This window comes from Ruegeria sp. BG9, assembly GCF_056538305.1.
The window spans coordinates 278,222-391,467 of sequence record NZ_JBQFSY010000001.1 but is presented as its reverse complement, the minus strand read 5'-3'; the positions used below and the strand labels follow the sequence as shown (position 1 = coordinate 391,467).

General features: G+C 59.8%; 105 protein-coding genes and 3 tRNA genes (2 of these 108 running past the window's edge). 52 read left to right on the top strand and 56 right to left on the bottom strand.

The window, feature by feature from the left end; all coding sequences use genetic code 11:
- The 3 genes in view from ACR0I8_RS01955 to lptG are tightly spaced (each overlapping or abutting the next) and all read right to left on the bottom strand, a layout consistent with a single transcriptional unit that may run on beyond the window.
- Positions 1-262, bottom strand: the beginning of a protein-coding gene (locus ACR0I8_RS01955) for a peptidylprolyl isomerase (protein ID WP_170688787.1). Its footprint begins 992 nt before the window's first position; only the first 262 of its 1,254 coding nucleotides appear in the window; it begins with the start codon at positions 260-262; its stop codon lies off the left edge, out of view.
- On the bottom strand, positions 253-2,415 hold the full coding sequence (locus ACR0I8_RS01950) for an LPS assembly protein LptD (RefSeq protein ID WP_170688786.1): 2,163 nt from the start codon (positions 2,413-2,415) through the stop codon (positions 253-255). The genes ACR0I8_RS01955 and ACR0I8_RS01950 overlap by 10 nt, the downstream gene beginning before the upstream one ends.
- Positions 2,415-3,515 carry an LPS export ABC transporter permease LptG gene (lptG, locus tag ACR0I8_RS01945; protein WP_170688785.1) on the bottom strand — a complete coding sequence of 367 codons (1,101 nt, stop codon included), beginning with the start codon at positions 3,513-3,515 and terminating at the stop codon, positions 2,415-2,417. Before lptG ends, ACR0I8_RS01950 begins: the two co-directional genes overlap by 1 nt.
- A 229-nt stretch (positions 3,516-3,744) precedes the next feature.
- Between lptG and ACR0I8_RS01940 the strand changes: the two genes are divergently transcribed.
- The 3 genes from ACR0I8_RS01940 to ACR0I8_RS01930 are packed head-to-tail and all read left to right on the top strand — an operon-like array spanning position 3,745 to position 6,755.
- Positions 3,745-5,211: a leucyl aminopeptidase gene (locus tag ACR0I8_RS01940; protein ID WP_170688784.1), complete on the top strand. Its 1,467-nt coding sequence runs from the start codon at positions 3,745-3,747 to the stop codon at positions 5,209-5,211.
- Positions 5,212-5,215: 4 nt separating this feature from the next.
- A complete protein-coding gene (locus ACR0I8_RS01935; protein WP_170373908.1) occupies positions 5,216-5,674 on the top strand; it encodes a DNA polymerase III subunit chi in 459 nt (152 codons plus the stop codon).
- Between the two features lie 34 nt (positions 5,675-5,708).
- Complete coding sequence (locus ACR0I8_RS01930) at positions 5,709-6,755, top strand: aldo/keto reductase (RefSeq protein WP_170688783.1); 1,047 nt, start codon at positions 5,709-5,711, stop codon at positions 6,753-6,755.
- A gap of 174 nt (positions 6,756-6,929) precedes the next feature.
- On the opposite strand, the gene ACR0I8_RS01925 is transcribed toward ACR0I8_RS01930, so the two are convergent.
- The 3 genes from ACR0I8_RS01925 to ACR0I8_RS01915 all read right to left on the bottom strand — a co-directional run bounded on the left by ACR0I8_RS01925 (position 6,930) and on the right by ACR0I8_RS01915 (position 9,330).
- The gene (locus ACR0I8_RS01925; protein ID WP_170688782.1) at positions 6,930-7,910 is read right to left on the bottom strand and encodes a GlxA family transcriptional regulator; all 981 of its coding nucleotides are present in this window, start codon (positions 7,908-7,910) and stop codon (positions 6,930-6,932) included.
- 290 nt (positions 7,911-8,200) lie between these two features.
- The gene (locus tag ACR0I8_RS01920; RefSeq protein WP_170688781.1) at positions 8,201-8,383 is read right to left on the bottom strand and encodes a hypothetical protein; all 183 of its coding nucleotides are present in this window, start codon (positions 8,381-8,383) and stop codon (positions 8,201-8,203) included.
- Positions 8,384-8,463: 80 nt separating this feature from the next.
- Entirely contained in the window at positions 8,464-9,330 is an 867-nt protein-coding gene (locus ACR0I8_RS01915) for a helix-turn-helix domain-containing protein (RefSeq protein WP_170688780.1), read from the bottom strand.
- 109 nt (positions 9,331-9,439) lie between these two features.
- Between ACR0I8_RS01915 and ACR0I8_RS01910 the strand changes: the two genes are divergently transcribed.
- The 3 genes from ACR0I8_RS01910 to ACR0I8_RS01900 are packed head-to-tail and all read left to right on the top strand — an operon-like array spanning position 9,440 to position 11,453.
- Positions 9,440-9,649: a DUF2061 domain-containing protein gene (locus ACR0I8_RS01910; protein ID WP_170373903.1), complete on the top strand. Its 210-nt coding sequence runs from the start codon at positions 9,440-9,442 to the stop codon at positions 9,647-9,649.
- Positions 9,636-10,529, top strand: a complete 894-nt coding sequence (locus ACR0I8_RS01905; protein ID WP_170688779.1) for a fatty acid desaturase — start codon at positions 9,636-9,638, stop codon at positions 10,527-10,529. Before ACR0I8_RS01910 ends, ACR0I8_RS01905 begins: the two co-directional genes overlap by 14 nt.
- Before the next feature lie 21 nt (positions 10,530-10,550).
- Positions 10,551-11,453, top strand: coding sequence for an EamA family transporter (locus ACR0I8_RS01900; protein ID WP_170688778.1), 903 nt, complete (start codon positions 10,551-10,553; stop codon positions 11,451-11,453).
- A 12-nt stretch (positions 11,454-11,465) separates the two neighbouring features.
- On the opposite strand, the gene ACR0I8_RS01895 is transcribed toward ACR0I8_RS01900, so the two are convergent.
- The 4 genes from ACR0I8_RS01895 to ACR0I8_RS01880 form a co-directional block, all read right to left on the bottom strand.
- The gene (locus ACR0I8_RS01895) at positions 11,466-12,809 is read right to left on the bottom strand and encodes a DEAD/DEAH box helicase (protein ID WP_170688777.1); all 1,344 of its coding nucleotides are present in this window, start codon (positions 12,807-12,809) and stop codon (positions 11,466-11,468) included.
- A gap of 184 nt (positions 12,810-12,993) precedes the next feature.
- Positions 12,994-13,923, bottom strand: coding sequence for a glycosyltransferase family 2 protein (locus ACR0I8_RS01890; protein WP_480702676.1), 930 nt, complete (start codon positions 13,921-13,923; stop codon positions 12,994-12,996).
- Complete coding sequence (locus tag ACR0I8_RS01885; protein ID WP_170688776.1) at positions 13,920-14,675, bottom strand: hypothetical protein; 756 nt, start codon at positions 14,673-14,675, stop codon at positions 13,920-13,922. The genes ACR0I8_RS01890 and ACR0I8_RS01885 overlap by 4 nt, the downstream gene beginning before the upstream one ends.
- A gap of 49 nt (positions 14,676-14,724) precedes the next feature.
- Positions 14,725-16,332 carry a peptide chain release factor 3 gene (locus tag ACR0I8_RS01880; RefSeq protein ID WP_170688775.1) on the bottom strand — a complete coding sequence of 536 codons (1,608 nt, stop codon included), beginning with the start codon at positions 16,330-16,332 and terminating at the stop codon, positions 14,725-14,727.
- A gap of 110 nt (positions 16,333-16,442) precedes the next feature.
- Between ACR0I8_RS01880 and ACR0I8_RS01875 the strand changes: the two genes are divergently transcribed.
- The 7 genes from ACR0I8_RS01875 (at position 16,443) to ACR0I8_RS01845 (ending at position 22,734) form a co-directional block, all read left to right on the top strand.
- Positions 16,443-16,805: a nuclear transport factor 2 family protein gene (locus ACR0I8_RS01875; RefSeq protein ID WP_170688774.1), complete on the top strand. Its 363-nt coding sequence runs from the start codon at positions 16,443-16,445 to the stop codon at positions 16,803-16,805.
- A 74-nt stretch (positions 16,806-16,879) separates the two neighbouring features.
- Entirely contained in the window at positions 16,880-17,659 is a 780-nt protein-coding gene (locus tag ACR0I8_RS01870; RefSeq protein WP_170688773.1) for an SDR family oxidoreductase, read from the top strand.
- Positions 17,660-17,661: 2 nt separating this feature from the next.
- Positions 17,662-18,777, top strand: a complete 1,116-nt coding sequence (locus ACR0I8_RS01865) for a hypothetical protein (protein WP_170688772.1) — start codon at positions 17,662-17,664, stop codon at positions 18,775-18,777.
- A gap of 126 nt (positions 18,778-18,903) precedes the next feature.
- The gene (locus tag ACR0I8_RS01860) at positions 18,904-19,947 is read left to right on the top strand and encodes an ABC transporter ATP-binding protein (RefSeq protein ID WP_480523459.1); all 1,044 of its coding nucleotides are present in this window, start codon (positions 18,904-18,906) and stop codon (positions 19,945-19,947) included.
- 111 nt (positions 19,948-20,058) lie between these two features.
- Positions 20,059-20,841 carry a 5'/3'-nucleotidase SurE gene (surE, locus tag ACR0I8_RS01855; RefSeq protein ID WP_170373892.1) on the top strand — a complete coding sequence of 261 codons (783 nt, stop codon included), beginning with the start codon at positions 20,059-20,061 and terminating at the stop codon, positions 20,839-20,841.
- Complete coding sequence (locus ACR0I8_RS01850) at positions 20,838-21,488, top strand: protein-L-isoaspartate(D-aspartate) O-methyltransferase (RefSeq protein ID WP_170688771.1); 651 nt, start codon at positions 20,838-20,840, stop codon at positions 21,486-21,488. The genes surE and ACR0I8_RS01850 overlap by 4 nt, the downstream gene beginning before the upstream one ends.
- Before the next feature lie 64 nt (positions 21,489-21,552).
- On the top strand, positions 21,553-22,734 hold the full coding sequence (locus tag ACR0I8_RS01845; protein WP_170373890.1) for a peptidoglycan DD-metalloendopeptidase family protein: 1,182 nt from the start codon (positions 21,553-21,555) through the stop codon (positions 22,732-22,734).
- 63 nt (positions 22,735-22,797) lie between these two features.
- On the opposite strand, the gene ACR0I8_RS01840 is transcribed toward ACR0I8_RS01845, so the two are convergent.
- Both ACR0I8_RS01840 and ACR0I8_RS01835 read right to left on the bottom strand, forming a co-directional pair.
- A complete protein-coding gene (locus ACR0I8_RS01840) occupies positions 22,798-23,469 on the bottom strand; it encodes a helix-turn-helix transcriptional regulator (protein WP_480702673.1) in 672 nt (223 codons plus the stop codon).
- A gap of 21 nt (positions 23,470-23,490) precedes the next feature.
- A complete protein-coding gene (locus tag ACR0I8_RS01835) occupies positions 23,491-23,793 on the bottom strand; it encodes a hypothetical protein (RefSeq protein WP_170373888.1) in 303 nt (100 codons plus the stop codon).
- Between the two features lie 218 nt (positions 23,794-24,011).
- Here ACR0I8_RS01835 and ACR0I8_RS01830 point away from each other — a divergent pair, with 218 nt between their 5' ends.
- From ACR0I8_RS01830 to ACR0I8_RS01815, 4 genes are all read left to right on the top strand, one after another.
- Positions 24,012-24,227, top strand: coding sequence for a twin-arginine translocase TatA/TatE family subunit (locus tag ACR0I8_RS01830; RefSeq protein ID WP_170373887.1), 216 nt, complete (start codon positions 24,012-24,014; stop codon positions 24,225-24,227).
- Positions 24,228-24,233: 6 nt separating this feature from the next.
- Entirely contained in the window at positions 24,234-24,692 is a 459-nt protein-coding gene (gene tatB, locus ACR0I8_RS01825; RefSeq protein ID WP_170373886.1) for a Sec-independent protein translocase protein TatB, read from the top strand.
- A complete protein-coding gene (gene tatC, locus ACR0I8_RS01820; RefSeq protein WP_170373885.1) occupies positions 24,689-25,564 on the top strand; it encodes a twin-arginine translocase subunit TatC in 876 nt (291 codons plus the stop codon). The genes tatB and tatC overlap by 4 nt, the downstream gene beginning before the upstream one ends.
- A gap of 118 nt (positions 25,565-25,682) precedes the next feature.
- Positions 25,683-26,525 (top strand): ATP-binding protein, encoded by an 843-nt coding sequence (locus ACR0I8_RS01815; RefSeq protein ID WP_170373884.1) that lies wholly within the window; start codon positions 25,683-25,685, stop codon positions 26,523-26,525.
- Between the two features lie 59 nt (positions 26,526-26,584).
- Here ACR0I8_RS01815 and ACR0I8_RS01810 read toward each other — a convergent pair whose 3' ends face one another.
- From ACR0I8_RS01810 to purF, 3 genes are all read right to left on the bottom strand, one after another.
- Positions 26,585-27,241: an SDR family NAD(P)-dependent oxidoreductase gene (locus ACR0I8_RS01810; RefSeq protein WP_170688770.1), complete on the bottom strand. Its 657-nt coding sequence runs from the start codon at positions 27,239-27,241 to the stop codon at positions 26,585-26,587.
- A gap of 42 nt (positions 27,242-27,283) precedes the next feature.
- Complete coding sequence (locus ACR0I8_RS01805; protein WP_170373882.1) at positions 27,284-27,532, bottom strand: hypothetical protein; 249 nt, start codon at positions 27,530-27,532, stop codon at positions 27,284-27,286.
- Between the two features lie 221 nt (positions 27,533-27,753).
- A complete protein-coding gene (gene purF / locus ACR0I8_RS01800) occupies positions 27,754-29,277 on the bottom strand; it encodes an amidophosphoribosyltransferase (RefSeq protein ID WP_170373881.1) in 1,524 nt (507 codons plus the stop codon).
- A 358-nt stretch (positions 29,278-29,635) separates the two neighbouring features.
- Here purF and ACR0I8_RS01795 point away from each other — a divergent pair, with 358 nt between their 5' ends.
- Positions 29,636-29,782: a hypothetical protein gene (locus ACR0I8_RS01795; protein ID WP_170458575.1), complete on the top strand. Its 147-nt coding sequence runs from the start codon at positions 29,636-29,638 to the stop codon at positions 29,780-29,782.
- A 95-nt stretch (positions 29,783-29,877) separates the two neighbouring features.
- On the opposite strand, the gene ACR0I8_RS01790 is transcribed toward ACR0I8_RS01795, so the two are convergent.
- The 4 genes from ACR0I8_RS01790 to ACR0I8_RS01775 all read right to left on the bottom strand — a co-directional run bounded on the left by ACR0I8_RS01790 (position 29,878) and on the right by ACR0I8_RS01775 (position 33,379).
- A complete protein-coding gene (locus ACR0I8_RS01790) occupies positions 29,878-30,468 on the bottom strand; it encodes a CvpA family protein (protein ID WP_170641868.1) in 591 nt (196 codons plus the stop codon).
- Positions 30,469-30,508: 40 nt separating this feature from the next.
- Positions 30,509-31,873 carry a DNA repair protein RadA gene (gene radA / locus ACR0I8_RS01785; protein ID WP_170483608.1) on the bottom strand — a complete coding sequence of 455 codons (1,365 nt, stop codon included), beginning with the start codon at positions 31,871-31,873 and terminating at the stop codon, positions 30,509-30,511.
- 120 nt (positions 31,874-31,993) lie between these two features.
- Positions 31,994-32,776, bottom strand: coding sequence for a kinetochore Spc7 family protein (locus ACR0I8_RS01780; RefSeq protein ID WP_170688769.1), 783 nt, complete (start codon positions 32,774-32,776; stop codon positions 31,994-31,996).
- A gap of 156 nt (positions 32,777-32,932) precedes the next feature.
- Positions 32,933-33,379, bottom strand: coding sequence for a paraquat-inducible protein A (locus tag ACR0I8_RS01775; RefSeq protein ID WP_170374335.1), 447 nt, complete (start codon positions 33,377-33,379; stop codon positions 32,933-32,935).
- A 104-nt stretch (positions 33,380-33,483) separates the two neighbouring features.
- Here ACR0I8_RS01775 and ACR0I8_RS01770 point away from each other — a divergent pair, with 104 nt between their 5' ends.
- Positions 33,484-33,912, top strand: a complete 429-nt coding sequence (locus tag ACR0I8_RS01770; protein WP_170486860.1) for an acyl-CoA thioesterase — start codon at positions 33,484-33,486, stop codon at positions 33,910-33,912.
- Here ACR0I8_RS01770 and ACR0I8_RS01765 read toward each other — a convergent pair.
- From ACR0I8_RS01765 to ACR0I8_RS01720, 10 genes are all read right to left on the bottom strand, one after another.
- On the bottom strand, positions 33,909-34,655 hold the full coding sequence (locus ACR0I8_RS01765; protein ID WP_170688768.1) for an ATP-binding cassette domain-containing protein: 747 nt from the start codon (positions 34,653-34,655) through the stop codon (positions 33,909-33,911). The two genes, ACR0I8_RS01770 and ACR0I8_RS01765, sit on opposite strands and share 4 nt — an antisense overlap.
- The gene (locus ACR0I8_RS01760) at positions 34,652-35,434 is read right to left on the bottom strand and encodes an MlaE family ABC transporter permease (RefSeq protein WP_170458563.1); all 783 of its coding nucleotides are present in this window, start codon (positions 35,432-35,434) and stop codon (positions 34,652-34,654) included. Before ACR0I8_RS01760 ends, ACR0I8_RS01765 begins: the two co-directional genes overlap by 4 nt.
- Complete coding sequence (alr, locus tag ACR0I8_RS01755) at positions 35,431-36,465, bottom strand: alanine racemase (RefSeq protein ID WP_170688767.1); 1,035 nt, start codon at positions 36,463-36,465, stop codon at positions 35,431-35,433. Before alr ends, ACR0I8_RS01760 begins: the two co-directional genes overlap by 4 nt.
- 226 nt (positions 36,466-36,691) lie before the next feature.
- Positions 36,692-37,735 (bottom strand): Hint domain-containing protein, encoded by a 1,044-nt coding sequence (locus ACR0I8_RS01750; protein WP_480702670.1) that lies wholly within the window; start codon positions 37,733-37,735, stop codon positions 36,692-36,694.
- A gap of 106 nt (positions 37,736-37,841) precedes the next feature.
- The gene (locus ACR0I8_RS01745; protein WP_170688766.1) at positions 37,842-39,332 is read right to left on the bottom strand and encodes a replicative DNA helicase; all 1,491 of its coding nucleotides are present in this window, start codon (positions 39,330-39,332) and stop codon (positions 37,842-37,844) included.
- 259 nt (positions 39,333-39,591) lie between these two features.
- Positions 39,592-40,269, bottom strand: a complete 678-nt coding sequence (locus ACR0I8_RS01740) for an orotate phosphoribosyltransferase (RefSeq protein ID WP_170373870.1) — start codon at positions 40,267-40,269, stop codon at positions 39,592-39,594.
- 141 nt (positions 40,270-40,410) lie between these two features.
- The gene (locus ACR0I8_RS01735; RefSeq protein ID WP_170688765.1) at positions 40,411-41,592 is read right to left on the bottom strand and encodes an ammonium transporter; all 1,182 of its coding nucleotides are present in this window, start codon (positions 41,590-41,592) and stop codon (positions 40,411-40,413) included.
- Between the two features lie 198 nt (positions 41,593-41,790).
- The gene (locus tag ACR0I8_RS01730; protein ID WP_170688764.1) at positions 41,791-42,267 is read right to left on the bottom strand and encodes a CinA family protein; all 477 of its coding nucleotides are present in this window, start codon (positions 42,265-42,267) and stop codon (positions 41,791-41,793) included.
- Entirely contained in the window at positions 42,264-42,761 is a 498-nt protein-coding gene (locus tag ACR0I8_RS01725) for a phosphatidylglycerophosphatase A family protein (protein WP_170688763.1), read from the bottom strand. Before ACR0I8_RS01725 ends, ACR0I8_RS01730 begins: the two co-directional genes overlap by 4 nt.
- A complete protein-coding gene (locus tag ACR0I8_RS01720; RefSeq protein ID WP_170688762.1) occupies positions 42,758-43,888 on the bottom strand; it encodes a bifunctional 2-C-methyl-D-erythritol 4-phosphate cytidylyltransferase/2-C-methyl-D-erythritol 2,4-cyclodiphosphate synthase in 1,131 nt (376 codons plus the stop codon). Before ACR0I8_RS01720 ends, ACR0I8_RS01725 begins: the two co-directional genes overlap by 4 nt.
- Before the next feature lie 182 nt (positions 43,889-44,070).
- Between ACR0I8_RS01720 and dusB the strand changes: the two genes are divergently transcribed.
- The 7 genes from dusB to ACR0I8_RS01685 all read left to right on the top strand — a co-directional run bounded on the left by dusB (position 44,071) and on the right by ACR0I8_RS01685 (position 53,113).
- Positions 44,071-45,054 carry a tRNA dihydrouridine synthase DusB gene (dusB, locus tag ACR0I8_RS01715; RefSeq protein WP_480702668.1) on the top strand — a complete coding sequence of 328 codons (984 nt, stop codon included), beginning with the start codon at positions 44,071-44,073 and terminating at the stop codon, positions 45,052-45,054.
- Positions 45,051-46,139: a two-component system sensor histidine kinase NtrB gene (locus ACR0I8_RS01710; RefSeq protein ID WP_170659687.1), complete on the top strand. Its 1,089-nt coding sequence runs from the start codon at positions 45,051-45,053 to the stop codon at positions 46,137-46,139. The genes dusB and ACR0I8_RS01710 overlap by 4 nt, the downstream gene beginning before the upstream one ends.
- Positions 46,139-47,506, top strand: coding sequence for a response regulator (locus ACR0I8_RS01705; protein WP_170373863.1), 1,368 nt, complete (start codon positions 46,139-46,141; stop codon positions 47,504-47,506). The genes ACR0I8_RS01710 and ACR0I8_RS01705 overlap by 1 nt, the downstream gene beginning before the upstream one ends.
- A gap of 99 nt (positions 47,507-47,605) precedes the next feature.
- Entirely contained in the window at positions 47,606-49,894 is a 2,289-nt protein-coding gene (locus ACR0I8_RS01700) for a sensor histidine kinase (protein ID WP_170688760.1), read from the top strand.
- On the top strand, positions 49,891-51,300 hold the full coding sequence (gene ntrX / locus ACR0I8_RS01695) for a nitrogen assimilation response regulator NtrX (RefSeq protein WP_170373861.1): 1,410 nt from the start codon (positions 49,891-49,893) through the stop codon (positions 51,298-51,300). The genes ACR0I8_RS01700 and ntrX overlap by 4 nt, the downstream gene beginning before the upstream one ends.
- A gap of 18 nt (positions 51,301-51,318) precedes the next feature.
- Complete coding sequence (locus ACR0I8_RS01690) at positions 51,319-51,909, top strand: helix-turn-helix domain-containing protein (RefSeq protein WP_170688759.1); 591 nt, start codon at positions 51,319-51,321, stop codon at positions 51,907-51,909.
- A 43-nt stretch (positions 51,910-51,952) separates the two neighbouring features.
- Positions 51,953-53,113 (top strand): MFS transporter, encoded by a 1,161-nt coding sequence (locus ACR0I8_RS01685; RefSeq protein ID WP_170688758.1) that lies wholly within the window; start codon positions 51,953-51,955, stop codon positions 53,111-53,113.
- On the opposite strand, the gene ACR0I8_RS01680 is transcribed toward ACR0I8_RS01685, so the two are convergent.
- Positions 53,101-53,580 carry a hypothetical protein gene (locus tag ACR0I8_RS01680; RefSeq protein ID WP_170641851.1) on the bottom strand — a complete coding sequence of 160 codons (480 nt, stop codon included), beginning with the start codon at positions 53,578-53,580 and terminating at the stop codon, positions 53,101-53,103. The genes ACR0I8_RS01685 and ACR0I8_RS01680 overlap by 13 nt on opposite strands.
- A gap of 96 nt (positions 53,581-53,676) precedes the next feature.
- On the opposite strand from ACR0I8_RS01680, the gene trkA reads away from it, so the two are divergent.
- The 4 genes from trkA to hflX all read left to right on the top strand — a co-directional run bounded on the left by trkA (position 53,677) and on the right by hflX (position 58,232).
- Positions 53,677-55,053, top strand: a complete 1,377-nt coding sequence (gene trkA, locus ACR0I8_RS01675; protein ID WP_170466662.1) for a Trk system potassium transporter TrkA — start codon at positions 53,677-53,679, stop codon at positions 55,051-55,053.
- A complete protein-coding gene (locus tag ACR0I8_RS01670) occupies positions 55,053-56,591 on the top strand; it encodes a TrkH family potassium uptake protein (protein WP_170688757.1) in 1,539 nt (512 codons plus the stop codon). Before trkA ends, ACR0I8_RS01670 begins: the two co-directional genes overlap by 1 nt.
- Positions 56,592-56,721: 130 nt before the next feature.
- Positions 56,722-56,961, top strand: a complete 240-nt coding sequence (gene hfq / locus ACR0I8_RS01665; RefSeq protein ID WP_005982826.1) for an RNA chaperone Hfq — start codon at positions 56,722-56,724, stop codon at positions 56,959-56,961.
- Positions 56,961-58,232: a GTPase HflX gene (gene hflX, locus ACR0I8_RS01660; protein WP_170688756.1), complete on the top strand. Its 1,272-nt coding sequence runs from the start codon at positions 56,961-56,963 to the stop codon at positions 58,230-58,232. The genes hfq and hflX overlap by 1 nt, the downstream gene beginning before the upstream one ends.
- Positions 58,233-58,235: 3 nt before the next feature.
- Here hflX and ACR0I8_RS01655 read toward each other — a convergent pair whose 3' ends face one another.
- The 4 genes from ACR0I8_RS01655 to hemB all read right to left on the bottom strand — a co-directional run bounded on the left by ACR0I8_RS01655 (position 58,236) and on the right by hemB (position 63,076).
- Entirely contained in the window at positions 58,236-58,631 is a 396-nt protein-coding gene (locus ACR0I8_RS01655) for an SgcJ/EcaC family oxidoreductase (RefSeq protein ID WP_170688755.1), read from the bottom strand.
- 106 nt (positions 58,632-58,737) lie between these two features.
- A complete protein-coding gene (locus ACR0I8_RS01650) occupies positions 58,738-61,200 on the bottom strand; it encodes a penicillin acylase family protein (RefSeq protein ID WP_170688754.1) in 2,463 nt (820 codons plus the stop codon).
- 162 nt (positions 61,201-61,362) lie between these two features.
- Complete coding sequence (locus ACR0I8_RS01645) at positions 61,363-61,935, bottom strand: lipid-binding SYLF domain-containing protein (RefSeq protein ID WP_170373852.1); 573 nt, start codon at positions 61,933-61,935, stop codon at positions 61,363-61,365.
- Between the two features lie 142 nt (positions 61,936-62,077).
- Positions 62,078-63,076, bottom strand: coding sequence for a porphobilinogen synthase (gene hemB / locus ACR0I8_RS01640; protein WP_170688753.1), 999 nt, complete (start codon positions 63,074-63,076; stop codon positions 62,078-62,080).
- Positions 63,077-63,195: 119 nt separating this feature from the next.
- Here hemB and ACR0I8_RS01635 point away from each other — a divergent pair, with 119 nt between their 5' ends.
- Together ACR0I8_RS01635 and mfd are read left to right on the top strand one after the other, a co-directional pair.
- The gene (locus tag ACR0I8_RS01635; RefSeq protein ID WP_170374333.1) at positions 63,196-63,720 is read left to right on the top strand and encodes a component of SufBCD complex; all 525 of its coding nucleotides are present in this window, start codon (positions 63,196-63,198) and stop codon (positions 63,718-63,720) included.
- A gap of 21 nt (positions 63,721-63,741) precedes the next feature.
- Positions 63,742-67,203 carry a transcription-repair coupling factor gene (gene mfd, locus ACR0I8_RS01630; RefSeq protein ID WP_170688752.1) on the top strand — a complete coding sequence of 1,154 codons (3,462 nt, stop codon included), beginning with the start codon at positions 63,742-63,744 and terminating at the stop codon, positions 67,201-67,203.
- Positions 67,204-67,335: 132 nt separating this feature from the next.
- On the opposite strand, the gene ACR0I8_RS01625 is transcribed toward mfd, so the two are convergent.
- From ACR0I8_RS01625 to ACR0I8_RS01610, 4 genes are all read right to left on the bottom strand, one after another.
- The gene (locus ACR0I8_RS01625; RefSeq protein WP_170688751.1) at positions 67,336-68,994 is read right to left on the bottom strand and encodes a tetratricopeptide repeat protein; all 1,659 of its coding nucleotides are present in this window, start codon (positions 68,992-68,994) and stop codon (positions 67,336-67,338) included.
- A gap of 61 nt (positions 68,995-69,055) precedes the next feature.
- Positions 69,056-70,264, bottom strand: a complete 1,209-nt coding sequence (locus tag ACR0I8_RS01620; RefSeq protein ID WP_170688750.1) for a multidrug effflux MFS transporter — start codon at positions 70,262-70,264, stop codon at positions 69,056-69,058.
- 78 nt (positions 70,265-70,342) lie between these two features.
- Positions 70,343-70,999, bottom strand: a complete 657-nt coding sequence (locus ACR0I8_RS01615; RefSeq protein ID WP_170688749.1) for a DsbA family oxidoreductase — start codon at positions 70,997-70,999, stop codon at positions 70,343-70,345.
- Entirely contained in the window at positions 70,999-72,513 is a 1,515-nt protein-coding gene (locus ACR0I8_RS01610) for a class I adenylate-forming enzyme family protein (RefSeq protein WP_170688748.1), read from the bottom strand. The genes ACR0I8_RS01615 and ACR0I8_RS01610 overlap by 1 nt, the downstream gene beginning before the upstream one ends.
- Before the next feature lie 65 nt (positions 72,514-72,578).
- On the opposite strand from ACR0I8_RS01610, the gene ACR0I8_RS01605 reads away from it, so the two are divergent.
- Entirely contained in the window at positions 72,579-73,202 is a 624-nt protein-coding gene (locus ACR0I8_RS01605) for a helix-turn-helix domain-containing protein (RefSeq protein ID WP_170373845.1), read from the top strand.
- Positions 73,203-73,204: 2 nt separating this feature from the next.
- Here ACR0I8_RS01605 and ACR0I8_RS01600 read toward each other — a convergent pair whose 3' ends face one another.
- Both ACR0I8_RS01600 and ACR0I8_RS01595 read right to left on the bottom strand, forming a co-directional pair.
- Positions 73,205-73,426 (bottom strand): hypothetical protein, encoded by a 222-nt coding sequence (locus tag ACR0I8_RS01600; protein ID WP_170688747.1) that lies wholly within the window; start codon positions 73,424-73,426, stop codon positions 73,205-73,207.
- A gap of 296 nt (positions 73,427-73,722) precedes the next feature.
- Positions 73,723-75,537 carry an extracellular solute-binding protein gene (locus ACR0I8_RS01595; protein ID WP_170688746.1) on the bottom strand — a complete coding sequence of 605 codons (1,815 nt, stop codon included), beginning with the start codon at positions 75,535-75,537 and terminating at the stop codon, positions 73,723-73,725.
- Between the two features lie 286 nt (positions 75,538-75,823).
- Between ACR0I8_RS01595 and ACR0I8_RS01590 the strand changes: the two genes are divergently transcribed.
- Positions 75,824-76,597, top strand: a complete 774-nt coding sequence (locus ACR0I8_RS01590; protein WP_170688745.1) for a 3-hydroxybutyrate dehydrogenase — start codon at positions 75,824-75,826, stop codon at positions 76,595-76,597.
- Between the two features lie 65 nt (positions 76,598-76,662).
- Positions 76,663-77,688: a patatin-like phospholipase family protein gene (locus ACR0I8_RS01585; protein ID WP_170688744.1), complete on the top strand. Its 1,026-nt coding sequence runs from the start codon at positions 76,663-76,665 to the stop codon at positions 77,686-77,688.
- Here ACR0I8_RS01585 and ACR0I8_RS01580 read toward each other — a convergent pair whose 3' ends face one another.
- From ACR0I8_RS01580 to ACR0I8_RS01570, 3 genes are all read right to left on the bottom strand, one after another.
- A complete protein-coding gene (locus ACR0I8_RS01580) occupies positions 77,689-78,366 on the bottom strand; it encodes a DUF502 domain-containing protein (RefSeq protein ID WP_170638604.1) in 678 nt (225 codons plus the stop codon).
- 64 nt (positions 78,367-78,430) lie between these two features.
- Positions 78,431-79,342: a pseudouridine-5'-phosphate glycosidase gene (locus tag ACR0I8_RS01575; RefSeq protein WP_170688743.1), complete on the bottom strand. Its 912-nt coding sequence runs from the start codon at positions 79,340-79,342 to the stop codon at positions 78,431-78,433.
- Entirely contained in the window at positions 79,339-80,232 is an 894-nt protein-coding gene (locus ACR0I8_RS01570; protein ID WP_170665042.1) for a PfkB family carbohydrate kinase, read from the bottom strand. Before ACR0I8_RS01570 ends, ACR0I8_RS01575 begins: the two co-directional genes overlap by 4 nt.
- Before the next feature lie 165 nt (positions 80,233-80,397).
- Between ACR0I8_RS01570 and ACR0I8_RS01565 the strand changes: the two genes are divergently transcribed.
- The gene (locus ACR0I8_RS01565; protein WP_170688742.1) at positions 80,398-81,510 is read left to right on the top strand and encodes a HupE/UreJ family protein; all 1,113 of its coding nucleotides are present in this window, start codon (positions 80,398-80,400) and stop codon (positions 81,508-81,510) included.
- Here the strand turns inward: ACR0I8_RS01565 and ACR0I8_RS01560 are convergent.
- Positions 81,503-82,126, bottom strand: a complete 624-nt coding sequence (locus ACR0I8_RS01560) for a thiamine phosphate synthase (protein ID WP_170688741.1) — start codon at positions 82,124-82,126, stop codon at positions 81,503-81,505. The two genes, ACR0I8_RS01565 and ACR0I8_RS01560, sit on opposite strands and share 8 nt — an antisense overlap.
- A 161-nt stretch (positions 82,127-82,287) precedes the next feature.
- Here ACR0I8_RS01560 and ACR0I8_RS01555 point away from each other — a divergent pair, with 161 nt between their 5' ends.
- The 4 genes from ACR0I8_RS01555 to ACR0I8_RS01540 all read left to right on the top strand — a co-directional run bounded on the left by ACR0I8_RS01555 (position 82,288) and on the right by ACR0I8_RS01540 (position 87,088).
- Positions 82,288-83,031, top strand: a complete 744-nt coding sequence (locus ACR0I8_RS01555; protein ID WP_170373836.1) for an RNA methyltransferase — start codon at positions 82,288-82,290, stop codon at positions 83,029-83,031.
- A gap of 81 nt (positions 83,032-83,112) precedes the next feature.
- Positions 83,113-84,258: a heme A synthase gene (gene ctaA / locus ACR0I8_RS01550; RefSeq protein ID WP_170688740.1), complete on the top strand. Its 1,146-nt coding sequence runs from the start codon at positions 83,113-83,115 to the stop codon at positions 84,256-84,258.
- A 4-nt stretch (positions 84,259-84,262) separates the two neighbouring features.
- Positions 84,263-85,732, top strand: coding sequence for a carboxypeptidase M32 (locus ACR0I8_RS01545; RefSeq protein ID WP_170688739.1), 1,470 nt, complete (start codon positions 84,263-84,265; stop codon positions 85,730-85,732).
- Between the two features lie 87 nt (positions 85,733-85,819).
- Positions 85,820-87,088 (top strand): DsbA family protein, encoded by a 1,269-nt coding sequence (locus ACR0I8_RS01540; RefSeq protein ID WP_170688738.1) that lies wholly within the window; start codon positions 85,820-85,822, stop codon positions 87,086-87,088.
- A gap of 29 nt (positions 87,089-87,117) precedes the next feature.
- Here the strand turns inward: ACR0I8_RS01540 and gyrA are convergent, their stop codons facing one another.
- A complete protein-coding gene (gene gyrA, locus ACR0I8_RS01535; RefSeq protein WP_170688737.1) occupies positions 87,118-89,856 on the bottom strand; it encodes a DNA gyrase subunit A in 2,739 nt (912 codons plus the stop codon).
- A 193-nt stretch (positions 89,857-90,049) separates the two neighbouring features.
- On the opposite strand from gyrA, the gene ACR0I8_RS01530 reads away from it, so the two are divergent.
- Positions 90,050-90,319, top strand: a complete 270-nt coding sequence (locus tag ACR0I8_RS01530; protein WP_170641814.1) for an usg protein — start codon at positions 90,050-90,052, stop codon at positions 90,317-90,319.
- Positions 90,320-90,323: 4 nt separating this feature from the next.
- Here the strand turns inward: ACR0I8_RS01530 and ACR0I8_RS01525 are convergent, their stop codons facing one another.
- Positions 90,324-91,892 carry a caspase family protein gene (locus ACR0I8_RS01525; RefSeq protein WP_170688736.1) on the bottom strand — a complete coding sequence of 523 codons (1,569 nt, stop codon included), beginning with the start codon at positions 91,890-91,892 and terminating at the stop codon, positions 90,324-90,326.
- A gap of 188 nt (positions 91,893-92,080) precedes the next feature.
- Between ACR0I8_RS01525 and zwf the strand changes: the two genes are divergently transcribed.
- From zwf to ACR0I8_RS01505, 4 genes are all read left to right on the top strand, one after another.
- Positions 92,081-93,535, top strand: coding sequence for a glucose-6-phosphate dehydrogenase (zwf, locus tag ACR0I8_RS01520; RefSeq protein WP_170688735.1), 1,455 nt, complete (start codon positions 92,081-92,083; stop codon positions 93,533-93,535).
- Entirely contained in the window at positions 93,532-94,203 is a 672-nt protein-coding gene (gene pgl, locus ACR0I8_RS01515; protein ID WP_170688734.1) for a 6-phosphogluconolactonase, read from the top strand. Before zwf ends, pgl begins: the two co-directional genes overlap by 4 nt.
- A gap of 3 nt (positions 94,204-94,206) precedes the next feature.
- Positions 94,207-95,814: a glucose-6-phosphate isomerase gene (gene pgi, locus ACR0I8_RS01510; RefSeq protein ID WP_170688733.1), complete on the top strand. Its 1,608-nt coding sequence runs from the start codon at positions 94,207-94,209 to the stop codon at positions 95,812-95,814.
- 184 nt (positions 95,815-95,998) lie between these two features.
- The gene (locus tag ACR0I8_RS01505; protein WP_170688732.1) at positions 95,999-97,618 is read left to right on the top strand and encodes a long-chain-fatty-acid--CoA ligase; all 1,620 of its coding nucleotides are present in this window, start codon (positions 95,999-96,001) and stop codon (positions 97,616-97,618) included.
- Positions 97,619-97,629: 11 nt separating this feature from the next.
- Here the strand turns inward: ACR0I8_RS01505 and ACR0I8_RS01500 are convergent.
- The 3 genes from ACR0I8_RS01500 to ACR0I8_RS01490 form a co-directional block, all read right to left on the bottom strand.
- Positions 97,630-97,704, bottom strand: a tRNA-Asn gene (locus ACR0I8_RS01500).
- A gap of 133 nt (positions 97,705-97,837) precedes the next feature.
- Positions 97,838-97,912, bottom strand: a tRNA-Asn gene (locus tag ACR0I8_RS01495).
- Between the two features lie 75 nt (positions 97,913-97,987).
- Positions 97,988-98,902 (bottom strand): MBL fold metallo-hydrolase, encoded by a 915-nt coding sequence (locus tag ACR0I8_RS01490; RefSeq protein ID WP_170688731.1) that lies wholly within the window; start codon positions 98,900-98,902, stop codon positions 97,988-97,990.
- Between the two features lie 44 nt (positions 98,903-98,946).
- Here ACR0I8_RS01490 and ACR0I8_RS01485 point away from each other — a divergent pair, with 44 nt between their 5' ends.
- Positions 98,947-100,266, top strand: coding sequence for an ATP-binding protein (locus ACR0I8_RS01485; RefSeq protein ID WP_170688730.1), 1,320 nt, complete (start codon positions 98,947-98,949; stop codon positions 100,264-100,266).
- A 33-nt stretch (positions 100,267-100,299) separates the two neighbouring features.
- On the opposite strand, the gene ACR0I8_RS01480 is transcribed toward ACR0I8_RS01485, so the two are convergent.
- Positions 100,300-100,376 (bottom strand) — tRNA-Ile (locus ACR0I8_RS01480).
- Positions 100,377-100,483: 107 nt separating this feature from the next.
- On the opposite strand from ACR0I8_RS01480, the gene purM reads away from it, so the two are divergent.
- The 3 genes from purM (at position 100,484) to rnd (ending at position 103,390) form a co-directional block, all read left to right on the top strand.
- The gene (purM, locus tag ACR0I8_RS01475) at positions 100,484-101,530 is read left to right on the top strand and encodes a phosphoribosylformylglycinamidine cyclo-ligase (RefSeq protein WP_170688729.1); all 1,047 of its coding nucleotides are present in this window, start codon (positions 100,484-100,486) and stop codon (positions 101,528-101,530) included.
- A complete protein-coding gene (purN, locus tag ACR0I8_RS01470) occupies positions 101,527-102,123 on the top strand; it encodes a phosphoribosylglycinamide formyltransferase (RefSeq protein WP_170688728.1) in 597 nt (198 codons plus the stop codon). Before purM ends, purN begins: the two co-directional genes overlap by 4 nt.
- A 109-nt stretch (positions 102,124-102,232) precedes the next feature.
- Positions 102,233-103,390: a ribonuclease D gene (gene rnd / locus ACR0I8_RS01465; protein ID WP_170373822.1), complete on the top strand. Its 1,158-nt coding sequence runs from the start codon at positions 102,233-102,235 to the stop codon at positions 103,388-103,390.
- Between the two features lie 4 nt (positions 103,391-103,394).
- Here the strand turns inward: rnd and ACR0I8_RS01460 are convergent, their stop codons facing one another.
- Positions 103,395-103,922, bottom strand: coding sequence for a hypothetical protein (locus tag ACR0I8_RS01460; protein WP_170373821.1), 528 nt, complete (start codon positions 103,920-103,922; stop codon positions 103,395-103,397).
- Positions 103,923-104,060: 138 nt separating this feature from the next.
- On the opposite strand from ACR0I8_RS01460, the gene ACR0I8_RS01455 reads away from it, so the two are divergent.
- Positions 104,061-104,471, top strand: a complete 411-nt coding sequence (locus ACR0I8_RS01455) for a SufE family protein (RefSeq protein ID WP_170374327.1) — start codon at positions 104,061-104,063, stop codon at positions 104,469-104,471.
- Positions 104,472-104,473: 2 nt separating this feature from the next.
- Here ACR0I8_RS01455 and ACR0I8_RS01450 read toward each other — a convergent pair whose 3' ends face one another.
- Both ACR0I8_RS01450 and ACR0I8_RS01445 read right to left on the bottom strand, forming a co-directional pair.
- The gene (locus tag ACR0I8_RS01450; protein ID WP_170688727.1) at positions 104,474-105,133 is read right to left on the bottom strand and encodes a DUF1638 domain-containing protein; all 660 of its coding nucleotides are present in this window, start codon (positions 105,131-105,133) and stop codon (positions 104,474-104,476) included.
- A gap of 109 nt (positions 105,134-105,242) precedes the next feature.
- Positions 105,243-105,941 carry a corrinoid protein gene (locus ACR0I8_RS01445; RefSeq protein WP_170373819.1) on the bottom strand — a complete coding sequence of 233 codons (699 nt, stop codon included), beginning with the start codon at positions 105,939-105,941 and terminating at the stop codon, positions 105,243-105,245.
- Between the two features lie 255 nt (positions 105,942-106,196).
- On the opposite strand from ACR0I8_RS01445, the gene ACR0I8_RS01440 reads away from it, so the two are divergent.
- Positions 106,197-107,264 (top strand): PA0069 family radical SAM protein, encoded by a 1,068-nt coding sequence (locus ACR0I8_RS01440; RefSeq protein WP_170688726.1) that lies wholly within the window; start codon positions 106,197-106,199, stop codon positions 107,262-107,264.
- An 8-nt stretch (positions 107,265-107,272) separates the two neighbouring features.
- Here the strand turns inward: ACR0I8_RS01440 and ACR0I8_RS01435 are convergent, their stop codons facing one another.
- The 3 genes from ACR0I8_RS01435 to gltX all read right to left on the bottom strand — a co-directional run bounded on the left by ACR0I8_RS01435 (position 107,273) and on the right by gltX (position 111,219).
- The gene (locus ACR0I8_RS01435; RefSeq protein WP_480702661.1) at positions 107,273-108,166 is read right to left on the bottom strand and encodes an autotransporter outer membrane beta-barrel domain-containing protein; all 894 of its coding nucleotides are present in this window, start codon (positions 108,164-108,166) and stop codon (positions 107,273-107,275) included.
- A 232-nt stretch (positions 108,167-108,398) separates the two neighbouring features.
- Complete coding sequence (gene gltA / locus ACR0I8_RS01430; RefSeq protein ID WP_170373816.1) at positions 108,399-109,694, bottom strand: citrate synthase; 1,296 nt, start codon at positions 109,692-109,694, stop codon at positions 108,399-108,401.
- A gap of 124 nt (positions 109,695-109,818) precedes the next feature.
- On the bottom strand, positions 109,819-111,219 hold the full coding sequence (gene gltX, locus ACR0I8_RS01425; protein ID WP_170688724.1) for a glutamate--tRNA ligase: 1,401 nt from the start codon (positions 111,217-111,219) through the stop codon (positions 109,819-109,821).
- Positions 111,220-111,297: 78 nt separating this feature from the next.
- Between gltX and ACR0I8_RS01420 the strand changes: the two genes are divergently transcribed.
- Positions 111,298-113,246: the 5' portion of a ComEC/Rec2 family competence protein gene (locus ACR0I8_RS01420; protein ID WP_170688723.1), read on the top strand. The gene runs 103 nt beyond the window's last position; only the first 1,949 of its 2,052 coding nucleotides appear in the window; the start codon lies at positions 111,298-111,300; its stop codon lies beyond the right edge, outside the window.

Below are 113,246 nucleotides of genomic sequence, written 5' to 3'. Positions count from 1 at the left end.
TGCGCAAGCGGTCATCAATCAGTGCTTGCCGGACTTCGGCCTCGGACCCGCCAGAGATACCGAGTGCGTTTATGAATTGCTGACGTTGCTCCAACTCATACCAAGTTACCACGTCCTGATTGACCCGGATCGCTGGCGAAAACAGGCTTTGCGCAAACGTATGGGGCGCGGTGAAGGTAAGAGTCGTAGCGGCCAGGGCCGGAAGCACCAGCCGGATCGAAGCGGAACGAAGAAACCGTGAGAAAGTTGATATCAACTGCATGTTCTCTTGTAAGTGTTACCAGCGCCTTCGAGGGCGTATCCTGTCAGGGATACGGTAAAGCCGAATTCGGTCGAAGGCTCAATAGTTGATGTTGAAGTAAAGCGCCGCCTTACGGACATGTTAACCCGAACGCATTCGTTCTGGTAGGTCACGCCGAGGCCCAGGCGAATGGGTTCGGATTCGTTCAGGTCGTAGCGGGCCTCGGCCCGGGTCAGCCAGTTCTGGTCAACCTGATAGCGCCCGCGCAGCCAGACCTCGGAGACCGCCTCTTCGATGTTTTCAGCCGGGTCGGGTTCCAGCCAAATATAGCTGCCGGTGAAGGCTGAACCTTCTTTCGCCCACTCTCCACGCAGCTCGGCCTTGGCAAAGCTAAGGTCACCGTTGAGAATTCCGCGCCCGGCCAAAGACCAGCCATTAGCGGTTTTGAGCTGACCGGCCAGCAGGATATCGGACGATGTGCCCTGCAGTCCCGAAGTTAGAGTGAAATCCGGATCGGCATCCGCACGAAATACTTGGCCCACCGTGGCAAGCGCCTGCCAGCCTCCGCGACCATAGCGCGCCCAGTTGACGCCGACAGCGGCGGTTGCGCCATCCTCGCGGCGATCCTCTGCCGGAAAGCGCGACAGAGACAGCAGGTTGCCCTCGTCGAATTCCTGAAACGTGCTTTCGTCGATAGGCACGTCATTGTCAGAGACATCCGTCCAGCCGAACTGAACGATGGGTTCCAGAAATTGCGTCGCGCCGGATTTTTCGCGGCGTGTCATCGGATAGCGCAAGGTCAGGGCGGCCCGAGGGGTCGTCCGGGTAGCCTGCGTGGGGAAATTGCTGTCGTGGCGGATGTTGAACGCGTCAATGGAGGCACCGAACAACGCATCTGCCCGCAATCCGGTGGCAAAGGTCCAGCTGCGCAGCCATTCTGCGTCAAAGGTAGTGCGCGCCACGTCGCGTCCGACCACGTCCTCATCGCTGGTGCGCTCATGCGCGTGGGCGATGACGTTCACCCGAACTTCTCCGCCGACGGAGGTTGGGAAATAGCGCTTTTGGAAGTTCAGATCGAAAATGCGCGAGGGGATTTCATCCTGATCTTCGCTGTCACGCAGCGTTTTGTAGTGAATAAAGCTGGTCCGGAACGCCGTGTCGCGCTTGATCCGTTCCAGCGCAACTTCGCTGCGGAGGCGGTCCAAATCGGGCAGACCGTAGTCGGCCAGATAGGAATCATCCGAGGTCGTCTGCAGATCGAAGGTAAAGCGATAGTCATTTTTAAAGTCGAACCAGCCTTCGGCGAACAGATAACCGCGATCCTGATCCGGTTGAATGTCGTCCCGGGTCTGCGCGCCGTTGATCTCGATCCGGCCATTCACGAAAGCCTGTCGATAGCGATAGCCAAGCGTCGTGGTTTTGGACGAGAGATAGGGCGTAAGGGTCAGGTCCTTGTGGTCGCCAATTTTGAAGAAATACGGCACCTGCACCCCGGTTCCAAGCTGAGAGGTGGTGCGAATCGACGGCACCAGAAAACCGGTCGCACGCTCCAGCGTCGGGTCGGGCAGGCGCAGATAGGGGAAGTAGAAAACGGGAACGTCCAGTACCCGCAGCTGCGCTCCTTCAAAGTAAAGCTGCCGCTCTAACGAGTCATGCGTGACCTTGCGCGCCCGGATCTGCCACAGAGGCGGACGGCCATCGGTGCAGACATGGCACGAGGTTGCGGCGATCTTGCTGAATTGCGTAAAGCGCCCTCCGGCGCGGCGGGCCTGAACGGATGCGATTTGCACCTGCTGCTCGAACACCATCCGCGCGCCCACCAGCAGGCCATTCTGAAGCCCGTTGTCCAGCTGCGCCGACTCCGCCAGTACAGTCGTCTGCCCACCCTGATCAATGCGGACGGGGCCATCCAGTGTTAGCTCTCCGGTTTCGCGGTCATAGACGATGCGATTGGCGCTGAGTTTGACGTTGCCCTGAAACGCCTCGACATTGCCTTCGGCCACCAGCTTGCGTTCGGGCGTGATAAAGATCCTGTCGGCCACAAGCAGCGCCGGTTCTTCCTCTTGGGCCGGGCTTTGGGTGACGGCTGGATCGGACAGATTCTGCGCGGCTAGTCCAAGGGGCAGGGTCAGGGCCAGCAGGCTGGTCGCTGCAAACGGCAGAAAACGTTGCATCAGCCGTCCTCCGCGTGCAGCAACAGGCCAAGCGCGAGTAGAATCGCTGCAAAGGGCGGCGCCCAGGCGGCGACGTAGATTGGAAGCTGGCCGTTTTCGCCCAGAATCTGCGCGAAGTTGCGCACGAAATAGATCGCAAAGCCCAACAGAACAGCCGTCAGCACCGCCACACCGGTTCCACCAAAGCGTACATGGCGCATGGTGAAGGCCGCTCCGATCAGGACCATGGCAACCAGAAACAGGGGCCGGGCAAGTTGGACATGCAGCCAGACCTCATATTGCTTGGTCGAAAACCCAGCCTCACCCAGATCGCGGATCAGCTTGGGCAGATCATAGACCGAGACCGACTCCTGCTTGCCCAGCGTGTCCAAAATGCGTTCGCGCGTCAGTGTGGTCGGCAGCTCAAGCCTTTCGTGCGAAACAGCGTTTGTTTCAGGGTTGAGGTCGTCTCGCAGCGGCCAGAGTTTGGCGTGGGTCAAAACCCAGGTTCCGTTGGTTAGCTCAGCTCGTTCGGCCACGATCTGCTGGTTTGGCTTTCCGCCGCCCGAGAAGGTGATGATAGTCACATTGTCAAGACCCAGAGTATCCCCGTTCGATGTACCCCTGGCATGGATCACGGATTGGCCATTGTCAGAGCTTTGACGCAACCACAGCCCCTCGCGGCTGATCGACAGGGCAGAATTGCCATCGTCGCGATAGGCATCCGATAGACGCTCGAACTCTTCCGAGGTCGCGGCGGCGATCGGGTTCAGCAAAGCAACGGCCAGAATGCCGATCATCAGGGCCAAGGTCACAGGCGCAACCAGCGCCCGCAGGCCCGAACGTCCGGTGGCGCGGGTCACCACAAGTTCTGAAGTGCGCGCCAGCCCAACAAACAGCGCGATGGTGGACAGGATAATCAGCAGGGGCAGCATCTCGCTGATCGCGGCGGGGGTGTTCAGCAGTGTCAGACCCAGCAATTGGCCGACCGACAGGTCATAGTCGTCAAAGCGGCGCAGCTGTTCGATCAGGTCGATCAGAATCATCAGGGTCAAAAAGATGCCGCCGATGACCACAAAGCTTTGAAGAAAGCGGCGCGCGAAGTAGCGGTCGAGGATCACGGAAAGACCCTCTCAGGGCTTGAAACGCAGGGGTTCACGCCCGGATCGCCAATGCATGTGATTATGCGCGACAGCGAATGCCTGCCGTTTGGTGCCACTTAGATCTCCCCCGAGCCTGCCGTTTATTTTTGCAGAACCTTAATGCAAATGGCGGGCGGGGAAAACTGCTATCTGGTCAAGCCGCGCAGCGCGGGCTAGGTCTTGGGGAACAGATTTTGAGGAGTTTGCTATGAGCAGTCTGGTACCAATCCGTTTTAAGGCTTTTGACGTGGATGCCATGGCACAGGCGGAAGGGCGCGTGGCAATCATCATTCCCGCCGATGGTAAGATGAACCCCGCCGTGCGTCGCGCCAACAAACTGACGCGTGGAGCGGTTGCTCGATTGGTGGAAAGCGATCGGTTCGAAAAGGTGAAAACCGGGGATGTTATCTCGCTGGCGTGGCCGGTTGGAATGGCTGCTCAAGCGTTGGATATTGTGGTCCTGCCGCGCCGCCCCGAAGCGGATGAGGCGCGCAAGGCGGGGGCGTCATTGGCTAAACTGGCTGGTGGCAAAGACCTGTTGGTGATGGCGGGCAATCAGGTGCGCGTGGAACATCTGTCGATGGGCATCGCTTTGCGCAGCTATGATTTCGAAGTCCACAAAACCAAGGAGAGCGATGCGGCAGGTTCGGTCACGATCAGCCACAGCAAGCATGACGAGGCCGAGGCGGCCTTTGCACCGATGTATGCGGTTGCCGATGGGGTGCGGATGACCCGCGACTTGACGAATGAGCCTGCAAACATCCTGACCACCACCGAATTCGCCGACCGTCTGGACGAGATGAAATCGCTGGGCCTCGAGGTCGAGGTGCTGGAAGAAGACAAGCTGGCCGAACTGGGCATGCGCACGCTGTTGAGTGTGGGTCAGGGCTCGGTCAGCCCGTCGAAAGTTGTGGTGATGCAGTGGAACGGGGGCGACAAAGACGATGCGCCGCTGGCGCTTGTCGGGAAGGGCGTTGTGTTCGACACCGGAGGGATCTCGCTGAAACCGGCGGGTGGCATGGAAGACATGACCATGGACATGGGCGGCGCAGGGGTTGTGGCCGGCACCATGCGGGCGCTGGCCAAGCGCAAGGCCAAGGCCAATGTGGTTGGTCTTGTGGGGCTGGTCGAGAACATGCCCTCAGGCAATGCGACCCGTCCGGGCGACGTGGTGAAATCAATGAAGGGCGATACGGTCGAGATCATTAACACAGATGCTGAGGGCCGTTTGGTTCTGTGCGACGTGATGTGGTACGCGCAGGAAAGGTTCTCTCCGGTTGGTATGATCGATCTGGCAACCCTGACCGGGGCGGTCATCATCGGACTTGGCCATGAGAATGCAGGTGTCTTCTCGAACAATGACACCTTCTGCGATGCCTTCCTGAAATCGGCCAAGGCCGAGGACGAAGGCGCATGGCGGCTGCCGTTGGGCGCGGCCTACGACAAGCAGTTGAAGTCACGTATCGCGGATATGAAGAATGTCGGCGGGCGGCCTGCGGGTTCGATTACGGCGGCGCAGTTTCTCCAGCGGTTCGTCAAGGAAGAGACACCATGGATTCACCTCGACATCGCCGGTGTTGCCTCGGTCGCGGCTGAGACATCCTATGCCCCCAAAGGCGCCACAGGCTGGGGCGTGCGTGCGCTGAGCCGCTTTGTGCAGGACAATTTCGAGTAAACCCATGGGGGCCGTCTATTTCTATCACCTGACCCGTCAGCCGCTGGAGCATACTTTGCCGGTCCTGCTGGACAAGGCGCGTCAGGCCGGGTGGAAGATCGCCGTGCGGGGGACTGATCCTGCGCGGCTGGACTGGCTGGATGAAAAACTGTGGTTGGGACCCGAGGACGGGTTCCTGCCGCATGGACGAGCCGGTGGGCTGCACGATGCGATGCAACCGATCCTGCTGACGTCGGACATGCAGGCCGCAAACGATGCCAGCTGCGTGATGGCGGTGGACGGGGCCACGGTTGACCCGGATGAGGTCGCCGCTTTGGACCGGGTTTGCATTCTGTTCGACGGCAATGACATGGAGGCCGTTCAACATGCGCGTGGCCAATGGAAAGCGCTGACCGGCGCGGGATGTTCAGCGCAATACTGGTCCGAGGAATCGGGCCGTTGGGAAAAGAAAGCCGAAGCCTAGCGCGCGGCTGTTGCGGAAATCAGGAGAGCGACAAATGGAAATGAAGCCTTTGGGCCGCACCGGGATCATGGTGTCTGATCTGTGTCTCGGGACGATGACATTCGGATCGCAAACCTCGGAAGCGGACGCGCATACGCAGATGGACGTGGCGCTGGCGGCCGGGATCAATTTTGTCGATGCCGCCGAGATGTACCCGGTCAATCCGGTCGCCAAAGAGACGATTGGCCGGACCGAGGAAATCCTTGGCAACTGGAATGCTGCCAATACCGCGCGTAGGGGGGATTATGTTCTGGCCACCAAGCATTCCGGTGAGGGGCTTCGCTTTGTCCGCGATGGCGCGCCGATCACCGCTCAGACAATCCCCGAGGCCATCGAGGGCTCACTGAAGCGTTTGAAGACCGACTATATCGACCTCTATCAGTTTCACTGGCCCAATCGCGGCAGCTATATGTTCCGGCAGAACTGGACGTTCTCCCCGAAGGGGCACAACACCGATGAAGTGCTGGAGAATATGCAGGAGTGTCTGGAGGCGCTTCAGGTTCAGGTCGACAAGGGCAACATTCGGGCCTTTGGATTATCCAATGAAAGTGCCTGGGGGACAGCGCAATGGCTGCGTTTGTCCGAGCAGATGGGTGCACCGAGGGTGGCGTCGGTTCAAAACGAATACTCGCTGCTGTGCCGGCTGTTTGATACGGACATGGCCGAGTTGAGCGTTCATGAAGATGTAGGCCTGATGGCGTTCTCGCCTTTGGGGACGGGTTTGCTGACCGGCAAATATCAGGGCGGCGCCATTCCCGAAGCCTCGCGCATGTCACTGACGCCTGAACTGGGGGGGCGCAAGTCCGAGCGGGTTTTTGATGCCGTTGACGTCTATTTGCAGATCGCTGCGCGGCATGGGCTGGACCCGACGCACATGGCGCTGGCTTGGTGCCGGACCCGGCCGTTCATGATGTCAGCCATCTTTGGCGCAACGACAGTGGCGCAGTTGGAGCATATCCTGTCTGGCGTTGATCTGCGCTTGTCGGATGAAGTTCTGTCCGAGATCGAGGCGGTGCACAAAGCGCATCCGATGCCGTATTGAGACGTTTCGGGTTTTACCTAGATCGCCAAGTGACAAGAATTTCCCGAGAACGCGGAAAGCGTGGCGGGTATTCGTGTCGCAGGCTTAACCCGAAGCGATCTAGGGGGCGCTGCCCCCGCCGCGCGTGCCGCGCGCCTCCCCCGAGGTATTTCTGGCCAGATGGAGTGGATCCGGTCAGTGATGGGTGGGGTAGGCACTATCCTGTCTGAGGTCACGGGCCGACAAACCGTGGGCTGTGCGGAAGGCGCGGGCAAAGCTGGATTGCGAGGTGAACCCGGTGGCCTGAGCCACGTCCATCAGCGACATGTCGGTATCGGTCACCAGTCGGCGGGCCTCCGCCATGCGCAGTTGCAAGTAGTGGTCCTGCGGCGTGGTGTTGAGGCGCAGGCGAAACTGCTGTTGCAGAGTGCGGGGGCTGGTGCCCAGCCGGTCGGCGATATGGGCCAATGGCAGCGGGTCGTCGAGCGCGGCCTCCATCAGGCTGTTGGCTTTGGAGGTCAGCGCAGAGTGGTGGTTCGCTCTGGGGGCGCCTGTTTTGGTTTGGGCCGCAGCGCCTTCGTACAGGAACTGGTTTGAGACACGTGCGGCAAAACCCGCACCATGGCGCGCGGCGATGATGTGCAGCATCATCTCGACCGCTGGGATCGCGCCGCCCGAGGTCAGACGGTTTTCGGAGATTGCGAAGCGGGTTGCCTGAACGTCGACCTTGGGAAAGCGGCTGGCGAAACTGTCAAGATCGTCCCAATGGGTGGTCGCGCTGTGACCATCGAGCAGACCAGCCTCAGCCAGCAGCCAAGGCCCTCCGTCTATTCCGGCCATAGTGGCACCCGTGGCCGCGATGCGTCGCAATCCCGCGAGAAGGCTTGGGGTTGCCTGGCGGGCCATTTGAAATCCGGCAACCACAATCATCAGGTCACAGCTCTGCAAACGGGCCAGCGGTATGCCGGGAACGGTGAGGGCGCTGGTCAGCATGACCGGCGCGTCCGTTGGGGTCACATAGTCCCAATCAAAGGCCGGGCGATCGGCCAGACGATTGGCGGCGCGCATCGGATCTACGGCCGAGGCGAAGCTGAGCGTGCTGCATTCATCCAGAACCAAGAGCGCCGTTTTCAGGGCACGATGTTCCGGTTGCAGTATGTTTTTTGCGGATTTCATCAAGTTCGATTCGCATTCTGACAAGTGTTTCCACAAGGCTGCGACAGAGGCGGCGGTTGCGCAAATCGGAATCCGGGGAGAAGCCTGGGGAAAACTATGGTCAAAACTGGGTATAACTTGGGGAAAACGTTTTCGCCCGGAAAATGGCAGGTATTCCGATGTCCAGAGCCCGCCCATCGGAGATGGCCGTGCACCGTTTTTCGAACGTCTGGCCAGCGAAATTGGCCCGCTGACTGGATGGGCGGAGCGTGTTGTTTTTGATGGCGCGACAAGCGCGTAAAGCTGGGGCTTCAGCCTTGATTCGGGCCTCGGATCTGGCGGATTGTGCGGCGGACGGCTTGCCAATCTTTGGCCTCTTGCGTGTTTCCGGCGGCCTCACATTCGCGCATCTTCCGAGCGGCTTCCGCCTCGGCCCGGTCGCCGTGCGCGGAATATAGGGCGCGTGCATATTGAGCTGTTTGTAGTGCGTCCATTCTGATCATCCTCCGTAGAGTGTCTGCGCGTTCGCGGTGTCACTATACTACAGGAACCGGAAAACCGCACGTTTGAGGCGTCAGCCCTTTGCAACCTCGGCCCGCAACCCGCGCAGGTATTCCGGGAAACGGCGTGCGGTCATCTCAGCCTCGCGGATCAGGGTGTCGAAATGCCGGCTGAACACCTCGATCCGGTCGCGGTCGCGGAAAGCCATATAGTGGCTGCCCGCATAGAAGACGCAAAGAAGGGGCCCGAAGATCGTGACAGGTGCGGAGTACAGGCGTTTGGCATCGAACAGATAGATGCGCAGGCGGGGATAGTGCTGCTCGCTGAGGTCCAGAAGGTGGTCGATCTGTTCCAGACGGACTGGCAAAGGCAGCCCCTCGTAGTAGCCGGTGCCGAGGGCAAAGCTGCGGATCTCATACAGAGGCATGGCGATCTCATAGTCCGACTGGGCGCTGCGCATCCAGGACAAGCGATCCTCGGACGCTCCTATGGCTTGATCTGCTGTGCGGCCCAAATGCGGCGCGTATTCCCATTCGAGAATCGCGCGGGTCTTGAGCATATCGGGCAGGGTGGCGGGCACATAGCGGATTTTGTAGCCTGCAGCCTCTTGATGCCATTGGAAAATACGCTCATCGACAAGGGCGCGGGGGGCCTCGGTCATGGTCAGAGAGCTCGCCAGCAATTCCGCGGCGCTTTCGGGACGGTCCGACAGGCTTAACAGCCAATCCGCGGAAACGCCCAGAGCAGAAGCGCAACTGCCGACTACATGGGCGTTGGGCAAGCGGGCGCCTTCATCGGTCAGCAGCTGTGATACGGTCGAGCGGTCGACACCGATATGTCGGGCAAGACCGCTTTGGCTGACACCGGTGTCCTCCATCGCACGGGAAAGTCGCTGGCGAAACTGAGCAGCGCGGACTCGTTTGTCGATTTTCTCTATCATAAGGAGATAAATATCATTTCTGATGATTTTTGTTAATCATATTCAGAATTCCCAACACGCCACCCGTTGAGTAACGCTTTTGTGATAACAATAAAAAACGGGGTCCGGAATGGAAACGCGACGAAGATCTGTCGTGAAAGCACTCATTTGGAACGTGATGGGGTTGGTGATGATGACTCTGGTGGGCCTGATCGCCACCGGGTCAGTTGCCTTGGGCGGCGTGGTGGCGCTGGTCAACACCGCTATCGGTCTGACGCTTTACATTGTCTATGAGCGGGTCTGGGCGGGGATCTCATGGGGGCGTCATGGGGAAAGCTAAAACGCCCGAATGGGGCACATTGGCCCTGATCTCCGCATGTTACACCGCCTGGTTGATTGCCACTTTCTACGTGGCAGGTTGGAGCCTGTGGTTCGCGATCCCGATGATGGGTGCGATTGCCGCCCTTCATTCCTCGCTAACGCATGAGGCGTTACACGGACATCCGTTTCGCACGAAATGGTTGAATGAGGCGTTGATGGCCCTGCCATTGACCCTGTTTATTCCATTCAACCGGTTTCGCGACTTGCATCTTGCGCACCATCAGGATTCGAACCTGACAGACCCTTATGACGACCCTGAAAGCAACTACCATGACCCAAAGGTCTGGGCGCAGCTGTCCGCATGGCAAAAGAGGCTGCTTGCCGCCAACAACACTCTGCTCGGGCGCATGGTGTTGGGGCCTGCGATCGGGCAGTTTATGTTTCTGCGGGGTGAATGGAATAGCCTGATCCGTGGAGACCGTTCGGTCGCCCTTGCATGGGCACTGCATATCCCCGGAGTTGCGGTGGTTCTGTGGATCGTCGCGCATTCCTCCATGCCGATTTGGGCCTATGTCATGTCGGCCTATATCGGGTTGGGTCTTGTGAAGATCCGGACCTTCCTTGAACACCGAGCGCATGAGAAATCGCGCGCCCGCACGGTGATCGTTGAAGACCGCGGAATTTTGGCTTTCTTGTTTCTGAACAACAACCTGCACGTGGTTCATCACATGAACCCATCGGCCGCTTGGTACGAACTACCCGCGCTCTATCAATCGGGCAAAGAGCGGTATCAGGATTGCAACGAAGCCTATGTCTACGCTTCCTATGCCGAGATCTTCAGGGCGTATTTCTGGCGGGCGAAGGACCCGGTGCCGCATCCGCTCTGGCCAAAACCCTGATTTAACTACAGAACGGAGTTCATGAGTTTGTGGATTCCAATCACTATCGCCGCCGCCGGTTTTCAGACGGTCCGGTTCATGCTGCAGAAATCGCTCAGCAGCGTGAAACTGTCTGCGGCGGGGGCGACCTTTGCGCGCTTCGCCTATTCCTTGCCGTTGGCCCTGCTGGGGTTGGTCATCGCGATTCAGGTCACCGGCTTGAGCCTGCCAGATTTGTCCGCGCGGTTCTGGGTGTTTGCAGTGATGGGCGGCACCTCCCAGATTTTGGCGACGATTTGTGTCGTCGCGCTGTTCAAGCAGCGCAACTTTGCCGTCGGTATCACGTTCAAGAAAACCGAAGTCATCCAAACAGCGATCGTTGGATTTGTCGTGCTGGGCGATCAGGTCTCGACCGGAGCAATGGGGGCGATTGTCGTGGGACTGTTGGCGGTGCTGCTTTTGTCCAAAACCCCCGGAGGGGACGGGGCGTGGTGGCAGCATCTGACCAATCGCGCCTCGCGATTGGGGCTGGGCTCGGGGGTCTTGTTTGCTTTTTCCTCAGTTAGTTATCGCGGAGCCTCGCTTGAGCTGGGCGATATCGACGCGTGGTTTCGCGCGTTGGTCACGCTGGCCGCAGTGGTCACGTTTCAGTTCGTCAGCATGGGGATCTGGCTGCTGTGGCGCGACCGGGCCGAGTTGCGCGCGGTGTGGAATACGCGCCGAACCGGTGTGTTTGTTGGCCTGACCAGCCTGTGCGGATCGTTCTGCTGGTTCTTCGCCTTCACCTTGCAGAATGCGGCCTATGTCAAAGCACTGGGACAGGTTGAGCTATTGCTCAGCCTGTTGGCCTCGACCCTGTTTTTCCGTGAGACCATCACCCGGCGCGAGATCGCCGGGATGATGTTGTTGGGCGCGTCGATTCTGGCGCTGGTGCTGTCGATCTAAGCGTCTGGGTGGTTAGCCCGCGCGGCGTTCATCAAAGCTGAGCGCGATGAAACTGGGCAGGTGATCGCCCATGCCGACAACGGCCGGGCCATGATCGTCCTTGCGGCCACGCCCGCGACCCTTTGACTCGCGAGGCTCGCGCTCTTTCTTGCCTTCGTTACGCTTGCCTTCCGCCGCTTTGGCGGGTTTCTCGGGCTTGGGTTCTTCCTTGACCGGATTGTCGAGGCGCGGAATTTCCTTCTGGATCAGCTTTTCAATCGCATCCAGAGCCTTTTCGTCACGACCCGAGCAGATCGTCACGGCTTTGCCTTCACGTCCGGCACGGCCTGTACGGCCGATGCGGTGAACATAGTCCTCGGCATGGCCGGGCACGTCGAAGTTGAACACATGGCTAACCGACGGGATATCGAGACCGCGCGCCGCCACGTCCGAGGCAACCAGTAGGCGCAGTGAGCCATCGCGGAACCCGTCCAGCGTTTTCATCCGCTGCGACTGGTCCAGATCGCCATGGATCGCGGCGGCGTTATAGCCGTATTTCTTCAGCGATTTCGCGCAGATATCTACATCCGTCTTGCGGTTGCAGAAGATGATCGCGTTGGTGCATTTGTCGCCTTCGGCGTCGATCAGCGCGCGCAGAACCTTGCGTTTTCCGCTGGCCTCGCGATCCCGGCGACCGCCTTTGAACATCACCACGCCCTGCTCAATCGTCTCCGACGCGGTGGCCTGACGGGCGACCTCGATCCGGGCGGGGGCGGACAGGAAGGTGTCGGTGATCCGCTCAATCTCCGAGGCCATGGTGGCCGAGAAGAACAGCGTCTGGCGGGTGAAGGGCGTCAGCGAGAAGATGCGCTCGATATCGGGGATGAAGCCCATATCCAGCATCCGGTCGGCCTCATCCACAACCATGATCTGCACGCCGGTTAGCAGTAGCTTGCCGCGTTCGAAATGGTCCAGAAGACGGCCCGGCGTGGCGATCAGAACGTCTACGCCCCGGTCGATCAGGGCCTCTTGCTCTTTGAAGCTGACACCGCCGATCAGTAGCGCTTTGGTCAGTTTCAGGTGTTTGGAATAGGTGTCGAAGTTCTCGGCGACCTGAGCAGCGAGTTCCCGCGTCGGGCACAGCACCAGCGAACGCGGCATTCGCGCTCGCGCGCGGCCACGGGCCAGCAGGGTGATCATCGGCAGCGTGAAGCTTGCGGTTTTCCCGGTGCCGGTCTGGGCAATGCCCAATACGTCTCGCCCTTCAAGCGCGGGTGGAATCGCGCCTTCCTGTATCGGTGTAGGGGTTTCGTATCCGGCTTCCTCAATGGCTTTGAGGACCTTCGGGTTCAGGTTCAGTTCGGTAAACTTTGTCATGTATGTCCGATTGTTGCGGACACTTGACCTGGCCCGCGCGTCTGCGTCATGCCGGGTCAATCTGACCATGCGCACCATGCGCGTTTCGGCTTGAGGCGGGACATAACAAAAACGTGGGGCGGGGTCAAATGAACAGAAATCCCGACTGGGTCAACCGGTTGGAAATGGCATTTTTTGCAACAATTCAGAAGCTTCCGGGAAAGTGTTTCGCCACTTTTTCATCCAGATGCAACGGGCGGTGACGGATCTGATCATGTGCCTCAAGACGAGCACGGACGTCTGGGTCAGCGGCGCTGAGTTCATCGTAAAATGCACGCAGCCCATCAACACCACTGGCAGACTCGATCTGGCTGAACAGCTCGTTCTTGTTCACGCCGCCTTGGTCGCGGGGAAGGTTCGGGGACATGCCGGGTTTGTAGGAGCCGCGCTCCATCCGGAAACGGTAGTGCTTGAACCAATGCTCCCAACTCGGCGCGTGATGGTGGCACAACTCCAGCCCCGGTAGTTCGAATTTGCAGGGCAGGAGGGCCTTGTCCTGAAACAGGTTGTGGATGCGAAAACTTAGCTTTTTCAGACCCGTGCGCACGATCAATTTACCCTGCATATGGCTGAGGAACCCTCCCAGCACATGGGCGCCATAGGTGGGATAAAGCGCCTGCACCAAAGCCTCGCGGTCCGGGCTTTTGGGGATATGCGCTTTGTACAGGTCCTCGGCCCCCGCAATGGCCTCGATCGGGCGGACCCGAACGGCGGGGGTATCTGCGGGCACGGTATCCAGCAGCTCCGGGATGGGGGCGTCCGCCCACAGGAACTCATCCACATCTATATGGGCCAGCCATTCCAGATCGGTTTTGCGATAGGTATAGCTGGCATGAGTGGATTGGCGCACCTGATGCTTGCCCGGGCGCGTCCGGCTCCGGCCACGCCAAAAAGCGTCATCGCACAGTGTCACCTGTACTTTCGGGTGCTGCTCCAACTGGTGCTTCGCCTCGGGGTTGGGCTCATCCAGATAGAGGTACAGCCGGTCGGCCCCCAGATCGAGGTGGTGGGCCGCGAACCGCAGGATATCCTGCGCGGGTCCTCGCACCATGGAGACAACACCCCATGTGGTCATTGGCGTTGCATCCGGGCGAGACGGCGTTCGCGCATCTTTTTCAGGCGGCGAAAGACGGTTCCGGGGTCTTTGTTCAGCTCGCTCATCAGGTGATCCGCAAGCGGCGCGATGGTCGGATCGGTCAGTGCCTTGGTCCAGACCGGCGCGATCAGCGACACGGCCAGCCCGCCGCGCTCCAGTGAGAAAGACTGCATCTGCAACGGCAGCGGAGCGGTGCTTTTGCCGCGAAACCAATGGGTTTCCTCCGGCCCGCGTTTGGAGAATAACCGCTCGAACTCATAGAGCTTCATCAGCCCGAACAGCATCCTCAGCGCCTGCCCAACCTCACGTTGCGTCGGGGTGTCGCCGTGATCGGCAAAGGTCTGCACCGAGGAGACGAGCCAGCGCAAATCAAGCGCCTCAAGCAGATGCGGGGATTGCTCGGCCCAGAGCCGCCGAAACAAAGCGGGCGTGTGACGCGGGTATGAGCGTTTGCGCAGATTGGCGATCAGCTGGGCGTTCAGGAAAGCCAATTCCGAATTGCCGACGAACTCGGTGGCGATCTTGGCGCGCTTCTGGTCCCACGCGGTGGCATCTTCGCTTTCGGGGGCGAGGGTCGCGCGTTCCGGCACGATCTGCTGCGTCATTGCGTCCAGATCAACGTCCAGATCGGGCAGGGGGCGGGTGCCGAACACAAAAGGCGCGCGCCTGTTTTCCAGGATCTCCAGCATGTCGGGCAGGCCGCCAGGAAAGGTCAGGTCGTCATCGCTCATGCGGGCAGAATTGCACAGCCGGGATTGGCTGTGCAATCAGGCAGTTGGATCACACCATCATCTCTTTGGTAGCCGTCAGGTTCAGTGCCGGATAGTCGCGCACGACCCGGTCGATATCCCATTGCAGACGGGTCAGATAGACTATGTCGCCATCATGGTCATGAGCGATGTGCTGTTTGTTGGCGTTGACGAATTTCTCGACCTCGGCCTTCTCACCGCTGACCCAACGGGCCGAGGTGAATTGAGACGCCTCGAACCGAACCGGCAGGCCGTATTCCATCTCGATCCGGCTGGCGAGCACTTCGAATTGCAGCGCGCCCACGACGCCAACGATAAAGCCCGACCCGATCGAGGGTTTGAACACTTTGGCCGCGCCTTCCTCGGCGAATTGCATCAGGGCTTTCTCAAGATGCTTGGCTTTCATCGGATCGCCCGGACGGACGGTTTGCAGCAATTCCGGTGCAAAGGAAGGGATGCCGGTCACGCGGATCGCTTCGCCTTCGGTCAGCGTATCGCCAATGCGCAGCTGGCCGTGGTTCGGGATGCCGATGATGTCCCCGGCCCAGGCTTCCTCAGCAAGTTCCCGGTCAGAGGCAAGGAACAGGACGGGGTTCGAGATCGCCATCGGCTTTTTCGACCGCACATGGGTCAGCTTCATGCCACGTTTGAAATGCCCCGAGGCCATACGCACAAAGGCCACACGGTCGCGGTGCTTGGGGTCCATATTGGCCTGCACCTTGAAGACAAACCCGGCGACCTTCTTTTCATCCGGGGAAATCTGACGAGGTTCAGCAGATTGGATCTGCGGCTGCGGACCATACGCGCCGATGCCCTCCATAAGCTCTTTCACGCCGAACGAGTTGATCGCCGAGCCGAACCAGATCGGGGTCATGTGCCCCTCTAACACGGCCTGAGGGTCGAGCGCGGGCAGCAATTCACGCGCCATCTCGACCTCTTCCAGCAGCTTCTCCAGCAGTTGTTCGGGCACGTGTTCGGCCAGTTTGGGATCGTCCAAACCGTCGATCTGGATGCTTTCGGCCACTTTGTTGCGGTCGGCGCGGTCCATCAGCTCAAGCCGGTCGCGCAGCATGTCGTAGCAGCCGATGAAATCGCGACCCACACCGATGGGCCACGCGGCAGGCGTGACGTCGATGGCCAGCATTTCCTGAATTTCGTCGATGATCTCGAACGTATCGCGGCTTTCGCGGTCCATCTTGTTACAGAAGGTCAGGATTGGAAGATCGCGCAGCCGGCAGACCTCGAACAGCTTCTGCGTCTGGCTTTCGACACCCTTGGCACCGTCGATCACCATCACAGCCGCATCCACCGCAGTCAGCGTGCGATAAGTATCTTCCGAGAAATCGCTGTGGCCGGGCGTGTCGACAAGGTTGAACCGGAAATCCCCATAGTCGAACGACATCGCCGAGGCGGATACCGAGATACCCCGATCCTTCTCCATCTGCATGAAGTCCGACCGCGTGCGCCGCGCCTCACCCTTGGCGCGCACCTGACCGGCCATCTGGATCGCGCCCCCGTACAACAGGAACTTTTCCGTCAGCGTCGTCTTGCCCGCATCCGGGTGCGAGATGATGGCGAATGTCCGACGACGAGCGATCTCGGGCGGCAATACGGGTTGGTTCGAGGCGGTATCAAGCATGAGCGCGCGTATAGGCGGGGAAACCCGCCGAAGCAAGACAAACGGACTGGTTCGAATCGGCAAGCTGTGGCAAAGAGAACATATAGTGAACAAATTATGGGAGTGAACCAATGGAATTGAAAGAGATTGCGAACGAGCTTGTAGCTGGTTGCCGTGAAAACAGGACCGCTGAAAATCTGGGTAAACTCTATGCCGCCGATGCTGTCTCGGCCGAGGCGGTGGATGACGTTGGCATGGGGCGTGAGGTCCAGGGTCTGGATGCCATTCGCGGCAAACATGAATGGTGGGACAGCTCGACAGAGGTCAGCCATGTCTCGGTCAGTGATCCGATGTTGCATGGCGACGACCGCTTTGCCGTGATTTTCGAGATCAAGGGCAAGTTCATAGAAAGCGGCGAGAATTTCGATATGAGCGAAGTGGGTGTCTACCACGTGGCCGATGGCAAAATCGTGCGGGAAGAGTTCTTCTACTAAGGCCTGTTGAATTCTGGTCTTCTCTGTCTGGCTGGTGTTAGACATGCGGGCAACAACAGACAGAGGGGATCAGAATGGATCTTGGAATTCGCGGCAAGCGTGCGTTGGTTTGTGCGAGCAGCAAAGGGCTTGGGCTGGGCTGTGCCGAGGCGTTGGCTGAAGCAGGCGTTGATCTGGTGATGAATGCGCGCGGTGCTGAGGCACTTGAAGCTGAAGCGGCGCGGTTGCGTGCAGACCATGGCGTCGCGGTTGAGACGGTGCCCTGCGATGTGACCTCAGCCGAAGGTCAGGCGCAAGTGATCGAGGCCGCGCAAGGTGTTGATATTCTAGTCACAAATGCGGGCGGGCCGCCTCCGGGTTTGTGGTCGGACTGGGATCGTGAGGATTTCATCAAGGCACTGGATTCCAACATGCTGACGCCGATCGCTTTCATGAAAGCGCTGCTGCCAGGGATGATGGAAAAAGGTTGGGGGCGGGTGGTGAATATCACCTCGCAATCCGTGCGCGCGCCGATCCCGGCTCTGGGGTTGTCGAATGCGGCGCGCACCGGGCTGACCGGTTACGTGGCCGGAACGGCGCGTCAGGTCGCCCCGCAAGGTGTGACGATCAACAACTTGCTTCCGGGAATTCATGACACCGACCGCGCCTTGTCGCTGGATACCGGAGTGTCCAATCAACAGGGGATTTCACTGGATGAGGCCCGCGCGGCCCGGTCCGCCACGATCCCGGCGCGTCGCTACGGCACGCGTCAGGAATTCGGCGCGGCCTGCGCTTTCCTGTGTTCTCAACATGCGGGCTTTATCGTTGGGCAGAACATCCTGCTGGACGGTGGTGCAACCAATTTGACGATGTAGGAATGGCACAGAATTTCTTTCTGAAGGACCAACTGTTCAACATGGAAAAGACCCGCTATCTGGCGGGTTTGTTCCAGTCGGCGGACCCAGACTTCGACGCCGAAGCGTTCGAAGCGCAGGTCATGTCGCGCCTGTTGGAATTGGAACTGAAAGAGAGAATGGCCTGGATCGCCGATTGCCTGCAGCAGTCCTTTCCGGGCGATCTGCCAGCGGTTGCGCCGGTGATCCTGCGCGCCTTGCCGCCTCCACTAGACCCCGGCAAAACGGATGATGATTTCGGCGATTTCATCTTTGCGCCTCTTGGAGATTGGGTTGTCGCAGTTGGGGCCGCGCATCCAGAACTGGCGTTGGACGTGCTGGAGGAACTCACACAGCGTTTTTCGATGGAATGGGCGATCCGTCCGTTCCTGAACAGCCATCCCGATTTGGTCTTGGCGCGGATGCAACGCTGGAGCAAGCACGACAGCTATCATGTGCGCCGTCTGGTCAGCGAGGGCACGCGGCCCCGTTTGCCATGGGGGCAGGCGGTGGGTCTTGCTCTGACAGACCCCTTGCCGTTGTTGGATGATCTGCATCGGGACAAAACACGTTATGTGACGCGCTCGGTTGCAAACCATCTGAACGATATCACGAAAAAGGACCCCGATCTGGTTCTGGACTGCCTGCAGCGCTGGCGCGAGGCAGGTGAGCAGGACGAGGCGGAGTTGGAGTGGATGATCTCTCATACCCTACGCGGTCTTGTGAAGGCCGGGCATCCTGGGGCGATGAAGATGCTGGGCTATGACCCGGACGCGGACGTCACTGCAGACATTTCAGTTGACGGCGAGGCCCGGATCAATGGCGCGTTGGCGTTCTCGGTCGAGTTGAATGGGTCTGCTGATCAACTGGTTCTGGTGGATTATATCATTCACTTTCAACGCCCTAACGGAAAAATCTCGGCCAAGGTTCACAAGCTGAAACAGGCCGCGCTGAAGAACGGCGCGTTGCGTCTGGACAAACGCCACAAGCTCAAAGGCAATGCGACCACGTTCAAACTGGTGCCGGGAGCGCATCGGCTTGAGGTTCAGGTGAACGGAAAAATCCGCGCCGGTGTCGATTTCGAGCTGCTTGCGGAATAGCTGATCCCTTGCGCCGGACGGGCGGGGTTGCTATCCCCGCTCAAGCCCGATGGAATTGATCGGGAAAGGCAACAGGACCCATCTGTGACAGGCAACACGACTCCTCCTCGCTTGGAAATTCGCAATATGATCCGCCGGTTCGAAGGCCGGGTTGTGGTGGATGACGTCTCGCTGACGGTCGAGGCTGGGCGGGTGACCTGCCTGCTTGGGCCGTCCGGGTGCGGCAAATCCACGACCTTGCGTATGATCGCCGGGGTCGAGATGCAGGATACAGGTGAGATCTATGTCGACGGCAAACTGATCTGCGATACGGTGTTCCGTGTCCCACCAGAACGCCGCGAGATTGGCTTGATGTTTCAGGACTTTGCCCTCTTCCCGCATCTCAGTGTGGCCGACAACGTGAGTTTTGGCCTGAAGGGTAGCAAGGATCAGAAACGTGCCCGGGTCGAGGAGCTGCTGACCAAAGTCGATCTGATGCGCTTCATCGACGGGTTCCCGCATCAGCTTTCCGGCGGCGAACAGCAACGGGTGGCTTTGGCGCGCGCTCTGGCACCGCGCCCCCGGATCATGTTGATGGACGAGCCGTTCTCGGGCCTCGACAACCGCTTGCGCGACGGTATTCGGGATGAAACGCTGGCGATCCTGAAAGAGGAAGACGCCGCCGTTCTGTTGGTCACCCATGAGCCGGAAGAGGCCATGCGCATGGCCGACGAGATCGCCCTCATGCGGGGCGGCAAGATCGTGCAGCAAGGTGCGCCCTACAACGTCTACACGCGGCCAGCGGACAAGGCAGCCGTCGCATTCTTCAGTGATGTCAACGTGTTGCAGGCGCAAGTGAATGGTGCCTTGGCCGAGACCCCGTTCGGACAATTCCTGGCGCCGGGCTTTCCGGACGGTACCGATGTCGAGATCGTTTTCCGCCCCCAACACCTCCGGCTGGATTTCGACCGAAACGGCAAAGGGCCTTTGCCCACGGCCACAGACGGCGTCGCCGCGCGCGGCGTGGTTGAGCGGGCCCGGTTCCTGGGCAATGAAAGCCTGGTCGAGTTTCGGATGGACTACGACGGCTCGATCCTCAAGGCGACCGTTCCGAACGTGTTTGTCCCCGCGCCCGGGCGGGCGATGTGGCTGACCATCCGACGCGACCGCTGTTTCGTTTTCCCTAGGTAGAGCGCAATTTCCCCGCAAGTGGTGCGCGAAAGCCGCAGATTGCGGGCCTGCATTGCTTGCCGCAACGCGGGGTCGGGTCTATCAAGGGCGAAACGCGGGGGTGGGACGGTCATGCGTATTCTGATTACCAATGATGACGGCATCAATGCGCCGGGGCTGATCACGCTTCAGGCGATTGCAAAGGATCTGTCCGGACCTGACGGTGAGGTCTGGGTCGTGGCCCCAGCATTCGAGCAATCCGGTGTCGGCCACTGCATAAGCTACACCCATCCGATGATGGTCGCCAAACTGGATGAGCGGCGATTTGCGGCCGAGGGCTCTCCGGCGGATTGTGTTTTGGCGGGGCTGCATGACGTGATGAAGGATTGCCCGCCCGATCTGGTGTTGTCTGGCGTGAACCGGGGAAACAACTCGGCGGAAAATACGCTCTATTCCGGGACCATTGGCGGCGCGATGGAGGCCGCTCTGCAGGGCGTGCCGGCCATTGCCTTGTCGCAGTATTTCGGCCCACGAAATCTGGGGCTCGAGGATCCGTTCGAGGCCGCCAGTCGCTTTGGCGCCGATTTGGTGCGCCGCATTCTGGACGCGACCCCTGCAGGGCAAGGCGATTACCGCCTGTTCTACAATGTGAATTTCCCGCCCGTTCCCGCCGACGAGGTTCTAGGCACCCGCGTTGCCCCGCAAGGGTTCCGCCGCGATACGCATTTTTCGGTCGAGCCACACAGCTCGCCGTCGGGGCGGCGGTTTCTGTGGATCAAGGGCGGGTACCAGCACAACCCGACCGCGCCCGGCACGGACGCGGCGGTCAATCTGGAAGGCTATATATCGGTCACGCCAATGCGCGCGGATCTGACCGCGCATGACACGCTAGAGGCATTGAAGTCGATCGAATGAGTGGACTGGACCCAGAAACCGTCATGCAGTTCCTGTTCGCCCTGCGAAAGCGAGGCGTGACCGATGCGCGTGTTCTGGCCGCGATGGAGGCGGTCGACCGGGGGTGCTTCGTCACCGGCCTGTTCGCCGACCGGGCTTATGAGGATATGCCGCTGCCCATCGCCTGCGGTCAGACGATCAGCCAGCCTTCGGTGGTGGGGTTGATGACACAGGCGCTGGATGTGCGTCCGCGAGACACTGTGCTCGAGATCGGGACCGGGTCTGGGTATCAGGCTGCGATCCTCGCGAAACTGGCCCGGCGGGTTTACACGGTTGAGCGGCACAGGCGGCTGGTCAGTGAGACCGGTAAACTGTTTGCCGAACTGGGGCTGACCAATGTCACGTCGATGCTGTCGGATGGTTCGTTCGGTTTGCCGGAGCAGGCGCCCTTTGATCGGATCATCGTGACCGCCGCGGCCGAGGACCCGCCAGGGCCGCTCTTGGCGCAGCTGAAAATCGGGGGTATCATGGTGCTACCCGTCGGGCAGTCGGATGCGGTGCAGCAGTTGATTAAGGTGACGCGCACCGAGACCGGGCTGGACTATGATGAATTGACGTCGGTTCGGTTCGTGCCGCTGCTTGAAGGGCTTGGTAAGGACGAGATGTAACAGGTTTTTTGGAATGGATCGCCGGAACCCCGGACAACAGGGGCAGGTGTTGAGGACAAAAGTCATGAGAGCAGTTACCAAATCAACGATGCGCCGTTGTGCGACCGGAGTTGCGGCTCTGGCCATTCTGGCCGGGTGCGAGGGGCCGTTGGACTACGACCTGCGCGGACAACTCGGAGGGTTTTCCACCACGGATGCTGCGCAATCCGCGACCACCAGCCGCCCTACGCCCGACGCGCGCGGGGTGATCACCTATCCGAACTATCAAGTCGCCGTGGCGCGCCGGGGCGATACAGTGCGCGATGTGGCGGCTCGGGTCGGCCTGCCGGAAGGTGAACTGTCACGGTTTAACGGTTTGCAGACAACCGATGTCTTGCGCGAGGGTGAGGTTCTGGCCCTGCCGCGATCAGTTGGTGCGTCAAGCGGTGTGGATATCGCGTCGATCGCTGGAACCGCGATTGATCAAGCCCCGGATACGGGCGGGGTGCAGACGACGCTGCTGAAGCCGGTTGAACCGGCGCCAACGCCTGCGCCGGTCGCCTCTGGACCGGAGCCGGTGCGCCACAAGGTGAAACGGGGCGAGACGGCCTTTACCATTTCGCGTCTCTATCAGGTGCCGGTTGAGGCTTTGGGAGAGTGGAACGGGTTGGGCCCGGATTTCGCCATTCGTGAGGGGCAGTATTTGCTGATTCCGGTGAAGAACCAGGCCGCTCCGCGTCAGGCGGCGGCAGCGGCTCCGGTCGCTGCGACCGAGGTGACGCAGCCGGGGCAGGGTTCTCCGACACCGACACCGCCGAGTGCGACCCAGCCGCTACCGGATGAACAGGTCGCGCCGCTGGCCGAGGCGCCCGAGGCGCCGGATGTCACAGCCGAAGCGCCCACCAGAAGTTCCGGCAATTCCGCGCTATCCTTGCCGGTCGCGGGCAACATTATCAGAACCTATGATAAGGGTAAGAACGAAGGCATCGACATCGCAGCCGCACCGGGTACGTCGGTCACTGCAGCCGAGGCAGGTACCGTAGCTGCGATTACCGCAGATGCCGATCAGGTGCCGATCATTGTTGTTAAGCATAACAATGACTTGCTGACGGTATATGCCAATGTTGAGGATATCACCGTCAAGAAAGGTGATCGCGTGCGGCGGGGGCAGAAACTGGCGGAACTGCGCGGCGGCGACAATGCTTACGTGCATTTCGAAGTTCGCAAAGGCTTTGAGTCGGTTGATCCTGAACCTTATCTGCGGTGACCAGAATGACTCGTTCCGGGCCATGCCTCCGGCGGGGATATTTGTGGCCAGATGAAGGGTGGATCACCCGTGTGGATCGAAGTCGCTCAGGCGTTTTCCCGACTCGTCTGTGAAAAGCTCGGGCAGGGGGGTGACGGTTTCGATCAGGTCGATGCGAAAGACGCGAAAGCCGTTGCGCAGTTCGCACCATGCAGTGAGGGTCCAGACACGGCCCCAATACTCCATATGGAGGGGGCGGATGGTGCGTTCAGTCAGGGCGCCGTCGATGCGGCGGTAGGACAGGTGCAGTTTCTGGCGGGTTTTGATGGCGGCGCGGAGCGGGGCCATATGTGCCAATCCGCGCGCGGCATCGGCGAAGGGGTAGACCGCAAATTTCCAAGTATCGGCCTCGGCCACGACCTGCGTGGGCAGGACAGCGTCAATCTTTTCAGCAAGTGACTCGGCTGCGGCTTTCAGGTCCGGGTCAGCTGCTTCGGCGACGATGGCCATCCCGAGGTTCAGCGCCTCAAGCTCGGCCGTGGTTAGGTTGAGTGGGGGAAGAGTGATCTGCTCGCGCACCATGTAACCCACGCCGCGTTCGCCTTCGACGGGAACGCCCGAGGCGACCAGCGTGTCCATGTCGCGATAGATCGTGCGGACCGACACCTCGAGCCGGTCCGCGATGTCCTGCGCGCGGTGTAGTTTACCGTCGCGCAGGATTTGAATGATGTCGAACAGTCGATCAGTGCGGCGCATGATACGCCGTTCTGACCTGCGTCAGGTCATGTTCCATAGGACTGCCTCATGCCGCATCTGCAGGCTTTCGGGGTTGATGGCTGCCATCAGGGCCGGTGCAAACTCCTGTTGCGGGAATTCTGCAGCCGCCGTCTGAGCAGCGTTCATATCTTGCCAAACGACATAGTCCGTCCAGCGACCGTCTTCCCCTTGGCTGAGGTGGCGGTGGGCAAAGCCGGGTGCTGCGCGCACGAAGCTCTCGGTCGATTGGCTGAGTTTGACGAAGGCCTCGGGTGAGGTGCCCTCGGCCAGGGTGAAGGTGACGATTTCGGCGACATGGGTCATGTGTTTCTCCGTTGACCAGGTTGCAATACCGCTGTCCTAGCCTGTTACAACTGACATAAACCTGTCAGTTGAGCAAAGCGAGAGCCATGAATCCGCAAGATCACATCAAATTTGCCGCCCGAATTGGCTCGGCCACCTTTTGAGAACGCGGCTTGCCGCGTAAACACGGGGTCAGACAAGGGTTCAGGCGCAGTGCGCCTTTGAGAAGGAGAATAAACATGCTCAACAATATCGGACTTCCCGGCCTGCTGCTGATCGCTGTTGTGGTGCTGGTGCTGTTTGGCCGCGGCAAGATTAGCTCGCTTATGGGTGAAGTGGGCAAGGGCATCACCTCGTTCAAGAAAGGCGTCAAGGAAGGCGCGGACGAGCTGGAGCAGGACGCAGCGGAAGTGGCCAAGGACGTCACGCCCGAAACCGAGAAAGACAAGGTCTAAACCCGGATGTTTGATCTGGGCTGGACCGAGCTTCTGGTCATCGGCATCGTTGCCCTGATTGTGGTGGGGCCAAAAGACCTGCCCGTGCTGTTTCGCAATGTCGGGCGGTTTGTCGGCAAGGCTCGCGGGATGGCGCGTGAATTTACCAGCGCTATGAACGAGGCCGCGGATCAGGCCGGTGTGAACGAGATCAAGAAGGGTCTGAACGCGGCCACGAATCCCGTAAACAGCGCGATGGACGGTGTGAAAAAGGCCGCTCAGGATCTGAGCAGCAGCATCGACCCCACCAAGTTCGATCCTGAAAGCGAAACGGGCAAGCTGGCGGCTGAGCGGGCTGAACAGGCCAAGAAGATTCAAGCCACCTCCGCCCGCGCCACAGCCGAGCGCAAGGCCAAAGAAGCCGCTGATGCGCTGGCCAAAGCCGAAGAGGCCGAAGCCGCGCTGAACACTGAGAACAAGACATGAGCAAGACCGACGAAATCGAAGACAGCTCGGCCCCGCTGATCGAGCATCTGGCCGAATTGCGGACACGGCTCATTCACTGCGTCGTGGCGTTTCTGATCGGTATGATCATCTGTTTCACGGTTGCGACGCCTCTTTTCAACTTCCTGACGCATCCTTTGTGTGAGGTGTTGAATGAGCGTGGGCAGGATTGCGGGCTGATCTTCATCTCGCCGCAGGAAGGCTTCTTTGTTGCGATCAAGGTGTCGCTGCTAGGGGGCTTCATTCTAGCGTTCCCCTACATCGGGATGCAGATGTGGCGCTTCGTTGCTCCGGGGCTATATAGGTCCGAGAAGAACGCTTTCTTGCCGTTCATGTTGGCCTCGCCCTTCATGTTTCTTTTAGGGGCAAGCTTCGCCTTCTACGTTGTCACACCTTTGGCCTATGACTTTTTCCTCGGGTTCCAGCAGTTCGGCGCTGAAGGTGAGGCCGTCGTGGATGGCGCCACCGCCGCACCGCTTAGTGTGGTGTTCCAAGGCTCCGCTCAGGAATACCTGAACCTGACAATCAAGTTCATCGTGGCCTTCGGGTTGTGTTTCCAACTGCCCGTGTTGCTTACGCTGATGGGCAAGGCGGGGCTGGTCACGGCTGAGGGGCTGGGTAGTGTCCGTAAATACGCGGTAGTCGCCATTCTGGTGCTTGCTGCGCTCGTGACGCCTCCCGACGTGATCACACAGATCATTCTGTTCGTAGTGGTCTACGGCCTTTATGAGGTGTCGATCTTCCTTGTGGCGCGTGTCGAAAAGAAACGCGAAGAACAACTCCGCGCGGATGGCTACTATGATGACGAGGCCGAAGCGGATGAGGACCTGATGCAGGAAGAAGACGGGAAGTAATCTCTTGCTGTTCCCAAGACAGGCGCGCCATGACTGGCGCGCCTTTTTCGTTGGAACCCCTTGTTGCCAAAAGCCGAACGTGGTTTGACACCGTTGGAATATGACCCCGGAGGCCACCATGGATACCCAAGCCCTGAACCGTATCGCAGACGCGTTAGAGCGGATGGCTCCGGCCCCTTTGGCGGCTCCGGACTTCAATGCCGCGCCGGCTTTCGTCTGGCAGGTTGAGCCAGACCGGCTTGAGCCTGTCCCTCAGGTCAACCGCGTTGATCTGGAACTGCTGGTCGGCATAAACCGTTCACGCGATACGCTGTTGGACAACACAAGGCGCTTTGCGGCGGGGTACAAGGCCAACAACGCGCTGCTGTGGGGCGCGCGAGGGATGGGGAAGTCCAGCCTCGTCAAGGCCGTCCATGGCACGCTGCAAACCGAGCACGCAAACCTGAAACTGGTCGAGCTTCAGCGCGAAGACATGAGTTCGGTCGCGCGGCTGTTGAACCACCTGCGCGCAGCGCCGCACCGGTTCATCCTGTTCTGCGATGACCTGTCGTTCAGCCACGATGACCAGCACTATAAGTCGCTCAAGGCTGTATTGGATGGCGGCATCGAAGGCCGGCCTGAAAACGTAGTCTTCTACGCCACCTCGAACCGTCGCCACCTGATGCCACGGGACATGATCGAGAACGAACGCTCCAGCGCTATCAACCCGTCGGAAGCAGTCGAAGAAAAGGTCTCACTGTCCGACCGGTTCGGGCTTTGGCTCGGCTTCCATCCCTGTGACCAGGACGAATACCTGGCCATGATCGACCGTTACTGCGCCGCCTACAATGTGTCGGTCGACCCGGAAACCCTGCGCGCAGAAGCCATTGAATGGCAAGCGACACGCGGGTCACGCTCGGGCCGTGTTGCGTGGCAATTCTTCGTCGATCTCGCAGGGCGCAACGGCGTCCATATCGCGTGATCCCAGCTTCATCTGGCTAAAAATACCTCCGCCGGAGGCATGGCCCAACCGGCCACTCCCTACAACAACGCCAGAATCCGAGCCGCCTCATCCGCTGTGCTGGTCAGCACATCGCGATCCTCACCGGGGTGAAACCGCGCGCGCACGGCTGTCGGCATCGGGGCAGGTTCCACAATCGTCACCTTAGGTCCAGTCCGTTCAGTCTCAACCTGCCAACTGCGTGCCAGTGCCATCTGGGCCGCCTTGGTGGCGCCGTAGATGCCATAGAACTTCTCGCCTGCCTTGGGGTCATCAAAGAAAACGGCATGCCCGGCCTCGCCCAGCAAAGGTGTCACATAAGGGATCAGAACTGAGGTGGCATTGGCGTTGGTGTTCATTGCCTTTGTCCACTCTTTGGGATCAACGAAATGCGCCGGTGTGAGGGCCGAAGTATGGACGGCCGTATGCAGCCACAAATCCACTTTGCCCCAGCGGTCATGAATACCCCGGCATAGGGTGGCCATCGCGTTGGGATCGGTGATGTCCATCGGCGCAAGGGTGGCCGAACCGCCCTTGGCTTTGATCCGGTCGTCCAACTCTTCCAGCCCGCCGGTGGTGCGGGCGACGGCGACGATGTGATATTCGGGGGCCAGCGCTTCGGCCAGGGCTGCGCCCAACCCGCGAGAGGCGCCGGTGACAAGGGCAATTTTGGTGGCAATTTTGGTCTGATCGGTCATGGCAGCGGTTTGAACGCCCACGCTCGGGTCGTCAAGAGGGCGCTAGCCCCCCGGAATTCCAATCCGGCGAGTCTGGCCGCTTTGTCGCAGCATGATCCCGTGTTCATCAATGGCGACAACGGTGCCCGACGCCACGCGGCTTCCTGGCTTGACCTCTTTTACACGCCCCGATGACAAGCGCATCAACGCGCGCAGGTCGGCTTTCGGGCCAAAGACACCCAGAACCGAGACCGAATTTCTTTTCAACGCGCCCCGCTGCGTGGCCGCGCTTTTTACATTGGCATTTGGCATTTTCTGCGGCTCGAACCCGGTTCGAACCCCTTGTGTGAGTGGTGGTGAAGCGCTGCCTACCAAACCGCAAAGTAAATCAAAAGATCACCCCGCTCGCATCAGATCACGGCGAGGTGAGGGGGCCGGAAGCCTTTGCAATCAGGCCATTCTCATCGGCAAAATCCAGCCAAAGCCGTGGCGATGCCCACGGCCTGCGTTGTTTTCTGATTCGCGTTGTCTCTTTAGCCCGACGCCAGTTTCGCCGCGTTCCACGACCCGCCAACAACCTGCATGTCTTCGCGCTTTTTGCTGACGCGGGTGCTGTTTTCGAGGCTGTCGAGATAGTCACCGCTTACACTGCCGGTGATGTAGTTGCCGTCAAAGCAGGAACAGTCGAACGCCTCGATCTCGGGGTTGCCTTCTTTTGCGGCCCAGATCAGATCGTCGAGGTTCTGATAGAACAGAGCATCCGCACCCAGTTCTTCGCGAATTTCTTCGATCTCTTTGCCATTGGCGATCAACTCGTGCTTGGTGGGCATGTCGATGCCATAGACATTGGGATATTTCACCGGGGGCGAGGCGCTGGCGATATAAACTTTCTTGGCGCCGGCCTCACGACACATCTGAACAATCTTCTTGATCGTATTTCCGCGCACGATCGAGTCGTCGATCAGCAGGACATTGTGATCCTTGAACTCCAGCGGAATGGCGTTCAGCTTGCGGCGAACGGATTTCTGGCGCTCTTCCTGACCGGGCATGATGAATGTCCGACCGACATAGCGGTTCTTCACCAGACCTTCGCGATAGGGAATGCCGGTGATCTTGGCGGCCTCAAGCGCCACGGGGCGGGCGCTATCAGGAACCGGGATGATCCGGTCGATCTGAAGACCAGAGTCCTGGATCTGTTTGGCCAGCGTTTGCCCCATACGCATCTGGGTTTTGTAGACCGAGACGCCGTCCAGAAGGGAATCCGGACGGGCCAGGTAGACATATTCAAAGATACAGGGCGTCAACTTGCCTTCGACGGCCTGAAACTCGTGCATATTGCCGTCCAGATCAATCAGGATAGCCTCGCCCGGGTTCAGGTCACGGATCTTGGTAAAGCCGTTGATACCAAAGGCCACATCCTCAGAGGCGAAGGCGTAGTCATTACCATCGCCCTCGGTCTCGCGGATTGCGACCGAAAGCGGACGAATGCCGTGCGGGTCGCGGAAGGCCAGCATGCCCACACCTGCAACAAGGCAGATGACCGAGTAGGCACCCTGTACACGCTCCATTGTCATCTTCACGCCGGCAAAGATGTTGCGAATGGGTTCGGCATTGCCATTCACCTTGATCGCGTCGGCCACCTTGTCGGCCAGAACGTTCAGCAGGATCTCGGAATCTGACGTGGTGCGCAGGTGACGGCTGTACTTTCCGGTGACTTTTTCGCGCTGCTCAGCCGTGTTAGTGATGTTGCCGTTATGGACCAGATAAATCCCGTAAGGCGCGTTCACGAAAAAGGGCTGTGCCTCGGACGCGCTGAGCGACCCTGCGGTGGGATAGCGCACATGGCCCATGCCGACCTTGCCCAGAAGAGTTTCGGCGTCCGTCGCATTGAACACGTCTTTGACCAGACCGTTGGCTTTTTTCTCGCGAAAGAACTCACCGTTGTATGTGACGATCCCAGAGGCATCCTGACCCCGGTGCTGCAGCATCAACAGCCCGTCATAGATTTCCGCAAACACATCATGTGTCCGGCTTGCGATCCCCAAAATCCCACACATTTACGGGCTCCAATTACTATGACGTTTTGACGAGAGGGTTGAGTGACGGCCGGATAGGGAGGGGTCGTACCGTTCGTATCTTGCAGGCCAGACGGTGCATTATCACCGCATTGCAGGCAGATGAACATTGAAAGGACAAACCCGACAGCTCCGATTCCGTGGCAGTTTGGCCTCCACATACTGCCTTAGAACGCGGCTGTCATCAAACGATCACATTTCTATAGGCCGCAGTTCCGATTTCTTCAGTTGCGGCGTGGTGACATATGAATTCATTTGTGCTGACATATGCATAATTTCATCGCGGATCTTATCGGGGAGGGGGCCAGAATGTGGCAGGAACGCTCACCAAACAAGAAAGATGAGCCGCCCAAAAGGCGCTGCCATCGGTGCCGCGGCATGGGGCGTGCGCCGTGCCCGATCTGCAATGGGGCAGGTGAAGTGGTCAAAAGCCGTGATATTCTGGGTAAACCGATTTCCAGCCGCTGTGATGGCTGTTTCGGTTTGAAAACCACTCGCTGTACGGTCTGCGGGGGTGAGGGGTTCGTTCAATGAAAAAAGCCCGGTGCGAGGCCGGGCTTTTCGATTAACATTCTGTATGAATTAGCTGTCGGTGGTTTCCGCAGCAGGGGCCGAGTCGCCTGCGGTGCAGCTGGCCACCAGTTCTTCGTATTGTGCAGTGACCCAACCCAGCGCTGCCTCGGGGTTTTGTTCTTCGATCTGGGTGCTGAACTGTTCGAACACCTTGGCAGAGCGGCTTTCATCTACCAGAGTGTAGGACTGGCCGGTCATCACGGTGTCGTAGACAAAAAACGCGATAGCGACCAGCAGGATGCCACGTGCGATGCCGAAGAAGAAGCCAAGCGCCTGATCCAGACCACCCAGTGCCGACCGTTGCACCAGCGATGAAAATAGCGGCGTGAAAATGCTGACGATGATCAGGGCGATTGCAAACACGGCTGCAAAGCCGGTGATTACCGATAATTCGCAGCTGTCACGCAGGAAGTCTCCGACCACCGGGATTTCTTTGACCAGCGGCACGGCCTGCGGTGCGAAGATGAATGCGAGGACAGCTGCTGCCACCCAACCCGCGATGGCAAGAACCTCGCGCATGAAACCGCGCGAATAGGCCAGAATGCCTGACAGCACGATGATCAGGGCCACTACCCCGTCAATAATTGTAAAACCTTCCATGGCCCTCGCCTGTTCTTTTTCTGCCCCTCAGGGCGGGACTTTAACCTGCTCCGAAGGTTTCGCCAACAAACCCAACCAAATCGGAGGGTCGGGTGAGTGTCAGACCTGCCACAGTACCGGTTTTGCCGCCCGCCGGAGCGATTGCCGATGTGAAACCAAGTTTTTGTGCTTCTTTCAACCTGTTTTCGGTCTGAGGGGCCGGTCTAAGTGCCCCGGAAAGCGAGATTTCTCCGAAAACGACCGTATCGGCGGGCAGGGCGCTGTCTTCTCGTGCACTTAGTAACGCTGCGGCAACAGCCAGATCGGCGGCGGGTTCACTGACCTTCAGCCCTCCGGCCACGTTCAGATAGACGTCGAGACCCGCGAAGGGGATGCCGCAGCGGGCCTCAAGCACGGCGAGGATCATCGCCAGCCGTCCGCTGTCCCAACCGACGACGGTACGACGGGGTTGCGAATGCGGTGACGGGGCGACGAGTGCCTGCAATTCCACCAAAACAGGGCGAGTGCCCTCGATCCCGGCAAAAACGGCCGAGCCGGGGCTGGGCGTGCCGCGTTCTGACAGGAACAGAGCCGAGGGGTTGGTGACCTGCGCCAACCCCTTGCCCGTCATCTCGAACACGCCGATCTCATCTGCAGGACCGAAACGGTTTTTGACTGCACGCAGGATGCGGAACTGGTGGCCGCGTTCGCCTTCGAAATAGAGAACGGTGTCGACCATATGTTCGACGACGCGGGGGCCTGCGATCTGACCTTCTTTTGTGACATGGCCAACCATCACGATCGACACACCGTGTCGTTTCGCAAACGTGGTCAATTCATGTGCTGCGGCCCGGACTTGTGACACCGAGCCGGGCGCGCTGTCCACATTGTCGGCCCACATGGTCTGAATCGAGTCGATGATGGCGAGGCCGGGTTTTTCAGCCTCAAGCGTCGTCAGGATATTGCGCAGATTGGTTTCTGCCGCCAGTTGGACCGGCGCGTCCTCGAGCCCCAAACGGCGAGCACGCATACGGACCTGCGCGCTGGCTTCTTCCCCCGAGACATAAATTGTTTTGACGCCCGCGCGCGCAAACCGAGCAGCGGCTTGCAGCAGAAGGGTGGATTTGCCGATGCCGGGGTCTCCGCCCACCAACAGGGCCGAGGCAGGGACGAGGCCTCCGCCCAGAACGCGGTCAAGTTCATCCACCCCGCTGAGCGTACGGGGTGGCGGGGTCTCCTCGGTCGACAAGTCCGTGAGTGCAATAGACTGGCCCCGCTTGCCGCCGAGGGATTTCTTGGCCGGACCCGCCGACAGGGGCACGTCCTGGGTGATCGTGTTCCATTCGCCGCAGGCGTCGCACCGCCCGGACCATCTTGTATGTGTCGCACCGCAGGCCGAACAGGAGAAAGAAGTCGTCTTTGCCATGAGGCCTTTGGTGCCCGAGGATGGGCGGTTCTTCAAGCCCTTGTGGGCTTTCATCTCCGCCGGTGGCGCGCCGCGTCCTCAGGCCCTGTGGGCCATCGGGTGCGCCGGGCGCTGACGCGCCTATTCCGCAGCGCGAGGGGGCGACATGGCGACCACGCTGGACGCGCTTGGGTCGCTGCCGTCGGGTGGTGTCTGCAATTGCGCTGAAAGTTCGGGGAGGAGGTCGAACAGTTCATCTCGTAGGCGCGTCAGTTGGGATTTGGCGATGGATTCCTCGATCTCGATATCGCGGGTCCATTGGCTGAGTTCATGCAGGATGGTCTGGGCGTCCTCGATCCGTTGCTGGAAAAGTTCGACCTCTTCCTGCCGCTGTTTCAGGAATGTGCGGGCGCGTTCGACCCGGTCGTTGCCATAGGTTTCGGCCAGTTCGTGGCTGATCTGGCTCATCTGAGCAGCGGTTTCCAGGATCTCAGGTTCCAACGCCTGAAGGTTGGGATGGTCGCGCAGAAACGCCATACGCTCCTTGACCGCATCGAACTCCGAGGCCAGAGCAAAAACGCCGCTGCGGTCGGCAGCATGGGCGACTTGGTACGCTTCGACGATGTCTTGCATGTTCAGCGAGAACTTCCTGTGCGCGTTCTCGAGCGCCATCATTCGGGCGCTGGAGGGCAGGTAGAAGCCCAGCATGAGAATCAGGCAGGTCAGGCCGATCTGAACAAAAATGCCCGCGTCGATCACGCCGGTCTGGCCGAATCCGGCCTGAAGAGACAGCCAGGGCAAAACCCCCAGCGCCGAGAGTGAGGTTGCAACCACCGCGCCAAGGGCTGCGATGCAGATCATGAAAAAAGTCAGTCTTAAAAAGGCATTCTGAAATTGCAATGTAATGTTGTTGAGGGCGGGCATGGTCGTCCATCTCCTTCTCAAACCGATACAAATCGGGCCGAAGCGGAGGACATATCAAACACGCAAGGTGATCCTCTGCGGACCCGTACACGACTAGAACTTTGCTGCTCGAAATATAAAGATGATACTTAGAAATGTGTTTTCAATCAACACGGTCTAAGCTTTTCGTGAAGTGGATGTCATCTCGGTAATATATCCCAGCGCGATCGAGGCCAGAATGCAGCCCGTAAACAGGTAGAGGCCCCAGGCCGTCTCGATGGTCGCGTAAGAGATCCCCTTGGCCAGCGTGATATAGAGCGCGATGAGGAAGATATCGGCCATGGCGAGCTTGCCGAGGATGTTCAGTGCGGGTTGGACGCGGGGGTCCAGCAGGTCCCATTGGATCAGTGCGGTGCCGATGGTTTTGATATAGGGCGCGAAGAGGGCGAAAACGGTGACGACCAGCGCGAGGAAGATGTCGGATTTCCAGAGGGATTGGAGGCCAGTGATGACGCTGATTTCGGATAGGCCAAAGATTGGCAGCAGGCCCGCGCGCATCAGCGGGGCGAACCACGCGATGGGGTAGAGGATCAGGAGCGAGAGGGTGGCGAGGCGGAGGGTCATTGGCTGTGCGTCTCGGCGAGATTTCAGATTTTTGCGGCGATGTTTTGTTATGGTTAACTTAAACCGGTACTCGCCACTGAGTTATTTTTAGACGGGGAGGAACGATGTCGGGTTTTGTGGCCTACAAGTCAATTGTCGATCCATCGGACTGTGATTTTCTGGGGCATATGAATGTGTCCAAGTATTTTGCGGCATGCTCGGATTCCGTTTTTGCGTTGCAGGCAGAGCTGGGGCTTACGGCCGAAGACATGCGTTCGGGGCGAAAGCTATCCTTTGCGGTGGTCCATGCAGACAGCAATTTCCTTTCGGAATTGAGTGCCGGCGAAGCGATCCAGATGGAAAGCGAAATCCTGGAGGTAGGAACGAAATCCATGACCTTCAGCCACAAACTAATTCGAGTTGCGGACAGTAAAACGACATTTTCCACTGTTTTCAAATGCGTCTTGCTCAACCTGCAGACAAGGCGCGCAGAAGCTATTCCGCAGGACGTTATCGAACGTTCGACTAGGTGGATGGCAAAGAGCGAAGATTAACGCACTGCCTCAATCGGCCCTTCTGCACTCCCGCTGATGAACTGCTCCAGATACGGATCGCCCGAGGCATCCATCTGACCCACTGGTCCGGTCCACTGGATCACCCCGTCATGCAGCATCGCCACGTTGTCGGCAATTGCGCGGACGGAGGTCATGTCGTGGGTGATGGTCATGGCGGTTGCGCCCATCTCGGTCACGATCTCGCGGATCAGATCGTTGATGACGCCGGACATGATCGGGTCCAGCCCGGTTGTGGGTTCGTCGAAAAAGATGATCTCGGGCTCGGCGGCGATGGCGCGGGCAAGGCCCACGCGTTTCTGCATCCCGCCCGACAGCTCGGACGGAAAGCGGTCAGCGACGTTGGATTTCAGGCCCACGCGGCGGAGTTTCTCGATTGCGATCTCGCGCGCCTCTTCCGTGGGGCGTTTCAGTGACCCGCGTAGCAGGCGGAAGGCGACGTTCTGCCAGACCGGCAACGAGTCGAACAGGGCCGCGCCCTGAAACAACATGCCAAAGCGCGCCAGGAATGCGTCGCGGTCGCCCTTGCTGGCGTCCTTGCCGTCGACATAGATCATACCGCTGTCGGGTTTGATTAGGCCGAGGATACATTTCAGCGCGACCGATTTGCCCGTGCCTGACCCTCCGATGATCACCATCGAGGTGCCTTTGGGGATCTCAAGGTTCATGCCTTGCAGCACGTGGTTGTCATCAAAGGACTTTTTGACGTTCCCCATCCGGATCATAGCGAGAAGAACACTCCTGTCAGAACGAAGTTGGCGGCGAGGATCAGCACGGCTGCGGCCTCGACCGAGCCTTTGGTGGCGCGGCCCACACCCTGTGCGCCCCGGCCCGAGTTCATGCCGTAGTAGCAGCCCATGATTGCCGCGATCAGGCCGAAGGCAGCACCCTTGACAAGGGATGAGACGATGTCGCGGGCTTCAAGAAAGTTCACCGTGTTTTGCAGATAGGCAGCCGGGTTGAACCCGAGGTTTTGTGTCGCCACCGTATAGCCGCCCATGATGCCGATGATGTCCCCGATGCCGACAAGGATTGGCACCGTGATCAGCGCCGCCAGAACACGCGGAGCGGTAAGGTATTTCATCGGGTGGGTCGACAGGGTGACCAGCGCGTCAATCTGCTCGGTCACTTTCATCGTAGCAATTTCGGCCGCGATCGAGGAGGTCACGCGAGCCGCGATCATCAGACCGACCAGCACCGGGCCAAGCTCTCGCACCATGCCGATGGCAACGATCTGAGGGACCACGGCCTCGGCATTGAACCGCGCGCCGCCTGCATAGATCTGCAGGGCCAGCGCGCCGCCGGTGAAGATGGCGGTCAGGCCGACCACGGGCAGCGACAGCCAGCCGATATTCAGCAGCGCCATTGCGATTTCGCGCGGGTAGTAAGGGGGGCGCAGGATGTGCGAAAGCGAGTCCAGAGCGAACAGGGTCACGCGCCCAAATGCGGCCAGCAGGGTCAGAACTGTGCGGCCCAACCCACCCAGCAGAGACAGTGGGTTCATTCCACATACCCTCGTGAATAGCGGCGGCCCATTGAGGTCAAGATTTCATAGCCGATGGTGCCGGCGGCCTCGGCCAGATCATCGACGGTCTGATGCCCGTTGAGGATGCGCAGTTTCTCGGGCTCAAAGCCCAGATCGGTGACATCGATGGTGATCAGATCCATCGAGATTCGACCGACAACCGGGCAGGGTTGGTTTCCTGCGAAGGCGTCAATGCCGCCGCCGATAGCGCGGTGTAGGCCGTCGGCGTATCCAGCTGTGACGGTTGCGATCTTCGACGGGCGGCGTGCCGTCCAGCTGTTGCCATAGCCCACGGTTTCTCCGACCGCGACGTCGCGCACTTGCACGACTGGCAAATCGACGGTGACGACGGGCTTGGCTTCGGCAAAAGGCATCCCGCCATATAGGCCGATGCCCGGGCGGCAGAAGTCAAAGTGGAATTCAGGCCCCAGCAAGGTGCCTCCGGTGGCTGCCAGAGACCGGGGGGCTGTCATACCGTCGGTCATCCCGCGAAACGCGGACAGCTGCTGCTGGTTCATTGGGTGGTGCGGCTCATCCGCGCAGGCCAGATGAGACATCACAACCGCCGGGTTCAACGCCTCGGCCTGGGAGCGCAACTCGGCCCAGTCGGCGGGCTCCAGCCCAAGACGATTCATGCCGGTGTCGAGTTGAATGCCGAACCCATGTTCAGGCAGAGCCTGTTGGTGGCGTTGGAATTGCTCGCCCGAATTGATCAGGGGTATCAGGTCGTGATCGCGCAGCAGCTCGGTATCCCCGTCCATATGGCCTGAGAATACAGCGATCATCGGGCCGGGCCCGACCGCCTCGCGAATTTCTGCGCCTTCTTCGGCGACGGCGACAAAAAACTTGCGGACACCTTCCTCGGCCAATGACCAGGCGACAGGTTCGGCCCCAAGACCATAGGCGTCGGCCTTAACTACGGCGCCGGTTTCGACATCCGTTTTTGCATCGAGCGCCCGCCAGTTACTGGCGAGCGCCTGAAGATTGATCGTCAAACGTGCGGTACTCATGGAGTTGTTCATGACACTGGAACGCGGCAGGTCAAGAGGGGATCGCACACAACCTGTCAGGAAAATCCGCAAGATAGGCGGCATACGGCCATCTGACGCAGGAATTTGGGCAGGATTGAGGGGCTTTTGACTGGCAGTGATGCGCGTGTTGGGATTGTGCAGCGATACAAGTCAAAGGTCTTTTGAACGGCGGATCGTTCAGAGTGACCCACGCGGGCGGTCCGTCTTATCGCCGCTCGTCAAGCAGGGGCTTGTTGTTGTTAAGATGCCGGGTCACCAATTTTCGCTGGCGCTTTTTGCTGGGAATGTAGCGCGCGGGCTGTGGGGCGGCAAAGAGAGCCAGTTGCGGGAACAGCAGCATCAACTCTGCGCGTGAGGCTTCGTCCATGGATTGCAGCGCCTGCGGGCCGGTAAACAGACTTTCGCTGGGCGCGTCTTCGGCAAACAGCACCACGTGGCGGTCGAACACAAGGTGGTGATAGATCACCTGCGAGACACTGGTGTCGACGAAAACGCCGGGCATTCGGGTCAACTGAATGGCCGAGACTAAAACGGATTCGGTCCCGAACATGCGCTGCGCAATCGGAGATCGGATCAACATCCGATGCTGGCGCGAGACCATAAGATCACGTTTCGGCAGCGACTGCCCAAGCGCTCCAGCGACGATGCGAACCGGAAACAGCCGCGGGGTCTTTATCAACTCGGCCCGGCTGAGGCTGCGCGACAGGGTCAAACGCAGTGTCTCGGGCGGGCCATCTTCGGTCAGAACCTGATCTCCGGTGCAGAGTGCCTCAACGGGAATCTTGCCACGAGGGGTGCCGATCAGAGTGCCCGTTGTGAAACAGGGCGCGCCGGGGCTTGGGTTGGGGTTCTCGACGAAGTTCACCCCATCGGTCGAGGTTAGAGACGAGGTGTCATCTGTCCCGTTGCTGCCAATCTGGGTAGAGGTCTGCCCGCTGGCCGCGCCCTGCGTTGCGGTGACCTGATTGTCGAAGGACACAAAGCTGAGCACCGTGCCATTGTCGTCCAGCGAAACCGCGCCCAGACGGTTGATCCGGGCCGAGACCACGTAATAGTCGAAACCGCTGACCGTGTTCACCGGCACAGTGTCGACATCGGTCGAGCTTCGGACCGAGCCGTTGGCGTTGTAAACCTGCACCCTCAGGCCCGAGACATCCGTACCGGTCGGAACGCGGATTTCGATGAAATCCCCGTCTGGCGCAAAGTTAGGCCCGTTTCTGTATCGTATTTCCGAGATGATTGCGGGCAATGACGTAGGCCTTGCTAAAATCCGGCAGTACGTGCCGTCATTCAGTACACACTAACACACGACGATTACCATTCAAAATCGGCTGTTTGAATATTTACGGTGACTTTTAGTAACTTTCGATCTCGCCGCCCTGTTGCCAGGGCTTGACCAGATTGCCAAAGCGGGTGAACTGCGCCTCGAACGACAGCTCGACCGTACCGATGGGGCCGTGGCGCTGCTTGCCGACGATGACCTCGGCTTTGCCATGCAGGCGCTCCATGGCCTGTTTCCATTCTTCCATCTTTTCCAGCTCGTGATCGCCGGGCTTTTCGCGTTCCTTGTAGTATTCCTCGCGGAATACGAACATCACTACGTCGGCATCCTGTTCGATCGAGCCCGATTCCCGCAGGTCAGACAGTTGCGGGCGTTTGTCGTCGCGGCTTTCCACCTGACGGCTCAGCTGGGACAGGGCGATGACCGGGATGTTCAGCTCCTTGGCAATCGCTTTCATGCCCATCGAGATCTCGGCGATCTCGTTGACACGGTTGTCCGACATGCCCCGGCACAGCTGTAGATAGTCGATGACCAGCAGGTCCAGCCCGTGCGTCCGCTTCAACCGCCTTGCCCGCGCCGCGAGCTGCGAGATCGGCAGGGCGGGCGTGTCGTCAATGAACAGCGGGCAGGCTTCCAGTTCCTTGGCGGCATCGACGAAACGGCGGAACTCGGCCTCGGTCATGTCACCTTGACGGATCTTGTGGCTGGAGATTTCCGAGGCTTCGGCCAGAACACGACCCGCCAGCTGTTCGGCGCTCATCTCAAGCGAGAAGAACCCAACCACACCACCATCAATCGCGCCTTCGCTGCCATCGGGTTTCAGTCCGCGCTTGTAAGCCTTGGCCACGTTGAACGCCACGTTGGTCGCGAGCGAGGTTTTACCCATCGACGGACGACCCGCAAGGATGATCAGGTCAGACGGGTGTAGACCTCCAAGCTGTTTGTCCAAGTCGGCCAGACCGGTGGAAATCCCTGCCATGCCACCACCGCGCTGATACGCTTCGTTGGTGACGTTGACGGCTTCTGTGACCGCCTTGAGGAAGGATTGAAATCCCTGTTCGGTCTGGCCCTGCTCGGATAATTGATAAAGCTGTTGCTCGGCCTCGACGATCTGTTCTTTGGGCTCGCTGCTGACATCCACCCGCGCCGCCTTGTCCGAGATATCGCGGCCCAGCCGGATCAACTCTCGCCGGATGGCGAGGTCATAGATCATCTGCGCATAGTCATGCACCGCAAAGGCACTGATCGACGCGCCTGCCAGTTTGACCAGATAAGCGGGGCCGCCCAGTTCCTTCAGGCCCTCATCCTCGGCCATGAAGGATTTCAGCGTCACGGGCGAGGCCAGCGCATTCTTGGCGATGCGATTGGCCGCGACCTCATAGATGCGGGCATGAACCGGGTCGTAGAAATGTTCCGCCCCGATGATCGAAGCCACCCGGTCATAAAGATCGTTGTTGGTCAGGATCGCACCCAGAAGCTGCTGCTCAGCCTCAATGGAATGCGGCATGGTCTCGGCGTTTTGAATCTGTGCCGCTGCCTGCTCGATACTGCTGATCTCGTTCATCTTGTCCCCGCTGCCCGTTCCGAGGTTCTACACGCCAAGCCCCGGTTCAAGCTATCTGCAAATGAATGGGGGTAAGTTGGGATAACCGCCCCCGGCTTCGGGATAACTGCCCATCTGAATGGGGATAACTTCCGCCCAGTTTTGCACGTGACGAAAGCTATCGCAACATTTGGTGCAATGGGCGCGAATTTCGACTAGATAGGCGCGCTTTGGATCGATTCGAAAATCAAATATCCCCAGCTTACCCACAGGCCGAATTTTACGATTTATTCGCGTCCTGCCACCCGCGCGGGTCGTTCAGGAAGGCTTCGACACCGCTAAGGGTCTCTTCGTCAAAGGCCTTTTGTGCCTTGGCCTCGGCCAGAACGTCCCACCACGTACACAGCGAATGCAGCTTCACGCCGTGTTCGCCGAGGGTCTTCTCGGTCTCGGGGAAGATGCCGTAGTAGAAGATCACCGCGGTATGGCCGCAGGTCGCGCCCGTTTCACGGATCGCATCGACGAAGGACAGCTTGGAGCCGCCATCGGTGGTCAGATCCTCGACCAGCAGCACGCGTTCCCCTTCGGTCATCGCGCCTTCGATGCGGGCGTTACGGCCGTAGCCTTTGGGCTTTTTGCGCACATAGGTCATGGGCAGGGCCATCCGCTCGGCGACCATGGCGGCAAAGGGGATGCCCGCCGTTTCACCGCCCGCGATATTGTCAAACGCCTCGAACCCCGCCTCGCGCATCACGGTGATGGTCAGGAAATCCATCAGGGTTGAGCGGATGCGTGGGTATGAGATCAGCTTGCGGCAATCGATATAGGTGGGGCTGGGCAGACCGCTGGCCAGTGTGAACGGCTCGCGCGAGTTAAAGTGAACGGCCTTGATCTCCAGCAGCATCCGCGCGGTCAGGCGGGCGATTTCAGAGCTGTCGGGAAATGAACTGGGGATCATGGCGCAAACCTCGGGGCTGAAAGAGTGTTGCGGGCTGATAGCCTGTCCATCGGCCCGGAGTCGAGAGGGCCGAACAAAGAAAAAGCGGACCCGCGACAGGTCCGCTTTTGCCCTTGCGGGCAATGGGCAACTAAGGTGGGCTTAGCTGCTCATGTCATAGGCGCGCTCGCCGTGTACAGACAGGTCGAGGCCGTTTGTCTCGGTCTCGGCGTCTACGCGAAGCGGGGTGATGGCTGCAACCACCTTGATCAACACAAAGGTGACAACTGCCGTAAAGGCACCCACAATCACGAGGCCTCCCAGTTGTGCTGTCCATGTGCCTAGGCCAAACAGCGCAATCATCAGGGTGCCAAAGATGCCCCCGACACCGTGCACGGCAAAGACGTCCAGCGTATCGTCGATGTTCAGCTTGTTGCGGATGATAAAGACGGCTTCCTGACACAGAACACCGGCCACTGCCCCGATGATCAGCGCCTGCACAGGCTCCACAAAGCCCGAAGCCGGAGTGATTGAGGCCAAACCCGCAATGGTGCCGGTGACCAGACCCACCATCGAGGCTTTGCCAAAGCGGATCTTCTCCCACAGTGCCCAGGTCAGGGATGCAGTTGCAGCGGACAGATGTGTAACGGTCATGGCCATTGCGGCGCCTCCGTCAGCGGCCAGTTGCGAGCCGCCGTTGAAGCCGAACCATCCGACCCACAGCATCGCGGCACCGATCATGACAAAGCCCGGATTGTGCGGAGGCGTCGTGCGGTTGCGGCGCGGGCCGAGGATCAAGGCGATGATCAGCGCGGCCAGACCGGCGGTCTCGTGAACAACAATGCCCCCAGCAAAGTCGCGCACACCGATCTCACCCAGAATGCCGCCATCGGACAGCATCCCTCCGCCCCAGATCCAATGGACCACCGGCGCGTAGCACAGCAGCATCCATAGGCCCGAGAAGGTGAGGACGAAGCCAAAGCCGACCCGCTCGACATAAGCGCCGACGATCAGGGCGGGGGTGATGATCGCGAAGGTCATCTGAAAGGCAAAGAACAGGATTTCGGGCAGGGTGCCAGCCAGACTGTCGGTATCTACACCGTTCAGGAACGCTTTGCCCAATCCACCCCAGAACCCGCTTTCACCGGGTCCGAAGGCGATGGAATAGCCCGCTACCAGCCAAAGGATGCTCATTAAACAGGCAATCGAGAAGCAGTGCATAAACACACTGAGGACATTTCGGGCACGCACAAGCCCGCCATAGAACAGGGCAAGGCCCGGCAATGTCATTAACAGGACCAGTGCGGTTGCCACAATGATCCAGGCTGTATCGGCTCCGTTCATGGGCCGGTCTCCTTTTTTGCCGTTTGGGCGTCGGCCGGGCAAACCGCCACGGCCGACACCTCGTGAGTGGTGTGCGGCGGGTTGAAGCTGAGCTGGATCGAGGAAAAAAGAGGCAGAGGAGCAAAAAGACGCCTATTTTGACGGCTTTTTGTCAACTGACGCATAATTTTGCGTCATGGTGACGTCTTTGCTGTAAATTTAAGCGGTTTGCGAAAGACCGGAATAAAGCATTTCCAGTGCATGATCCCGCGCGGCCTGACGAACCCTTTCGCGCCCCAGAGCGCCGAACTCGACAGTTTCGGTGCGCGTAGGTTGCCCTGCGGCAGCAAGGCCAAAGCACACCCGACCTTCGGGTTTGAATTCTGACCCTCCGGGGCCTGCGATGCCAGTGATCGACACGGCCAGTTGCGCGCGCGACTGCCTCAGTGCGCCATCGGCCATTTCTTGTGCGACCTGCTCTGAGACCGCGCCATAGGCGTTCAGTGTCTCTCCGCGCACACCAAGCATCTGCTGTTTGGCGTCGTTGGTGTAGGTGACGAACCCGCGGTCCACCACGGCCGAGCTGCCGGGGATGTCGGTCAAGGCAGCAGCCACCATGCCGCCCGTGCAGCTTTCTGCGGTCGCAATCATGATGCCTAGCTCTATGGCACGGTCCAACAGCTCAGATACGGTCATAGGCCCAACACTCCATGTGCGATCCCGGCCAGAACCATCACACCGATGGCGGCAAAAACACCGGCGATCACATCATCCAGCATCACGCCCATCGCGTCTCCTTTGCGATCGGCCCAGCCGACCGGGCCGGGCTTGGTGATGTCGAACAGCCGGAACAGTAAGAAGCCCGCGACCCAACCGGGCCAGAGCGCGGTAATCTCGATCCCGTGTGCCCAGCTTGGGTAGGAAATGGCCCAGAGCGCGATGAACTGGCCCGCGACCTCATCAACCACGATCTCGGACGGGTCGTGGTCCTCTTGCCCAGCGGTCATCACCTTGATGGCCCAAAGCCCTGCGATGAACACCACGAGCGTCGCGAGGAAGAGCAGGGGGAAGCCGCCCAAAACATGCAGGACCCAGACCAGGGGCAGGGCCGCAAGCGATCCCCATGTGCCGGGGGCAGGGCGCAGATATCCGACGCCGCAAACGGTTCCGATCAGACGCGCGATGTTCATGTTTTCACCAGACATGCCGTGGCGAGCGACGCGATCCCTTCGCTGCGGCCAGTAAAGCCCAGACGCTCGGACGTAGTTGCCTTGACCGAGACCTGATCGGTGCGCAATCCCATGATGTTCGACATTTCTTCTTTCATTTTCGGGGCATGAGGGCCGATCTTGGGGTATTCGCAGACCAGCGTACAATCGACGTTCGAGATGCGGTAGCCCATCGCCTCGGCCAACTCGACCGCATGGCGCAGGAAGATCTCGCTGGCTGCGCCTTTCCATTGCTGGTCCGAAGGGGGGAAGTGCTGGCCGATATCCCCTTGTGCTAGCGCGCCGTAAATCGCGTCGGTGACCGCGTGCATCCCGACATCCGCGTCGGAATGCCCTTGCAGCCCGCGTTCATGCGGAACCTTCACGCCGCAGAGGATCACGTGATCGCCATCGCCAAAACGATGCACGTCATAGCCGTTGCCCAGCCTCACATCCATATTCATTCCCATTATCCGTTCCGCCCGTTCAAAATCCTCAGGGCGGGTGATTTTCAGATTGTCCGCATCGCCCGGCACAATGCGAACTTCAAGACCTGCGGTCCGTGCGACCTCAACATCATCCGCGGCTCCGCCGGGATGCGCGGCATGCGCCTTGACGATGGCATCGTAGTCAAACCCCTGAGGGGTCTGCGCCGCGAACAGGTTGCAACGGTCCTGCGTACCAGAAACCGAGCCATCATGCCCGTTCCAAAGCGCATCCGTAACAGGTAAACCGGGGGCTGCGGCCTGATGGGTGTCCAAAGCGTTCAGAACGTTCTGAATGAGATGAGCTGAGACACAGGGCCGCGCCACGTCATGGATCAGCACGCGGGTCACTTGGTGATTTTCCAATGTCTGCAATCCGTTACGAACCGAACTTGCCCGATCTGTACCGCCTTTGGCCAGTATTAAGTCGGTGTCACGAAACTCCTCCCAAGCCCGGGCGTCTTCGTCCGACAAGACCAAAACGATGTGGTCGACAAGGCCACGAAACCGGTCGAGCGTCCAATCCGCCACGCGGCGACCGGCCAGCGCGCGCCATTGCTTGGGCGTGCCGCCTCCGGCGCGCAATCCACGCCCTGCGGCAACGATTATGGCAGCTGTGGTCATGGTCGGGTTTCTCCGGAATGCTGCGCTTTGTTTAGGGGGCGGTGAATGCAGAGGCAATCACCCATGGTAATGTGATTAAAAAATAGGCAAGTGATGATTTTGCAGGCTTGATGACTGTCGTTTTGTTGTTCATATGCTTCGAATTCGATATCAAACCCGCAATTGCCCAAGGATTAAGCACGTTGACGCTGCACCTCGCCGACAAAACCGTATCTCCGCCTGTCTTGCTGGCCCCGATGGCTGGAATCACGGATCGCCCGTTCCGCGATCTGGTGATGCGTTTTGGCGCGGGCATGGTGGTCAGTGAAATGGTTGCTAGTCAGGAAATGGTGCAGGCCAAACCCGGTGTGCGCGAACGAGCTGAGCTGTCGGCGGATGTAGAGAACACAGCCGTTCAACTGGCCGGGCGTGAGGCATATTGGATGGCCGAGGCTGCCCGTCAGGTGGCAGATCGTGGCGCGCGGGTGATCGACATCAACATGGGCTGCCCTGCCAAAAAGGTGACCAACGGGTATTCCGGCTCAGCCTTGCTGAAGACACCGGATCACGCCCTGAGCTTGATCGAGGCCGTGGTTGAGGCCGTCGGTGTCCCCGTGACGCTGAAAACGCGGCTTGGATGGGATGACGCGTTGCTGAACGCGCCTGACGTGGCGCGCCGGGCCGAAGAGGCAGGGGTCCAGATGGTCACGATTCACGGACGCACACGGTGCCAATTCTACAAAGGCCGTGCCGATTGGCAGGCGATCCGAGCAGTGAAAGAGGCTGTCTCGATCCCCGTCATCGCCAATGGGGACATCGTGGATACGCACGCGGCCCGCGCAGCGCTGAAGCAATCGGGCGCGGATGGTGTCATGGTTGGCCGAGGGGCGCAGGGCAAGCCGTGGCTGCTGGCGCAGATCTGCCATGAGGTCTATGGCACCGACGCGCCGGAGATCCCCGAAAGCGCGGATCTGATCGACATGGTGCGCGCGCATTATCAGGCGATGCTGAGCTTTTATGGCACGGACCTTGGCCTCCGCGTCGCTCGCAAACATCTGGGCTGGTACATGGATGAGGCCGGAACGCCCGCGCCTCTGCGTCGGGCGGTTCTGACCTCTCGCGATACGGATGAGGTGCTGCGCCTGTTGAGTGACGCGCTGGAGTGTCAGCAGGGAGTGGCCGCATGACCTCGGATCAGAGCATCTGGAACTCGCTACCCGTTCCAGCCTTCATCATCGATCAGGACGACCGAATTGCGGATGTGAACTCCTCGGGCGAGGGGTTCCTGAACGCCTCGCGCAAGTCGGTGATCGGCCACCCCGTCTGGGATCAGATCGCCGTTGATGCTCCCCTAGAGGAAGCCTTTGACCGCGCGCGTGCTCAGGGAACGCCTTTGTTCGTCAACGATGTGGATGCCGGGTCCGGCAACCGCGCACCGCTACAATGCGCCTTGCAGATTGCGCCACTGGTTGGGCATCCTGGGTCGATGATCATGATCATATCTCCGCGCGAATTGGCGGGGCGCATGACTCGGGGCAATACGGTCAAATCCGCCGCGCAGTCCGCCATCGGAATGGCGGAAATGCTGGCGCATGAGATCAAGAACCCACTGGCGGGGATCACCGGCGCCGCGCAATTGCTAAGCATGAATATCGCGCCGCAAGATCTTGAACTTACAGATCTTATCGTTGCCGAAAGCCGCCGGATCGTGAAACTGTTGGAGCAGGTCGAGCAGTTCGGAAACCTGCAGCAACCGGATTTCAAGCCGGTCAACATCCACGATGTTCTCGACCGCGCCCGCCGTTCGGCTTTGTTGGGTTTTGGCGCGGATATGGCCATTGTCGAGGACTATGACCCATCGCTGCCACTGGCCTTTGGGGACCCGGATCAACTTCTGCAAGTTGTTCTGAACCTGTTGAAAAACGCCTCCGAGGCGGCGGGTCCGCAGGGCGGTACAATTCGTCTTCGCACCTATTTCGAGCATTCCTTCCGCCTGCGCCGCAGCGATGGATCGGGACATTCGCTGCCGCTGCAAATCGAGATCATCGACGATGGACCGGGCCTGCCGGAGAAAATCCGCAGTGACATCTTTGACCCCTTTGTCTCGGGCAAGGAAAACGGGACAGGGTTGGGGCTGGCCTTGGTCAGCAAGATCATCTCGGACCACGACGGCTGGATTTCCGTTGATTCCGTTCCAGGGCGGACCGTTTTCAAATTGTCGCTGCGCCGTGCGCCGGCTGAAAACAAAAAACCGAAAGAGGAGAGTATCTGATGGATGGCACCGTTCTGGTCGCGGATGACGACCGCACGATCCGCACCGTTCTGACACAGGCTCTGACGCGCGCCGGATGTAAGGTGCATGCCACGTCCTCGCTGACCACGCTGATGCGCTGGGTTGGCGAAGGCAAAGGGGACGTGGTGATCTCGGACGTAGTCATGCCGGACGGTAACGGCTTGGAAATGCTTCCAAAGATCGCCGAGGACCGTCCTGGCTTGCCGGTGATCGTGATCTCGGCTCAGAACACGATTATGACCGCGATCCAAGCGGCCGAGGCGGATGCTTACGATTACCTGCCCAAGCCGTTTGACCTGCCAGACCTGATGAAGCGGACCGCGCGCGCCTTGGAACAGAAACAGCGTCTACAGTCCGACCCCGAACCCCAGGAGAATGAACGCCCGGATGAGTTGCCTCTGGTCGGGCGCACGCCGGTGATGCAGTCGCTTTATCGTCTGGTGGCGCGGGTGATGAACACCGATCTTTCGGTCATGATTTCTGGTGAAAGTGGGACCGGTAAGTCTCTGATTGCGCGTGCTATTCACGACTTCTCGGATCGTCGGACCTTGCCGTTTGTGACGGCGACTGCGGCTGATCTGCGTGACCTCGAAGGCCCCGCACGCGTTATGGCGCGGGTGCGTGGCGGGACGCTGTTGATTGATGAGATCGCCGATATCGACGACGAGATTCAGGCGCGGATCGTGCGGATGATGGACACGCCGGGCGACCACGTGCCGCGCTTCATGGCCACCAGCCAATCGGATCTGACCGCCGGGATGGAGGGCGGGCGTATCCGTCAGGACCTCTACTACCGCCTCTGCGGCGCAACCATCCATGTCCCGGCCCTGCGCGAGCGGGTGGATGATATCACCTTGTTGGCCGAGCATTTTCTGGCCCGTGAGGAAAAGGACCTTGGGTCCAAACGCTGGCTCAGCGCTGATGCGGTTGAGCTGGTCCGGCGCTATTCCTGGCCGGGCAATGTACGGCAGTTGGAGAACGCGATCCGCAGGCTCAGCCTGACCAGCCGGTCCGATGAGATATCGAAAGCCGAGGTTGAGATGGTTCTGGGCAGTCAGCCCGAAGCCGAGCCCGTTCTGGGCGGAGGCGAGCGTGAAAAACTGGCAACCTCGGTTGAGCGCCACCTACGCCGCTATTTCGATCTACACGGCAATATGCTGCCGCCGCCGGGCCTGTATCAGCGCATTCTGCGCGAAGTTGAGGCCCCGTTGATCGAAATCGCGCTGGAGGCCACCGGCGGAAACCAGGCAAAATGCGCGGATTTACTTGGGATTAACCGAAATACGCTGCGGAAAAAGATCACGGACCTCGATATTCAGGTGACACGCCGTCGCAAACTGATGTAATATCGCCACACAAAGCGTGGCATTCGGGTATCGCCCGGGAATAGACCACGAGATATGGCGGTTCGCTGCGAAAGCAGCACATCAGGATGAGGGCAGACGGTGGCAACCCGGGCACAGAGCGGGATTCTCCCATCGGTTAACCGGTGGCGCAGATCCCGGAAACTGCGCAATTACAGCACCTTCGGGCTGGTTCTTCTGGGGCCGGTCTTGGCGCTTGCGACATATCTTGTCATTGGTCCTTTCGATCTGGGCGCAACTGCCCCGACGTTGCGCCTGATTCTGCTGGCCGACCTCGTTTACGTGCTGGTCGTTGCGGCCCTCGTGCTGGGGCAATTGGGCAGTCTGATCGCGGCGCGGCGGGCCAAATCGGCGGGGTCGCGCCTGCATTTGCGTTTGATTGGCGCGTTTACACTGCTGGCGCTGGTGCCGACGGTGACGGTCGCGATCTTCGCCGGGCTGACGGTGAATATCGGCCTTGAAGGCTGGTTCTCGGACCGGGTTCGGCAGGTTGTGGGGTCGTCGCTGACGGCAGCCGAGGCTTATGAGCTTGAGCATCGGCAGGGCCTGACACAAGACGCCGCCGTTCTGGCGCTTTTCCTCGACAATGCGCGCGCCCGCGATTTCTACATTTCGGATGCGGAATTGCGCGAGGTTCTAGCGCAGGGGCAGGCTCAGATCCAGCGTGGCCTGCGTGAAGCCTATGTGATTGACGGCGACGGTGAGATCCGGTCGCGTGGCGATCGCTCTTACCTGTTTAACTACGAAGCGCCGACCCCCGAGCAGATGGCCACAGCCACCGAAAGTGGCCTTCTGATCATCGCGGATTGGCAGAACAACGAATTCCGCGCGCTGGTGCCCTTGCAGGCGTATCTGGACCGCTACCTCTATGTCAGTCGTGAGGTCGACGGCCAGTTGCTGACGCTGCTGGATGACACTAAGGAAACCGCGCAATTCTATCAGCAGCTTGAAAGTGAACGCGGGCGGGTGCTGTTCGAGTTCGGTCTTCTTTATCTCGGCTTTGCTCTAATCCTGATCCTTGCCGCGATGTCGCTGGGGATGTGGTTCGCGGAACGCCTCTCGCGGCCCGTTGGGCGCCTGACCACAGCTGCTCAAAGGGTCGGTGCGGGCGATCTCAGCGTGCAGGTGATCGAAGAGGCCAGCGATGACGAAATTGCCATGTTGGGTCGGTACTTCAACCAGATGACACGGCAGCTGAAAGGCCAGCGGGACACGCTGCTCGAAAACACTCGCCAAATCGAAAGCCGCCGACGCCTGTTCGACTCGGTGCTGAGTTCGGTGACCTCGGGCGTTGTGGGCGTGGACCCGGAAGGGTGCGTGACCTTCGTCAACCGCTCTGCCGAGCGGCTGCTGGATTGGTCCCGGGGCGAGGAGCATCTGGCCATTGGCATCGCCGTGCCCGAATTCCTGCCTCTGTTCGAAAGCCTGAAAAGCAGCGGGCAAGAGGCGGTGCAAGGTGAGATCAAGGTCACCCGCAAAGGCCAGTTGGAAAACCTGCTGGTGCGGATGGCCACGCGGCGGGGCGAAGATGGCGGGCTTGAGGGCTATGTTGTGGCCTTTGATGACGTCACAGATCTGGTCAGCGCGCAGCGTATGGCCGCGTGGGGCGATGTGGCTCGGCGGATTGCACATGAGATCAAGAACCCTCTGACCCCGATTCAGCTGAGTGCGGAGCGGATCAAGCGGAAATTCTCGCGCAAGCTGGATGAAGAGGATTGCGATATCCTTGTCTCCATGACCGACGTGATTGTGCGTCAGACCAATGACTTGCGCCGGATCGTGGATGAGTTCTCGAAGTTCGCGCGCATGCCCGAGCCTGAACGGAGCGAAGAAGATGTTGTTGCGCTGGTGCGCGAGGCGGTGCTGCTGCAACAGGCTGGTCAGCCCGAGGTGCAGATTGATGCGGATCTTCCAGACCAACCGATCCCTGTGGATGTGGACGCGACCATGCTGAATCAGGCGTTTACCAACCTAATCAAGAATGCCGGGGAAGCCATTGAAACCTTGAAGGAAAAGGGCGCTCCTGAAAACCTGAAGCCGCAGATCAAGGTGGCGGTTTCCAGCGACGATGCTGGGACGATCATCACCATTGCGGACAACGGGATCGGGCTGCCGGAAGACCGTGCGCGGTTGTTTGAGCCCTATGTAACCACACGCGACGAAGGGACCGGGCTGGGCCTGCCCATCGTCAAGAAGATCATCGAAGAACACGGCGGAGCGCTGACGCTAGAAGACGCGCCCACCTTTGACGGACAGGACCATTTCGGCGCGATGGCTGTGATCCGTTTACCGGGGGCGAACCTCCCACCCAATTCAGCGCCACAGAAGCAGGCGATTAAAACCAACATAATGAAAGCAGGCCAAAGATGAGCGACATTCTGATCGTAGATGACGAACGCGATATTCGCGAACTGGTGTCCGACATTCTGGAGGACGAAGGCTATTCAACCCGGCTGGCGGCGAACTCGGACGAGTGCATGTCGTCGATTAATTCTGAGCCGCCAGGGCTGTTGATCCTGGATATCTGGCTGAAAGACAGCCGTATGGACGGGATTGATATTCTGAAGGCGGTAAAGCGCGACAATCCGGATGTGCCGGTGGTGATCATTTCGGGTCACGGCAATATCGAGATCGCCGTCGCCGCCATCAAACAGGGCGCGTACGACTTTATCGAAAAGCCTTTCAACATCGACCAGTTGATGGTCGTGATCCGCCGCGCGATGGAGACCTCGCGCTTGCGTCGCGAGAATGCATCGCTGAAACGCAAAGAGGTCAGCTGTTCGGACATGATCGGCAAATCAGCATCGTTCCGGGCGATGCAGGGCCAGTTGGACAAGGTCACCAAGTCGAACGGTCGCGTAATGCTGAGCGGTCCGGCCGGGTCGGGCAAGGAAATCGCAGCGCGCTATATCCACGCGCATTCCAACCGGGCCAATGCGCCCTTCGTGACGGTCAATTGCGCCGGGATCGAGCCAGAGCGGGTCGAAGAGGTTTTGTTCGGGCGCGAAAGCAGCGAACGCGGTGTGGAGCCGGGCCTGCTGGAAGAAGCGCACGGCGGCGTGATCTATTTCGACGAAGTGGCCGATATGCCCTTGGGCACCCAGTCCAAGATCTTGCGGGTTTTGGTCGATCAGCAATTCCAACGCGTTGGCGGCTCGGACAAGGTGCGGGTTGATCTGCGCGTGATTTCCTCGACCAATAAAAACCTCGATGATGAGATCGTGGCCGAGCGTTTCCGCGAAGAGTTGTATCACCGCCTGAACGTTGTCCCGATTGACGTCCCCTCGCTAGAGGACCGTCGTGAGGATATTCCGGTTCTGGCACAGCATTTCATCGAAATGTGCAATGAAACGCAGGGCTTGCCGGTTCGGGAACTGTCCGAGGAAGCGGTTGCTCTGCTGCAGACCATGACCTGGCCGGGCAACGTCCGTCAGTTGAAGAACCTGATCGAGCGTGTCCTGATCCTCGGCGATGGCACAGGCCCGATTGAGGCGCGCGAGCTGCCGAGCGATGAGGACAAGGCCGAGGATTCGGGTCGTGTCGTCCTGTCCGGTGCGCTGGCCACTCTGCCCCTGCGCGAGGCGCGCGAGGCGTTTGAGCGGGAGTATCTGCTGACCCAGATCAACCGGTTTGGCGGCAATATCAGCCGCACCGCCAGCTTCGTCGGGATGGAGCGCAGCGCGCTGCACCGCAAGCTGAAATCGCTGGGTGTTGTGACCTCGAACAAATCGGGCGCGCGCGTTGCCCAAATTGATGAGCCGGAACCGGCAGAGTAATCTGCTGGGAAGGTCACGATGGGCATCGGCGCGCCAACCACGGGCAAGCGGCTTGAGATTCGGGGCTATCCGGGCTTCGGCAAACGCCTGAAACGGTTGCGCCGGTCCGTCGGGTACAAACAGGCCTATCTGGCCGAGCTGCTGGAGGTGGATCAGGCCACCATCTCACGTTGGGAGAGAGGCGGGCAAACGCCGCCTCCGGACACGCAACAAGCGGTCTTTGCCGTGCTTGGTCCAAAGCGTTCCGATGACAGTGCGTTGCGGCGCTTGGTGATGAATTCCTCCGATTGCCTTCATCTGGTCGAAGAGGCGAGCCATAAATGCCTTGCCTATTCCGCCAGTCGGGCAAGGGACTGGAAAACCAGCCAGAACGCGCTTTTGGGCGTGTCGCTCTGGCAGTTTGCGACCGAAGAAATCCAGAAGGCCGAGGCCGAGTTGGAAGCCGAAGGGTGGTGGGATATGCACACGCCCGCGCCCAAGGCTTTCCAGACTTCCGAGGCCATTCACGACCGTATTCGGATCAGTGCCGGACAAATCTTCTGGGAACGTCTCTACCTGTCTGACGGCACGCCGGTTCGTCTGGTCAGCGGGACGAAAGCAGGCGCATAATTTATGCGTTCCGTGGGCTGAGTAGGCGCTGTAAAAGCGCCCCATGATGCAAGCATTTCAGGTTCTTCTCCTCTGGCTGGCCGGTCTGGGTGCGGCCACGCAATTTGCCAAGATTGCCGTGCCGTTTCCCGAGCTTGTGCTGCTTTACCCCGATCATGCCGAGAGTATGGGGTGGCTGTTGTCGATCATCAGTCTTCTGGGCGCGGTTCTGGGTGCGGTGTCCGGTGCCGTCGTGGGGCGCGTCGGGGCGTTGAAACTGCTCATTGGCGGGTTGTGTCTGGGCGGCGCGCTGTCGATCTTTCAGGCGAGCCTTCCCGGGTTTAACACAATGCTGGCCACCCGGTTTGTCGAGGGGGTCTCGCACCTCGCCATCGTCGTCGCTGCGCCCACGCTGATCGCTCAGATCACCAGTGGCAAGGCGCGCAATATCTCGATGGTGTTGTGGAGCACATTCTTCGGCGTGGCCTTTGCACTGAACGCCTGGATCGGCCTGCCGGTCGTTGAGCATTTCGGGTTGCCCTTTTTCTTCGCTCTGCACGGGGGCTTGATGATCGCCATCGCGGGTCTGATCCTGCTTTGTGGACTGCACGTTCAACCATCTCAGGATGTTGCGCCTTGGCGTTGGAGCGAACTCCTTGACGTGCATCTGCGCACTTACCGGTCGCCCTTTATATCGGCTCCGGCCATAGGCTGGTTCTTCTACACCTTAACCTTCGTCTCTTTGCTGGCCATCCTGCCCGGTCGGCTGCCCGATGGGCTGGCCGCTACGGTCGCAGGCTTTATGCCCTTGGCAGGCATTGTTCTGAGCTGGCTTGCGGTTCCGATCCTGTTGTCTCGCACGTCCTGCGTTGCGGTCGTAAACCTGGGGTTTGCGCTTGGCATGATGGCTATCGCAGGGGTGTTTCTTGGCGTGCCGCTCGAACTTGTTTGTATATTTCTGTTTGCGGTGCTGGGCCTCGTGCAAGGGGGTAGCTTTGCTGCCGTGCCGATCCTGAACCAAACGCCCGAGACGCAGGCCCTCAGCTATGGGGCCATGGCACAGATGGGCAATGCGGGGAACCTTTTAGGCACGCCTGTTCTGTTGGCTGTCCTTGGGCGGACGGGTGAGGCCGGCATGTTGATCACAGTGATCGGAATCTACGCGGCTGCGATCCTTGCGCATGTCGCCTTGGCGCGAAAACGAGCGCTCCGTCAGCCGGCCTGACCGGGCGTGATGATCTGAAACGACCCGTCATCGAATTTGACGAAGCAGGATTCCGTATTCAGCGGAGGCAGGGTCGTTGTACGGGTCGCCGGAACGCGGGATTTCACCCCGGATTTGCAGGGCGGCAGACTGACGGGTCGAAACCCTTTCTGCGCCATGCACTGTGCCTCAACCGTGTTGCGCAGCGGTTGGTTGACGTCGACCGTGTATATGCGCCCAGGCTCCCACCAACCGCCACTGCGATAGCACCGTCCGCTCCCGTCGCAATAGGTGCGGCCTGGCCAATAGGTCGGCGGCCCCTGACGGACCTGGTTGGCAACCGGTGCCTGTTCAAGCGCCTGAACCTTACACTGAGTGGTTTGTTCCTGCATCTTCGAGACGCTTTCCCCTTCGCGATAGTATATGGAAAGCGGGCCGCAGGCGGTCAGCAGCATCACTGGAACAAGCAGGGGAACGAGTGTTTTCATATGCTTATTCTGCCCGAAAAGGTCGGGTATGACAATTCAATTGACCCTCTCAGGGCCATCTGTCATTCAAAGATTTCAGGCAGAAGGGCCAGAAACATGAAGGTCATCATTTGCGGTGCGGGTCAGGTTGGCTGGCAGATCGCACGGCATCTATCGGGCGAGCTGAACGACGTCACGGTGGTGGACAACAACCCTGATCTTGTGCGCCGTGCGACGGAAACGCTGGACGTGCAGGGGATCGCGGGCTTTGCCAGCTATCCGGATGTGCTGGAACGGGCAGGGGCGCGCGATGCCGACATGATCATCGCCGCAACCCATTCGGACGAGGTGAATATGGTCACCTGCCAGATGGCCCATTCGGTTTTCGCCATCCAGCGCAAGATCGCGCGTTTGCGATCTCAATCCTACCTTCAGGCGATCCACTCAGACCTCTATCGCCGCGACCACCTGCCGATTGATGTGGTGATCAGCCCCGAGCGTGAGGTCGCGGCCGCCGCCATGCGTCGCCTGTCAGCCCCGTCCGCCTTTGACACCGAGATGTTCATGAATGGCAAGGCCCAGCTGTTGGGCATTCGGATCGACGAGGATTGCCCGATCGTGAACACGCCTCTGCGGCAATTGACCGATTTGTTCTCGACCCTCAGCTCCATCGTGGTCGGGGTCCGGCGCGAGGGCAGCCTTTTCGCACCTGAATCCGAAGATCAGCTGTTTGTGGGCGATGAATGTTATGTCTTCACCAGCGTGAAGGATGTCGACCGAACAATGGAGGTGTTCGGCAAAGCGCAAAAAAGGCAGGACCGTGTTGTGATCGTCGGCGGTGGCAATGTCGGGCTCGAAGTCGCGCGAACACTTGAAGAACGCGAAAGCCGCGTGCGGGCCAAGATAATTGAACGAGACCGGGAATGCGCCGAAAAAGCCGCTGAAGCGCTGGAGAGGACCATTGTCCTGCATGGCGACGGACTGGACTCGGCGTTGCTGAACGAGGCGGGCATTGACCGCGCTGATGCGATGCTGGCCGTCACAGATGATGACCGCACCAACATGCTGGCCGCCGTGCGCGCAAAGGCCGAAGGCTGTGCGCTAGCGATTGCCCTGATCAATGACCCCAGTATGGTCGCGTTGATGGGGCCTCTGGGCATTGACGCCTATATCAACCCAAGAGCGACCACCGTCAGCTCGATCCTGCGCCATATCCGGCATGGGCGGGTGCGGCAGGTTTACTCCATCGGCGACGCCGAAGCCGAAGTGATTGAGGCAGAGGTGCTTTCGACTTCGCCCATGGCCGGGCAGAAACTGCGCGATATCGACTTCCCTGAGGGTGTTCTTGTCGGCGCTGTTCTCAAAGGCGACGAACTGTTGCGCCCAACGGGCAGTCTGCGGATTGACGAAAAGGACGTGCTGTCGATCTTTGCTATGGCCAAGGACGTCCCCGAGGTCGAACGGCTGCTGCAGGTTTCGATTGATTTCTTCTGATGGCGCGTGTGGTCACAGCTCGGATCGGGGTCTTGCGGCGCTTGCCGCTGTTTCTGCTGATCTGGGGGATTTCGGCGCTGTCTATGTGGGTGCCGGCGGGTTATGCGCTGGCGCTGGATGATCACGATACTTCGCGGTCTTTCCTCTATTCCGGGTTGCTTGGGTTGTTTCTGGTATCCGCAATTGCGCTGGCGGCCTCGAACCGGGTGCCGCGGCGGGGAACGCTGGGGCAGTTGGCGGTGCTGCTTGGCTGTTTCACCATTCTGCCGATCTTTCTAGCCATCCCGTTCCACGACGCGCTTGGCAATACCACCTTTCTGAACGCCTATTTCGACATGGTCAGCGCCCTGACCACGACAGGCGCCGACTTGTTTCCCGACCCTGGTCGCCTCACCGCGCCGTTGCATCTGTGGCGCGCGCTGGTGGGTTGGATGGGCGGTTTGCTGATGTGGATTGCCGCCGCCGCGATCTTGGCACCGCTGTCCTTGGGCGGGTTCGAGGTCACGGCGCGGGGCCAGCCTGGTCGGCCAGTCTCGGGCGTGGCACAGAGCGAGCAGGTCGATCCGCGTGGCCGCCTGCTGCGCGTTACCCGCACCCTGACTCCGATCTATGCGGGCCTGACCGCCGTGGTTTGCATCCTGCTGCTGATCGCCGGAGAGCAGGGCCTGACAGCAATTTGCCATGCGATGTCAGTTATGGCGACCTCGGGCATCTCTCCTGTTGGTGGGCTGGAGGGCGCGCAGGCAGGCATCACTGGTGAAATGATCCTGTTTCTCTTCCTACTTTTTGCCCTGTCGCGCCTGACTTTTTCAACCGACACGGCCGCCAGCGGCTTTGCCCGGCTGGACAAGGACCCCGAGTTCCGGATCGGGCTGTTCATCGTGCTGGCCGTCGCGGTGCTGCTGTTCTTCCGCGTTTGGGCAGGGGTCAACGAAATTGGCGGCCAACTGCAGCCCTTGCAAGCCCTGCATGTCATTTGGGGTATGCTGTTCACGGGCCTTGCGTTCCTGACCACAGCTGGGTTCGAGAGTGCGAACTGGAACGATGCCCAGCAGCTTTCAGGTCTGGGGACTCCAGGGTTGGTTCTGATGGGGCTGGCGCTGGTGGGTGGCGGTGTCGCGACGACGGCAGGTGGGGTCAAATTGCTGCGGGTCTTTGCGCTCTACCTCAATGGCGCGCGTGAGATTGACCGGCTGATCCACCCGTCCTCGGTCAGCGGCACCGGCGGCGGTAACCGCCGCATTCAAAGCGACGGAGCATTCATCGCGTGGATATTCCTTATGATGTTCGCGCTGACCCTCGCCCTGTTTAACCTGCTACTGGCCCTGATGGGGTCGGGATTCGAACAGGCAATGGTGCTGAGCGTTGCCGCCCTCAGCACAACCGGGCCGTTGATCGAGCTGGCGACGGATGTTCCGATCCGCCTGGTTGACCTGTCGGGCGGGGCGAAATTGACGCTCTGCGCGGCGATGGTTATCGGTCGGCTTGAGACACTGGCGATCATCGCGCTGATCACGCCGACCCTGTGGCGGGATTGAACCACTGCGCGTGCCCGGCGTTACTGCCTGATTTTTCGTCTGGAATATCTGAGCGCGTCACTCCATACTCCGCCAGAGGGAGCGCGTTGGTCCGCAGCGCGTAGCAAGAACAATGGCGAGTTAATAAAATATGGCTTCGGACAGACAGAATCTGCAGGACGCGTTCCTGAACAATGTACGGAAAGCAAAAGTCCCGGTCACGATTTTCCTGATCAATGGCGTGAAATTGCAGGGTGTGATCACTTGGTTCGACAATTTCTGCGTATTGTTGCGCCGCGACGGACAGTCGCAGTTGGTCTACAAACACGCGATTTCAACCATCATGCCATCGCAGCCGATCAACCTGTATGAGGGCGAAGACGCCTCTTGATGGAACATGAAAGGAAGCGCACCCGGGCTTGGGTGCTGCATCCTGAAATCAAATCAGATGAACAGCGCCGCGTCCCCAGACCCGCGCTGGAAGAAGCGGTTGCACTGGCAGCCGCGTTGCCCGATCTGGATGTGATTGGGTCCGAGATCGTGCGCCTGCCGCGCGCCCAGCCGGGTATTCTTTTCGGCAGCGGCAAGATCGACGAACTGGCCGAACGGTTGCACGATAGCGAGGTCGAACTGGTTCTGATTGACGGCCCCGTGACGCCGGTTCAGCAACGCAATCTAGAGAAAGCGTGGAAGGTCAAGATTCTCGACCGGACGGGTTTGATCCTTGAAATTTTCAGCGACCGCGCGCGTACCCGCGAAGGTGTGTTGCAGGTCGAGATGGCCGCGCTCAGCTATCAGCGCACGCGGCTTGTCCGGGCCTGGACCCACTTGGAACGCCAGCGGGGCGGTTTGGGCTTTGTTGGCGGCCCTGGTGAAACTCAAATCGAGGCTGACCGCCGCGCCATCGACGAGCAACTGGTGCGTTTGCGTAGGCAGCTGCAAAAGGTGGTCAAGACCCGCACGCTGCATCGGGCTGCACGGGCCAAGGTGCCGTATCCGATTGTTGCCCTGGTGGGCTATACCAACGCGGGCAAATCAACCCTGTTCAACCGTTTGACCGGGGCTGAGGTGATGGCCAAGGACATGCTGTTCGCCACGCTAGACCCGACCATGCGCCGCGTAGTTCTCCCAGACGGTCCCGAGGTGATCCTTTCAGACACGGTGGGTTTCATCTCGAACCTGCCGACCGAACTTATCGCGGCATTCCGGGCAACGCTTGAGGAAGTTCTGGGCGCGGACTTGATCGTGCATGTGCGCGACATCAGCCATGACGAGTCACAAGCACAGGCCGATGACGTTCAGGCCATTCTCACCTCACTGGGTGTGGATGATGAGCGACCCATGCTCGAGGTTTGGAACAAGACCGATCTGCTGGACGCCGATGAGCGCGAGGCGGTTTTGGCACGCGCTGACCGCGATCCGTCGATCTTTGCAATCTCGGCCGTGACCGGGGATGGGATCGCGCCTCTGCTGGCTGATATCGCGACAAAACTGCAGGGGGTCCGGCGCGAAACCACTCTCTCGCTGAGCTTTGCCGAAGGGAACAAGCGCGCGTGGCTGTTCCGGCAGGATGTCGTTCGATCCGAGGAACAGACGGAAGACGGGTTTGAGATCACGGTACTTTGGACCGACAAACAGGCGGCGCAGTTTGCGGGGCTTTGAAGGCTATTTGCCGTCGATTTGTCTTTGATAGTCCTCGGCGTCAAACCACCCCAATGAGGACTGTACTTTGTGGTCTTCGGTCAACTCCCATTCTTCCCAACCTCGCGTGACCACGTGATTGCCGGTTTCCGCATGGTGCCCTTCGAGGGTCCAGACAAAGATCGCATGTGACCCGGCCCATCGGAGCATGTCGCAACGGACCTCGAGGTCGGGGAACTCGGCATAGAACCCTCGGGCCATTTCGGCGATGGCGTCCCGGCCTTTGAGAGGGTCGCCTCGGTTGATGATAATCTGCCCGTCAGGTGCATAAAAGCTTGCGACCGAGTCTGGGTCGCCCGAACTCCAAGCGATGGCATAGTCGCGCGCAAGCGTGTTCAGAGTATCCCGTATGCTGGCCATGATCCCCCCATTAGATGCGGTTTCGCCCCATTATGGTAGGACGAAACCGTACATCATGTCATGGCACCCAGAAGAAGCAGGGGCGAGGAGTCGCCGAATGGGCGGATTATTGCGGGGCGAGGGTGGTGACACCCACCGCGGCGGCTCGGGCCAGATCAATGTCGAGGGACATCGGGATATATTCTCCGCGCCGCCACAGCTGTGCCTGATCGTCATAGTAACGTGACAGGAAATGCCCGGACTGGCCGGTTGCGGTGATAAAGACCGAACTGTCGGGATCGGCGAAATCGTAGACTCCGCGATAGCCAGCACCATGCACGTTCAGGAATGGGTCAGGTCCTTCACCCGAGGTCCGTCCGCGCAGCAGGGTGTTGTCGCCTCCGCTGGTCGATTGGCGAATGTTGACGAAATAGCGCAGGACCGGAACATTCCCGAGGACAGGATGATCATGGGTGGCCTGATGGGCATCGCCCCAGCGCAGGGATTCCAGAGTGGTGCCGTAGGTCTCGGCGATCCAGATCAGGGCGTCGTCCAACGCCAGCTCTGCCATGTCCGAGCAGGTCTCGACCGGGGCGCTTTGGCGCACGTCACACCAGACCGACGCGCCATCAATGTCGCGGTAAACCCGTTCGATGAACAGAGGTTCGACATGTTTGAACTCACTGGCCAACGGGCCGAGTTCATCCCCGATCAGGCGGATCTGCAAGGCGCGTAGCCACGCAGCATAGATCAATGGCTCGGGCAGATGTTCGTTCATCTCGCCATTCCAGTCGGCCAGCAGGGACAGGGCGATCTGGCGCTGGCGCTCGGGCGTGCCTTCGGGGGCCGAGGCACCGGTGAACCACAAATCAGCTCCGATCAGCGGCAGCAGCGAGCGCGCGGTGAAACTGACCGTGTCCAGTTGCGCCTCGATAAAGCTGTCGCGGGTATGGACCTCGCGCGATTGCATCAGCCGTTCCCAGCGGTGAACGCGCTGTGTGTCGCCCCATTCGAACGAGACGTGGTTGGGAAAAGGACGGTCGATAATCTTATTGTTGGTGTTGCCCAGCAGACCACCGGCGGGTGAGGTGAACTCGGGGTTGGTGGCGTAGGGCATGCGGCCTTGCCACCGGTTTTCCGCAATCCAGCCGGGCGTTGGAATGCGCCCTTTGCTTTGGTTCAGGCGGTCGCGCTGAGGGATTGCTCCGATCAGTTTCAGGCCAATCGTTTCGGTGTCGACCAGGGACAGGTTCTGCGACGGAGCGATGAATTTCTCTGCGACGTCAATGGCTTCGCGTACGGTATTGGCGTTCATCAGGGCCATAGAAGCGCTCATGGACGTGTCATTCGGGCTGAGAGCGGTCCAGGACAATGACGCGACATGCCCCGGTGGCGTGATCGTATCCAGATCATAGTGGCTGCCGGGCAGAACAGGGCCATTTTCCGTCCAGCGCAGGGTCAGGGTGATGGGGGCTTCGTCCTTGATTTCGATGATCGAAGGGCGACTCTGGAATTCCTTGAACCCGTCCGGGGTCAGGTATTCCTCGGGATTGTCAGGGTTGAGCTGCTCGATATGCAGGTCCTGATCATCCAAATAGGAGGAGGTTAGGCCCCAGCCCAAACGGTCGCTGCGGCCGCTCATCACGGCGGGAATGCCGGGAATTGTCGCGCCGATCACTCCGCCCTTGGCAAGGTCCAGATGGGCCAGATACCACACGCCGGGCGCGGTGAAACCCAGATGCGGGTCGTTAGCCAACAGGGTTCCACCACTGGCGGAGCGGGACGGCGCGGCAACCCATGCGTTTGACGCTCCGGCTAAACCACGTTTGGGGAACGGCGACAGCGGCGTATCCGGCATCGGCGTCCCAGTGGCATAGCGCGGCAGGCCGGGAAACAGCTGGGCATATTCGGGCAGGGCGGCGATGCCGGCTCCGGGCACATCCGGCAGAATGTCGACCAGCCGCGCGGGATCGTCCAACATCAGCGAGGTCCGGGCGCGCAGAACCTCATCCTTCAGGTGGCCTGACAGCTGTAAACCCATAAGCTTGATCACGGCGAGGCTGTCACCGGGTTGCCAGGGTGAGACCGGGGCGTTGAACAGAAACATCTCGGGCGCGCCGCGGCCCAAAGCTTCTTCGTTGATCTGTGTGAGGCGGGCGTTGACGCCTGCGGAGTAGGCGCGCAACGCGGCTTTTGTGTAGTCGTCCTGCGCCTCGACCGAGCGATGGGCCAAGCCGTAGAGATCAAGCCGACGCAGCAGCTTGTCTACGGCAACGGTGCGCGAGCCAAATACTTCGGACAGACGGCCCTGGGCGGTGCGGCGCATAACGGTCATCTGCCACAAACGATCCTGCGCATGTGCGTAGCCCAAGCCAAAGAACACATCCGGATCTGTTTCGCCAAGGATATGGGGCACATTCGCTGTATCGCGAATGACCTCAACCGGGGCAGTGACTCCCTGTACCTCAAGGGTTTGATCGTATTCGGGCAGCGACTGGCTGGCCAGAAAATAGACCAGTCCGATGGCGGCAAGAACCAGCAGGACAAGACCCGTGGTGATGCGTATCAACCAGCGAAAGACAAGAGCCATGGACGTCCCACTTGTATTCGTTCTTCACGTGGCGAGAGGTTACTTCAAGGCCGCCCCGACCGAAAGAGGAACACTGCGGAAACCTGCCTTGACGTGGCAATGAAAAAGACCTCGCCCCAAGAAGGGGCGAGGTCCTTCAGTGAGGGGCGTGGTAGTGCAAAATCAAGGGATGATGCGGGTGTATTTGATGCCTTCGACGGTTGCGCCGATCTGCAGGCCCGCCTGGCCGAAGATGGCTGCCAAGACCGGGCTGAGCAGGGTGGTCGTATCGGTCGACAACTGGTCACCCTGATCACTGACCACATAGCCAATATCGGCACCGGCGGTCCAACCGCTAGAGCGGCGGAAGTCGTTCAGCGCGTCCTCGGTCATGAAGAACAGGACATGTGCGTATTGCTGCGCGCCGATCTGCAGACCCGCAGTGCCTTTGACGGCCGAGTAGTAGTCAACCGTGGCTCCGTTGATGCGCAGTGCGCCCTGACCATAGCCGCCGCCGAATACGAACCCGGCCTCTGTGATCAGGGGCATGACGAGCATGCCATTGGCTTTTTCTGCGATCTCGACTGTGTTGGGGTAGCGGGCAAACATCTCGGTCAATGTCGCGTCGACGCGGGCGTCGAGGGTGGCTGCGTTCGAGTTGCCGACGCCGTTGCCGCAGGCTGCGGTCAGGGTCAGACCTGCCATGCCCAAGGCAAAGCCGCGACGGTTCAGTCGGGGAAGGGTGGAACTGCTCATGGTTTTTATCTCTGTAACTGTGCCTGATATGTCGGGTGTTCCCGATCTTATGTGCAAGAATACGCCGATTGGCCCTGCATGTCACGACAAAGCTGCCACGGCCCGCGAAACAATCGGCGAAAAATCGCGAGGTGTCGGGGTTTTAGCCTTGAAGAACCCGTGCGACCTGCGGCGCGAAATAGGTCAGGATTCCGTCGCAACCTGCGCGTTTGAACGCCAGTAGACTCTCCAACATCACCTTGTCGCCATCGACCCACCCGTTCTGCGCCGCCGCCTGGATCATCGCGTATTCGCCCGAGACCTGATAGGCGTAGGTGGGCGCACCAAACGTGTCTTTCACGCGGCGGCAGATATCCAGATAGGGCATGCCCGGCTTGATCATCACCATATCGGCTCCTTCGGTCAGGTCGCGCTCGATCAAGCGCAGGGCCTCGTTCGAATTTCCGGGGTCCATCTGATAGGTTTTCTTGTCGCCGGTCAGGGCGCCAGAGGCACCAACCGCATCGCGGAACGGGCCGTAAAAGGCGCTGGCATATTTCGCGGCATAGCTGAGGATCATCACGTTGTGATGACCCGCCGCCTCAAGCGCCGAGCGCATCGCGCCGATCCGGCCGTCCATCATATCAGACGGACCAATGATATCGGCCCCGGCCTCGGCTTGAGCGAGTGTCATCTTGACCAGCGCCTCAACGGTCTGGTCATTCACGATCTCGCCATCCACCACATAGCCATCATGGCCGTTGATATTGTACGGATCGAGCGCCACATCGGTCATGATCGCGAGATCCGGCGCCGCCGCCTTGATTGCGCGGATCGCGCGGTTCGAGAGGTTGCCAGGGTTCCAGGCCTCGGCGCAATCCTCGGTCTTGAGTGAAGAATCGGTGTAGGGAAAGATACAGATCGCGGGGATTCCAAGGGCTTGCGCCTCGACCGCTGCCTTGGCAATTAGGTCGACCGACCGCCGCATCACGCCGGGCATCGAGGGCACCGGCTCTTCAATGCCTTCTCCATCACGCACGAAAACCGGCCAGATCAGATCATCGGTGGTCAGCGTATGCTCGCGAACAAGCCCGCGGATCGCATCGGACTGACGCGCCCGGCGAAAACGGGTCTGAGGGTAAGGGGCGATGGTCGGTTTCATGGCGCGTCCTCCTTGAACATTGCCGCATTGGGTGGCATGAATCCGCCAAGGGCTCAAGGGCATCAATGGACGCGCCATAGCGACAGAACCCCCTGAGGATTGTGAATAAAGGGCTGCGTTTGGACTGGTACTCTACGATTTTCGAACTCATCGACATGCGCAGCTTTTCGAATCTGTGGTTCTGGATTGTTCTGGCGGTCACTTGGTCTTCGGCCAGTCACTGGTCGATGGGGGTGCCCTACGACATGGTGGTCCGCGCCCGCCGCGTTGGCGGCCAGCTTGAGGTCGACCTGCTGGACATCGTGCGCATCAACACCAACCGCATAATCTACTATGTAGAGGTGTCGGGCATGGTGATGCTGGCAATGGCCTGTTTCGTCTTTACTGCATTGGCGACGCTGGGTTTTTACTATTGGGTCGAATTTGCGCAGGCCGTGTTTCTGCTGTTGTTCCCCCTGGTGATCGTGACCTTCATCAACATCTTCCACGCACGCCGTTTGCGGCGGCACGAACTGACTTTGGAGCGCGTTGCCAAGACGTTGTCACGATGCCGCCTGTATACGCAGATCATCGGCATGATCTCGATACTGGCCACTTCGATGTGGGGCATGTATCAGAACTTTTCGATCAGCGTTCTGGGATAGCGAAATCTGAAAGGGTCATGGATGAAGGCTCCGAACCACGTGACAGTAGGCGGCGCCCCCGAAGGGTATGACGCGCAGCTTGTGCTGAACGAGATCGCGCGTTCGGGAAGGCCGGTATGCCATGTGGCGCGCGATGACAAGCGGTTGGAGGGGATGCGGGCAGCACTTGCGTTCTTTGCCCCCGACATGCCGGTTTTCGTTTTCCCCGGTTGGGATTGTCTGCCCTATGACCGGGTCTCGCCCAACGCGGATATTGCCGCAGCGCGGGTGGCGACGCTATCAGCGCTTGCCCATCAGATGCCCGAGCGTTTCGTGCTGCTGACCACACTGAATGCCGCGACCCAACGCGTGCCGGCGCGCGAGATTCTGCGCGAGGCCGCCTTTACCGCTCGCGTCAACCAACGTGTGGACGAAGACGCTCTGCGCAAGTTTCTGGTGCGGATGGGGTTCACCCAAAGCCCCACCGTGATGGAACCCGGAGACTACGCGATCCGGGGCGGGATCATCGACATCTTCCCTCCGGGAGAATCCGGCCCCGTCCGGTTGGACCTGTTCGGAGACGTTCTGGACGGCGCGCGCCGTTTTGATCCGGTCTCGCAACGCACCACCGAAAAGCTTGAACTGGTCGAACTTGCGCCCGTTTCCGAGGTTATTCTGGACGAGGCGGCCATCACCCGATTCCGCCAGAACTATCGCATCGAATTCGGTGCGGCGGGTACGGATGATCCACTCTACGAGGCCGTCAGTGCGGGCCGCAAACATCAGGGCATTGAACATTGGCTGCCTTTCTTCCACGAAAAGCTGGAAACCCTGTTCGACTATCTGCCAGAGGCGACGATTTCTCTGGACGATCAGGTCTCACCCGCGCGTCTGGCGCGGTGGGATACGATTGCCGACCAGTATGAGACACGGCGGTTGGCGCTGGAAAACCGCTCGCGCATGGACACGGTCTACAAGCCGACACCGCCCGGGCTGCTGTATCTGGATGACGCCACTTGGGAAGACGCGGTTGGTGATCGCCGGGTGCTGCATTTCAGCCCTCTTCCGCAAGCCAGCGGCCCCGGCGTGATCGATGCGGGCGGGCGGATCGGGCGGAACTTTGCTCCCGAGCGTCAGCAGGAAAGCATCAGCCTGTTTGGCGCTTTGGCGGACCACATCAAGGGCAAGCTGGACAAGGGGCCAGTGCTGATTGCATCTTACTCGGAAGGCGCGCGCGAACGTCTGACCGGCTTGATCGAGGATGAAGGTCTGGCCGAAGCCATACCGGTCACCGATGGTACACGCATCGGCAAAAGGGGCCTCCATCTCGCTGTCTGGGCCTTGGAACATGGGTTCGAGACGGCGGATCTGACCGTGATCGCCGAACAGGACGTGCTGGGCGACCGCCTGATCCGCCAGCCCAAGAAACGCCGCAAGGCCGAGAACTTCCTGACCGAGACCCAATCCCTCAGCCCCGGCGATCTGGTCGTTCATATTGACCACGGCATCGGCCGCTACATGGGGATGGAGGTCGTCACAGCAGCGGGTGCAGCCCACGAATGCCTGCTGCTGGAATATGCCGAAGCGGCCAAGCTGTACCTGCCGGTCGAGAATATCGAGCTGCTGTCGAAATACGGCCATGACGAAGGGCTGCTGGACCGTCTGGGCGGCGGCGCGTGGCAGGCGAAAAAGGCCAAACTGAAAGAGCGCATCCGCGAGATGGCGGACAAGCTGATCCGCATCGCGGCCGAACGCGCCCTGCGCAAAGCGCCCGTTATGGACCCACCGCCCCACGCATGGGAGGAGTTCAGCGCGCGCTTCCCCTATCAGGAAACGGACGATCAGTTGCGGGCGATCTCGGAAGTCATGGAGGATATGCATTCCGGCGCGCCAATGGATCGTTTGATCTGTGGGGATGTCGGCTTTGGCAAGACCGAGGTCGCCATGCGCGCGGCCTTTGTCGCCGCCATGTCCGGGGTTCAGGTGGCCGTCGTTGCGCCGACCACTCTGCTGGCTCGTCAACACGCGGCCTCGTTCAAGGAACGCTTCCGAGGCTTCCCTCTTGAGGTCCGGCAGCTATCGCGTTTTGTTTCGGCGAAAGAGGCGCAACAGACTCGAGACGGGCTAGCGCGCGGGACAGTCGATATTGTGATCGGCACCCATGCTCTGCTGGCGAAAGGTATCCGTTTCAACAACCTCGGCCTGCTGATCATCGACGAGGAACAACATTTCGGCGTCGGCCACAAAGAGCGCCTGAAACAGCTGCGCTCGGACATTCACGTCCTGACCCTGACCGCAACGCCGATCCCCAGGACGCTGCAACTGTCACTAACTGGCGTGCGCGACCTGTCAATCATCGGTACGCCGCCCATCGACCGCCTGGCCATCCGCACCTATGTCAGCGAGTTCGACGCGGTGACGATCCGCGAGGCTTTGCTGCGCGAACACTATCGCGGCGGGCAGAGCTTCTATGTAGTGCCGCGCATCTCGGACTTGCCCGAGATCGAAGAATTCCTGAAAGAACAACTGCCAGAGCTGGCTTACGTCGTCGCTCATGGGCAGATGGCGGCGGGTGAACTCGACGACCGCATGAATGCGTTCTACGACGGCAAGTATGACGTGCTTCTGGCGACGACGATTGTCGAGAGCGGTCTGGATATCCCTACCGCCAACACAATGGTAGTGCATCGGGCCGATATGTTCGGCCTCGCGCAGCTCTATCAGATCCGAGGCCGGGTCGGGCGGTCAAAAACTCGCGCCTATGCCTACCTCACAACCAAGCCGCGCCAGAAACTGACCGCCACCGCTGAAAAGCGCCTACGGGTTCTGGGCTCGCTCGACACGCTGGGGGCCGGGTTCACGTTGGCCAGTCAGGACCTCGACATTCGCGGGGCCGGAAATCTTTTGGGCGAAGAACAATCCGGCCAGATGCGCGATGTGGGGTATGAACTTTATCAGTCGATGCTGGAAGAGGCGATTGCCAAGATCAAGGCCGGTGAGATGGAAGGGCTGTCGGACGCCGATGACCAATGGGCGCCTCAGATCAATCTGGGCGTACCGGTTCTGATCCCCGAGGATTATGTGCCCGACCTCGATGTCCGCCTGGGCCTCTATCGCCGTTTGTCATCGCTCTCGACCAAGGTTGAACTTGAGGGCTTTGCCGCGGAACTGATTGACCGGTTCGGCACCTTGCCGAAAGAGGTGAACACCCTGATGCTGGTCGTCCGTATCAAGGCCATGTGCAAGCGCGCGGGTATCGCAAAACTGGATGGTGGACCGAAAGGGGCGACGATTCAGTTTCACAATGATAAATTCGCTTCGCCCCAAGGGCTGGTCGAATTCATCCAGAACCAGCGCGGCATGGCGAAGGTCAAAGACAACAAAATCGTTGTGCGGCGCGACTGGAAGAAAGATAGCGACAAGATCAAAGGCGCGTTTGCGATTGCCCGCGACCTCGCTGAAAAAGTAGTGGCCGAAAGAAAAAAGGCCAAGACAGGCGGATAGCGGGGAAGGGGGCGCTGCCCCCGCCGCGGCAAGCCGCGACTCCCCTGGGATATTTCCGGCCAGATGAAGCAGGCGATCCAGACTTCATCTGGCTAAAAATACCTCCGCCGGAGGCATCGCGCGCAGCGCGACTCAGGTCCGCATGGCGGACTGGGCGCAGAAACAGGATGCGGCGACTGCGCGGTCGGCCCTTGCCAGGGCCAAATCCAGCCTCTGTTTGATCTGAGGTAGCTCAATTGTATCGCCGCGTGCTTTCAAGCAATCATGCAGGCCCTTCAAACTCCAGATATTGTCCGGATGGATCGAGGCGCGGCTGAGGGTTCCGCCAAGGCCCAGATCTTCTCGGTATACGGCTTCCGCCTCGGTCAAATGGCCCTGTTCGAAGAGCAGCGCGCCCAACGCGTGGCGGGTGGGTTGCATCCATCCCCAAGGCTCGTCGTAGGGCAACGTGTCGTCCAATTCGACAGATCGGCGCAGGTGGGCGAAGGCGAGACCGAAGTTTTCCTTTCGGTATTCGATCTCACCGCGCAGCATTTCGGTTGCGATCTCCAGCAGGTCGATGACGCGGTTGTTGTGCAATCGCCGAGCCTCGGGCACACGGGCTTTGGCTTTGAGGAACAGTTGCTCCTCTGCTTCGGCGTTGGGCACATTGCCAGTCGCGGCGAAAGCAAGCGCGCGGGCGTAGTAGGTGGTTGCCGTAAGCGTGAGGTACAGGTCGGGGTCGTCTGGTAGCGCCAGCGCTTTTGCCTCCTCCCATCGGCCAAAGCGGATCAGGATGTGAGGCCCCATGGACATGTAACTTTCGAAGAAATCCGCCATGGGCGGGCTCTCGATGCGCAACATCTCTTCGGGGGTCGTGTCCCAAATACCTTGGTTGGCCCGCAGGGCCGGTTCGATCTGACCCAGAAACATCGCGCCATAGATGGTGAAATGATAGTCGTGCTGGCGGTAGCCGGTGTAGATGTTGAACGCCCCTTCACGCTCATAATATTTCAGGTCAGCTTCCGAGGCTTTCTGGTTCCAATGCACCACGTTCTGATAGTGGCCGCAGAGGATATCTATATGCGTCGGCATATGCACAAGGTGGCCTGCATCCGGGACCAGAGTGCGCAGGATATCGCCCGCTTTGAGGGCCTTTTCGGGGGTTGGGGACATCTCCATCAGGTGAACGTACAGGTGCAGAAGGCCGGGGTGAGACATGGCGTCGGTGTCGTTCTGCATAGCCCATTCTAGCGCCTCTTGCGCCTCAAGCGTGGCGGCCCCGTCGGCGGGTTGACCAGTTGACAGGTCCCACATTTGCCACGGCGTCAGGTTGAGCAGCGCCTCAACATAGATTGTACGCAGGTCCAGATGATCTGGCTGAGCCTCGAAGGCCGCGCGCATCGCGTCGGCAAAATCATAGTCCCACTCATGCATGCCCTCGGTCGTGTCGCGCTGCGGATACCGGGACGGCAGGGCGTGGATCAGAGCCTTTTCAACCTCGGTACAGCTATCGGTTAGGCTCAGCGCCTTTTGCGTGGCGTCAAAGGCTTTGGTCAGGGCTTTTTGCCGTCCCCGGTCATCTTGCAAATCCCACGGCAGGTTGTAGTTCGGGCCAGCCGCGTAGGCGACGCCCCAATGCGCCATGGCACAGTTTGGGTCATGTTCGACTGCTTTCTCAAAGCAGGCGACGGCCTCATCATGGTTGTAGCCATAGGTCCAGACCAGCCCTCGGTCGAACCAGAGTTGGGCTGCAGCGGATGCTGTTGAAACAGGGCAGGAATAGGTGCCCAGATCGTAGTACTCACTCATAACTGACCCTCCGCCATGTTGGTCGGGACAGCGTAGCGCGTTTGATCCGGGCTGAAAATCCTCAGGCGAGCAGTCTGTTTTCGATGCGCCCCATGTGGATCATTAGGCTAAAGGCCACAATACACATGGTCAGAATGCCGGTGGTCAAAGGCATGATTGAGCCGTCGAACAGTAGCCCAACCGGGGCGGCAATGGCCGCGGCGAGCACTGTCGAGACCGAGCCGATGACAGAGGCCGCCATTCCGGCTATATGCCCCATCGGCTCCATCGCGATGGCGTTCAGGTTGCCCATGGTGACACCCGCCATGAAGAACACGGTGGTTTGCCAGGCAACAAACAGTCCAAACGAGGCGTCGGGCGAAAGCGGGAAGGAATTGGTCACGATCACCAGCGCCGTGATGCCGATCTGCGCCCCGAGCGCCCATGTTACCATGCGGCGCATGCCGACGCGCACCACGAGGGCCGCATTCAATACACTGGCCGATCCGGACATAAGAGCGACAAACCCGAACCAGAACGGAAAGCTCTCAGCTCGGTCGTGGATCACGTCGTAGACGGGCTGAACCATGGTCAGCATGGTGAACAAAATCCCCATGCACAGGGTTTGCACCATGATCGACAGGCGCACAGTCGGGTGGGCGAACATCTCTTTCGTTGCGGCGACCATTAGCGGCAGGCGGAAGGGGCGACGGTTTTCTACGGCCAGCGACTCGGGAAGGCGGGTTCCCATCCAGACGCAGACGATCACGGCGAACAGAATAAAAGACATAAAGATACCGCGCCAGCCGAACAGGGCGATCACTCCGGCCCCCAACATGGGTGCCACGGCGGGTACAAGCGTGAACAGCAGCATTGCGATCGAAATGATGCGCGCCATGATCCGGCCCGAGTACAAATCGCGGATGACAGCCATAGCCACAACGCGCGGACCTGCCGCGCCCAGCCCCTGTGCCACGCGGGCCGCCAGAACGAGTTCAAGCGAGGAACTGGCCCAAGCCACGGCCGAGGCCGCAATATAAAGCGCGACACCGCCATAGATGACCGGTTTGCGGCCAAACGCATCCGACAGAGGGCCGGTAAAAAACGTGCCAATCCCCATCCCAAGCACGAAAGACGTCAGGATCAGCTGCGCGCGATTGACGTCATCCGGGCTGAGCTGCGCGCCGATCTCGGGCAGGGCAGGCAGCATCGAGTCGATCGAAAAGGCGATGGTCGAGAACATCATTGCGATCAGCGCAATGAACTCTCCACGAGACATGCGGTTGGTCATGGGGACTCCTTACCTGATCGCGCTATCACGACGGATCAGGTTGCGCCAGACCGGAATTTCGCACAGACCTCTGTGCTTCTATGCAGAGGAAGCCTCAAGTTGAGACATGATTTCTCCGATCACTTTCTCCCACATTTCAGGAGGTTGCGCGCCCGGAACGGCATGTTGATTGGCAACAATGAAGGTCGGGACCGAGCTGACGCCCATCTCGCGTGAGTGGGTGTCGCGGTTGCGGATATCCTCACGGTCGGCGTCAGATTTCAGCAATTTCATTACCACTGCCGCGTCCATGCCAGCGCTATCGGCGATGTCGGACAGGACCTCCGGGTCGCCGATATCGCGGGCCTGAACGAAATAGGCGTCGAACAGAGCATCGACAACGGCGTTCTGCTTGCCTTCGATCCCGGCCCAGTGGATCAGGCGATGCGCGTCCAGCGTGTTTGGTGTACGCTTCATCCCCTCAAAGTCGATCTTGAGGCCCGCATTCTCGGCATGTTCTACCACGGGCGCATAGGCGCGCACCGCACCGTCCTTGCCGCCGAATTTCCGTTCCAGATATTCGCGCCGATCCATGCCGGCATCGGGCATGTCGGGGTTCAGCTGGAACGGGTGCCACTCGATCACAAACGGATGGTCCGGCACTTTTGCTAAGGCCTTATCCAGATGGGTTTTGCCAATGTAGCACCACGGGCAAATCGGATCGGACAGGATATCAAGTTTGACGGTCTGGGTCATCAGGTGGACGCCTTGAAATAGGCCGGCAACGCGCGGCGCAGGAGTTTGCCGTTGCCGCCGGTTGGCAACTCGGGAAGATGAACAAAGGCGCGCGGCTGTTTGTAGCGCGCCAGATTGGCTTGGACATAGGCGTGCAGAGCGTCTTCGTCCAGTCTATCGGGGCCGGAGTAGAAGGCCGCTATCACAAATGTGTCCTGTTTAACCTCGACGGCAGCGGCCCCGACCTGGGTGATGCCGGGAAAGCGGGACAGGACGGATTCGACCTCAACCGGCGAGACGCGGTAGCCGCCTGCGTTCATCATGTCATCGTCGCGCCCCAGATAGGTGATCTGCCCGTCAACGGCCATGGCGCCCTGATCACCGGTAAGAAACCAGTCGCCTTGCAGTCTGGCGGCTGCCTCGTCGGGGGCGTTCAGATAGGTCAGCATCAGGCCGGGGTCAGAGCGGTGAATGGCGATGGTCCCCTCAGCCCCTTGCGGCACGGGTCCCTCCGGCCCAAGGATCGCCACGCGGCGACCCGGTTGCGGTTGTCCGAGGGCATCCCCGCGCGCAGGATGGGTCGGGCTGGACGAGATGAAGGTCGAACATTCGGACATGCCGAACGCTTCGTAAAGCTCCGTTCCGGTGGCCGTTTCCCACTGGGTATGCAGCGACCGAGACAGCTTTTCCCCGGCGCACAGACCGTGGCGTAGATCGGGCAGCTCGATCCGATCCGTATCGGACAGCATCTTTCGAAAAACACCCGGTGCCGCAGCAAAGATCGTCGCGCGGTTCTGGCGCAGCATTTGCGGCAGCTGAGACATATCGGTGCCGGGTTCAGGGATAAGGGCCGAGGCTCCGATCGTCCACGGATCCATAAGCCCGGTGCCCAGCGTATAGGTCCAGTTGAACGCACCCGCGTGGCACAAGCGGTCCTTCTCAGTCAGACCGTGCCAGCCGTCGACCATCATCTGACGCGCCCAGATCGCGCGATGAGCATGGGCGACTGCGCGGGGCTTGCCCGAGGTGCCCGAGGTATAAACCACATAGGCCAGACGCTCGGGGTCGCCCATATCGAACGCCGCGGGCGGCAGGTCATGCATGGCGATCAGGTCATCCAGATGGATCTGATTGGGGTGTTCGGCACAGGCCACCGAGGGGTCGCGCAAGATGGCGGCGGGCGAAAGCTCCGCAATGATCCGCGCGGTTTCCGGCTCGGTCAGTTGCGATGAAGTCGGAACAGGAACGATACCGACGGCGATGGCTCCAAGGTAGGCGATGGGAAACTCAACGGTGTTTCCAAGCCGCATCAGCACGATGTCTCCGGGGCGAAGCCCGGCCTGTAACAGGCCCTGACCCGTTCCCAGAACGGCGGCTTTCAATGCGCGATAGCTCCAGTCTTCGGACCCGTTTTGACGCAGAACGGACAGGGCGGTCTTTTCGGCCAACTCATCCGCCTTGCCCAGCACATGAGCGGCCAGATTGAACGGGGTCGGGCAGGGCGTCGGTGGCCCCTGATCGAAGATTGACAGCATGGCAACTGGCTAACCCGGCCCATGGCGCGTTGCAAGCGCGGCTTGTGCACCCTATAGACGATGGCATGAGTACCCAAGATCCCAAATCCCTGATCCGCATTGCCCGCGACGCAGGCGAACACACGGAACCCGAGCCTTTGGACCTGGGTGCCCGCGTGCGTGAATTGCGCAAGGCGCGCAACTGGACGCTGGAGCAGGCAGCCTCGCAGGCCGGTCTGGCGCGTTCGACGCTCAGCAAGATCGAAAATGGTCAGATGTCACCCACCTACGATGCGCTGAAAAAGCTGGCCATCGGGTTGGAGATCTCGGTGCCTCAGCTCTTTACCCCGCCGCAGCGTGAGCAGGTGATTGGTCGTATGGCCGTGACCCGGTCCGGCGAGGGGGCCGCACATGCCACGGCAACCTATGAACATGAACTTCTAGCCGAAACCCTGACCAAAAAGCAGATGCTCCCCTATCGCGCCCGCGTCCGCGCCCGTTCGATGGATGAGTTCGAAGGTTGGGTGCGCCATGACGGAGAGGAGTTCATGTATGTCCTGACCGGCGTCGTGCGGTTGTATACCGAATTCTACGAACCTGTAGAGATGCGCCGGGGCGACAGCGCCTATTACGACGGCAGCATGGGGCATAATGTGATTTCGGTTAGCGACGAGGATGCGACCATCCTCTGGGTGACGTCGCTCGCCTAAGGTCAGTTCAGTTCACGGTTCAGCGATTCCGTGAACAGAAAATCTTCGACCTCTTCGTGGGCTTCATTGACAGTCAGGTGATGGCGTTCGGCCAGATAGGCTTCGAACTGTTTGCGATCCTTGCCGACGCGCGGCATATCCCGGTCCCTCAGGTTGGGAAAACGGCGTTTCGCGCGGGCGTAGCACGCGTTCCAGTCTTGTGTCAGATCGGTCCAGTTCAGCATCTGCGAGCTTTCCTTCTTCGGGTTTCAGGACGGCTCTCCCCTACGAGTAGGGTACGGAGGAGTTAACGTTGCGTAAGACATGACAAGATGTCGCACCCCTGGCCTGATCAGAATTATGCCGATCAGAGTCAGGTTTGCGCGGCGGGTTTGGCGCAAAATCCGGTGAAATGCCCATATATAGGGGCGCTTTGCGCTATGAGCTCATGATTTTGTTCATCGCGGAATGTGCCAGTTTTTGCCGATCTCCACGTGCATAAGGTGCCAGGTCCGGTGCGTCACACCCTATGCGCGTGGTTCTAATCGGCGTACCACCAGACCTCGGGCATGTATTGCGGGCCATCGCCGTAGATCGGCAGGGTCTCGGGGTATTTCAGAGCGCTGACATGGGCGATGCGGCCGACGTCGAAGCTCCAGATCGGGATCACGTATCGGCCCGCCGTCAGAACCCGGTCGAGGGCACGGGTGGCGGCCACGAAATCCTCGCGACTTTCCGAAGCCAGCATGGCGTCAATCATCCCGTCCACAGCCGGTGACGCGACGCCCATCAGGTTGCGCGTGCCCGGCGCATCGGCGGCCTCGCTGCCCCAATAGAGGCGCTGTTCATTGCCCGGAGACAGGGACAGGGCGCGGCGGAACGGGGTCATATCGAAATCCAGCTCAGACACACGTCCGGTATATTGGGCATTGTCGACACGTTCGGTCGTGACCTGAATGCCCAGACGTTCCAGCGCACGGGTGTATATCTCGACCGCTGTCTGCATCTCACCTTCGCCCTGTTGCAGCAGAACGGTGATCTGGAACGACTCACCCGCTGCATTGCGCAGTACGCCGTCCTGTATGGTCCAGCCAGCCTCGGCCAGCAGTTTTGCCGCTTGCCGCAGATTCGCGCGATTGCGGGCCGAGCCGTCGCCCTCGGGTGGGGCGTAGCCTTCAAGCGTTCCGGGGATCAGGTCTGCGCTGTAAGGCGCCAACAGTTCTGCAACGCGACCAGTCGCTGGTCCGGGTTGCATCGCCAGATCAGAGCCCGAGAAATAGGATGAGATCCGCGACTGCGCGCCGCCGGTGATCGTGTCGTTGATGAACTCAAAATTGAAGGCCAGCATCAGGGCTTCGCGCACGCGCCAGTCGTCGAACGGGGCTTTGCGGGTGTTCATCACCAGCCCGGTCATGCCCGAGGGTTTGCCATGCGGGATCTCGGTCTTGATCACATCACCGCGCTGAACGGCGGGGAAGCTGTACTGTGTATCCCATGTGTCGGCATTGAACTCACGCACGGCCGAAAGCTCTCCGGCTTTGAAGGCTTCGAACAGGACGGTGGCATCGCCGTAGAACTCGATCCGGATGTCATCGAAATTCATCGTGCCACGGCGAAACGGAACATCAGCGCCCCAATAGTCCGGATTGCGACGCAGGTTCACATAGCGCCCGGCCTCGTAATCTTCGACCACATAGGGTCCGCTGCCGATGGGGACATCGTGCAGCTGCGCGTCGGCAAAATCCTTCCCCTCCCATTGGGCTTTCTGAAGGATTGGGCGCAGGCCTACGATCAACGCAAGTTCGCGGTCAGCTTCGTTAAAGCTGATCCGGACCGAGCGCGGGCCGGTTTGTTCGATGCGGTCGATCTTGGACCAGAGACCGCGATAGCGCAGATGCCCTTCGGTCCCGAGGGTCTGGAAAGACCAGATTACATCGTCAACTGTGACCGGGGTTCCGTCGGAGAATCGAGCCTCTTCCCGGAGGGTAAATTCCACCCAAGAGCGGTCTGGCGCAGTCTCAACCGATTCGGCTAACAGCCCGTAAAGAGTGAAAGGTTCGTCCCAAGACCTTCCCATCAGGCTCTCGTGGGTCCAAAATCTTAACTGCCACGGAGGGGTGCCTTTTTGCACAAACGGGTTCAAACTGTTAAAGCCGCCAGTGTTTCCGAAAACGACTTTGCCGCCTTTGGGCGCCTCTGGGTTCGCATAGGGTAGAGACACAAAATCCGGTGGTAGTGCCGGGTCGCCATACATAGCTATGCCATGAGTCGATTCTGCCTGTGCCAGTGAGGACGCAAAAAGCAGGGCGATTCCCGCTGCCAAACCACGAAGCGGGTGTGAAAAATACGGGCTCATTTTGGAAACAATCCTGCTCTGGCCTTATTTTGTTGGGATTCATCGTAGCGATGATTTTTCTTGTTTTCAAACTTTTAGCTTGGACGAAAGCGCAGAATTGCTTATAAAGGTCTCACTGCTCGATAGGTTTCTTGCCTGTATGAAACCTGCCTCAATAACTTAACGCCCGCTTCGTGCGGGCGTTTTTTTTGGCAGATTTGCAGCCATTCATTCTGCAGTTCCCCGTTTTCTTTGCAGTTGCAGCATGGCACTCTGCGTGCCAGGTGAACTCAGAGGAAATGCAGTCATGAGCCTTTCGGGAAAAACGGCAATCATCACGGGATCGAATTCGGGCATCGGTCTGGGCGTCGCGCGCGAGCTGGCGAAGGCCGGGGCGGATGTGGTTCTGAACTCGTTCACAGATCGGGATGAAGATCACGCATTGGCGGCAGAGATTTCGAAAGAGACGGGTACCAACGCGCGCTACATTCAGGCCGATATGTCCAAAGGGGATGAATGTCGCGCCCTGATCGAGAAGGCGGGCTCCTGCGATATTCTGGTGAACAATGCGGGTATTCAGCATGTGTCGCCAATTGACCAGTTCCCGATCGACAAATGGGACGCGATCATTGCGATCAATATGAACTCGGCCTTCCATACAACCGCCGCCGCCTTGCCGTTGATGCGCGCGAGCGGGTGGGGCCGCGTCGTGAACATCGCCTCGGCCCATGGTTTGACGGCCTCTCCGTTCAAAGCGGCCTATGTGGCGGCTAAGCATGGTGTTGTTGGCATGACCAAGGCCGTCGCATTGGAAACCGCGCAAGAGCCGATCACCTGCAATGCGGTTTGTCCGGGCTATGTGCTGACCCCTCTGGTCGAGGCGCAGATCCCCGACACGATGAAGGAATACAACATGAGCCGTGAGGACGTGATCAAGAACGTCATGCTGGAGCGGCAACCGTCCAAGGAGTTCGCCACGGTCGAGCAATTGGGCGGAACGGTTCAGTTCCTCTGCTCGGATGCGGCTGCGCAGATCACCGGTACGACGATCTCGGTCGATGGTGGCTGGACGGCTTTGTGAGCTTGCATGGGGGCTCTGCCCCCATACCCCCGGGATATTTTTTGGCTAGATGAAGAGGCGGAACCATGAAGCGGATCAATCTGGCTTTGCAGGGTGGTGGAGCGCATGGTGCGTTCACCTGGGGTGTTCTCGACCGGCTTTTGGATGAAGAGGATATTGAGGTTGCGGCGATCACCGGAACCTCAGCCGGGGCATTGAACGGGGCTGCGTTCAAGTCTGGCATGGTTGCAAATGGGCGCGAGGGCGCGCGGGCGCGGCTGGACGGATTGTGGAAACGCATGGGGGCCCTTGGCGATATGCGTATTGCCAACTGGTTCAGGGGGCTTGAGCCTGCGAGCATTGCGCAGGCGATGGAGTATTCGCTGCCTTACTCCATTGGCGATGCGTGGTCGCGGATGGTGTCGCCCTATGCCTATGGCCCGTTCTATTCGAACCCGCTGGAATCCGTGGTGGATCGGTTCAACTTTGATGAGGTTTGCGCTGATCAGGGGCCACGTCTGTTTGTGTGCGCGACTTGCGTGCGCAGCGGCAAGATCCGTGTGTTTACGGGCGATGAGATCTCGACAAATGCGATTTTGGCTTCCGCCTGTTTGCCCACGCTGTTCAAAGCGGTTGAGATTTACGACCCCGAAACCGACAGGACGGAGGCGTATTGGGATGGCGGCTACACTGGCAACCCGGCGCTGTACCCGTTGTTCGAGGACGACTTGCCGGATGATGTGGTGATCGTGAATATCAACCCTCTGGAACGGGACGAGTTGCCGGTTACGCCGCAGCAAATCCAGAACCGGATTAATGAAATCAGCTTTAACTCATCCCTGTTTCGCGAGCTGAGGGCGATCAATTTCGTTCAGCGGCTGCTGGAAGAAGGCAAGCTGAAAGCCGGTGAGATGAGCCGCGTTTTGGTCCACATGATTGCGGATAATGAGCTGATGAACAGCTTGTCTGTGGCGACCAAAACGGTGCCCAATCCGGTAATCCTGCACAAGTTGAAGCACGCGGGCCGCGACGCGGCAGATGGGTTTTTAGCACGTCACAAAGATGATCTTGGACAGCATAGTACCGTTGATCTGCCCGCAATGTTTGGCTGATTACTCGGGCGGCTGCGTCGGGTCTTTTTCGTTGGGATAGACCAGACCGGCCGAAATTACGAGCTTCGCGGCCTCTTCAATCGACATGTCCAGGAGGATCACATCTTCTTCCGGGAAGAACAGCAGAAAGCCGGAAGTTGGGTTGGGCGTTGTCGGGATGAATATGCTCAGGAGGTTGCCACCTGTTTCGGCGCGATTGCTAACCTCACCCCTTGCGGTGGTCGATACGAACCCGATGGCCCAGATGCCACGCCGCGGATATTGCACCAAGCAGGCTTTCTCGAAAGAGCGTTCGGTCTGCGCGAACACCGTCTCCGAGATCTGTTTGATCCCGGAATAGATCGAGCGGACGATCGGCATCCGATCGACGAGGCTCTCGGTGAACGAAATGAAAGACCGGCCCAGAATGCCCTTGGCAATCCAGCCGACTAGAACGGTGAACACCAGGAAGATGATGACGCCGACGCCGCGCAGGTTGATGCCCACATATTCCTCGGGGCGGAACTGCTGCGGCACCAGCGGCAGAACGGCGCTGTCGATCCAGCCCACGACGGACCAGATAAGCCAGATTGTCAGCCAGACAGGCGCAATGACAACGATACCCGTCAGAAAAGAACCGCGCAGGCGCGAGAACAGGCCGGGGCGGCGATGGGGCTCTTCGTCAAACGGTGTGTTCATTACAGGTCCGAGTGGTTTGCGAAACTACCTAAGCAGTCCGATGCGCCGGTGCAATAGGGCAGGTTTACGCGCCGTTTACCAGTGCCTTAGCAATATTCGCCGCCAATCGTGCGTTGTTGCGCACCAAGGCGATGTTCGCGGTGAGTGAACGGCCCTCGGTCTTTTCAAAGATCCGTTGCAGCAGATAGGGCGTGACGGCCTTTCCGGTGATCCGATGAGCATCTGCATCCGCCTGGGCAGCGGCGATGATCGGGGCCAGCTCCTCGGCCGGGATCTGGTCTGCGGCCGGGATTGGGTTCGCGACCAGCTGACCGCCCGGTAGGCCCAGCGCGCGGCGCGTCGCATGAGCTTTTGCGATGGCCTCAGCACTGTCCATGCGCAGCGGTGCGGCATATGGGGATTGCGCGGACCAGAAGGCGGGAAAGGCATCCTGGCCATAGGCGATGACCGGAACGCCCAGCGTTTCAAGAACCTCAAGCGTTTTAGCGAGATCGAGAATCGCTTTGGCACCCGCCGCCACGACTGTCACCGGGGTTTGGCCCAGCTCATGCAGGTCGGCTGAGATATCAAACGTCGTCTCGGCACCCTGATGGACGCCTCCGATCCCGCCGGTCGCAAACACCTCGATCCCCGCATATTGCGCGGCGATCATGGTTGCGGCCACAGTTGTGGCTCCGGTCCCGCCGGTCGAGATACAGGCCGCCATATCAGCGCGCGAGATTTTCGCAACACCCTGAGCTTGGCCCAAGGCCTGCAGCTGGTCGGGTTCAAGGCCCACATGCAGCACGCCTTCGATCACGGCCATGGTGGCGGGCACAGCTCCGGCATCGCGGATGTCCTGTTCCACCTTCGCGGCGACCTCAACGTTCTGAGGGTAGGGCATGCCGTGGGTGATGATGGTGCTTTCCAGCGCCACGATTGGGTGGCCTGCGTCTTTGGCGGCGCGGACCTCGACAGAATAGTGGATAGGGATCACAGCGGAGTTTCTCCTGAAACGTAGGTTGCAGCGGCGTGGAGCGCGCGGGTCAAAGCCGTTTGCGCGTCGGCGCCGTCTGATTCTGAAGCGATATGGGCGGCCATGAATGTGTCGCCAGCGCCGGTCACGCGGGTCACAAGCACAGACGGAGGTGTCTGGGTCAGAACGCCCTTGGCCGAGCCCACGGTGGCCGAATTGCCACCATCGGTGACGAGAACGCGCAGAGCGCCTCGGTCCAGCAGGCCTTTGGCGGCGGATTCGGAATCGGTAAACTCGCGCTGGCAAAGCAGGCCAGCTTCCTCGAGGTTCACATAGAGTGTCGCGCGGGCGTGTTTGAGGAAAGGCAACAGGCGCTCGGCCTTGCCGGGTGAGGCCGGTGCAACCCGCAGGTCCGCCTTGGCAAAGGCGGGGCTTTGGGCGATTTCTTCCAGAAGGTCCAGCGTCAGGTTGCCGTCCAGCGCAATTGGTCCTTCGAACGGCGTATTCTCATAGCCCAGCGGCCCGTGCATCAACGGGCGCAGGATTTTCGCCCCCGAAGCCTCAAGCGAGTGGGCGTCAGCGATGGCCGCGATCAGGCCGTTGGCCCCTTCGACCGCCATGTAGCGATCGGTCGGCAGGTCTTGCGAGCGGTAGATATGGTCGGTGACCATGCCGAGCCGGGCGCAAGCGTGGACCAGCTCGTCACCCTCCGGGTCGCGGCCAATGGCGGTCAGTAGGGTAGGGGTCATGCCAAACCGCACCAGCGTCATGGCGATGTTCATGGCGACGCCGCCGGGCAGGCGGGTGATCCGCCCCGGCACGTCCGATCCTTGCCGCATGGCACTGGCCGAGCGTCCGATCACGTCCCACAGGACCGAGCCGATACACAGGATTTCACTGTTCTGAGTCATGGTGCTGTCATGCCGCAGCGCTGAGGGCCGTGCAAGCCAGAACGTCAGCGGTAACAGAGATAAGGCCTCTGTGATCTCGCCCGCGGTCGTTTCGACTTGCGATCCGATGCGTTCGGCGGGACACTCGGCCTATATGATTGATGATTTTATTGATGAGCGTCGCAGATGAACGGTATTTTCCGTTTCCTCCTGATTTTGCCTGTCTTTTTGGTGTTTTCGGCGTTGTCCGCGAAGGCACAGACCGCTCTGACGATTGTCGAGTTCTGGACGAAGGCTGACACTCTGTTCCTAGAGGTCACGCTGAATGCCGAGATGTTCTTGGCCGGGCTCGACCCTGAAGCCCGCCCTGATTTCGCCGATGACGCCCGGTACAGAGAGCTGCGCCGACGGGTCTCCTCAGAGCTAGAGCCTGAGGTTCGGTCGTTTGTCAAAGACTGGGCCGAGACGCTGAGGGTTGAGGTCGCAGGCCCGGCCCTCCTGTCTTATGAGGGCGTGCGCATTCCCATTGTCGGCGATCCTGATACACCGCGTTTGTCAAAGCTGTTGCTGGCGGCGCCGCTGCCGGAAGGCGCGTCCAGTCTGCGCCTGACATGGCCCGAGGGGCACGGGCCTGCCGTTGTGAAACAACAGCGTGTCGACGCACCCTACACGGGCTATCTGGTCGCCGGAGAGGTCAGCCCGCTGATCCCGTTGCAAGGCGGTGCCGCGCTCGGCCCGCAACAGGTGCTGCAGGTGTTTCTGCCCAAGGGGCTGACCCGCATTCTGCCGCATGGCTACCACGAGATCGCCCTTGTGCTGTCGCTGGTCTTTATGACTCTCAGCCTGCGTCCGCTGTTGGCGCAGATGTTGTTTGTGTCCCTCGGGCTGATCTTCGGTCTGGCGCTTTCGGTCTATGGCGCGGTTGCGTTGCCCTCTGCGGTGGCCTCTCAGGCGCTTGCGGCTGCAACCCTCGTTTTGGCGCTGTGGAATTTGGTTCTCAGGCGTCTGACCGTATTCCGTTTGCTGGCCGTTTTCGGGGCCGGATTGTTGTGCGGGATCACGCTCAGCACATCTTTGGCGACGATTGGGGTGCCACCGGATCATTTGCCGCCCGCAATATCCGGCTATGCGGGCGGGGTGCTGGTGGCGCTTTACGCCATAGCTGCCGCAGTTTTTGCGGTCTCCGCTCTGATTGCCGGGGCATCTGAGAGGATGCGAGGCCGGATATCCGTTCTGGCCTCGATCCTGATTGCTGGAATTGCCGTCTATTGGTTGGCCGAGCCCCTGATACTCAGCTAGCCATATGGGACAACAGGTCGTTCAGAGCGGCCGCCGGGTCCTCGGCCGACCAGATTTCGTTGCCGATGCCGAAGAAATCCGTATGCGGGGACAGGGTGCGGATCAGGTCTGGGGTCAGGCCGCCCTCGGCCACGACGGGGACCTCGATCATTTCTGACCACCATTGGAACAGGTCTTTCTCGGCCAGCGTCCCGTCACCAAGCGAGGATGTGCCTACTGGACCGAAGGCGACATAGTCGACGCTGGCTTCGCCAGCCGTCATGCCGTCATGGCTGGAGGCCCCACAAAAGCTGCCGACAATCGCATCTGCACCAAGCTCTTTGCGAGCAGCCCGGACCGAGCGAGCTGCATCGTCCAGATGCACACCGTCCAACCCCAGCCGTTGCGCCAGCAGAACGTGGTTCGAGATCACAATGGCCACGTCGCGCGCATGGGCAACCTCGCGGCAGGCATCTGCGGCGCGGGCAATCGTGTCCTCGTCGTTCCCAGCCAAGGCCAGCCGGATGCAAGCAATCTCGGCCCCGTCCAGAACCCGCGCCAATTGGTCGGGGAAGGAGCTAAGCGTGATGGTCGGCGGAGTGATCAGATAGATCTGAGGCTGCTCGGGGGTGTCCATTAGCGCGTCCTTCGCTTTCATTCTTTGGCGCGGTTTAGCGGATTGAGCGCGGGAAGCAAACTTTTAAGCCTCCGGCGGAGGTATTTAGGAACAGAAGAAGAGGATCGGGTTGCCCTGATGAGGCTGGGTGATTAGAGCAGGCGGAACTTTCGGAGACAGACATGCCTAGTGACACCTCTCAGCCTTCCTTTGTGCTCGTGCGCCCGCAAATGGGCGAAAACATCGGGGCCGCCGCGCGGGCGATGTGGAATTTCGGACTGGACCGGATGCGGATCGTGGCCCCTCGGGACGGGTGGCCGAACCCGAAGGCAGTAGCGATGTCCAGCGGTGCTGGTCGGCTTCTGGATGAGGCGCAATTGTTTGACGATCTGGCGGGGTCGCTGTCTGACACAACCTTTGTGTTTGCGACCACCGCACGACAACGTGGGCTGACCAAGCCCGTCTACAGCCCGGAACGCGCCATGCAGATCGCGGCTGAAAAGGTAGCCGCGGGTGAAAAGGTCGCCGTTCTGTTTGGCCCCGAACGTGCGGGGCTTGAGAATGAGGATATCGCCAAGGCCAATGCCATCATCTCGGTGCCTGTGAACCCGGAATATGCCTCGCTCAACCTTGGACAATGCGTGCTGCTGACCGCCTATGAGTGGATGCGTCAGACCGGTGACGTAGTGCATGAGGCCACCGACCTGGGCAAGGGCGACTGGGCGACCGGGATCGAGGTCGAGAAGCTGGTTGAGCACTATGAAGATCGGCTGGAAGAGGCCGGTTTCTTCTACCCGCCGGAAAAGGCCGAGGGCATGAAGACCAATCTGCGCAACCTGTGGTCGCGGATGCGGATGACGCGGGCGGATGTGCAGATGTTGCACGGTGTCATGCGTCAGATGGTCCGTTGGAAAGACAAAGGGTAAGGCTGGACCTTGCCCCTCACTGGCCCTAGCTTGCGACGAAATCCAGAGCTTGCGACCAAATCCAGGACATATGAGGACAGCATGAGCGCAAAGCGCAGCATCTTCGAAGAAGTCTCAGACACCGAAAAACAACAGGCCGTTCAACCCGGTATGATCGACAAGGACCGGGGCGGGGCACGCAAGGCGATCCGGGCGTGGCTGATGATCCTGTTCGCTCTGGTCGTTGTTATGATCGCCGTTGGGGGCCTGACGCGCCTGACCGATAGCGGGCTGTCGATCACCGAATGGCGTCCGATCACCGGGGCCATCCCGCCGATGACCGAGGCCGACTGGCAATCCGAATTCGACAAGTACAAGGAAATCGACCAGTGGCGCATCCAGAACCAGTGGATGGAGCTGAATGATTTCAAGTTCATCTACTGGTGGGAATGGGGCCACCGCCAACTGGGCCGCTTGATAGGTCTGGTCTGGGCGCTTGGTTTCTTTGGCTTCCTGATCGCGCGCAAAATCCCCACGGGTTGGACCGGCAAATTGCTGATCCCCGGTGCCTTGGGCGGCGTTCAGGGCGCGGTCGGCTGGTGGATGGTCGCCTCGGGTGTGACGCAAGGCGAAGGGATGACGGCCGTTGCCAGCTATCGTCTGGCGACGCATCTTGGCTTGGCCTTTGTGATCCTTGGGTTCCTTGCGTGGTATATCTTTGAGCTGGGCCGGGACGAGCGTGACCTGATGCAGGCGCGCCGCGCGAAAGAGGCGAAGCTGTACTCGCTCTCGACCGGCCTCCTGCATTTCACCTTTTTACAAATACTCATCGGTGCGCTGGTCGCCGGGATCGACGCAGGGCGATCCTACACCGACTGGCCCCTGATCGGGGGGCAGCTATTGCCGCCTGATGCGACCATGCTTGAACCGATGTGGCGCAACTTCTTCGAAAGCCCCGGTCTGGTGCAGTTCATCCACCGTTGCGCGGGATATCTGCTGTTCATCTTTGCCATCATCGTCTGGCGTCGGGGGCAGGGCAGCGCCCACCCGCAGACCCGTTTCGCCTTCAACGCAGCCTTTGCGGCCCTGTCGCTGCAGGTGGTGGTCGGTATCGTCACGGTCGTTTACGCAGCCCCTTGGCAGATCGCCATTTTCCACCAGTTCATGGCCGTCGTGGTCTGGACCCTGATCCTGCGCGCCCGCTTCCTGAGCGGCTACCCCATTGCAACCTCAATCCGTGGAGCGTGACCCGATGAGCGCCTTTGACGACCTGATGGCCTTTCAACGTGAAACCTCGGCTCTTGGTCAGATTGCCGGCCGGCTTGGCTGGGATCAGGAGACCATGATGCCGCGCGGAGCTGCCCCGCAACGGGCCGAGGAAATGGCCGCGATCGAGGCCGTTTTGCACGCCCGCAAATCCGACTCGCGCGTGGCCGAATGGCTGGACCAAGCCGACGCGAGCGATGCCTCGGGTCAGGCCCAGCTGCGTGAGATCCGCCGGTCTTATGAACGCACCATCAAAGTTCCCGCCGATCTGGCCAAAGCTCTTGCTCGGGTCACCTCTGCCGCGCAAGGCAAATGGGCGCAGGCGCGTGCGGATGAGGACGTCTCGGCCTTCCTGCCCGTGCTGGAAGAAGTCGTCTCGCTGAAACGCGAGGAAGGGGCCGCGCTGGCGCAAGGCGGTGACGTCTACGACGCCATGGTCGAGGATTATGAGCCCTATACGACAGGCGCCCAGATTGCCGAGATCTTCGATCAGATGCGTCCCCGCTTGGTTGCACTGCGAGCAGCGGTTCTGGATCGGCCCGCCCCCAAGGCGCTGGAGGGTTCGTTCGACGAAACCGAACAGATGCGCCTGTCACAAAAACTGGCGCTTGCGTTCGGCTATGACCTGAACCGAGGCCGCGTTGACAAGGCGGTGCATCCGTTCAGCTCGGGCAGTGGCTCTGACGTGCGGATCACGACCCGGACCAGCGCGACTGACCCGTTCAACTGCTTCTACTCAACTATTCATGAGGTCGGCCATGCCGCCTATGAACAGGGTATCAACCCAGACTACGCGCTGACGCCTCTGGGTCAGGGCGTGTCGATGGGCGTGCATGAAAGCCAAAGCCGGATTTATGAAAACCAGCTTGGCCGCTCGCGTGCCTTCACCGGATGGCTCTTCACCCAGATGCGCGACGCCTTCGGAGATTTCGGGATCGCGGATGCCGATGCCTTCTACGCGACCGTGAACCATGTCCAGAACGGCTATATCCGGACCGAGGCGGATGAGGTGCAATACAACCTCCACATCATGCTGCGCTTTGATCTGGAGCGCGCGTTGATGGCCGGAGACCTGCAGGTCTCGGACCTTGAGGCCGCGTGGAATGACCGCTTCAAGGCGGATTTCGGTTATGCGGTCGACAAACCCTCGAACGGGTGTTTGCAGGATGTGCATTGGTCCGTGGGTCTGTTCGGCTATTTCCCAACCTACTCGCTGGGCAACGTTTATGCTGGGTGTCTCTATCAGGCGCTGCGCGGCGCCGTGCCGGGAGTGGATGGGCAATTGGCCGAAGGTGATACCTCAGGTGCGACCACGTGGCTGCGCGAGAATGTGCAGCAATTTGGCGGGCTCTACGCCCCGCGTGAGGTCATTGAGCGTGCAAGCGGTGTTGAACCTGGGCCGGACCCGCTGCTGAGTTATCTCGAGCAGAAATTCGGTGCGCTCTACGGGCTGTAACGAGGGCTGCTCACGTTGCCGTGTGCCCGCGTGGTGTTCCGCGCGGGATTGGCTAGGGTAGGGCATCTGACCCCGGTGGAGACGACTGTGCCCTTCACATCTTTGGTAAAACCCCGGCTGGCCCAGATCATCACCAGCCGAGGGCTGCAAAACGCGCGTCGTGGCCTGCATGATCTGGGCCGAAGGGCACGCGGCGCGCAGCACGAAGTTCACTATTTCCACGATGCATCAGACCCGTATTGCTCACTGACGGCTCGGGTTTTGCCAGCATTCGAGGCGCGCTATGACCTTGCGCTGCGCCCGCATTTGATCTCAGGCCCGCCAGCAGAGGCGGTTCCTGATCCGAAAGCGCATCGCGAGAACGCGCTCAAAGATGCAACGCGCTTGGCGCAAAAGCTGGGTTTGGACGCGCCAAAGGCGGCTGGCTTGCCGCCAGAGGTCAACGCTCATCTGGCCGCCCATCTTGGAGAGCCGGATTTCGCGCAACATCTCAAAGCCATTAGCGCCGCCCAATGGGCTGGGCGGGATTTACCTGCGGGCAAACAGAGTGATCCCGCCGCTCCTATGCGCGCCGGGGATCAGGCGTTGCGCGCGATGGGACACTACCTGGGTGGCACGTTTTACTATGGCGGTGAATTTTACTGGGGTGTGGACCGACTGCACTATCTTGAAGACAGGTTACAAAGCGCCGGGCTGGGCACCGGCCCCCTTCTGGTGCCGCCCCCAGAGCCGGTGTTTGACCACCAAGGGGACACCCCAAAAACTCTGGAGTTCTTTTTCTCCTTCCGCAGCCCGTATTCTTTTCTGGCTTTTGGCCGGGTCCAGCACTTGGCAGAACACTACAAGGCTGAACTGATCCTGCGTCCGGTGCTGCCGATGCTGATGCGCGGCTTGCCAGTGCCAAAGGCGAAATCCCGATACATCCTTCAGGATTGCACGCGTGAGGCACGGCGGCTGGGTATCCCGTTTGGCCGTATCTGCGACCCTCTGGGCGCGGGGGTCGAGCGCGGTTATGCGTTGTTCGACTACGCCGAATCCGAAGGTCGGATGGCCACGTTTTGTTCTGCTTTCATGCGCTCGGTCTGGTCCGAGGGTGCGGACGCGGCGAGTGATAGGGGGCTATCCCATATTGTCAGGGCCGCCGGTCTGGATTGGGCCAAAGCGCGCGATGAGCTGAAATCACAGACTTGGCGTCGGCGGGTTGAGCAGAACCAAAACAGGCTGCAAGACGTTGGCCTTTGGGGTGTTCCCAGCTTCCACGTCGACGGTCAGAGCATTTGGGGTCAGGATCGGCTCTGGGCTGTGGCTGATCTATTGGGCACTGAATCAAAACAGGCGCTGCCCGGGTCCGGTTAGCGCCTGTTTCATGTGCTCTAGCCGAAAGATTATTCTTCGGCCTCGTCCTCATCGCCCTGATCGGCGATCCAGGCGACGCTGACGACCACTTCGCCTTTACCGGTGTTGAATACCCGCACGCCGCCGGCGCTGCGGGACCGGAAGGAAATGCCATCGACCGGCACGCGGATCGACTGACCTTTTGAAGTGGCCAGCATGATCTGGTCATCAATCTCGACCGGGAAGGAAGCCACAAGCTCTCCGCCGCGCATTGCTTTGTCCATCGCCGCAACGCCCATGCCGCCACGTCCGCGGACGGGGTAGTCGTGGCTGGAGCTCAGCTTGCCTGCGCCGCCCGCTGTGATAGTCAGGATCAGGTTCTCCGCGGCCGACATCTCGGCATAACGTTCCTGAGGCAGAACGCTGTCGGCATTGCCTTCATCCTCATCGCCCTCGGCCTCATCGGTGACGCCAGCCATCAGACGGCGCATCTTGAGATATGCGGCCCGCTCATCCGAGGTCGCATCGAAATGGCGGATGACGGACATCGAAACCACTTCGTCATTGCCGGAGAGGCGCACACCACGCACACCGACCGAGGAGCGGCTGTTGAACACCCGCACATCGGTCGTCGGGAAGCGGATTGCACGGCCGGATTTGGTGACCAGCATCACATCATCCTCTTCCGAGCAGATGCGCGCGTTGATCAGCTTCGTCTCGGCATGCTCATCCTCGAACTTCATGGCGATCTTGCCGTTGCGCTTCACATTGGTGAAGTCCGACAGGCGGTTACGCCGCACTGTGCCTGCGCTAGTGGCGAAGACGACCTGAAGGTTCTCCCATTCCTCATCCGGTACATCCACGGGCATGATCGCAGCGATGGAGACTCCGGTCGGGATCGGCAGGATGTTGACGATCGCCTTGCCCTTGCCGGTCCGTCCCGATTGCGGCAGGCGCCAGGTCTTGAGCTTGTAGACCATGCCATCGGTGGTGAAGAACAGTAGCTGCGTATGGGTGTTGGCCACGAAGAGGGTGGTGACCACGTCCTCTTCCTTGGTCTGCATCCCCGACAGGCCCTTGCCGCCACGCTTTTGCGCTCGGAAATCGGCTAGAGGCGTACGCTTGATATAGCCGCCCGAGGTGACAGTCACGACCATATCTTCGCGTTCGATCAGGTCCTCGTCTTCCATGTCGCCGGACCAATCGACGATCTCGGTGCGACGGGGTACCGCGAACTGATCTCGTACTTCGCGCAGCTCATCGCCGATGATCGACATGATGCGTTCGCGCGAGGAGAGGATATCCAGGTATTCTTTGATCTTGGCAGCCAGTTGCTCTAGCTCGTCCGTGACCTCTTTGACGCCCAGTTGGGTCAGGCGCTGCAGGCGCAACTCGAGGATCGCACGGGCCTGAACCTCGGTCAGGTTATAGGTGCCATCATCGTTCATCTTGGACAGCGGGTCGTCGATCAGGCGCAGATAGCCTTCGATCTCGGCCGCAGGCCAACGGCGGGTCATCAGTTTCTCGCGTGCCTCAGCCGCGTCCGCCGACGAACGGATGGTGGCAACCACTTCGTCCACGTTCGAGACGGCCACGGCCAAACCACACAAGATATGGCTACGCTCGCGCGCTTTGCGCAGATCGTATGCGGTGCGGCGGGCTACCACATCCTCGCGGAAGTCGATGAAGGATGTCAGGAACCGGCGCAGGGTTAGTTGCTCGGGCCGACCACCATTCAGGGCCAGCATGTTGCAGCCAAACGACGTCTGCATTGGCGAGAAACGATAAAGCTGGTTCAGCACCACTTCGGGCGTTGCGTCGCGCTTCAGCTCAACCACGACACGCACGCCGTTGCGGTCGGATTCGTCCTGCACGTGCGCTACGCCTTCGATGCGCTTTTCGCGCACCGCTTCGGCGATCTTTTCGATCATCGAGGCTTTGTTCACCTGATAGGGGATCTCATCCACGACAATGGCGTAGCGATCTTTGCGCAGTTCTTCGACCCGCGTCTTGGCTCGGATAATGACGCTGCCGCGGCCTTCCAGATAAGCTTTGCGCGCACCGGAGCGGCCCAACATGACGCCGCCGGTCGGAAAGTCGGGACCGGGGACGTATTCGATCAACTGCTCGGACGTCAGGTCCGGGTCGTCAATCAGCGCCAGCGTGGCGTCGACCACTTCGCCCAAATTGTGTGGAGGGATATTCGTCGCCATACCCACGGCAATCCCGCCAGCGCCATTGACCAGCATGTTCGGGAACCGGGCGGGCAGGACGGTCGGCTCTTTGTCTTTGCCGTCGTAGTTGTCCTGAAAATCGACCGTCTCTTTTTCGATATCAGCCAGCAGGGATGCAGCTGGTTTGTCCATCCGCACTTCGGTATAGCGCATGGCCGCCGGGTTATCGCCGTCCATCGAGCCAAAGTTGCCCTGACCGTCCAGCAACGGCAGCGACATCGAGAAATCCTGCGCCATCCGCACCAGCGCATCATAGATCGCGCTATCGCCATGCGGGTGGTATTTACCCATCACATCGCCGACCGGACGGGCTGATTTGCGATAGGCCTTGTCATGCGTGTTACCCGTCTCGTGCATAGCGTACAAAATCCGCCGATGCACGGGTTTCAGTCCATCGCGCAGATCGGGGATCGCGCGGGAAACGATGACCGACATGGCATAGTCCAGATAGGACGTGCGCATCTCGGATTCGATGGAGACCGTCGGGCCGTCATAGACAGGGCGCTCGGGCGGGGTTTCATCCATGTTTTCAGGTGTTTCTGGCGTATCGCTCACGTAAACTGCTCGTTTCTTGTGCAGACTCTATATTTTGTGGTTCTACTCTATCAGACCCAGCACATAAGGTGCAAGCAAGCAACGAATCCGCGCGTGAAAATCCAAAGTAACACTCGGGTAACATCTTGTTATCCAAATGTTAGGTGGTTTTGCTGCTATCATAGAGAGACCCTGAATGAAATCGGAGGTCTGAATGCAGCAAAGCGAAACCGAATTAATGCTGAAGGGATACGGTCTGACGACGGCGGAATTCTTCTACCGTATGCCCGACTATATCCATGTCCTGAACACGTTCATCTGGCAGGAATATGATCTGGCGCCGGATCATCCGAAACTGTTCGAATTCATCGACTTTTGGCAACGAGAGATTGAGGGGCCTTTGCACTCGGTCAAATTCACCCATCGCAAGATGATCGCGCCGGGGGAGTGGCGCAATATGGTGGGTGAGTTCCGCGTGAACTGACGCCTTATCCCGCCCGCCAAGCGTAGACCGAACACCCGGTTGAGCCCGAGCTGGTGAAGCTGTTGCCATCTTCAGCCAGACGACCGCGCCATTGAACTGTGATGCCGGGGAAATAGTCGGTGCCGCTGATCTGTTGGTCATTCACGTAGATCACCGTGTTGGCTTTTTGACCCAGCGAGTCGGTGAGGCTTCCGGTGTATTTGTTGCCACCGGCATGGGAGTAGCGCACCGTTCCGGTCACTTTGACGACCACCGCGCAGGTGGCCTTGAACTGCCATGTGCCAGCCATAGAAAGGCTCGTGGAAACAGACGGTGCAGGGGCCGGTGTGGGTGCCGGTGCAGCGACGACCTTGCAGATCTTGCCGCTTTTGCCCTGCAACTCTTCCAATGCGTGCTGAGTTCCCAAATCATCCGCTCCCAATTGCGACGCGCTCGCCTCGCGGTAGCGCGCAAAGGCCTGACGGGTGCGCGGTCCAGCGACACCATCTGCACCTCCGGCACTGCAGCCCAGCGCGTTCAGGGCCGATTGCGTGGCGCGCATCACTTCGCGCGAATCTGAAATGATCGGGGTGTCTGGGGCTTCGGGGGCCGGAGTACGCTCTGTCTCGATTGGCAGCTCAACCGAGGCAAGGCTGTCGCGCAATTGCAGAGCCACCTCGTAGGAGTAGTTCTCGGACTGATCTTCGTACTTCTCAAGAAATGCGTCCAGTGCGTTCACGGTTCCGACCGAGCGCGCAAGCTCTAGATCGGCGCGCATGTCATCCGTCGGGGGCGTAGGTGCGTTCAGCGGCACTGTCGCGACAGCTGGGGTGAAATAAAACTCTCCCAACAGTTCATCATAATAGGCCGGGATCTGCGTATGCTGAACGGTGCGGGACAGATCGCGCACCTCGCGTCGCAGGTCTGAGACCATGCTGCGCAGCTCAAGCCCCGGTTCTGACAGGCGCGGCAGCAATGCGCGGGTGAAGACCGAGTTCTTTGCGGGTTCATCATCGCTCAGGCGGTCCAGCGCCATCTGGCCGGCCCCGGCTGAGAAGATCACGAACATACCTTCAGGCGCGTTGATACGCCCCAGGCCGCGAGTACGCCCGACACTGCGCCCGGAAACGGTTTCAAACGGATTGTCGCGGCAGGCGTCTATGATCGCGATGGAAGTGCGCGCACCGGTGGCGCGGACGCGGTCCAAAAGGTTCGACAGGGCGATGGATTCGGACTTCACGAAATCGGTCTCGCCGGACGAGGGCGCGACAATATCGGTGGGCAGCAGGTAATTCTCTCCGTCGATCTCAACGCCGTGACCGGCAAAGAACACAAAAGCGGTATCGCCAGCCTCCAGCCGGGCCGTGAAGTCTGCGATTTTCTGGTTCATGCCGCGCCGGTCGAGGTTCAGACCTTCAATGGTTTCAAAACCCAGATTTTCCAGCTTGTCGGAAACGGCCTCGGCGTCGGCGACAGCTTTCTTCAGATCAACGACCGAGTTGTACTTATCATTGCCGATCACCAGCGCCAAACGCTCTTGCGCCCATAGCGGGGCGGCAAAACATGCAAACAGAAAAAACAGAAACTTGTTCATCTCAACAACCCAAACCGGAATGATCCTGTTACATCTATATCGGAAAACCGCCGCGTCCCTCAGTGATTTGGATTACTTTGGCTGAACCCATCGAATAAGAGGCGTTTTCGGGTCATGCGATGGAAAAAAGAAGCATTATGATTGCGCTAACATTGGACATGACCTTAGGGGCAGGTTAAGGACAACTCATGGTTTCACGCGTCATTCCTGTCGATCCGTTCGATCTGGTCATTTTCGGCGGCACCGGAGATCTTGCGCAGCGCAAGATCTTGCCCGCCTTGTTTCGCAGATTCTGCGCGGGGCAATGGCCCGAAAGCGCACGTATCATTGCGGCGGCGCGCAGTGAGCTTTCGACGGATGCGTTCCGGACCCTCGTGACCGAGTCGTTGCGGAGCTATGCGCCCAGACGGTCGGGCGAGGTTGAGAATCTGCAAGGTTTCCTGCAGCGCCTCGACTACGTCCGGCTGGATGCGCTCTCAACCGGCGGGTGGGATGAGCTTGCAGGCAAACTGACCCCGGACCGCGTGCGGGCGTTCTATTTCTCGGTCGGTCCCAGCCTGTTTGCCCCTCTGGCCGAACGTATCCGCGCGCATGCGCTTGCGACCGAGGATACTCGGATCGTGGTAGAGAAACCCTTTGGCCACGATCTGGACAGCGCACGGGATTTGAATGCGACGCTGGCGGCGCATTTCGACGAAGGGCAGATTTATCGGATCGACCATTATCTGGGGAAAGAAACCGTCCAGAACCTGATGGCCGTGCGGTTTGGCAACATGCTGTTTGAGCCGCTTTGGAACAGCCAATACGTGGATCACATCCAGATCACCGTGGCCGAAACGGTGGGCGTCAAAGGGCGCGAAGACTATTACGAGCGCGCTGGAGCCATGCGCGACATGGTGCAGAACCACCTGATGCAATTGCTCTGCCTTATCGCGATGGAACCACCCGCCAAGTTCGATCCGGACGCTGTACGCGACGAAAAGCTCAAGGTCATCCGCGCGCTTGATCCGGTTGAGCCGCACCACATTGTACGCGGGCAGTTCGCCGCCGAGGCTGAAGGGTCAGGCTATCGCGAGGTTGTCGGCAATCCCCGCTCGACCACGGAAAGTTACGTGGCCTTGAAGGCGCATATCAGCAACTGGCGATGGGCCGGGACGCCGTTCTACCTGCGCACCGGTAAGCAGCTGGTGGCGCGGTCCTCGGTGATCAACGTGCAATTCAAGGACGCGCCGCATTCGATATTTGGCGAGGCAGCAGGGCGACACGCCAATGCCTTGTCGATCCGGTTGCAACCGAATGAGGGGATCACCTTGAAGGTGACCATCAAAGAGCCGGGGCAAGGTGGAATGCGTCTGATCGACGTCCCGCTAGATATGAGCTTTGCCGAGGCGCTCGGTCCGGAAAATCAGGACCCGCCCGATGCCTATGAACGGCTGATCATGGACGTGATCCGGGGCAACCAGACCCTGTTCATGCGTGGTGATGAGGTCGAGGCCGCCTGGGCCTGGACCGATCCGATCATCGCCGGATGGCAGGCGCGGGGCGATGTCCCCAAACCCTATGACAGTGGCAGCACAGGGCCGGGCGACGCCGAGCTGCTGATGAAACGAGACGGTCGCCACTGGCAAGGAATCAAGCCATGAATATTCAGGAATATGCCGACCGCGACATGTTGGCGATCGACGTGGCCAACGCATTGGCCGGAGAATTAGAGGCCGCTTTGTTGCATGACGACACGGTGGCCCTTGCGGTGCCGGGCGGAACGACTCCGGGGCCGGTTTTCGATGTCCTCTGTGCCGCAGATCTGGACTGGGCGCGGATACGCGTGCTGCCGACCGACGAACGCTGTGTGCCTGCGGACAGTGACCGCTCGAACGAGCGTCTGATCCGCGAACGCCTTCTGACCAACCGCGCCTCGGTGGCGCAATACGTGCCGCTCTACGTCCCGGGGGCCGCACCCGAGGACGCTCTGCCTGAGATCGAGTCATTGATCGCACCGGTTCTGCCTTTGTCGGTACTGGTGTTGGGGATGGGAGGCGATATGCACACAGCCTCACTGTTTCCAGGAATGCAGGGGCTGGCTGAGGCGCTGGACAGCAACGCGCCGACACTGGCCGTGGCGAGGACGGATGTGCAACCGGAACCGCGTATCACCCTGACGGCTCCGGTCCTAGATGGGGCCTTGTCGAAACATCTGATCATCTACGGCGCCGAGAAGCGGGAAGCGCTGGAGAAGGCCATGTCTCTACCCCCCGAAGAGGCCCCAATTGCGGCTGTGTTGGGCGGCATGACCGTTCATTGGGCGGAGTGAGCCATGCAGCTGGATAGATTGAAAGCACTGGCAGCATCGCAACAGGCCCGCATTCTCGACCTGTTCGAGGCGGACGCGGATCGGGCACAGAATTTCTCCGCCTCAACCGGCGATATGCTGTTCGACTACTCAAAAACGCAGATCGGCGGCGAGATCCGGGATGCTCTGATCCAACTATGTGACCAAGCCGATCTGGAAGCACGCCGCGAGGCGATGTTTTCTGGCCAGAAAATCAACGAGACCGAAGATCGCGCGGTGTTGCACACGGCGTTGCGAAACCTGGACGGCGACGCGGTGCGGGTCGATGGTCAGGATGTGATGCCGGACGTTTTGGACACCTTGCAGCGGATGCGTGTCTTCGCCGAGGAGGTGCGCGGAGGCACCGCTGCCGGGGCAGGGGGCAGCTTTACCGATGTGGTGAATATCGGTATCGGAGGCTCGGATCTGGGGCCGGTGATGGCGACCCATGCGCTGTCGCCCTACCATGATGGGCCGCGTCTGCACTATGTCTCGAACGTCGATGGCGCGCATATCGCGGATACGTTGCGGCAGTTGGACCCGACCCGGACACTGGTGATCGTGGCCTCGAAAACCTTCACGACGATTGAAACCATGACCAACGCCCGCACCGCGCGGGCATGGATGAGCGAGGGCGGAGGAGACCCCGCCAAGCAGTTCGCCGCCGTCTCAAGCGCGTTGGACAAAACGCAGGACTTCGGCATCCCCGAGGACCGCGTATTCGGTTTCGCAGATTGGGTCGGAGGGCGTTATTCTGTCTGGGGTCCTGTCGGTTTGCCGGTTATGGTCGCGATCGGCTCGAACGCGTTCGATGCGTTCCTGCGGGGCGGGCAAGCGATGGACATGCATTTCCGTTCGGCCGATTGGGCCGAGAACGTTCCGGTTATGCTGGCTTTGGTCGGAATCTGGCATCGTCAGGTGCTGGGCCATGCCAGTCGAGCGGTGTTGCCCTACGACCAGAGGCTGCTGCGCTTGCCGGCTTATTTCCAGCAGCTTGAGATGGAATCGAACGGCAAATCGGTCGCAATGGATGGCAGCGCGCTGACAGTGCCGTCCGGGCCTGTTGTCTGGGGTGAGCCGGGCACCAATGGCCAGCATGCCTTCTACCAGCTGATCCATCAGGGCACCGACGTAATCCACTGCGAATTCATGGTCGCCGCCGAAGGGCATGAGCCTGAACTGGCCCATCACCACCGCCTGCTTCTGGCCAATTGCCTCGCGCAGTCCGAGGCTTTGATGCGCGGCAGGTCTTTTGACGAAGCCAGCGCCCGAATGGCGGCCAAAGGCTTGACGGGCGATGAACTCGACCGTCAGGCGAGGCATCGGGTCTTTCCAGGCAACCGGCCCTCGACCACCTTGATCTACCCCAAACTGACGCCGTTTGTGTTGGGTCAGATCATAGCGCTTTATGAACATCGGGTGTTCGTCGAAGGCGTTCTTCTGGGCATCAATTCCTTCGATCAATGGGGCGTCGAGCTGGGCAAAGAACTTGCCACCTCACTCGGGCCGATCGTGGACGGAGAAGAAAGCGCGGACGACAAGGACGGCTCGACTGCGGCCTTGGTCGCCTATGCCCTGCGTCACCGCAATTGACGTGGTGAAACGCGGCCCGGGGCAATCTCGGGCCGCAATCTTTTTATTGTCAGACAAATAATTGCTTGGCAGGGTTCTTCCCAATGAACCGTCATGATTGATCGCCCGGCCACAGGCTCGCGTATCACTCAAAGCACGGAATGGCCGCCGACAGCGTGGCCTGAACAAAAAAGGGAGGATGCCCATGCTGGGACAGATGATGACGCAGCCCTTGCTGATCTCGTCACTGATTGATCACGCCGAGCGCTACCACGGTCAGACTGAAATCGTGTCGGTTGAGACAGACGGCACCGTAACGCAAACCAATTGGTCCGAAGTGGCACGCAACGCTCGCCGGTTGGGATCGGCATTGACCAAGCTTGGACTGGAACCACAAGACCGCATCGGAACCCTGGCCTGGAACAACCGCCGCCACCTTGAGATCTACTACGCGACTTCGGGTGCCGGTTTCGTGTGTCACACGATCAATCCACGCCTCTTCCCCGAACAGCTGACCTACATCATCAACCACGCCCAGGATCGCGTTCTGTTTTTTGATGCCACCTTCATCCCTCTGGTCGCAGCGTTGCAAGAGGGGCTGGGCGAGGTTCATCACTTTGTGCTGATGGGCCCCCGGGATGACGAAGCGGCGGCTCAGATCGACGGGCTGCAATTCTATGATGAATTGATCGAGACGGGTGATGCCGATTTTGCATGGCCGGACTTGGATGAAAACACGGCGTCCGGCCTGTGCTACACCTCGGGCACAACGGGCCATCCCAAGGGGGTGCTGTACTCGCATCGCTCGACCGTGCTGCATGGCTTTGCCTCGAATGCGCGAGACGTCATTGGCTATTCGGCGATGGATGTCGTGATGCCTGTGGTGCCGATGTTCCATGTCAATGCCTGGGGGTCGCCCTATGCCTGTGCCATGTCCGGCTCGCGCATGGTTTTGCCTGGGCCAGGCCTGCATGGTGAGGCGCTGGTCAACCTGATTGACAGCTATGGCGTGACGGTCGCAATGGGTGTTCCCACGATCTGGCAGGGCCTTCTGGCCCATGCCGCGCAATCCGGCAGCATACTCGCCAGCCTTGATCGCACCGTGATCGGAGGTGCCGCTTGCCCACCCTCGATGATCGAAACCTTCCGTGAGGTCTACGACGTCGATACCGTCCACGCGTGGGGCATGAGTGAGATGAGCCCGCTGGGCACAACCAATGTCCCGATTGCCAAACATCGCGACCTGCCGATCGACGAGCAGTACCGCCTGCGCGAAAGCCAGGGGCGGCCTCCTTATGGGGTTGAGTTGAAGATCGTGGATGACGACGGCAATGATTTGCCCCATGACGGCGAAACCCAGGGCGACCTGATGGTGCGCGGCCCGTGGGTACTGGACAGCTATTTCCAGATGCAGGACGAGGCGCTTTTGCAGGACGGCTGGTTCGCCACCGGCGATGTCGCAACTCTGGATGCCGACGGCTACATGACGATCCGCGATCGGTCCAAGGATATCATCAAATCGGGCGGCGAATGGATCAGCTCGGTCGAGTTGGAAAACATCGCGGTCGCCCATCCAAAACTAGCCACAGCCGCCGTGGTTGGTGTGGCGCACCCCAAATGGGATGAGCGCCCGATTCTGGTCGCCGTGAAGGCCGAGGGAGAGGAGCCGTCAGAGGACGAACTGCTGTCCTTCTTCGATGGCAAGATCGCCAAATGGCAAGTGCCGGACAAGGTTGTATTCATCGACGCTCTGCCGTTGAACGCCACGGGAAAGGTGCTGAAACGGACCTTGCGCACGCAGTTTGCCGACGCATTGACGGGGTGATCTGGGGGAATTGGCTCCGGCGGTAGGGATCGAACCTACGACCAATTGATTAACAGTCAACTGCTCTACCGCTGAGCTACGCCGGAACGGTTCGCGCCGTATAGCAAGCTGTTTTCACGGCGTCCAGTGGGGGATGAAAAGTTTTTTCTGCCGATCAGCAAAGCGCAGTTCTGGCCCGTCTGGACCATGACCAATTTCACCAGATTTTGCTGAGAAGATTGGCTCCGGCGGTAGGGATCGAACCTACGACCAATTGATTAACAGTCAACTGCTCTACCGCTGAGCTACGCCGGAACTGAGGGGCGTATAACAACCCCGATTTTTGACGTCCAGAGGGGAAGCGCGAGAAATCTGAATTTTTTCACGCGCTCACGAAAGTCGCCGGAAAACCGCATCTGAAGCAAGCGGGCCATTGTAGGTGACTTTGGATTTTCCCGCCAAATCAATCAAATGCGCCAGGACGTTACGCTCGGCTGCGGGCAGCAGGGCTTTCGGGGTGTCGGTGTAGATACGCTCGGCCAATTGACGGGCCGAGCCTTGCCGATCTGCCAGCGCCGCCAGGATCTGCGCTTCTCGTCCTAGCCTATGCTGAAACAACCACTCCAACCGCTCAGCAGGGTTTTCGATGGGTGCGCCGTGACCTGAGTGAAAGACGGACCAGTCGCGCTGTTGCAGCCGGTGGCAGGCCGCCATGAAGTCGGTGAGGTCTCCGTCAGGGGGAGAGACGAGCGAGCTGGCCCAACCCATCACGTGATCCGCCGTAAAGCACACATCGCCCCAGGCCAGCGCGATATGATTGCCCAGATGGCCAGGGGTGTGGATGACCTCAAGCTGCCAGTCGTCACCTGTGACGCGTTCTCCGTCCGCCAATTCGATATCTGGCCGGAATGCGGTGTCGATGCCTTCTCCGCCTTGCACCATGCCACTCTTGGCGAGGTCGCACATGACCGGACTGCGCCCGGCCTCGGGTCCTCCGAAGGCCAGAATTGGTGCACCCGTGCGGGCCGCAAGCGGGGCAGCCAGAGGCGAATGGTCCAGATGGGTGTGGGTCACGAGGATGTGGCTGATTCTCTGATCGGGGGACAACGCGTCCAGAATCGTCTCCAGATGCACGTTGCTCAGCGGTCCGGGGTCGATCACTGCCAGATCCCGCGTGCCCAGAAGATAGGTGTTTGTGCCCCGATACGTCATCGGCGAAGGATTCGGAGCCAGAATGCGCCGCAAACCCGGATGCAACTCCTGCGCCACGCCAGCTGGCGGGTTGAATTCGTCAGGTGCCTGCATTCTGTCCTCTTTCTCTTGTCCGGGCAGCCCGCTAGGTTTAGCGCATGTCCACGCAATGGCTCAAACCCTATATGCCGCGCGGCCTGTATGTCCGGGCTGCGCTGATTCTCGTCCTGCCGGTGGTGGCCTTGCTGCTGGTGGTGGGCATCGCGTTTCTGCAAAAGCATCTGGAGGACGTGACCGCGCAAATGACGCAAGCCGCCGCGCGTGAGGTCCGACTGATCACTCAGACCATGGCCGAATCTGAGACTCGGCAACAGGCGCTGGCCGCCGTGCGTCCCGATCTAAGCGCTTTGTCGATGAAGATGCAGTTCCTCGATGCGGATGAGATGCCGGAAATCGGCCGGCGCAGGTGGTACGACTTTATAGCGCCACAGGTTGAGGCGGATCTGATGGCGGAATTGCCCGACCTTGTGGCAGTTGCCCTGCCCAGCGGGCAAGAGGCACGCCTGTATATGCCCACTCATCTGGGCCTGTTGCAGCTGACCTTTGATCGACGGCGTCTGTCCCCTGCAGCGCCGCATCAGTTGATTGTGACGATGGTTTTCTTCGCCATCATCATGACCTCGATTTCGTTTCTATACATGCGCAACCAGCTGCGGCCCATCACGCGGCTTGCGGATGCGGCGCAGGCCTTTGGTCGCGGACGGGTGGTGCCGTATTCCCCCGGCGGCGCTGTCGAGGTTCGGGCCGCGGGCAACGCTTTTCTCGACATGCGGTCGCGGATCGAACGGCAAATGGAGCAGCGGACAATGATGCTGTCGGGTGTCAGCCATGACCTGCGTACTCCGCTGACACGGCTGAAACTGGGCCTGTCTATGCTGCCAGAAGAAGAGGCTGCGCCGTTGCAGCAGGACGTAACCGAGATGCAATCGCTTCTGGATGCGTTCCTCGACTTTTCCCGCGGTGCTGCCGAAGGTGCTCCCGAAGAGGTCGATCCCGAAGCTTTGCTGACGCAGATCGTCAGCGATGCAAGACGGGCTGGCCATAAGGCGGAACTGGTTACCGTCGACGGGCAGGGGACAGCGATGTTGCGACCATCAGCCATGCGCCGGGCGGTCGAGAATCTGATCGGTAATGCCGTGCGGTATGGCAGCAAGGCGGATGTCAGCCTGACGCTGACGCCCAAATCTCTACGCATCCGGGTCGAGGATGATGGGCCAGGTATCCCGCCCGAACAACGGACCGAGGCCGTTAAGCCCTTTTCCCGTTTGGACCCTGCACGCAATCAGAACCAAGGTAGCGGTGTTGGTTTGGGCCTTGCCATCGTGGCCGACATCGCCCGTGCCCACGGCGGCGTTTTGCGCCTTGGTAAAAGCGAGCGACTGGGCGGGCTGTGTGCTGACATCATCGTAGGGCGCTAGAGGCGCGGCGTTCTTAGTGAAAACAGCGGAATTTGGTAGGCCCGGCAGGACTTGAACCCGCAACCAAAGCGTTATGAGCGCTCTGCTCTAACCAATTGAGCTACAGGCCCGCCTGAGCGCTTTGAGTACCACGGTGATCGCCCGCGTCAAGCCTGACCGTTGCATCAAAGCGCACAATCGACTAACCCGCCCGCAAACCATTCATGAGGGATAGGCCATGACAGCGGGCAAGAACGGAATCACCTACGCCGACGCGGGTGTGGATATTGATGCAGGCAACGCTCTGGTCGACCGCATCAAGCCTGCTGCCAAACGCACCAATCGCCCCGGAGTCATGAGCGGTCTGGGCGGGTTCGGCGCGCTGTTTGACCTAAAGGCCGCTGGCTATGAAGACCCGATCCTGGTGGGGGCCACCGACGGTGTTGGCACCAAGCTGCGGATTGCGATTGATACTGGTGTTGTGGATGGCGTAGGCATTGATCTGGTCGCCATGTGCGTCAACGACCTGATCTGCCAGGGCGCTGAGCCATTGTTCTTTCTCGATTATTTCGCCACTGGCAAGCTGGACACCGATACCGCCGCACGGATCATCGAAGGGATTGCCGAAGGCTGCGCTCAGTCGGGATGCGCCTTGATCGGTGGCGAAACTGCTGAGATGCCGGGCATGTATCCCGATGGTGATTTCGATCTGGCTGGGTTCTCGGTCGGCGCGATGGAGCGCGGTGCCGATCTGCCCGACGGCGTAGCGGCGGGCGACGTTCTGTTGGGATTGGCCTCCGACGGGGTGCATTCCAATGGCTACTCTCTGGTGCGCAAACTGGTCGAGATTTCCGGGCTGGGCTGGGAGGCCGACTCGCCCTTTAGCGACGGCACGTTGGGCGAGTCGCTGCTGACGCCGACGCGGCTTTATGTGAAGCCTGCACTGGCCGCGATCCGCGCCGGGGGTGTGCATGCGCTGGCTCATATCACCGGCGGCGGTCTGACCGAAAACCTGCCGCGTGTTCTGCCCGAAGGGCTGGGCGCGCAGATCGATCTGGACGCATGGGATTTGCCGCCTGTCTTCGGTTGGATGGCCGAAACTGGCGGGATTGCCGAAGCTGAGATGTTGAAGACATTCAACTGCGGCATCGGCATGATCGTGGTCTGCGCCGCAGATCAGGCCGACGCGCTGACGGCTTTGCTGGCTGAGGCGGGTGAGACCGTGTCGCGCATCGGCACCGTGACTGACAAGGCTGGCGTGGCCTATTCGGGCAAACTGCTGTGAGCCGCAAGCGCGTCGCGATCCTGATTTCCGGCGGCGGGTCAAACATGGTCTCTCTGGTCGACAGCATGACCGGAGACCACCCTGCGCGCCCATGTCTGGTTCTGTCCAACGACGCGCAGGCCGGTGGTCTGGCAAAGGCGCGGGATCGCGGCATCGAAACGGCCGTGGTCGATCACCGCCCCTTCAAAGGGGATCGAGCGGCGTTTGAGGCGGAACTGCTGAAACCGCTTGAAGCCGCGCAACCCGATATCGTCTGTCTGGCCGGGTTCATGCGGGTTCTGACTGGCGATTTCGTCTCGCGCTTTCAGGGGCGGATGTTGAATATTCACCCATCGTTGCTGCCGAAATACAAGGGCCTGCACACCCACGCCCGCGCGATCGAAGCGGGTGATGCTGAACATGGCTGCACCGTGCATGAGGTCACCGCGGCGCTGGATGATGGCCCAATTCTGGGGCAGGCGAGGGTCGCCATTGAACCCGAGGACACCCCCGATAGCCTGGCCGCCAAAGTGCTGGTCTATGAGCACCAGCTCTACCCGCCTGTGCTGCGGCGGTATGCGGAAGGCAACAGGTCCGTTCTTATGCTGCCCTGATCGCCCTTGGGTGATTTACACCCGGCGGAAATTCGTCCTATGGTCGCCGATAACGCTCGGGACGGTAGAAAAACGGGCAGTCACACAAAGAACAAGAATAGTACGGCGCATGAGAACTCTGACAACGACGCAAGAGCTGGCTGATTTCTGCTCGGCTGCTGCTGCCTTTCCCTATGTCACTGTAGATACCGAATTTCTGCGCGAGCGGACCTACTATTCAAAACTGTGTCTGGTGCAGCTTGCCGTCCCCTCCGAGAATGAAGACAGCGCCGTTCTCGTCGACCCGTTGGCCGATGGTATCTCTCTTGAGCCGCTCTATGAACTGTTCCGGAACGAGGGCGTGGTCAAGGTGTTCCACGCCGCACGTCAGGACCTTGAGATCTTCTGGGTCGATGCGCATGTGTTCCCAACGCCGCTGTTTGACACGCAGGTTGCTGCGATGGTCTGCGGCTTTGGTGAGCAGGTGGGCTATGAGACGCTGGTGCGCAAGATCTGCAAGCAGGGGGTGGATAAAACCTCGCGCTTTACAGACTGGTCGCGGCGTCCTTTGACAGACGCGCAAAAGACCTATGCGCTGGCCGATGTGACACATCTGCGCAAGATCTACGAACATCTCGCGGCCGAACTTGAGAAAACCAAGCGCAGCCATTGGGTGTCCGAGGAACTGCGGATTCTGACCCAGCCCGGCACCTATGACATCCGGCCCGAGGATGCGTGGAAGCGCGTGAAGACACGGACAAATTCGGCCAAGTTTCTGGCGGTTGTGCGCGAGTTGGCACAGTTCCGTGAATCTCACGCACAGGACAACAACATCCCGCGCAACCGCGTGTTCAAGGATGACGCGCTGATCGAGCTGGCCTCGACCAAACCCAAAACGCCGTCGGACCTTGGCGGCTCGCGCCTCCTGCTGCGAGAGGCGCGTAAGGGGGCGATTGCGGAAGGTATTCTGGCGGCCGTCAAAAAGGGTGTGAACTGTCCGCCCGAACAGCTGCCCAAGGTCGACACGAGCCGCGACAAACTGAAGGTGAACCCAGCGCTGGCTGATCTGTTGCGGGTGTTGCTGAAATCGAAAACCGAAAGCTCGGGCGTGGCAGCAAAGCTGATCGCCACCAGCGCCGAACTGGACCAGATCGCAGCGGGCGAGCGCGGCCTTCCCTCTATGACCGGTTGGAGGTTCGAGGTGTTCGGTGAGGATGCTCTGAAGCTGTGCGAAGGCAAGATCGCACTGGCCGCAAAGGGGCAAAACGTGAAGGTCGTGCCCCTCTGATCGTTTAGCGGCGGCGTGATTCCAGGGCGTTTTGCTGCCCAACCACGCGGACCAGGCGAATGCCTTCAAGCTCTTGCCGGGAGACGTTGATGGCGTCGGAAACCATTCGCGAACGCTCAGTGCCTTGAGCCGTTTGCGCCTTGGGGTAATTGACCAGGAAGGTGAACTCCATCACGCCGTTCTTCTGGTTTTCTTCCGAATTCACGGGCACCAGACGGGCGTTGAACGCGCCCTGGCGTTGCGCCGTGCCCGAGGAATAGACGATCGCTCCGGTAGGCGTCGCGTCGATCCGCAGCTCGTCGATTTTTGCAATTGGAACGCTGGTGTCTTCTTCTACGGGGCGATCAAACAAGCCGATGCCATCGCTTTGTCTTGGCACCAGGGCATAGGCCTCGTCTACCGGGGCGGTTTCGACCGGGGCGGGCTGGCTGGATCCGAACCAGTTCGACGGGTTCGCCCGTGAATTGCGCCAGCTATTGCAGGCAGACAGGGTCAACGCGGCGATGATAAGAAGAGACAGTGATTTTTGCATGGACCCACGGCTTTAACAGTCATTCACGCAATGGGTTAGCGCAATTTCCTTGCCTTGAAAAGCCACGGCGAGGGCTGGACAGGTGGCTATCGTCGGCATAGGTCACAATTGTGAATGAAACAGAAGGACCGCCGCGCCATGGCAACGCCCGCCTTTGAAGAAATTGTCGAAGACTTCGAGTTCCTTGAAGATTGGGAGGACCGCTATCGCCATGTGATCGAGCAGGGCAAAGCGATGGAGCCGCTGGACGATGCGCTCAAAGTTCCAGCCACCAAAGTGGACGGTTGCGCCAGCCAGGTGTGGCTGCACCCTATGATCGATGGCGGCGTGTTTCGTTTCGATGGGGATAGCGATGCGCTGATCGTTCGTGGTCTGATTGCGGTTTTACGTCTTCTTTACAACGACTTGCCGGTTGCTGAGGTGATCAAGGTCGACGCCGGCGGAGAGTTGGCGCGGCTGGGCCTGAATGACCACTTGTCCGCTCAGCGGTCGAACGGTCTGAGGGCGATGATCGAACGCATCCGCGAAGTCGCGCAGGAAAAAGCGTAGCGTCAGCGCGTTCTAGTCGCCCAATCGGTTAGCGTGGTTTCCAGATCGCCATAGCCGGTCAAGCGGCGCTCAAAATCCAGTCCCATACGCTCGGCACATTCCTTCGCGCGCGCCGTTAGCGCGGGATCATCCGTTTGGGCCTGATAGACCAGTTTGGTGTAGTTCCCGAAATACATGTCTCGCAGCCGGGGATGGCGATCCAAACCCAGCGGTTTCCAGACAAATGCGTCGAACTGCCGGGCCAGAAAATCGGTAAGGTAAAAGGCGGTTGTCTCGTCCTCGCTTTGCGCGGCAAAGGCCTCATTCCCTTCGAAAAACGAATAGCAATGCGGGCCTTTGACCATCTCGACACCCAGCCGGTCACACGCCTGTTGCAGCAGGCCACCGGTGCCGCAATCCGCGTAGACGACGAAGACCTGATCGTACTGCTCACGATGCTTGGCAATCGCATCTTCGACGGCCTGAGTGATCTTTTCGGGGTGGACATGAAGGATCGCGGGCAGGCAGGTCAGGTCCATATGGTCCCAGCCGTTGCGGGTCTTGAGGTCCAGAATCTCGCGCGCCAAGGCCCCGCAGGCCAACAACAGGATACGACCCTTGCCAGTTTCGTCATATCCATCGGTCGTCAGGCTGGCGTCATCGGGATGTTGGCTTTTTGACATTCCGGGGTCCTCTGGCTGGCTGGTCCGGGTGATTTTGCCCGAAAACGCGGTTTGAAACAAAAAGGCCGCCCGAAATCGAGCGGCCTTTTCAGAACTTAAAACGGAGTTCTTATCCCGCCAGCTGGTTGTGCTTGCGCGAGACGAAGTCCTTGGCGGTCTCAACAGCCACAGCCGCGTCACGGCAATATGCGTCCGCGCCAATGGCTTTGCCGAACTCTTCGTTCAGTGGCGCGCCGCCGACCAGAACGATGTAGTCATCTCGAACGCCTTGCTCGACCAGCGTGTCGATCACGACCTTCATGTAAGGCATGGTGGTGGTCAGCAGGGCGGACATGCCCAGGATGTCGGGCTGTTCGTTTTCCAGTGCTTCCAAGTAGTTTTCGACCGGGTTGTTGATGCCGATGTCGACAACTTCGAAACCTGCGCCTTCCATCATCATCGAAACAAGGTTCTTGCCGATGTCGTGGATGTCGCCCTTCACGGTGCCGATGACCATCTTGCCAACGCGCGGTGCGCCAGTTTCAGCCAGCAGAGGCTTCAGGATCGCCATACCGCCCTTCATGGCGTTGGCGGCCAGCAGAACCTCGGGCACGAACAGGATGCCGTCGCGGAAGTCGTGGCCAACCACGGTCATGCCGCCGACCAGAGCTTTGGTCAGGATGTCGTAGGGGGTCCAGCCGCGCTCGAGAAGGATGTTGGTGCCTTCTTCGATCTCTTCTTTCAGGCCGTCGTAGAGATCGTCGAACATCTGTTCAACAAGCTCTTCGTCGTTCAGTTCGGACAGGATGATGTCTTCTTCGTCGGACATGGGGTGTTTTCCTGAGCTGTGCGGACCCTTGGTCCGAGGTGGCATTTTTTTCGTTTTGGCCAAAACGTCGCAGATTTACTGTGACGATTGCGACCTCGGCGGTTTCGGGACCGACGTTTATGTCAAAAATCGGCATCGGGCGACAGAATAATATGCATGATCATCCTGTGTCTGGCTCAGGTTAGCCAAAACAGGGGGTGGTTGCCTGGCGTTCAGTCTTCGCGTATCAATGGCGTTAGAACAAAGAGTGAACAAATGCAACCTCAAACCAATATCCGCGCTCGAGGGACCGCATCCAATGACGCGGGTCGCTTTGAAAAACTTGCCACGGTCCAGACGGATGACGGTTGGGACATCGAAGAAGATCAACCCCTTCTGAGAACCGAGGTTCGGGACGAGGTGGCGCGCAGTGTGATCACCTATAATCGCTCGCCCGACCTGCCGTTTGACCGCTCGATCAACCCGTACCGGGGGTGCGAGCATGGCTGCGTCTATTGCTTTGCGCGGCCCAGTCACGCCTATCTGGGGCTGTCTGCAGGGTTGGATTTCGAGACGCGTTTGATCGCTCGCGGCAATGCGGCCGAGGTGCTGCGCAAGGAATTGTCCGCGCGGTCCTACAAGGTCGCGCCGATTGCCTTGGGCACCAACACTGACCCTTATCAACCTGTTGAAAAAGAACGCGGGATCACGCGGGCCTGTCTTGCGGTCTTGAGGGATTTCAACCACCCCGTAGCGATCGTGACCAAAGGGGCACTGATCGAGAGGGATCTGGATATTCTTGCGCCCATGGCAGCGCTGGGGCTGGTACGCGTCGGGATATCCCTGACAACTTTGGACGCGGGCCTCTCTCGTCGGATGGAGCCGCGCGCGCCGTCTCCCAAACGGCGGTTGGAGGTCATCCGACGTCTCACCGGGGCAGGGGTGCCAGTGCGGGTGATGACCTCGCCCGTTGTGCCCGGGTTGACGGATCACGAGCTGGAGACCCTGCTGGAGGCCGGGCGTGAGGCCGGCGCTGACACCGCGAGCTGGATCATGCTGCGTCTGCCACGAGAGGTGTCGGCGCTGTGGCAGGACTGGCTGGCCGAACATGAACCAGCGCGGGCCGAAAAGGTCATGGCACGGCTGCGCGAGATGCATGGAGGTCGCGACTATGACCCGCGCTGGGGTCACCGGATGCGGGGAGAAGGCGAGTATGCCGAATTGATCTCAAAGCGCTTCAAGGTAGCCGTTAAACGTTTGGGCCTGAAGGTGAAGTCCGACGAACTGCGTCGCGATCTTTTCGCAAAACCTGCGCAGCCGGGCGATCAGATGAGCCTGTTTTAGGTCGCGCGTCAGAAACTGATACCGATCCCGGCTGTGAACCCGTTGACCGTGTCGCTGCCATAGTAGCGGACCATGATCCGTGTGGTACTCACCCATGGCACCCAGGTGTCGGACAGATCAACCTCGATCCCGCCGCCGACGCGGGCCAGCCAATCTGTGCCCAGAACAATCGACTGATCCCCGGCCAGGTAAGAGATAGACAGATCCCCGACCCAACGTACCGGTCGGCCAAACATCCGACCGCCTGTCGGAAACCGGTACCGTGACCAAAGCACTGCATTTGCAGCCGTCGATTGCACGAGGAGGTCTTCGTCGTCACCAATGGGCCAGTATTCGATATGCGTGTAGCGAAGGCTCATCTCGAACTCTCGGTCATTGGTCAGAGGGCGTGCGTAATCCAGCGTCAGCGAACCGCCCGCACCTCCGGCCCAGAGACCGCCGCTTTCGAGGAAATCAGCTTCTATGCCAAGCCGCTCGGCGATCACTTGAGCGGCGACTGACGTGTCAGATTGGGTGCGCCCGATCGAGATATGCGCCATGGGCGTCAGTTTCCATCGCTCTCCCAAGTCAAATTGGTAGCCGATACCGCCTGTTACAGCGGCGCTTGTCCATTTGAGTGGCAACGTGGTGGTTTCGCCGGAGCCAGAAAAGAACAGGACCGGGTCATAGCGCGCATAGCCGATATAGCCTTCGAGGTAGATGGGCACGCCTTCGCTCAGTCGAAAGCCCCCGCCCAATTGCGCAGATTTGAAATCATACTCTCGATTTCCCGTGTTTGATTGCAGGGAGATCGCACTGGCCGAGTCATCAGGGATGCCAGCAAGGCCCAAAATAGCCAGAGAACCCGCCGCGTTTTCGCGCTGGATCTGTTTGAAAATGTCCTCAAGAATCCCTTGCGCCAAACCAGACGCCGGAAACGCAAAAAACGCCAGAAAGGCTATTTGAAGGAACCGACATACCATCGCAACACAGGGTTTCTACAATTTCACGAGACCATATCCATGGTCTTAGGCTGAGAGAAGCAGGCGCAAAAACCGCCGGGGCAAGTGACGCAGCGCTACAACAACTCAGGATCAAAAAAAAAGGCCCCGGAGAACGTCCGGAGCCTTGGTTCTGTTTGATCTGTCGTGCGGTTCAGCGCTTTTCGATATCCACGTAGTCGCGAAGTGTTTCGCCCAGATACAGCTGACGCGGGCGGCCAATCTTGTTCTGAGGATCGGCGATCATCTCTTTCCACTGGCTGACCCAGCCAACAGTGCGCGACAGGGCGAAGATCGGTGTGAACATCGAGGTTGGGAAGCCCATCGCCTCGAGGATGATACCCGAATAGAAGTCCACGTTCGGGAACAGCTTCTTCTCGGCGAAATAGGGATCTTCCAGCGCCTGTTTTTCCAGCGCTTTTGCGACCTGAAGCTTGGGGTTGTTTTCGACACCCAGCAGATCCAACACTTCGTCAGCCGATTGCTTCATCACCTTCGCACGCGGGTCGAAGTTTTTGTAAACCCGGTGACCGAAGCCCATCAGGCGGAACGGATCATTCTTGTCTTTGGCGCGCGCGATGTATTCGGGGATGCGATCGACGGTGCCGATCTCTTCCAGCATCTCAAGGCAGGCCTGGTTCGCACCACCATGCGCTGGACCCCAGAGGCAGGCGATACCGGCAGCGATACAGGCAAACGGGTTCGCGCCCGAAGACGATGCCAGACGTACGGTCGAAGTCGAGGCGTTCTGTTCGTGATCGGCGTGCAAGGTAAAGATACGGTCCATCGCACGGCTGAGGATCGGGTTCACCTCATATTCTTCGGCCGGAACGCTGAAGCACATGCGCAGGAAGTTCGACGCATAGTCCAGATCGTTGCGCGGATACACGAAGGGCTGGCCAGTGTGGTACTTGTAGGCCCAAGCGGCAATCGTCGGCATCTTTGCGATCAGGCGGTGTGAGGCAACCTCGCGCTGATGCGGGTCCGAGATGTCGGTCGAATCGTGATAGAAGGCCGACATCGCGCCGACGACACCAACCATGATGGCCATCGGGTGGGCGTCGCGACGGAAGCCGCGGTAGAAATACTGCATTTGCTCGTGCAGCATCGTGTGACGCGTGATCGTGGATTCGAATGTTTCGAGATCTTTTGCGACTGGCAGCTCTCCGTAAAGAAGCAGGTAGCAGACTTCGAGGAAGTGGGACTTCTCGGCTAGCTGATCAATCGGGTAGCCACGGTGAAGCAGCTCACCTTTGTCGCCGTCGATATAGGTGATGGTGCTGTCGCAACTGGCAGTCGAAGTAAAGCCGGGATCGTAGGTGAACACACCTGCCTGACCGTAAAGCTTGCGAATATCGACAACATCAGGCCCAGCAGTTGGAGAGTGAACGGGCAACTCATACTCTTTGCCATGGACGGTCAGAGTTGCTGTCTTATTGCTATCAGTCATGGTTGTCCCTTCTTCATTTGTGCGCAGGTCAGTTCATTGCCCTGACCTGCGGGCAATGGCTGCGCGCGGGCGCGCAGCCCGGGTGTGTTAGCGGTGCAGCGTTACCCGAATATGAAGATTGGGTTTAATCCGCTGCCTCAGAAAGCCGCGCCAGGGTTTCATCGCGCCCCAGCACAAGCATCATGTCAAAAACCGAAGGAGTGACTGCCCGACCCGCCAATGCCGCCCGAAGCGGACCTGCCAGCTTACCGAACTTGACCTCCTTTGCTTCTGCAAAGGAATTCAGAGCCTCCTCCAGCTCGTTCCGGGACCAGCTAACATTTTGCAGCTGCGGCGTCAATTCACTCAGTATACCATCGGATACAGATGAGAGCGCCTTTTGGGCTTTCTCATCGCACTCGATGGGGCGCGAGGTCAGTACAAAATGCGCTTTTTCAAGCAGTTCCGGGAAAGTTCGAGCGCGGTCCTTGAGACAATACATCGCGCTTTCCAGATCACCGGATTGTGTCTCGGAGAGAGGTGGCAGGTCGGCCGCCGCCAAGTAGGCTTCGATTTCACGCCGCAGTGCAGCATCATCTGAGATCGCAATATGCTGGCCACACAGGTTCTCGAGCTTTTTCAGATCGAACCGCGCCGGGCTTTTGCCGATTCCGCCCAGATCGAACCATTCTTTGGCCTGTTCATCCGTAAAGAACTCGTCGTCGCCGTGGCTCCAGCCGAGGCGGGCCAGATAGTTGCGCATCCCTGCGGCGGGGTAGCCCATCGCCTGATATTCCTGCGCGCCCAAGGCACCGTGACGCTTCGACAGCTTCTTGCCGTCCGGCCCGTGAATCAGCGGGATATGAGCCCACACCGGAACATCCCAGCCCATTGCCTCGTAGATCATCATCTGGCGCGCGGCGTTGTTCAGGTGATCGTCGCCCCGGATCACATGGGTCACCCCCATGTCGTGGTCATCCACCACAACCGCGAGCATATAGACTGGCGTCCCGTCCGAGCGCAGAAGAATCATGTCGTCCAACTGGTCGTTCCGGATGGTCACGTCACCCTGGACCTGATCACGGATCACCGTGGCGCCGTCCTGCGGGGCTTTGATGCGGATCACGAAGGGCATATCCGGATGCGTGGCCGGATCAGCATCGCGCCATGGGCTGCGGAAGAGGGTCGATTTACCCTCGGCCCGCGCCTGCTCACGGAAAGCCGCGATTTCGTCCTGGGTCGAGAAACATTTATAGGCTTTGCCCTCGGCCAGAAGCTGATGCGCCACTTCGGCATGACGCGCGGCCCCTTCGAATTGGCTGATGACATCTCCGTCATGGTCGAGGCCCAGCCACTCCATCCCTTGCAGGATCGCCGCCGTGGCCTCAGGGGTCGAACGTTCCCGATCCGTGTCCTCGATCCGCAACAGGAACTTACCGCCGCGTCCACGCGCATAGAGCCAGTTGAACAGCGCAGTACGCGCGCCGCCAATGTGAAGAAAACCGGTAGGCGAAGGGGCGAAACGGGTGACGACCTGATCGGACATTGTGTTGATTAACCTTTTGGTAACCGCGATGGGCTTAGCTTGGCGCCTGTCTAACGAGCCTCAAGGACGGGGGCAACCATGCGTGTTCTCGCACAGGTCCGGTTGGCGCTGCTGAACCAGATCGGGTTTTTGTTTCCGTGGTCTCCGGTGTGCTTAGGCCTTGGGATCGGTCTCTTTTTCGGATTGCGGTTCGAACCTGAGGGGCCTTTGTACCTGGGTTTGGCCGTCGCAGGATTGGTTTTGATCGGTTTGAGTCGTGTGTTGCCTGCCGGATGGGGCGCGTTGGCAATCGGGGGGGTGCTGGTGGCGGCTGGCTTTTTGCTTGCGGGTGCCCGCGCCCACATGGTGGCGGAACCGGTTCTGTCATGGCGATACTATGGCCCTGTCGAGGGGAGGGTCGTCGCCATGGACCGCTCCGCCTCGGATGCGCTGCGATTGACGTTGGATCAGGTGCGGGTAGGGGACGTGCCAGAGCACCGACGTCCGCAGCGCATCCGTCTTTCCGTTCATTCCGAGGTCGGGACCATCGCGCCGGGACAACGGATCATGACCACGGCGCATCTGTCCCCGCCGCAAGGCCCTGTCGAGCCCGGAGGGTTCGATTTCCGCCGTCACGCCTGGTTTCAGGGGCTTGGTGCTGTCGGGTACACGCGGGTACCGGTGATGACCATCGCGCCGCCGCAGGACGCGTTGCAGGGCGTTCGGGTCACGGCCATTCGCATGGCAATCTCGGACCATGTGCGCGCCCATCTTCCGGACGAGGTCGGAGGGTTCGCAGCCGCCGTCACGACAGGAGACCGGAGCAGCATGGGGCAAGACACGCTCGATGCGCTGCGCGCGTCAAATCTTGCGCATCTGCTGGCGATATCGGGCCTGCATATGGGGTTGCTGACTGGTTTTGTCTTCATGGTTTGCCGCGTTGGGTTGTCTGCGATCCCCGCGCTGGCCCTCCGTGTACCTGTCCGCAAACTTGCTGCTGGATGTGCGCTAGTGGCCGCCGTTATTTACCTGATGTTGTCCGGCGGAAATGTCGCGACCGAGCGGGCCTTTGTCATGGTCAGCGTCATGTTCGGAGCAGTTCTGATCGACCGGCGCGCCATTTCGCTGAGGGCCGTCGCGGTGGCCGCATTGATCGTGTTGACCCTGCGCCCCGAAACGCTGCTCAGCCCCGGCTTTCAAATGTCATTCGCGGCGACCACCGCTTTGGTGGCTGTATTCGGAGCGCTGCGTGATGTTGGCCCCATGCCGGGGCCGAAATGGTCCAAAGCTGCGGTTGGTCTGCTGATGTCCTCTGCCATCGCGGGTCTTGCAACCGCACCAATCGGAGCGGCGCATTTTAATACGATGTCGCACTACGGCCTGTTGGCCAATCTGCTTTCCGTGCCTGTCATGGGGTCCATCGTCGTGCCCGCAGCCGTTGTCGCGGCGCTGTTGGCGCCTTTCGGGCTGGAGTGGATCGCGCTTGAGGTCATGGGGCTGGGACTGCGTTGGGTCTTGATGATCGCGGAGTGGGTGTCCGGGTTGGACGGATCACAGGGCTATGTGGTTGGTCCGCCATGGTTTGTTCTGCCCATGATCGCGTTGGGGGCGCTTTGGCTGGTTTTGTGGCAGGGCCGAGCGCAATGGGTCGGGGTGGTTCCGGAGGTCCTGGCCTTTGTGCTTTGGACCTCGGGCAACCGGCCTGAGGTTCTGATCGCCGAATCCGGCGGACTGGTTGGCGTCATGACCTCTGACGGCCGCGCGCTCAGCAAAGAAAAGGGCAGCGGGTTCGTGGCTACAGTCTGGCTTGAGAATGACGGAGACGGTCTGGCACAAGAGCAGGCGGCCAGTCGGTGGCCGGGCCATGCGGATCGGGTTCAAAGGATCGCTCTGACCGGGGCCGAGGTGATCCACCTGACCGGCAAACGCGCGGCGCTTGCGTTTGACAAATGCAAAACCGGTCAGATCATTGTGTCTTCGGTCGATCTGAAACTTAGTGGAAATTGCACCATTTTCGACCCGGACCGGCTGTATGAGACCGGAAGCCT

Coding starts and splice junctions, on each gene's coding strand:
- ACR0I8_RS01925 (WP_170688782.1), bottom strand. CDS start 7,910: ATGAAATCCGCAAAAAACATACTGCAACCGGAACATCGTGCCCTGAAA.
- ACR0I8_RS01680 (WP_170641851.1), bottom strand. CDS start 53,580: ATGAAAACACTCGTTCCCCTGCTTGTTCCAGTGATGCTGCTGACCGCC.
- ACR0I8_RS01615 (WP_170688749.1), bottom strand. CDS start 70,999: ATGACCCAGACCGTCAAACTTGATATCCTGTCCGATCCGATTTGCCCG.
- ACR0I8_RS01720 (WP_170688762.1), bottom strand. CDS start 43,888: ATGACCACAGCTGCCATAATCGTTGCCGCAGGGCGTGGATTGCGCGCC.
- hflX (WP_170688756.1), top strand. CDS start 56,961: ATGGAACATGAAAGGAAGCGCACCCGGGCTTGGGTGCTGCATCCTGAA.
- ACR0I8_RS01690 (WP_170688759.1), top strand. CDS start 51,319: ATGGGCATCGGCGCGCCAACCACGGGCAAGCGGCTTGAGATTCGGGGC.
- ACR0I8_RS01840 (WP_480702673.1), bottom strand. CDS start 23,469: ATGCGCCGCACTGATCGACTGTTCGACATCATTCAAATCCTGCGCGAC.
- ACR0I8_RS01620 (WP_170688750.1), bottom strand. CDS start 70,264: ATGACCAACCGCATGTCTCGTGGAGAGTTCATTGCGCTGATCGCAATG.
- ACR0I8_RS01745 (WP_170688766.1), bottom strand. CDS start 39,332: ATGAACGAGATCAGCAGTATCGAGCAGGCAGCGGCACAGATTCAAAAC.
- ACR0I8_RS01485 (WP_170688730.1), top strand. CDS start 98,947: ATGTCCACGCAATGGCTCAAACCCTATATGCCGCGCGGCCTGTATGTC.
- ACR0I8_RS01580 (WP_170638604.1), bottom strand. CDS start 78,366: ATGAACACACCGTTTGACGAAGAGCCCCATCGCCGCCCCGGCCTGTTC.
- ACR0I8_RS01530 (WP_170641814.1), top strand. CDS start 90,050: ATGCAGCAAAGCGAAACCGAATTAATGCTGAAGGGATACGGTCTGACG.
- ACR0I8_RS01910 (WP_170373903.1), top strand. CDS start 9,440: ATGGAAACGCGACGAAGATCTGTCGTGAAAGCACTCATTTGGAACGTG.
- ACR0I8_RS01870 (WP_170688773.1), top strand. CDS start 16,880: ATGGATCTTGGAATTCGCGGCAAGCGTGCGTTGGTTTGTGCGAGCAGC.
- ACR0I8_RS01445 (WP_170373819.1), bottom strand. CDS start 105,941: ATGTCCGACGAAGAAGACATCATCCTGTCCGAACTGAACGACGAAGAG.
- ACR0I8_RS01775 (WP_170374335.1), bottom strand. CDS start 33,379: ATGACCCTCCGCCTCGCCACCCTCTCGCTCCTGATCCTCTACCCCATC.
- ACR0I8_RS01760 (WP_170458563.1), bottom strand. CDS start 35,434: ATGAACCCACTGTCTCTGCTGGGTGGGTTGGGCCGCACAGTTCTGACC.
- mfd (WP_170688752.1), top strand. CDS start 63,742: ATGAAGGCTCCGAACCACGTGACAGTAGGCGGCGCCCCCGAAGGGTAT.
- radA (WP_170483608.1), bottom strand. CDS start 31,873: ATGGCAAAGACGACTTCTTTCTCCTGTTCGGCCTGCGGTGCGACACAT.
- ctaA (WP_170688740.1), top strand. CDS start 83,113: ATGAGCGCAAAGCGCAGCATCTTCGAAGAAGTCTCAGACACCGAAAAA.
- ACR0I8_RS01805 (WP_170373882.1), bottom strand. CDS start 27,532: ATGCCAAATGCCAATGTAAAAAGCGCGGCCACGCAGCGGGGCGCGTTG.
- ACR0I8_RS01830 (WP_170373887.1), top strand. CDS start 24,012: ATGCTCAACAATATCGGACTTCCCGGCCTGCTGCTGATCGCTGTTGTG.
- purF (WP_170373881.1), bottom strand. CDS start 29,277: ATGTGTGGGATTTTGGGGATCGCAAGCCGGACACATGATGTGTTTGCG.
- ACR0I8_RS01450 (WP_170688727.1), bottom strand. CDS start 105,133: ATGTCAAAAAGCCAACATCCCGATGACGCCAGCCTGACGACCGATGGA.
- ACR0I8_RS01895 (WP_170688777.1), bottom strand. CDS start 12,809: ATGACAAAGTTTACCGAACTGAACCTGAACCCGAAGGTCCTCAAAGCC.
- ACR0I8_RS01770 (WP_170486860.1), top strand. CDS start 33,484: ATGTCGGGTTTTGTGGCCTACAAGTCAATTGTCGATCCATCGGACTGT.
- purM (WP_170688729.1), top strand. CDS start 100,484: ATGACAGCGGGCAAGAACGGAATCACCTACGCCGACGCGGGTGTGGAT.
- ACR0I8_RS01725 (WP_170688763.1), bottom strand. CDS start 42,761: ATGAACATCGCGCGTCTGATCGGAACCGTTTGCGGCGTCGGATATCTG.
- ACR0I8_RS01765 (WP_170688768.1), bottom strand. CDS start 34,655: ATGATCCGGATGGGGAACGTCAAAAAGTCCTTTGATGACAACCACGTG.
- pgl (WP_170688734.1), top strand. CDS start 93,532: ATGAATATTCAGGAATATGCCGACCGCGACATGTTGGCGATCGACGTG.
- ACR0I8_RS01705 (WP_170373863.1), top strand. CDS start 46,139: ATGGATGGCACCGTTCTGGTCGCGGATGACGACCGCACGATCCGCACC.
- hemB (WP_170688753.1), bottom strand. CDS start 63,076: ATGAAACCGACCATCGCCCCTTACCCTCAGACCCGTTTTCGCCGGGCG.
- tatB (WP_170373886.1), top strand. CDS start 24,234: ATGTTTGATCTGGGCTGGACCGAGCTTCTGGTCATCGGCATCGTTGCC.
- ACR0I8_RS01645 (WP_170373852.1), bottom strand. CDS start 61,935: ATGAGCAGTTCCACCCTTCCCCGACTGAACCGTCGCGGCTTTGCCTTG.
- ACR0I8_RS01565 (WP_170688742.1), top strand. CDS start 80,398: ATGAACGGTATTTTCCGTTTCCTCCTGATTTTGCCTGTCTTTTTGGTG.
- ACR0I8_RS01860 (WP_480523459.1), top strand. CDS start 18,904: ATGATCCGCCGGTTCGAAGGCCGGGTTGTGGTGGATGACGTCTCGCTG.
- ACR0I8_RS01525 (WP_170688736.1), bottom strand. CDS start 91,892: ATGAACAAGTTTCTGTTTTTTCTGTTTGCATGTTTTGCCGCCCCGCTA.
- ACR0I8_RS01850 (WP_170688771.1), top strand. CDS start 20,838: ATGAGTGGACTGGACCCAGAAACCGTCATGCAGTTCCTGTTCGCCCTG.
- ACR0I8_RS01845 (WP_170373890.1), top strand. CDS start 21,553: ATGAGAGCAGTTACCAAATCAACGATGCGCCGTTGTGCGACCGGAGTT.
- ACR0I8_RS01505 (WP_170688732.1), top strand. CDS start 95,999: ATGCTGGGACAGATGATGACGCAGCCCTTGCTGATCTCGTCACTGATT.
- tatC (WP_170373885.1), top strand. CDS start 24,689: ATGAGCAAGACCGACGAAATCGAAGACAGCTCGGCCCCGCTGATCGAG.
- ACR0I8_RS01920 (WP_170688781.1), bottom strand. CDS start 8,383: ATGGACGCACTACAAACAGCTCAATATGCACGCGCCCTATATTCCGCG.
- trkA (WP_170466662.1), top strand. CDS start 53,677: ATGAAGGTCATCATTTGCGGTGCGGGTCAGGTTGGCTGGCAGATCGCA.
- ACR0I8_RS01885 (WP_170688776.1), bottom strand. CDS start 14,675: ATGAGCGATGACGACCTGACCTTTCCTGGCGGCCTGCCCGACATGCTG.
- ACR0I8_RS01545 (WP_170688739.1), top strand. CDS start 84,263: ATGAGCGCCTTTGACGACCTGATGGCCTTTCAACGTGAAACCTCGGCT.
- ACR0I8_RS01735 (WP_170688765.1), bottom strand. CDS start 41,592: ATGAACGGAGCCGATACAGCCTGGATCATTGTGGCAACCGCACTGGTC.
- gltA (WP_170373816.1), bottom strand. CDS start 109,694: ATGACTGATAGCAATAAGACAGCAACTCTGACCGTCCATGGCAAAGAG.
- ACR0I8_RS01490 (WP_170688731.1), bottom strand. CDS start 98,902: ATGCAGGCACCTGACGAATTCAACCCGCCAGCTGGCGTGGCGCAGGAG.
- ACR0I8_RS01940 (WP_170688784.1), top strand. CDS start 3,745: ATGAGCAGTCTGGTACCAATCCGTTTTAAGGCTTTTGACGTGGATGCC.
- ACR0I8_RS01810 (WP_170688770.1), bottom strand. CDS start 27,241: ATGACCGATCAGACCAAAATTGCCACCAAAATTGCCCTTGTCACCGGC.
- pgi (WP_170688733.1), top strand. CDS start 94,207: ATGCAGCTGGATAGATTGAAAGCACTGGCAGCATCGCAACAGGCCCGC.
- ACR0I8_RS01935 (WP_170373908.1), top strand. CDS start 5,216: ATGGGGGCCGTCTATTTCTATCACCTGACCCGTCAGCCGCTGGAGCAT.
- gltX (WP_170688724.1), bottom strand. CDS start 111,219: ATGTCCGATCAGGTCGTCACCCGTTTCGCCCCTTCGCCTACCGGTTTT.
- ACR0I8_RS01685 (WP_170688758.1), top strand. CDS start 51,953: ATGATGCAAGCATTTCAGGTTCTTCTCCTCTGGCTGGCCGGTCTGGGT.
- ACR0I8_RS01590 (WP_170688745.1), top strand. CDS start 75,824: ATGAGCCTTTCGGGAAAAACGGCAATCATCACGGGATCGAATTCGGGC.
- ACR0I8_RS01595 (WP_170688746.1), bottom strand. CDS start 75,537: ATGAGCCCGTATTTTTCACACCCGCTTCGTGGTTTGGCAGCGGGAATC.
- rnd (WP_170373822.1), top strand. CDS start 102,233: ATGAGAACTCTGACAACGACGCAAGAGCTGGCTGATTTCTGCTCGGCT.
- ACR0I8_RS01605 (WP_170373845.1), top strand. CDS start 72,579: ATGAGTACCCAAGATCCCAAATCCCTGATCCGCATTGCCCGCGACGCA.
- ACR0I8_RS01440 (WP_170688726.1), top strand. CDS start 106,197: ATGCAACCTCAAACCAATATCCGCGCTCGAGGGACCGCATCCAATGAC.
- ACR0I8_RS01610 (WP_170688748.1), bottom strand. CDS start 72,513: ATGCTGTCAATCTTCGATCAGGGGCCACCGACGCCCTGCCCGACCCCG.
- ACR0I8_RS01835 (WP_170373888.1), bottom strand. CDS start 23,793: ATGACCCATGTCGCCGAAATCGTCACCTTCACCCTGGCCGAGGGCACC.
- ACR0I8_RS01600 (WP_170688747.1), bottom strand. CDS start 73,426: ATGCTGAACTGGACCGATCTGACACAAGACTGGAACGCGTGCTACGCC.
- ntrX (WP_170373861.1), top strand. CDS start 49,891: ATGAGCGACATTCTGATCGTAGATGACGAACGCGATATTCGCGAACTG.
- ACR0I8_RS01710 (WP_170659687.1), top strand. CDS start 45,051: ATGACCTCGGATCAGAGCATCTGGAACTCGCTACCCGTTCCAGCCTTC.
- ACR0I8_RS01585 (WP_170688744.1), top strand. CDS start 76,663: ATGAAGCGGATCAATCTGGCTTTGCAGGGTGGTGGAGCGCATGGTGCG.
- ACR0I8_RS01795 (WP_170458575.1), top strand. CDS start 29,636: ATGAGCCGCCCAAAAGGCGCTGCCATCGGTGCCGCGGCATGGGGCGTG.
- ACR0I8_RS01875 (WP_170688774.1), top strand. CDS start 16,443: ATGGAATTGAAAGAGATTGCGAACGAGCTTGTAGCTGGTTGCCGTGAA.
- ACR0I8_RS01625 (WP_170688751.1), bottom strand. CDS start 68,994: ATGAGTGAGTACTACGATCTGGGCACCTATTCCTGCCCTGTTTCAACA.
- ACR0I8_RS01650 (WP_170688754.1), bottom strand. CDS start 61,200: ATGGCTCTTGTCTTTCGCTGGTTGATACGCATCACCACGGGTCTTGTC.
- ACR0I8_RS01740 (WP_170373870.1), bottom strand. CDS start 40,269: ATGATCCCCAGTTCATTTCCCGACAGCTCTGAAATCGCCCGCCTGACC.
- alr (WP_170688767.1), bottom strand. CDS start 36,465: ATGAGTACCGCACGTTTGACGATCAATCTTCAGGCGCTCGCCAGTAAC.
- ACR0I8_RS01905 (WP_170688779.1), top strand. CDS start 9,636: ATGGGGAAAGCTAAAACGCCCGAATGGGGCACATTGGCCCTGATCTCC.
- ACR0I8_RS01880 (WP_170688775.1), bottom strand. CDS start 16,332: ATGCTTGATACCGCCTCGAACCAACCCGTATTGCCGCCCGAGATCGCT.
- ACR0I8_RS01570 (WP_170665042.1), bottom strand. CDS start 80,232: ATGACTCAGAACAGTGAAATCCTGTGTATCGGCTCGGTCCTGTGGGAC.
- ACR0I8_RS01900 (WP_170688778.1), top strand. CDS start 10,551: ATGAGTTTGTGGATTCCAATCACTATCGCCGCCGCCGGTTTTCAGACG.
- ACR0I8_RS01780 (WP_170688769.1), bottom strand. CDS start 32,776: ATGCCCGCCCTCAACAACATTACATTGCAATTTCAGAATGCCTTTTTA.
- surE (WP_170373892.1), top strand. CDS start 20,059: ATGCGTATTCTGATTACCAATGATGACGGCATCAATGCGCCGGGGCTG.
- ACR0I8_RS01560 (WP_170688741.1), bottom strand. CDS start 82,126: ATGGACACCCCCGAGCAGCCTCAGATCTATCTGATCACTCCGCCGACC.
- ACR0I8_RS01670 (WP_170688757.1), top strand. CDS start 55,053: ATGGCGCGTGTGGTCACAGCTCGGATCGGGGTCTTGCGGCGCTTGCCG.
- ACR0I8_RS01950 (WP_170688786.1), bottom strand. CDS start 2,415: ATGCAACGTTTTCTGCCGTTTGCAGCGACCAGCCTGCTGGCCCTGACC.
- ACR0I8_RS01790 (WP_170641868.1), bottom strand. CDS start 30,468: ATGGAAGGTTTTACAATTATTGACGGGGTAGTGGCCCTGATCATCGTG.
- ACR0I8_RS01815 (WP_170373884.1), top strand. CDS start 25,683: ATGGATACCCAAGCCCTGAACCGTATCGCAGACGCGTTAGAGCGGATG.
- ACR0I8_RS01915 (WP_170688780.1), bottom strand. CDS start 9,330: ATGATAGAGAAAATCGACAAACGAGTCCGCGCTGCTCAGTTTCGCCAG.
- hfq (WP_005982826.1), top strand. CDS start 56,722: ATGGCTTCGGACAGACAGAATCTGCAGGACGCGTTCCTGAACAATGTA.
- ACR0I8_RS01930 (WP_170688783.1), top strand. CDS start 5,709: ATGGAAATGAAGCCTTTGGGCCGCACCGGGATCATGGTGTCTGATCTG.
- zwf (WP_170688735.1), top strand. CDS start 92,081: ATGGTTTCACGCGTCATTCCTGTCGATCCGTTCGATCTGGTCATTTTC.
- ACR0I8_RS01460 (WP_170373821.1), bottom strand. CDS start 103,922: ATGCAAAAATCACTGTCTCTTCTTATCATCGCCGCGTTGACCCTGTCT.
- ACR0I8_RS01455 (WP_170374327.1), top strand. CDS start 104,061: ATGGCAACGCCCGCCTTTGAAGAAATTGTCGAAGACTTCGAGTTCCTT.
- ACR0I8_RS01730 (WP_170688764.1), bottom strand. CDS start 42,267: ATGACCGTATCTGAGCTGTTGGACCGTGCCATAGAGCTAGGCATCATG.
- ACR0I8_RS01865 (WP_170688772.1), top strand. CDS start 17,662: ATGGCACAGAATTTCTTTCTGAAGGACCAACTGTTCAACATGGAAAAG.
- ACR0I8_RS01555 (WP_170373836.1), top strand. CDS start 82,288: ATGCCTAGTGACACCTCTCAGCCTTCCTTTGTGCTCGTGCGCCCGCAA.
- ACR0I8_RS01655 (WP_170688755.1), bottom strand. CDS start 58,631: ATGGCCAGCATACGGGATACTCTGAACACGCTTGCGCGCGACTATGCC.
- ACR0I8_RS01890 (WP_480702676.1), bottom strand. CDS start 13,923: ATGACCACATGGGGTGTTGTCTCCATGGTGCGAGGACCCGCGCAGGAT.